A 107646-nucleotide genomic window follows, 5' to 3' on the forward strand; every position below is an offset into this window, starting at 1 on the left:
AAGAAGGTCTGCGCTTTGCCATCCGCGAAGGCGGCAAGACCGTCGGCTCGGGTGTGGTTGCAAAGATCCTGGAGTAATCACATGGCCACGCAACAGAAAATCCGCATCCGCCTCAAGGCCTTCGACTACAAGCTGATCGACCAGTCGGCCGCCGAGATCGTTGACACTGCCAAGCGCACCGGCGCCATCGTCAAGGGCCCCGTGCCCCTGCCGACGCGCATGAAGCGTTTCGACATCCTGCGTTCGCCGCACGTCAACAAGACCAGCCGCGACCAGTTCGAGATCCGCACGCACCAGCGCCTGATGGACATCGTCGATCCCACGGACAAGACCGTGGACGCCCTGATGAAGCTGGACCTGCCGGCCGGCGTGGACGTCGAGATCAAGCTGCAATAAGCCGTTCACGGCTTTTCCAGACGCGGGCTTGCCTGAAAAGGCAGTCCGCGTTATAATTTCAGGCTCTGTCCATTTTGGGCAGAGAAAAACGACCTTTCGGGGCGAGCCGCCATTCGTGGTGGATGATTAACCTTCTTTCGCAATGGGCTGCCCTCGGGTGGTTCCGGCAACGCAGAAGCCAATTGCAGCGGCTGCGGCGGAAGTTTTGGAGCAAAAAATGAGTCTGAGCAACTCCCTAGGGTTGCTGGGCCGCAAGGTGGGCATGATGCGCCTGTTCACCGATGATGGGGACGCAGTTCCTGTCACGGTGGTGGATGTGTCGAACAACCGTGTGACCCAGGTCAAAACCCAAGAGAACGACGGCTACGTGGCCCTGCAGGTCACGTTCGGTGCGCGCAAAGCTTCGCGTGTGACCAAGCCGCAAGCCGGCCACCTCGCCAAGGCGGGTGTGGAAGCCGGTGAAGTGATCCAGGAATTCCGCGTCACCGCCGACACCGCTGCCAAGTACGCAGCGGGTGCCACGGTGCCTGCCTCCGACGTGTTTGCTGTGGGCCAGAAGGTCGACGTGCAGGGCACGACGATCGGCAAGGGCTTCGCCGGCACCATCAAGCGTCACCACATGAGTTCGCAGCGCGCGTCGCACGGCAACAGCCGTTCGCACAACGTGCCCGGCTCGATTGGTATGGCGCAGGATCCCGGCCGCGTGTTCCCCGGCAAGCGCATGACCGGTCACCTGGGTGTCGACACCGTCACCACCCAGAACCTGGACATCTTCCGCATTGACGAAGCCCGTCAGCTGCTGCTGATCCGGGGTGCCGTTCCCGGCTCCAAGGGTGGTTTCGTCACGGTGCGTGCCGCCATCAAGGCCAAGCCTGCCGCCGACACTGCCGCTGCGAAGGGAGCGAAGTAAATGCAACTCGAACTCCTGAACGACCAGGGCCAGGCCGCGTCCAAGTACGACGCGCCCGAGACCGTGTTCGGCCGTGAATACAACGAAGATCTGGTGCACCAGATCGTGGTCGCCTTCCAGGCCAATGCCCGTCAGGGCACGCGCGCCCAGAAGGACCGCGAGCAGGTCAAGCACTCGACCAAGAAGCCGTTCAAGCAAAAGGGAACGGGCCGCGCCCGTGCCGGTATGACGTCCTCGCCCCTGTGGCGCGGCGGCGGCCGGATCTTCCCGAACAGCCCGGACGAGAACTTCACCCAGAAGATCAACAAGAAGATGTACCGCGCCGGCATGGCCGCCATCTTCTCGCAGCTGGCCCGTGAAGGCCGCCTGGCCGTGGTCGACTCCATCAAGGTGGACTCGCCCAAGACCAAGGACCTGGCTGCCAAGTTCAAGGCCATGAACCTTGAATCGGTGCTGGTGATCGCCGAGGAAGTCGACGAAAACCTGTACCTTGCCTCGCGCAACCTGGTGAACGTGCTCGTCGTCGAGCCGCGTTACGCCGACCCGCTGTCGCTGGTGCACTACAAGAAGGTGCTGGTCACCAAGGGTGCCATCGACAAGCTCAAGGAGATGTTCGCATGAGCCGCGTCAATCCCACGCCCGCACAGCGCACGTTCGACGAAGGCCGCTTGATGCAGGTCCTGGTCGCCCCCATCGTCTCCGAAAAGGCGACGGCTGTGGCCGACAAGACCAACACCGTGACCTTCAAGGTGTTGCAGAGCGCCACCAAGCCCGAGATCAAGGCCGCCGTTGAACTGATGTTCAAGGTCGAGGTCAAGGGTGTCTCCGTGGTCAATACCAAAGGCAAGACCAAGCGCTTCGGCCGCTCGGTGGGCCGCCGCGACAACATTCGCAAGGCCTACGTGACGCTCAAGCCCGGTCAAGAGCTGAACCTCGCAGGGGAGGCCGCTTAATCATGGCAGTCATCAAGATGAAACCGACCTCGCCCGGCCAACGTGCCGTGGTCAAGGTCTCGCGCGATCACCTGTACAAGGGTGATCCGTATGCGCCGTTGCTGGAACCCCAGATCCAGAAGTCGGGCCGCAACAACAACGGTCACATCACCACCCGTCACAAGGGCGGTGGCCACAAGCACCACTATCGTGTCGTCGATTTCGTCCGCAACAAGGATGGCATCCCGGCGAAGGTGGAGCGCGTGGAGTACGACCCGAACCGCACGGCCCACATCGCCCTGGTGGTGTATGCCGACGGCGAGCGCCGTTACATCATCGCCCCGCGTGGCCTGGAAGTCGGCGCAACGCTGCTGAGCGGTTCGGAAGCCCCGATCCGCGCCGGCAACACGCTGCCGATCCGCAACATCCCGGTGGGTTCGACCATCCACTGCATCGAGCTCAAGCCCGGTGCAGGTGCGCAGATCGCCCGCTCGGCCGGCACCTCCGCGACGCTGCTGGCGCGCGAAGGCACCTACGCCCAGGTCCGCATGCGTTCCGGTGAAGTGCGCAAGGTGCACATCGAGTGCCGCGCCACCATCGGCGAAGTCGCCAACGAAGAACACAGCCTGCGCCAGCTCGGCAAGGCCGGTGTGAAGCGCTGGATGGGTATTCGCCCGACCGTTCGCGGTGTGGTGATGAACCCGGTCGACCACCCCCATGGCGGTGGTGAAGGCAAGACCGGCGAAGGCCGTCACGCAGTGGACCCGTGGGGCAATCTCACCAAGGGCTATCGCACCCGCAACAACAAGCGCACGCAGGTCATGATCGTGTCGCGTCGCAAGAAGTAAGGGGATAGCAAATGACTCGCTCTCTCAAAAAGGGTCCTTTCGTTGACCACCATCTGGTGGCCAAGGCCGACAAGGCCGTGACGACTAAGGACAAAAAGCCGATCAAGACCTGGTCGCGCCGCTCCATGATCCTGCCCGAATTCATCGGGCTGACGATCGCCGTGCACAACGGCAAGCAGCACGTCCCGGTCTATATCACCGACCAGATGGTGGGCCACAAGCTGGGCGAATTCGCCCTGACGCGCACCTTCAAGGGTCACCCCGCGGACAAAAAAGTCCAGAAGAAGTAAGGAAAGACCATGGAAACACGTGCAGTCCTCAGGGGTGTCCGTCTGTCGGTCGACAAGGGCCGGCTCGTCGCCGACCTGATCCGCGGCAAGAAGGTGGATCAGGCTCTCAACGTTCTGGAATTCACCCAGAAAAAAGCCGCCGTCATCATCAAGAAGGTGCTGGAGTCCGCAATTGCGAACGCCGAGCACAACGACGGCGCCGACATCGACGAACTGAAGGTCAAGACCATCTACGTCGAGCAGGGCGCGACGCTCAAGCGCTTCACTGCGCGGGCCAAGGGCCGCGGCAACCGTATCAGCAAGCCCACGTGCCATGTGTACGTGACGGTCGGCAACTAACAGGCGAAGACTATGGGACAGAAAATCCATCCTACTGGCTTTCGCCTGTCGGTGAGCCGCAACTGGGCCAGCCGCTGGTACGCCAACAACCGTGACTTCGCCGGCATGCTGGCCGAAGACATCAAGGTGCGCGAGTACCTCAAGGCCAAGCTCAAGAATGCCGCCGTTTCGCGCGTCATCATCGAGCGTCCCGCCAAGAGCGCCCGCATCACCATATACTCGGCACGTCCGGGCGTGGTGATCGGCAAGAAGGGCGAAGACATCGAAGCGCTCAAGAAAGAGCTCGCCAAGCGCCTGGGCGTGCCGGTGGCAGTCAACATCGAAGAAGTGCGCAAGCCCGAAATCGATGCCAAGCTGATCGCCGACTCGATCACCCAGCAGCTGGAAAAGCGCATCATGTTCCGCCGCGCGATGAAGCGTGCCATGCAGAACGCGATGCGCCTGGGCGCTCAGGGCATCAAGATCATGTCGTCGGGCCGCCTCAACGGCATCGAAATCGCACGTTGCGAGTGGTACCGCGAAGGTCGCGTGCCGCTTCACACCCTGCGCGCAGACATCGACTACGGCACCTCGGAAGCCAAGACCACCTACGGCGTCATTGGCGTCAAAGTCTGGGTCTACAAGGGTGACACCCTCGGCCGTGGCGATGCGCCCGCCGTGGAGACCCCGCGTCCTGAAGAAGAGCGCCGCCCGCGTGGCCCGCGTCGCGATGGCCGTCCGGGTGAACGCCCGACCGGCGACCGCCGTGGTCCCGCTCCCCGCCGCCCCGCAGCTGGTGCAGGCAATGTCGCTCCGGCTGACGGCAGCGACAAGCCCGCAGAAGCAACGACAGGTGCCGATGCACCGAAAACTACCGTTAAGCGCGTCCGCAAGGCAGCCGCGCCGGCAGCTCCCGCTGCCGACGGTAAAGGAGAATAAACATGCTGCAACCCGCTCGCCGCAAATACCGCAAAGAGCAGAAGGGCCGCAATACCGGCGTCGCCACCCGAGGCAACTCGGTGGCATTCGGCGACTTTGGCCTCAAGTGCACCGACCGCGGCCGTCTGACGGCCCGCCAGATCGAAGCCGCGCGTCGCGCGATTTCCCGTCACGTCAAGCGTGGCGGCCGCATCTGGATCCGTGTGTTCCCCGACAAGCCGATCTCCCACAAGCCCGCTGAAGTGCGGATGGGTAACGGCAAGGGCAACCCCGAGTACTACGTCGCCGAAATCCAGCCCGGCAAGGTGGTGTTCGAGATCGTCGGCGTGCCCGAAGAGCTCGCGCGCGAAGCGTTCAAGCTGGCTGCTGCCAAGCTGCCGCTGCGCACGACCTTCGTCAGCCGCATGATCGGCTCGTAATTCAGGAGTGATGACAAATGAAAGCTACTGAACTGCGCCAGAAAGACGTTGCCGGCCTCGAGGCCGAGGTCAAAGAGCTGCAAAAGGCCCACTTCGGCCTGCGCATGCAAAAGGCCACGCAACAGTTGAACAACACCGGTACGCTGCGCGCCACGCGCCGTGACATCGCCCGCGCCAAGACCATCCTCGCCCAAAAGCAGGCTGAGTCCAAGGCCGCCAAGTAAGGAAGCACCATGACTGAAGCCAAGACTTCCCTGAAGCGCACCCTGATCGGCAAGGTTGTGAGCGACAAGCGCACCAAGACCGTCACGGTCCTGGTCGAGCGCCGCGTCAAGCACGAGCTGTACGGCAAGATCGTTGCCAAGTCGAGCAAGTACCACGCCCATGACGAAAAGGGCGAGTACCACCTCGGCGACGTGATCGAGATCACCGAGAGCCGCCCGATCTCCAAGACCAAGAACTGGGTCGCGACCCGCCTGGTGGAGAAGGCCGCAGCGGTTTAATTCCCGCCTGCGCCCAAGCCCAAAACGTCAAACGGCGTTCTGGGTCGGCAAGACTCCCCGAAACGACCCACAATGTGGGTCGTTTTTCTTTTTGGAGCGCACAAATGATCAAAGTCGGCGACACCCTTCCTGCCACCACTCTGCAGGAGTACTCTGAGGTCGAAGGCAACGGCTGCAGCATCGGCCCGAACCCTGTCGATGTGGCCAAGGCCACGGCGGGCAAGACCATCGCGCTGTTCGCCCTACCCGGCGCCTTCACGCCGACCTGCTCGGCCAAGCACGTGCCCGGCTACGTCGAGAAGGCCGAGGAGCTCAAGAAGGCCGGCGTCGACGAGATCTGGTGCGTCAGCGTCAACGACGCCTTCGTCATGGGCGCCTGGGCCCGTGAGCAAAAGACCGGCACCAAGGTGCGCATGCTGGCCGACGGCAGCGGTGACTTCGCCAAGGCCACCGGCCTGACGCTGGACCTGACCGCGCGTGGCATGGGCCTGCGCAGCAACCGCTATTCCATGCTGGTCAAGGACGGCAAGGTGGCTTCGCTCAACGTCGAGGCCCCGGGCAAGTTCGAGGTCAGCGATGCCACCACCCTGCTGGGCCAGGCCACCGCCTGAGTGCCGCGAATGCTCCTGTTTTGATAGCTGCTCAAGCCCATTTGACGGGGGCTTGGGCCATCCAGGGCTTCAGATGTCGGCCTTGAGGTAGTGCGCCCCGGCAATCGGGTTGTGGTAGTAGGGCGGGATGGCGCAAAAGCCCAGGTCTTCGTACAGCGCACGCGCCGCCTCCATGTCGTCCAGCGTGTCCAGCAGCACGCAGGCATAGTCCGCCTGCCGTGCCGCATCGAGCGCGGCCTCGGCCAGCTGCCGGCCCAGGCCCAGGCCGCGGAAGGCCTTGCGCACATAGAGTCGCTTCATCTCGGCAGCATTGGGGTAGTCTGCCGTGTCCAGGGGGCGCAGGGCACAGCAACCCGCCAAAGCGCCGTCCACAGTGGCCAGCAACAAGGTTCCGCGCGGCGCCTGGTAGTCGCCGGGCAGGCCTGCGAGCTCCTGGTCGAACTGCTGGAAGCACAGATCCACGCCCAGGCCTTGCGCATATTCGCGGAAGATGCCGCGCACCGTTTCCAGCTCCTCGGGAGAGGCGGGCGTGGACAACTGCACCAGGGGGCGGGAGGGCTTGTTCAAGCGCAAAGCTGGAAGATGGGCGCTCCAGTTTAGCCGCTTGCTAGGCCACGGCGGGGTTGCGCACCAGCCACCACACCAGCACAGCGCAGACACCCAGCACCGCCAGCGCCAGCAGGCGCGGGCCTGTGCCGTCGCGCGAGGACGGCACGGCGTGGGCGACGGCCTTGTCGCCGGTCAGCATGGGCCGCACCAGGTTGTCTTTCTTGCGCAGCAGGTAGTAAAGGATGGCAGCTACATGCAGCACGACCAGGGCGATCAACACCCACTGGCCGACCTGCTTGTGGTACCAGGTCGCCAGCAGTCCCTGGCCCGTGGAAACCAGTCGGTTGAGCGGGCCGGTGAAGCCGATCTCGTCGTCGCTGACCAGGCCGGTGGCCACCTGGGCCAGCAGGAAGACCAGCATGGCGAAGACCGAGCCGGCGCCCAGCGGGTTGTGGCCGACCAGGTGGTCAGGGTGCGGCCGGCCGCGCAGGTGGTTGAAGACGCTGGCCGGGGAATAGAGGAAGGCGGCAAAGCGCGACCAGCGGCCGCCGATGAAGCCCCAGACGATGCGAAACAGCAGCAGCGCCAGCACCGTGTACCCAAGCCGGGCATGCCATTCGATCCAGGAGCCCGGCGCGTAGGCGGTGGCCAGCAGGCCCAGGACGCAGGCCGCCAGGGCCCAGTGGAACAGGCGTGTGGGCAGGTCCCAGACACGGACGGTGTTGCGCATGTGTTTCCCTCGTTGTGGCCCATGACGGGCTCTGATTTTGCTTGGATGGCGAAGCCGCCAACGGATTAGTAGATTCCCTGAGACCGAAGGTTCCCGCAGAACTTTTACGGATTCTGGCTATCCTCAAAGCGGGACCCCAGAGATTTTCAACGACCCACGAAGAAGGAACACCATGAAATCCATCGCATCGTTTGCCCTTGCCGCCGCGGTCTGCGCGTTTGCCGCCCCGGCCTCGGCGCAGTTCGCCAAACCGGAGGACGCCGTCAAATACCGCCAGAGCGCGCTGTTCGTCATGGCGCAGCACTTCGGCCGCATCGGCGCCATGGCCAATGGCCGTGTCCCCTACGACGCCAAGGCAGCGGTGGACAACGCCGAGGTCGTGGCCGACATGGCCAAGCTGCCCTGGGCCGGCTTTGGCGCTGGTACCGACAAGATCTCCAAGGCCGCCAAGCCGGAAATCTGGACCGAACAGGCCAAGTTCAAGGAGCACAACGAGAAGCTGGTGGGCGAGACCGCCAAGCTGCTGGCCGCGGCCAAGACCAACAATCTGGACAACCTGAAGTCCGCTTTCGGCGCCACCGCCGGCACCTGCAAGGCCTGCCACGACGCGTTCCGCAACATCTGACGCGCCGCCCCGGCGCGCAAAAGAAAAGGCCCGCAATCGCGGGCCTTTGTGCATGCGGCGCAGCGTGCTCAGGTCTGCGCCAGCAGCTTCTCGATCAGCTGGTGCAGCTCGGCGAAGTCGGGCTCGCCGACGAAACGCTTGACGATCTCGCCGCGCTTGTTCACCACGAAGGTGGTTGGCGTCAGCTGCACGTCGCCCCAGGCCTTGGCCACGGCGCCGGTGTTGTCGATGGCCACCTTGAAGGGCAGCTTGCGCGTCTGCGCGTAGTTCACCACGTAGCTGGGCGGGTCGTAGCTCATGGCCACGGCCAGCGTGTCGTAGCCGCGTGCCTTGTACTTGTCGTGGGTGGCGACGATCTTGGGCATCTCGGCCACGCAGGTGGTGCAGCTGGTGGCCCAGAAGTTCACCAGGGTGACCTTGCCTTTGAGGTCGGCTGTGTTCTGGCTGGAGCCATCGAGCAGCACGAAGGTGGACTGCGGCGCGGCGCTGCTGCCGCTGCCCCAGAACACGGCGGCGGCAATTGCCAGGGCAGCTGCTGCTGCGGCCCCATAAAAAACGCGTTTCATCTCAGGATGCATTCATTGATTTGTCGACAGTTTAAGGGTGTGCCGGCGCCGCCGCTGGAGGCGCCGGCAATGACCATGGGAGCCGGCCCCCTGGCATGTCGCCCGGGGCGAATGCTGGATGGACTCGCGTGCCGCCCGAAAGTTCGATCGTCGGCCCGCTACAGCACCTTGGCCAGTTCCATCGCCAGGATGGAAGGCAGCTGCGCATCCAGGACGTCGCGGCTGATGCGGCTGATGCTGCCGCCCATCCAATTGGACATCTCGAAGGTGTTCGAATCCCTGGCGATCTCGACGAAGGGGAAATTGATGTCGCTGCGCAATAGATCCTCGCGCAGCTCCTCGAAAATCTCGTCGCGCAGCTCCTGGTCGATGACGATCACGTGCGGCTTGTCCTGCTCGCAAAAGCGCACCGCGTGCTCAGGGTTCAGCGCGGTGTCCATGACCAGACCCAGCGAGCTGCAGATATGCTTGACGTGGGCGCGCAGGTTGCGGTCGGCGGTCACCAGCAGCAGGCGGTGGCCGGCAAGCGGTTTGCTGTCGCTGTAGCGCGAGTGTGAATCGCGGCCGACGTCGACCTCCACGGCGGTGAGTCCTTCAAGCTCCTTGACGGTGCGCGGGAATTCGATCCGCAGCACGGTATGGTCGGTGCCGACCACGCGATCGACCATCAGGCCCATGACCTGGGCGATCTGCTGCAGCATGTGCCAGTTCAGCGTGTCCGCACCGCCCTGCCCACGGGCATCGTCGGCGGTGGCGACGTGCTGGCTGGCCTTGAGGACCAGCACGCCATACTCCGGCCAGTTCTTGATGGTCAGCGACAGTTGCAGCCGCTTTCCCTGCTCGACGGCCCAGTCCACAACGACTTCCAGCAGGCTGCACAGCAGGCCGGGATCGACGATCACGTCGACCTGGCGCAGGTGATGCTCGATTTCCACGCCGGTCTTGCGAAAGAGGGGGCCGCGGCTGACCACCACGTCCATCAGCATCTGGTCCAGGCTCAGGCGCTCGTGCGACTGGCGCAGCCGGCCACCCGCCAGGCGAGGAATCTGCTGGCTTTGCTGGGCAATGCGCTGCGCCCAGGCCAGGGAGTCGTTGAGCGCTGCCACCTGGCTGCGCGTGATGCCCCTGTTGCGTTTGATGTCCTGCATCACGCCTTGCATGAGGGACAGAGGGCCCGCCAGTTCCGCGCCGATCAGGGCCGGCAATGCCATTGCTTCCAACGGCGCGGGGGCTGTTGGCGCTTCTGCAGTGACGGACGGGCTGGATCGCATGGAACCCCCTTTGAAGAAACATCTTGACACATATGTATCAAGATGGGAGGAGTTCGCAGCTTTTTAGAGGCAATCCGTGAGGTATTTCGTCAATTCTGCGGAGGCGCTGACCATGGGGTCGTGGCCGGTGGCCAACTCCAGCAGCCGGGCACCGCCGCCGGCGCCCCAGGCCCCGCCCCAGAAGCCGGGATCGGCCGCCCTGGAGCGGCTGGCGTCGATTGTGCCTAGCGCTGGCGTGGTGCAACTGATGTAGGTGCGCGGCACACCGGCCACGCGCTGCGGGTCGAAATTGAGCACCGCATCGTAGGTGTGGCCGGGATGGGGCGTCTGGCGGCGCTTGACCCATTCGTAGTGCTCGCCGCTCAGGCCGTAGACCGAGGGGTCGGGCGGCGGCAAGCTGAAATCGGGCGAGGCCTGGGCCGCCACCCTGCGCGACTCACGCGTGGCCGGTGTGTGGGTGCTGCTCCAGCTTTCGCCGGGCTCGGGCACGACGGCGTCCACATAGACTAGATGGCGCAGCCGCTGCGACAGCCGGTCGGCCAGTGCCGTGCCGACCATGCCGGCGTAGGAGTGCACGGCCAGCACCACCTCGTCCATCTCCTCCATCTGGATGGCGTTGGTGACGTCGGTGATGTGGGTCTCCAGTGTGATGGCCGGCGACATCAGGTGGGCGCGCTCGCCCACGCCGGTCAAGGTGACCGCATGGGCGCGGTGGCCCGCTTCGGCCAGGTTTTGCACCACGGAACGCCAGCACCAGCCGCCATGCCAGGCGCCATGCACCAGGACGAAATTTGCCATCTAGACCACCTTGTCGCGTTGCAATGCCCGCAACCGATCATCGGTGCAATCGAGCAGGCCGCGTAACACTTCGTCAGTGTGTTGGCCGAGCATGGGCGGAGGCAGGTCGGTGCGCACCGGTGTGACGCTCAGCTTGATCGGGCTGGACACCAAGCGCAGCTGCGGGTCGACGGGATGGTCCCACTGCGTCACCATGCCGCGCTCGTGCACCTGCGGGTCGGTGAAGACCTCATGGAGGTTATTGATGGCGCCGCAGGGCACCTTGGCGGCTTCCAGTGCCGCCAGCCATTGCGCCTTGGGACGCGTCAGCATCACCGCCTCGAGCAGGGGCACCAGCACGGCGCGATTGGCCACCCGGTCCTTGTTCTGCGCGAAGCGCGCATCGGCCGCCAGCTCGGGCCGGCCGGCGACAGCGCAGAACTTGGCGAACTGGCCGTCATTGCCCACCGCCAGGATCAGGTGGTCCTTGTTGCCGTCGCCGTCTGCAGCCGGCGCGACCTCGAAGACCTGGTAGGGCACGATGTTCTGGTGGGCGTTGCCGGCCCGGCCCGGCGCCTTGCCGCTGACCAGGTAGTTGGCGCCCAGGTTGGCCAGCATCGCCACCTGGGTGTCCAGCAGCGCCATGTCCACCCGCTGGCCTTCGCCGCTGCGCTCGGCATGGCGCAGCGCCGCCAGGATGGCGACTGTGGCGTACATGCCGGTGAAGAGGTCGGCCACCGCGACGCCCACTTTTTGCGGGCCGCCGCCAAGGTCATCGCGTTCGCCGGTCACGCTCATCAAGCCACCCATGCCCTGGATGGCGTAGTCGTAGCCGGCGCGCTCGGCGTAGGGGCCGGTCTGGCCGAAGCCCGTCACGCTGCAGTACACCAGACGCGGGTTGAGTGCCTTGAGCGACTCATAGTCCAGGCCGTAGCGCGCCATGTCGCCGACCTTGAAGTTCTCGACGAACACATCGCACAGCGGCACCAGTTCGCGGATCAGGGCCTGGCCGGCGGGCTGGGCGATGTCGCAGGTGACCGAGCGCTTGTTGCGGTTGGTGCCCAGGTAATAGGCTGCCTCCTGGGTGTCATGGCCGTCCCGGTCCTTCAGGAAGGGTGGGCCCCAGCTGCGTGTGTCGTCACCGCTGCCGGGCCGCTCGATCTTGATCACGTCGGCGCCCAGGTCGGCCAGGGTCTGGGTGCACCAGGGGCCGGCCAGCACGCGGGACAGGTCGAGGACGCGGATGCCTGCAAGGGATGTCATGCGCGCATTGTGGCGCACGGATAATGCGGCGATGTCCCGTTCCACCGCCGCGGCCGCCCTGCTGGCCGCCTGCGCCGCCACCGCTTGCAGTCCGACCTTCAACTGGCGTGAAGTGCGCGCCGAATCCGGCACGCTGCGCGCCTCGCTGCCCTGCAAACCTGACAAGGCCACGCGCCAGGTGCCAATGGCCGGCCGCCAGGTGGATCTGCATGTGCTGGGCTGCGAGGCCGGCGGCGCTACCTTCGCCGTGCTCTATGCCGACATCGGCGAGGCCGGCCGCGCCGGCGAGGCGCTGGCGCAGTGGAAGCAGGCGACCCTGGCCAACATGCGCGCCACCGGTGTGCGCGAGCAGCCCTTCCTGCCGCCGGGCGGCTTCGCGCTACGCGAGGCGGTCCAGGTGGTCGCCAGCGGCCAGCGGGCCGACGGCAGCAAGGTTGAAAGCCATGCGGCCTACGCCGCCCGCGGCAGCCAGGTGGTGCAGGCCGTGATCTACAGCGACGCACTCAAGCCCGAGATGGCCGCCGGCTTCCTGGCCGGACTGCGCCTCGAATGAGCGGCGTGACGCCGCCCGTGCAGGCTGACGCGCTGCTGGGGCGCTCGCAGGCGGTGGCGGTCTTTCTCGCGTTCGCCTTTGCCTACTTCTTCTCGGCCCTGCTGCGCGCCGTCACCGCCACGCTGGCGCCCACCTTGACGCAGGAGTTCGCGCTCAATGCGCGCGAACTGGGCCTGCTGGCCGGCGGCTACTTCCTGGGCTTTGCCGCCACCCAGCTGCCACTGGGCACCTGGCTGGACCGCCACGGCCCGCGCAAGGTGGTGCTGGGCCTGCTGCTGGTGGCGGTGGCCGGCTGCATCGCGTTCTCCCTGGCCACCAGCTTCTCGGGCCTGCTGGTGGCCCGCGTGCTGTGCGGCGCCGGCGTCAGCGCCTGCCTGATGGCGCCCCTGACCGGTTACCGCCGCTGGCTCACCCCGGGCACCCAGCTGCGCGCCAACTCCTGGATGCTGATGACCGGCTCCTTCGGCATGGTGGCCTCCACCCTGCCGGTGCAGTGGCTGGTGCCGCTGGCCGGCTGGCGGCCACTGTTCTGGCTGCTGGCGGCGGCCATCGGCGTGGCGATGGTGGTGATCGCCTGGCAGGTACCGCGCTGGGAGACGGCGCCGGCCGCTGGCGAACGCGCCGGCAGTTACGCGCAGGTCTGGAAGCACCCTTACTTCCGGCGCATGGCGCCGGTCGGCTTCTTCAGTTATGGCGGCATGATCGCCATCCAGACCCTGTGGGCCGGTCCCTGGATGGTGCGCGTGGCCGGTTATGCGCCGGTGGAGGCGGCGGCCGGCCTGTTCACCATCAACCTGGGCATGCTGTGCGCCTTCTGGAGCTGGGGCCTGCTCAATCCCTGGCTGGCCCGCCGCGGCCTGCCGGCCGAACGCCTGATCGCCCTGGGCCTGCCTTTGAGTTTTTTGGCGCTCGCTACGATTATCATAGCGGGACCATCAGCAGGGGCGGGGGCTTGGGCCATGTTCTGCATCACATCCACGTTTGTTTCGCTGGCCCAGCCGGCGGTCGGCATGGCCTTTGCGCCGGCGCTGGCCGGCCGCGCCCTGTCGGCCTACAACCTGGTGATCTTCGGCGGTGTCTTCCTCATGCAGTGGGGCATGGGGGTGGCCATCGACGCCTTTGCCGCGGCCGGTCTGGACACGGTGGCGTCCTTTCGCGCCGCGATGGCACTGTTCCTGGCGTGCAGCGTGGCCGCCTACGGTTGGTTCATGGCGGCCCAACGCCATAATCCAGGACCACCCTGATTCCCATGAACGCCATCCTCCTCATCGGCCACGCGCCGCTGGCCCACGCGCTGCGGCAATGCGCGCTGCATGTCTTTCCCGACTGCGGCGCCACTTTGTCGGCAATCGATGTGCAGCCCAACCTGTCGCCCGATGAGACCCTGGCGACGGCGCGCATCGCGATGGCGCAGCTGATGCAGCCGGGCATCAAGGGCATCCTGGTGCTCAGCGACATCTTTGGCGCCACGCCCAGCAACGTGGCCCAGAAGCTGGTCGACGGCGTGAGCTCGCGCCTGATCACCGGCGTCAACCTTCCCATGCTGCTGCGTGCCGTGAGTTACCGGCACGAGCCGCTCGACGCCCTGGTCTCGCGCGCCGTCATCGGCGGCACCCAGGGCGTGATGCAGGTGGCCGTGACGGCGCCGCAGAACCAGCCCCGACGCAAAAATGATCAAGACAAATACGACCATCAGCAATAAGCTGGGCCTGCATGCACGCGCTTCCGCCAAGCTCACCAAGCTGGCCGGCAGCTTCCCCTGCGAGATCTTCATCAGCCGCGGCGAACGCCGCGTCAACGCCAAGAGCATCATGGGCGTGATGATGCTGGCCGCCGGCATCGGCAGCGAAGTGCTGATAGAAACCAGTGGCGAGCAGGAGCAGCAGGCGATGGACGCGTTGCTGGCCCTGATCGCCGACAAATTTGGAGAGGGTGAGTGACCTTCTCCATCCACGGCCTGGCCGTCGCCCGAGGCATCGCCATCGGGCGGGCGGTGCTGATGGCCGGCCGGGTGGACGTGGCGCATTACTTCATCGATGCGGGCCAGGTCGAGGCCGAGATCGCCCGCGTGCGCGACGGCCGCAACGCGGTGATCGACGAGATCCACCGCCTGCAGCAGACCATCACCGCCATGGGCCCCAAGGAAGCGCCGCACGAGCTGGGCGCTCTGCTGGACGTGCACCTGATGCTGCTGCAGGACGAGGACCTGGTCGAGGGCGTCAAGCGCTGGATCACCGAGCGCCTGTACAACGCCGAGTGGGCGCTGATGACGCAGCTCGAGCTGTTGTCGCGCCAGTTCGACGAGATGGAGGATGAGTACCTGCGCGAGCGCAAGGCCGACCTCGAGCAGGTGGCCGAGCGCATCCTGCGCTACATGAAGGGCGTGGCCTCGCCGATTCCGCCGCCCAGCGCGGCGCGGCGCTCCAGCCCGGCGCGCCAGCAGGACATGCTGCTGACCGACGACAGCGTGGACGTGCCCCTGGTGCTGGTGGCGCACGACCTGTCGCCGGCCGACATGCTGCAGTTCAAGCAGAGCGTGTTCGCCGGCTTCGTCACCGACGTCGGCGGCAAGACCTCGCACACCGCCATCGTCGCGCGCAGCATGGACATCCCGGCCGTGGTCGGCACGCGCAGCGGCAGCCAGCTGGTGCGCCAGGACGACTGGGTCATCATCGACGGCGACGCCGGCGTGATGATCGTCGACCCCTCGCCCATCATCCTGGCCGAGTACGGCTTCAAGCAGCGCCAGGGCGAGCTCGAGCGCGGCCGGCTGGCGCGGCTGCGCCACACGCCGGCCGTCACCATGGACGGCCAGAAGATCGAGCTGCTGGCCAACATCGAGATGCCCGAGGACGCGGCCGCGGCGCTCAACGCCGGCGCCGTGGGCGTGGGGCTGTTTCGCAGCGAGTTCCTCTTCATGGGCCGCAACAAGGGCGACACGCCGGGCGAGGAAGAGCAGTACCAGGCCTACAAGCGCGCCATCGAGGGCATGCAGGGGCTGCCGGTGACCATCCGCACCATCGACGTCGGCGCCGACAAGCCGCTGGACGCCGCCATGCGCGACGACACCCACCTCAACCCCGCCCTGGGCCTGCGCGCCATCCGCTGGAGCCTGGCCGACCCGGCCATGTTCCTGACCCAGCTGCGCGCCATCCTGCGCGCCGCGGTGCACGGCAAGGTCAGCCTGCTGGTGCCCATGCTGGCCCATGCCAGCGAGATCCGCCAGACCGTCTCGCTGGTGGACTTCGCACGGGCCGAGCTGGACAACCGCGGCGTCACCTACGGCCCGGTGGAACTGGGCGCGATGATCGAGATCCCCGCAGCGGCGCTCACGCTCAAGACCTTCCTGAAGTACTTCGACTTCCTGTCGATCGGTACCAACGACCTGATCCAGTACACGCTGGCGATCGACCGCGCCGATGAATCTGTGGCCCACCTGTACGACCCGCTGCACCCGGCGGTGCTCAATCTGGTGGCGCAGACGATTGCCGAATGCAATGCCCAGGGCAAGGGCGTGAGCGTCTGCGGCGAGATGGCCGGCGACACCACGTTCACCCGCCTGCTGCTGGGCCTGGGCCTGCGCTCGTTCTCCATGCACCCGGCGCAGATCCTGGCCGTCAAGCAGGAGGTGCTGCGCGCCGACGTGCAGCGTCTGGCGCCTTGGGCGCAACAGGTGATCGCTGCCGAAGACCCCTCTGCGCTGATCGGCTGAACGCCGGGCGCTCCTGTTTCGATAGCGCTCCAGGTCCGGTGGATGGGGGCTATGGGCCGATTATTCTGCTGTGATGGGGTGCAGGACGTGGCCCTGGCCGATGGCGCCGTTGCCGGCCAGCACATGGAAGGCCGTGCCCGGCGGCAGCTTGGGCAGGGCCACATCGGGCCGCAGGAATTCCAGCTCCAGGGCCTGGGTCTGGCCCCGCTCCAGCCATTGCGCCAGGGGCTGGGCCAGGCGCACTGTGTAGCCCTCGGTGCCGCACAGCAGGGCGCAGACCGTGTTGTTGGCGTCGAGGTCCTGCGTGGCGGGGCGCTGGCCCGGCGGCAGAGGCGACAGCTGCGCCAGCAGTTGGCCATGGAAAGGCCGGTCTGCCGGAAACGCCAACACCGGTGGCGGCTGGCGTGGCCGCAGCTGCCCGATCACCCAGCCCACGACGTTGCCGATCACCGGCAGCCACAGCAGCATCATCAGGGTGCCGACGTCGCGCAGCGCCGAGGGGTCGGCTGCGCTGTAGCGGACCACCGCCCCCACGACCGACAGGACCACCAGGAGGACGACGATGAGTTTGCGGCGGGGGGTGGTGGCTTTCATGGGGCGCTCGAAGGAAGGCATGGATTGTGGCCCAATGGCGCAACGCTTTCCGAAAGGGCACCATGAAGACCGGCTCCATCGTTCTTGCGCTGTCGTTCCTGCTGGCCAGCGCCGCCCAGGCGCAAAGCGGCGCCATCAACGCCCTGTGCAGCACCGACCAGTCCTGGTGCGAGCTGGCGGCGCAGGAATTCACCAAGGCCACCGGCATCCGCGTGGCCCAGGCGCACAAGGGCACGGGCGAGGCGGCGGCGCAGTTGCGTGCCGAGGCGGCCAATCCCAAGACCGACATCTGGTGGGGCGGCACCGGCGACCCCTTCCTGCAATCGGCCGAACTGGGCCTGCTCGAGGCTTATCGCCCGGCCTACATCAATGACCTGCACAGCTGGAGCGTGCGCCAGTACGCGATGTCGCAGAACATGGTCGGCGGCTTCTACACCAGCGCCATGGGCTTCGGCTACAACACCGAGGTGCTCAAGAAGAAAAAGCTGGCCGAGCCCAAATGCTGGGCCGATCTGGTCAAGCCCGAGTACAAGGGCGAGATCGAGATATCGCATCCGGCCACCAGCGGCACGGCCTACACCGTGATCGCCGGTCTGGTGCAGATGATGGGCGAGGAGCCGGCCTTCGACTACCTCAAGAAGCTGCACAAGAACGTCAGCAACTACACCCGCAGCGGCCAGGCCCAGGCGCCCAATGTGGCCAAGGGCGAGGTCGGTATCGGCGTGAGCTTCATCTTCGGCTTCGACAAATGGCGCCTGCAGAAGTACCCGGTCAAGACCACGGCGCCGTGCGAGGGCACGGGCTACGAGGTCGGCGGCATCGCCCTCATCAAGGGCGCGCGCAACATGGCCAACGCCAAGCGCTACTACGACTTCCTCATGAGCCCCGCCGGCCAGGCCATCGGCGCGAAGGCCGAGAGTTTCCAGTCGCCGGCCAACAAGACCTTCCAGCCCGACCCGCGCATTCCCAACATGGACAACGTGCGCCTGATCAAGTACGACTTCGAGAAATACGGCAAGGCCGCCGAGCGCAGGCGCCTGATCGACCGCTGGGCCCGCGAGGTCGAGTCGCTGCCGCGCTGAGCGTGCTCAGCGGGCCCTTGTGCCCACCACGGCCGCGCCGATGATCATGGCCGCGGCCAGCGCGATGCTCCAGGTCAACGGCCGGCCGCTGACCAGCATCAGCAAGGCGGTCGAGGCCAGTGGCGTGAGGTAGCTCAGGATGCCGATGTGGCGGGCGTCGCCCAGCTTCAAGGCCTTGTCCCAGAGAAAGAAGGCCGCGCCCAGCGGGCCCAGGCCCATCAGCGCCAGCAGCAGCCAGTCCTGTCCCGACAGCATGGCGGCCGGCTCCAGCGCCCAGTGGCACAGCAGCGAGAGCAGGCCCGAGACCAGGCCGAACAGGCCGATGGCCGCCGTGGGGAAGGCCTGGACGCGGCGCGTCAGCAGCGAATAGGTGGCCCAGATGACCGCCGAGCCCAGCGCCGGCAGATAGCCCCAGGACCAGGCTGCGCTGGCGCCGCCTCCCGCACCCAGGATGGCGATGGCGGCACCGGCAAAGCCGGCCAGCGCCGCGGCCACATGGGCGGGCCGCAAGCGCAACCCCAGGCCGGGCAGCAGCACCGGCGCCAGCACCACGATCAGCAACGGCCACAGGTAGTTGACCAGGTTGGCCTCCACCGCAGGCGCCAGCCGCAGCGCGATGAACAGCAGGAAGTGGTAACCGAACAGGCCGCAGATGCCCAGGGCCAGGGTCGAGGCCGGCACCCGCCACTGCTTGAACAGAGGCCAGGCCGGAATGCTGCCGATCACCAGGGCGATGCCGGTCAGCAGAAAGGGCGGGACGTGCTTGAGGGCCAGGCCCAGCGAGGCCAGACTGGTCCACAGGGCGATCGCGCCCAGCGCATAAACATTCGCGTGCATGGGCACTGACTGTAAGCGCGGCGGCGCCGCGCTCTTGCCGCCTTATGTGTTGGCGACGCCGGCAGCGTGGGCCTGTTCGTCGGCGTGGTAGCTCGAACGCACCATGGCGCCGACGGCGGCGTGGGAGAAGCCCATCTCGTAGGCCTTCTGCTCGAACATCTTGAAGGTGTCGGGGTGCACATAGCGGCGCACCGGCAGATGGCTCATGCTGGGCGACAGGTACTGGCCGATGGTCAGCATCTCGATGTCGTGCGCGCGCATGTCGCGCATGACCTGCAGGATCTCCTCGTCGGTCTCACCCAGGCCGACCATGATGCCGCTCTTGGTGGGCACGCCGGGGTGCAGGGCCTTGAACTTCTTGAGCAGATTCAGGCTGAACTGGTAGTCCGAGCCCGGCCGCGCTTCCTTGTACAGGCGGGGCGTGGTTTCCAGGTTGTGGTTCATCACGTCCGGCGGCGCAGCCTGGAGGATCTCCAGCGCGCGGTCGTCGCGGCCGCGGAAGTCGGGCACCAGCACCTCGATGGTGGTGCCGGGCGAGAGCTCGCGGATGTTGCGGATGCACTCGACGAAGTGGCCGGCGCCGCCGTCACGCAGGTCATCGCGGTCGACGCTGGTGATCACCACGTACTTCAGACGCAGCTTGGCGATGGTGCGGGCCAGGTTCAGCGGCTCGTCCTTGTCCAGCGGGTCGGGCCGGCCGTGGCCGACGTCGCAGAAGGGGCAGCGCCGCGTGCACTTGTCGCCCATGATCATGAAGGTCGCCGTGCCCTTGCCGAAGCACTCGCCGATGTTGGGGCAGGAGGCTTCCTCGCAGACCGTGTGCAGCTTGTTCTCGCGCAGGATCTGCTTGATCTCGTAAAAGCGCGTGGTGGGCGAGCCCGCACGCACACGGATCCAGTCCGGCTTCTTGAGCACCTCGGCCTGTTCCACCTTGACCGGGATGCGCGACAGCTTGGCCGCGGCCTTCTGTTTGGCCAGCGGGTTGTAGTTTTCGCTGCTTTGCGCTTCGCGCACGACGTCGGTGGAGCTCATGGAATCCTTCAGGGCGCGAGGTGGACGCTGAGTTTGTGGCCCAGCACCTGCGCCGCCTCTTGGGGGGTGGTGGAGATGCCGATTGTAGAAAGATCCACGGTTTTCAGCCCGGCGTAGCCGCAGGGGTTGATCCGCGAGAAGGGTTCCAGGTCCATGGCCACGTTCAGCGCCACCCCGTGGTAAGTGCAGTGTCGGCTGACCTTTAGCCCCAAGGCGGCGATCTTGCCCAGGCCGGCAAAGGGCTGGCCGGCCGGCTGCGGCCCGGTCAGCGCCTGGTGCGAGAAGGGGGCGTCCAGCCGCACATAGATGCCCGGGGCGCCGGCGACGCGGTGGCCGGTCACGCCGTAGTGGGCCAGGGTGCGGACCACCGCTTCTTCGACGCGGTAGACGTATTCCTTGACGAAGTAGCCGGCGCGCCGCAGGTCCAGCAGCGGGTAGGCCACCACCTGCCCGGGCCCGTGGTAGGTGACCTGGCCGCCGCGGTTGCTGGCCACCACCGGGATGGCTCCCGGGTCCAGCAGGTGCTCGGGCTTGCCGGCCAGGCCCTGGGTGAAGACCGGCTCGTGTTCGCACAGCCAGAGTTCGTCGGCTGTGGCCTCGCCGCGCGCCGCGGTGAACTCCTGCATGGCCTGGAAGGCCGGCAGGTAGGCGACCCGGCCGAGGTCGCGCAGTTCCATCAAGCCTCCGACAGGCCGCCCTTAGGAGGCTTGGGCCCCCTCGGGGGGCAGCGCGTACACGCAGTGACAAGCGTGGGGGCCGTCATTTCAGAGCACGACCTTGACCATCGGGTGCGCCGACAACGCCCGGTACAGGTCGTCCAACTGCTCGCGGCTGGTGGCGGTGACGGTGACGGTCACGCCCAGGTACTTGCCGCCCTTGCTGTCGCGCAGCTGCACATTGGCGGCATCGAAGTTCGGGTCGAACTGCCCGGCGATCTGGGTCACGGCATGGACGAAGCCCTCTGCGTTGATGCCCATCACCTTGATGGGAAACAGCGAGGGGTAATCGATCAGCGAGTCCTTGCGGGCTGCCGGTTCGGGGGCGGGCGGATGGATGGAGGCGCTCATGGTCAGGAAGTCTGTTTGGCGCGCTGGTACAGCGCGTGCAGCTGCTGGTAGATGGGGCCGGGTTGCCCGTTTCCAACCGGCCGGCCGTCCAGCAGGGTGACGGGCAGCACCTCCTTGGTGGCCGAGGACAGCAGGATTTCGTCGGCCGCCAGCACCTCGTCGCGCGGGATCCGGCGCAGCTCGAAGCCTATGCCGGCGTCCCGGCACAGCTGCTCGATCAGGCCGTAGCGGATGCCTTCGAGCACCAGGTTGTCGCGCGGCGCGCCCATGACCACACCGTCCTTGATCACCCAGACGTTGCTGGCCGCGGCTTCGGACAGGAAGCCGTCACGGAACATCACCGTCTCGACCGCGCCCTCGTCGGCGCTGAGCTGGCGCGCCAGAACGGCAGCGGCCAGGCTGGTGGTCTTGATGTGGGCCTTTTCCCAGCGGAAGTCGTCGGCCGTCACGCAGGCCACGCCCTTGGCACGGTCGGCCTCCGAGTAGATGGCCATGCGGTTGCTGGTGGCGAACACCGTGGGCGTCAGGCCGGGCGGCATGACATGGTCGCGCATGGCCACGCCGCGGGTGATCTGGATGTACACCATTTGGTTGGTATTTTCGGCTGTAGCCCCCGTCGAATGGGCATAGGCCGCTATCAATTTGATAACAAGCGCGTGCCATTGCGCATGCGTCTTGGGGTTGGTGATGCGCAGTTCGGCCAGGCTGCGGTCGAGCCGGGCCATGTGCTCGGCAAAGCGGAAGGGCTTGCCGTTGTACGCCGGCACGACCTCGTAGACGCCGTCGCCAAAGATGAAGCCGCGGTCCAGGACGCTGACCTTGGCATCGCGCAGGGTGCTGAATTCGCCGTTGAGGTAACAGGGCAGGGAAGGGATGGAGGTGTCGCTCATGGTGTTGATTGTCCCGTTTTCGCCGTGTCCCCGCGGCGCGGCAGGTGGCGGGTTTCGCCGATCTGAAGCAGGAAGAACGCGTCCTCGGGCAGGCCCCGGTCGCTGCGGGCCTGGGCCAGCTCCCGCGGCGGCTGGTCCAGAGACTCGTCGCTGAGGTTGAAGGTGCCCCAGTGCACACCGATGCTGCGCCTGGCGCCCAGGTCCAGGTGGACCTGGACTGCCTCTGCCGGGTTGACGTGCTGGTCCTTCATGAACCAGCGCGGCTCGCAGGCGCCGATGGCGATCAGCGCGGCGTCGAAGCCGCCGTCCTGCTGGCGGCCGGCGAAGCGCTCGCGCGTGGCGCTGAAGTCGCGGCTGTAGCCGGTGTCGCCGCTGAAATACCAGTGGAAGTCCGGCGCGAACACGGCCCAGCCGCCCCACAGCGTGCGCTGCCTGTCGCCCAGCACGCGGTTCGACCAGTGCTGCACGGGGGTGAAGACGAAATCGACACCGCCGTGCGTGTGCGACTCCCACCAGTCCAGTTCGACCGCGTTGCTGATGCCCTGCCTGGCCATCCAGGCCTTGATGCCCAGCGGCACCAGGAACAGCGTCCGGCCGCCGCTGCGCTTGTCGAGTGCGACCACGCTGGCATGGTCCAGATGGTCGTAGTGGTTGTGCGACAGCACGACCACATCGATCGGCGGCAGATCGTCCAGGGCCACACCCGGCGGTTGCGCGCGCAGCGGGCCGGCGAACTGCACGGGCGAGGCGCGCCGGCTGAACACCGGGTCGGTCAGCACATTGAGGCCGCCGGCCTGCATGAGCATGGTGGCGTGGCCGACCCAGGTGGCGGCGGGCGCCCGTGTGCCGCCGGCGTTGTCGCGCAGGCCTTGCAGATCGGGCTGGACGACGGGCGTGGGCGCCTGCGGCGGCCGCGGCAGGCCCTGGCGGCGCGCTTGGCGCTGCCAGCGCAGCACCTCGCCCAGCGACTTGCCGACCTGGCTGCCGTCGGTGTTGGTGAAGCCCTTGGGTGTGTGGTGCCGCCTGTCGTTGGCGCCGGGCGCCGTCATCGCCAGAGCAGCACCGCGGCGATCGCCAGCCAGCCCAGGCCCAGGTTGAGTTTGGCCAGCAGGGTGATCTGGCCCATGCGCCGGCCGGCCTCGGGCCAGTCGGCCGCCGCCACTGCCGCCTTCATGCGGCGCCAGGGTGCAAAAAAGATGTGGCCGAAGACCAGCACCATCGCAATGCCCAGGCCGGCCATGGCGTGCCAGCCTGGCGGCGGCTTGCCTCCCGCGGCCAGCAACAGCGGCACGCCGGTGGCCAGCAAGACCACAATGCTGATGGCCACCACGCTGAAGAAGCGGCGCAGCACGGCTGCCAGCATCGGCAGCCTCACGGGCGGCTGCAATTGCTCACTCACCGGCACGCGCAAGGCCAGCACCATGAAGGCCATGCCGCCCATCCAGAAAATGGCGGCGGCGAGGTGGAAAAACAGCAGGAGGTTGCGCATGGGTGGCCTTGGAAATGAGGGAGCGCGGTCATTGTGGCGTCACTTGTGACCTGCAGGCTAAAACACCTTATCAAGCAGCCAAGTCTGACTTCGCTGGTCAGATTGAAGGAAAAGCAGGGGGTTTCTACTTATAATCAGTGGCTTTGTTGAATTTCAGGGCCAACACGCGAGGCGGCATTCCAATGAAAAAAATAGCCCCGCTGCCTGAAATAGAAGACGAACAGCCCCCTGTCACGCCGCTCACCGCCGAAGAGGCGCGCCGGTTGCGTGAAAGAAACCCCCAGGTCTCCCCCTGGTGGGTGATCGGGTGGCAGTCGGTTGTGGGGGCCGGGGTGGCGATTGCCGCCTGGGCCCTGAGCGGGAGGCAAAACGTTGGGTGGTCCGCCGGGTATGGCGCGCTGGCCGTGGTGATTCCCGCGGCCATTTTTGCGCGGGGGCTGACCGGACGTTTCGCTTCGCTCAACCCGGCTGCCGCGGCCGCCGGGTTCATGGTCTGGGAGATGGTCAAAGTGGCCTTGACGGTGGCGATGCTGTTCGCCGCGCCAAGGCTGGTAACGGACCTGAGCTGGCCGGCAATGCTGGTCGGCCTGGTGGTGACGATGCAGGTGTATTGGGGCGCGCTGGTTTTGGCGCCCCGAAAATCGAAACGAACTGACGAGTAACAACAGATGGCTGCTGAACACGGACCCACCGCCGGTGAATACATCATTCACCACCTGACGCACCTGCAGAACCACAAGCCCAAGGCGGTTGTCGACTTCAGCGTTTTCAGCTTCGACTCCCTGTTTTTCTCCACGCTGCTGGGCATCGTTGGCTGCCTGCTGCTGTGGAAGGCGGCCCGCAAGGCCACTTCCGGCGTGCCGGGCCGCTTCCAGGCCGCCGTCGAAATGATGGTCGAGATGGTCGATTCCCAGGCCAAGGGCATCGTGCACAACGCCACCAGCCGCAAGTTCGTCGCGCCCCTGGCCCTGACCATCTTCGTCTGGATCATCCTGATGAACGCGATGGACTTCCTGCCGGTCGATCTGCTGCCCTTCATCTGGGAAAAAATCTACGGCGCCGCCGGCCGCGACCCGCACCACGCCTACCTGCGCGTCGTGCCCACCGCCGACCTGTCGGTCACCATGGGCATGTCGGTCGCCGTGTTGCTGATCTGCCTGATCTACAACATCAAGATCAAGGGCATCGGCGGCTGGTCGCACGAGCTGGTCACCGCGCCGTTCGGCACCAGCAAGAACCCCATCTTCGCGCTGATCCTGGGCGTGCTGAACCTGGCCATGCAGCTGATCGAATTCGTCGCCAAGACCGTCTCGCACGGCATGCGGCTGTTCGGCAACATGTATGCCGGCGAGCTGATCTTCCTGCTGATTGCCCTGATGGGCGGTGCCTGGTCGCTGTCGGCCACCGGCATCGGCCTGGCGATCGGCCACATCATCGCCGGCACCGTGTGGTCCATCTTCCACATCCTGATCATCGTGTTGCAGGCCTTCGTGTTCATGATGCTGACGCTGGTGTACATCGGCCAGGCGCACGACGCCCACTGAGCCCCGCTCAGACCATAGAGTTTCCGTTTCCCTTTCTTTTCAACCAAGACCTTTAGGAGTCATCATGGAAGTTATCAGCTTTGTCGCACTGGCCGCCGGCATCATCATTGGCCTGGGCGCTTTCGGTGCCTGCGTCGGCATCGGCATCATGGGCAGCAAGTACCTCGAGTCGGCCGCCCGCCAGCCTGAGCTGATGGGTGAACTGCAGACCAAGATGTTCCTGCTGGTCGGCCTGATCGACGCTTCCTTCATCATCGGCACCGGTGTGGCCCTGTGGTTCGCCACTGCCAACCCGTTCCTGGCCCAGATCGCCAACCTGCCGAAGTAAGCATCCAGCGGCCCATGTCATTTCCCTGGCGCCAGCGCCGGGGTGAAGGATGAAAAAGTGAGCATCACCGGTACCCTGATCATTCAGATGATCGTGTTCCTGATCCTGGTCGGGTTCACGATGAAGTTCGTGTGGCCGCCGATCGCCGCCGCGCTCGACGAGCGTGCAGCGAAGATCGCCGATGGCCTGGCTGCCGCCGACAAGGCCAAGTCCGAGCTGTCCGCCGCCAACCAGCGCGTGGAAGCCGAGCTGGCGAAGTCGCGCAACGAGACCGCTGCGCTGCTGGCCGATGCCGAGCGCCGCGCCCAGGTCATCGTCGAGGAGGCCAAGGGCCGCGCCACGGAAGAGGGCAGCAAGATCGTTGCCGCCGCCCGTGTCGAAGCCGAGCAGCAGAGCGTCAAGGCCCGCGAGGCCCTGCGCGAGCAGGTCGCCGCACTGGCCGTCAAGGGCGCAGAGCAGATTCTCCGCAAGGAAGTCAACGCCGGCGTTCACGCCGAGCTGCTCAGCCGCCTCAAGACCGAGCTGTAAGAAGGTAGACCATGGCCGAACTCGCCACCATCGCCCGACCGTACGCCGAAGCGCTCTTCCAGTCCGCCAAGGCGGATCTGGACGGCACCACGCAATGGCTGGAATCGCTTGCCGCCATCGCCGCCAATGCGCAGCTGCTGCAACTGGCCGGCAACCCGAACGTGACGGACCAGCAGGTCTATGACGTGATCGCGGGCGTGGCCAAGGGCGCATTGCCCGACGCCGCGAAGAACTTCCTGCGCACGGTCATCGAGAACGGCCGCCTCACGGCCCTGCCCGAAATCGCGACGCAGTTCCGTTCGCTCAAGAACGCGCTGGGCGGCTCGTCCGACGCGATCGTCTACAGCGCCTTCCCGATCGACGCGGGCGCGCTCGGCGGCGTCACGCAGGCGCTGGAAAAGCGCTTCGGCCGCAAGCTCAATGTGAGCGTGCAGCAGGACGCGTCGCTGATCGGCGGCGTCCGCGTGGTGGTGGGTGACGAGGTGCTGGACACCTCGGTCAAGGCCCGCCTCGAGCAAATGAAAGTCGCCCTCACGGCCTAATGTTCGGCGTGAAGCCGGCAGACCAACTTTAAGGAAAGGAAAGAGTCATGCAACTCAATCCCGCAGAAATCTCTGAACTGATCAAGAGCCGCATCGAAGGCCTGTCCGCCAGCGCCGACATCCGCAACCAGGGCACCGTGGTGTCCGTGGCCGACGGCATCTGCCGCATCCACGGCCTGTCCGACGTGATGGCCGGCGAAATGCTGGAATTCCCGCCCACGGCAGACGGCAGCCCCACCTTCGGCCTGGCCCTGAACCTCGAGCGCGACTCGGTCGGCTCGGTGATTCTGGGTGAGTACGAGCACATCTCCGAAGGCGACATCGTCAAGTGCACGGGCCGCATCCTGGAAGTGCCGGTCGGCCCCGAGCTGATCGGCCGCGTGGTCAACGCCCTGGGCCAGCCCATCGACGGCAAGGGCCCGGTCAACGCCAAGATGACCGACGTGATCGAAAAGGTCGCCCCGGGCGTGATCGCCCGCGAATCGGTGAGCCAGCCCATGCAGACCGGCCTGAAGTCGATCGACTCCATGGTGCCGATCGGCCGCGGCCAGCGCGAGCTGATCATCGGCGACCGCCAGACCGGCAAGTCCGCCGTGGCCGTCGACGCGATCATCAACCAGAAGGGTCAGAACATGACCTGCGTCTATGTCGCGATCGGCCAGAAGGCATCCACGATCAAGAACATGGTGCGCGCACTGGAACAAGCCGGCGCGATGGAGTACACCATCGTGGTCGCCGCCTCGGCGTCCGAATCGGCCGCCATGCAGTACGTGTCGGCCTATTCCGGCTGCACCATGGGCGAGTACTTCCGCGACCGCGGCCAGGACGCCCTGATCGTTTATGACGACCTGTCCAAGCAGGCCGTGGCCTACCGCCAGGTTTCGCTGCTGCTGCGCCGCCCGCCGGGCCGCGAAGCCTATCCCGGCGACGTGTTCTATCTCCACAGCCGCCTGCTCGAGCGCGCCGCCCGCGTGAATGCCGACTACGTCGAAGCCTTCACCAAGGGTGCCGTCAAGGGCAAGACCGGTTCGCTGACGGCCCTGCCGATCATCGAAACGCAAGCCGGCGACGTGTCAGCTTTCGTGCCGACCAACGTGATCTCGATCACCGACGGCCAGATCTTCCTGGAAACCAGCCTGTTCAACGCAGGTGTGCGCCCCGCCATCAACGCCGGTATCTCGGTGTCGCGCGTTGGCGGCGCTGCCCAGACCAACTGGATCAAGGGCCTGTCCGGCGGTATCCGTACCGACCTGGCGCAGTACCGTGAGCTGGCTGCGTTCGCGCAGTTCGCCTCGGACCTGGACGAAGCCACCCGCAAGCAGCTCGACCGCGGCGCCCGCGTGACCGAACTGCTCAAGCAGGCCCAGTACAGCCCGCTGCCCATCTCGCTGATGGGCGCCACGCTGTTCGCGGTGAACAAGGGCTACCTGGACGACATCGAAGTCAAGAAGGTCCTGGCCTTCGAGCACGGCCTGCACGGCTGGCTCAAGGACAAGCACGCCGCCCTGCTCGCCACCATCGAGAAGAATGGCGCGAAGTGGGACAACAAGCCCGCCAAGGATTCCGACAGCGACGAGAAGAAGGCCTTCAAGAAGGTCTGCATCGACGGTGAGGCCGAACTGACGGCAGCCGTCGCCGCGTTCAAGAAGTCGTTCGCTTAAGTCTCTATTGAACAGGAGCCAACGTGGCTGCAGGTAAAGAGATTCGGGGCAAGATCAAATCGGTGGAAAACACCAAGAAGATCACCAAGGCCATGGAAATGGTGGCCGCCTCCAAGATGCGCAAGGCGCAGGAGCGCATGCGCTCGGCCCGGCCTTACAGCGACAAGGTGCGCAACATTGCCGCCAACCTCGGCAAGGCCAACCCGGAGTACACCCACGCCTTCATGAAGACCAACGCCGCGAAAGCGGTCGGCTTCATCGTGGTGACCACCGACAAGGGCCTGTGCGGCGGCATGAACACCAACGTGCTGCGCGCCGTGACCAGCAAACTGCGCGAGTTGCAGGCGGCCGGCGTGGAATCGCAGGCCGTGGCCATCGGCAACAAGGGCCTGGGCTTTCTCAACCGCATCGGCGCCAAGGTGGTCTCGCATGTCACCCAGCTGGGCGACACGCCCCACCTGGACAAGCTGATCGGGCCTGTCAAGGTGCTGCTCGACGCCTATGCCGCCGGCCAGATCAGCGCGGTCTACCTGAGCTACACCCGCTTCATCAACACGATGAAGCAGGAGCCGGTCATCGAGCAGCTGCTGCCGCTGACCAGCGACAACCTCAAGGCCGACCAGGGCGAGCACGGCTGGGACTACATCTACGAACCCGACGCGCAGACCGTGATCGACGAGCTGCTGGTGCGCTACCTCGAGGCGCTGGTCTACCAGGCCGTGGCAGAGAACATGGCGTCCGAGCAGTCGGCCCGCATGGTGGCCATGAAGTCCGCCACCGACAACGCCGGCAACGTGATTGGCGAACTCAAGCTGGTCTACAACAAGACGCGCCAGGCGGCGATCACGAAAGAGCTTTCGGAGATCGTTGCAGGGGCCGCGGCGGTCTGACCGCCCCAGTGACCCGATTTACATATTTTTTGGAGCAAGCAAATGGCTCAGGCAAAAGTTGAAGGCAAGATTGTTCAATGTATCGGCGCCGTTGTGGACGTCGAATTTCCGCGCGACAAGATGCCCAAGGTGTACGACGCGCTGAAGATGGAAGGCACGGCCCTGACGCTGGAAGTGCAGCAGCAGCTGGGCGACGGCATTGTCCGCACCATCGCGCTGGGCTCGTCCGACGGCCTGCGCCGCGGCAACATGGTCTACAACACCAATGCAGCCATCATGGTTCCGGTGGGCAAGGCCACGCTGGGTCGCATCATGGACGTGCTGGGCAACCCGATCGACGAGCGCGGCCCGGTCAACGCCGAACTGACGGCTTCGATCCACCGCAAGGCTCCCGCATACGACGAACTGTCGCCCTCGCAGGAACTGCTGGAAACCGGCATCAAGGTGATCGACCTGGTGTGCCCGTTTGCCAAGGGCGGCAAGGTTGGCCTGTTCGGCGGCGCCGGCGTGGGCAAGACCGTGAACATGATGGAACTGATCAACAACATCGCCAAGGCCCACTCCGGTCTGTCGGTGTTCGCCGGCGTGGGTGAGCGCACCCGCGAAGGCAACGACTTCTACCATGAGATGGCTGACTCCAAGGTCGTGGACCTCGAGAACCTGCCCAACTCCAAGGTGGCCATGGTTTACGGCCAGATGAACGAGCCGCCGGGCAACCGCCTGCGCGTGGCCCTGACCGGCCTGACCATCGCCGAGTCCTTCCGTGACGAGGGCAAGGACGTGCTGTTCTTCGTGGACAACATCTACCGCTACACGCTGGCCGGCACGGAAGTGTCCGCCTTGCTGGGCCGCATGCCTTCCGCCGTGGGCTACCAGCCGACGCTGGCCGAGGAAATGGGTCGCCTGCAAGAGCGTATTACCTCCACCAAGGTGGGTTCCATCACCTCGATCCAGGCCGTGTACGTGCCGGCCGACGACTTGACCGATCCGTCGCCCGCCACCACCTTCGCTCACCTGGATTCCACCGTGGTGCTGTCGCGTGACATTGCCTCGCTGGGCATCTACCCGGCCGTGGACCCGCTGGACTCGACCAGCCGCCAGCTCGACCCCCTGGTCGTCGGCGAAGACCACTACAACACCGCCCGCGCCGTGCAGAACACCCTGCAGCGCTACAAGGAACTGCGCGACATCATCGCCATTCTGGGCATGGACGAACTGGCGCCCGAAGACAAGCTGGCCGTGGCCCGTGCCCGCAAGATCCAGCGCTTCCTGAGCCAGCCCTTCCACGTGGCCGAAGTGTTCACCGGCTCGCCCGGCAAGTACGTCTCGCTGGCCGAAACCATCCGCGGCTTCAAGATGATCACCGCCGGCGAGTGCGACCACCTGCCTGAGCAGGCCTTCTACATGGTCGGCACGATCGACGAGGCCTTCGAGAAGGCGAAGAAGGTCTAAGCCATGGACAGCAAGCACACCATCCACGTCGACGTGGTCAGTGCCGAAGAGTCCATCTTCTCCGGCGAGGCCCGCTTCGTTGCCCTGCCCGGCGAAGCCGGCGAGCTGGGCATCTACCCGCGCCACACGCCGCTGATCACCCGCATCCGACCCGGCTCGGTGCGCATCGAGAAGGCCGACGGCACCGAGGAATTCGTCTTCGTTGCCGGTGGCGTGCTGGAAGTGCAGCCCAACAGCGTCACCGTGCTGTCCGACACCGCCATTCGCGGCAAGGACCTGGACGAGGAAAAAGCCAACGCAGCGCGTGCTGCGGCCGAAGAGGCCCTGCGCAACGCCAAGGGCGAACTCGACATCGCCAAGGCCCAGTCCGAGCTGGCCGTCATGGCCGCCCAGATCGCGGCCCTGCGCAAATACCGCGACATGAAGTGAAATGCCGGGACAGGCGCAAGCCCTGTCCCCACCCCTGCAAAAACAAGCGCCAAAAACATAGCGCACTCCAGGCCCCGTTCGAAAGACCGGGGCCTTTTTATTGCGCTGCCGCTGCCCGCTCGCGGTACTCACGCGGCGTGCAGCCCAGCTCGCGTTTGAACACGGCGTTGAGGTATTGCACCGAGCCGAAGCCGCTGCGGCTGGCGACCTCGGCGCCGCTGAGCGGCGATTCCTGCAACAGGGTGCGGGCATGCTGCAGCTTGTAGAGCAGGATTTCGTCGTGCACTGTGCGCCGCAGCTCGCGCCGAAACCAGGTCTCCAACGATGAGCGCGACAGGCCTACGTGCGTCGCCACCTGTTCGGTCTTGATGCCCTGGCAGGCGTACTGCCGGATGTAGTGCAGTGCCCGCATCACATAGGGGCCATGCGGTGCCTCGCATTGGGTCGAGGCGCGCGGGTGGATCCCGGCCGGTGGCACGACGATGCGTGTGTCCTTGAGCACGGCGCCGCCCAGCATCTGGTGCAACAGATGCGCGGCGGTGCGCCCCATCTCGTGCGTGCCCTGGCTCACGGAACTGAGCTGGATGCGCGTCAGGTGCTGGCCCAGGGTGTCGTTGTCGATGCCCACGAGGGCCACTTCGTCCGGCACGGCCAGACCGGCCAGGATGCAGGCCTGCAGGAGCTGGCGCGCCCGCGCATCGGTCACGGCAATGATGCCCACGGGCTTGGGCAGGGTCTGCAGCCAGCCCACCAGCTGGCGCGCCGCGCTGTCCCAGGTCGGGGCACTGGTGGCCAGGCCGCGGTGGATGCGGCACGCCATGCCGTCGCGCAGCATCAACGTCTCGAAGGCCCGCTCGCGCTCCTGTGCCCAGCGGTTCAGCGGCGACTCCGGCAGGCTGTAGCAGGCGAACTGGCGCAGGCCCTTGTCGATCAGGTGTCCGCAGGCCTGCTGCACCAGCGCCTGGTTGTCGGTGGCCACGTAGGGCACGCCTGCCGGGTAGGTGGCCTCGTCGGCATAGGAGCTGCCCACGGCCACCACCGGCAGCTGCATGGACGACAGGGCGGCGCTGACGGCCGGGTCGTCGAAGTCCGCGATGATGCCGTCGCCGTGCCAGTCGGCGATGCCGTCCAGCCGGAAGCGGAAGTCCTCCTCCAGGAACAGGTCCCAGGCCACCCGCGTGTGGTGCACGTAGGAGCCGATGCCGGCAATGATCTCGCGGTCATAGACCTTGCTGGCGTGGAACAGCAGGGCGACACGGTGGACTTTGGGCTCGGCGGGAGGGGCGCTGGCACGCATAAAACGGTGGATCAGTCCGCTGCATTCTGGCGGATGCTTTCATATTTTGCGGTGCAGCAACGAATATTGCCAGGTCCGCTGGTCAATTTCGCAATCGAAGTCTGGCGTCCCGCTCACTAGCATTCGCCCGTTCATCTTCAAAACGGGACCCGACCAGATGTCTTACTTTGATTCGTTCGCGCCGGTGCGCTACGAAGGCCCAGGTGGCGACAGCCCGCTGGCCTACCGCCACTACAACGCCGGCGAGAAGCTGCTGGGCAAGACCATGGCCGAGCATCTGCGCCTGGCGGTTTGCTATTGGCATACCTTCGTCTGGCCCGGCAGCGACATCTTCGGCCACGGCACTTTCAACCGGCCCTGGCACGAGGGCGCCGACGAACTGACGCTGGCGCGCCGCAAGGCCGACGCCGCCTTCAGCCTGTTCACCCGCCTGGGCGTGCCCTTCTATACCTTCCACGACACCGACGTTGCGCCCGAAGGCGCCAACCTGGCGCAGTACCGCAGCAACTTTGCCGCGATGACTGACGTGCTGGCGCAAAAGCAGGAGGCCACCGGCATGCGGCTGCTGTGGGGTACAGCCAACCTGTTCAGCCACCGCCGCTATGCCGCCGGCGCCGCCACCAATCCCGACCCGGAAGTCTTTGCCTACGCCGCCACCCAGGTCTTCAGCGCGATGAACGCGACCAAGCGACTGGGCGGCGCCAACTACGTGCTGTGGGGCGGCCGCGAGGGCTATGACACCTTGCTCAACACCGACCTCAAGCAGGAGCGAGAGCAACTGGGCCGCTTCATGTCCATGGTGGTCGAGCACAAGCACAAGACGGGTTTCAAGGGCGACATCCTGATCGAGCCCAAGCCGCTGGAGCCGACCAAGCACCAGTACGACTACGACAGCGCCACGGTGCACGGCTTTCTCCAGCAATTCGGGCTGCACAAGGAGATCAAGCTCAACATCGAGGCCAACCACGCCACCCTGGCTGGCCACAGCTTCCAGCACGAGATCGCCACCGCCGCGGCGCTGGGCCTGTTCGGCAGCATCGACGCCAACCGCGGCGACCCGCAGAACGGCTGGGACACCGACCAGTTCCCCAACAGCGTGGAGGACCTGACCCTGGCCATGTACGAGATCCTCAAGGCCGGCGGCTTCACCAATGGGGGCTTCAACTTCGATGCCAAGGTGCGGCGCCAGAGCCTGGATGCGGTCGACATCCTGCACGGCCACGTCGGTGCCATTGACGTGCTGGCGCTGGCCCTCAAGAGCGCGGCGCACCTGGTCGAGCAGAACGAACTCCAGCGCTTCAAGGACCAGCGTTATGCCGGATGGCAAAAGGAGCTGGGCCAGCGCATGCTGGCCGGCGGCATGACGCTGGCCCAGGTCGCCGAGCACGCTTTCGTCCAGGAATTCAATCCGCAACCGGTCAGCGGCCGCCAGGAATGGCTGGAGAACCGCGTCAATTCGGCCATCTTCGGCGGCATTGCTTGAGCCAAAGTGACGGCTTCTTTTGCCTGAATATGGCTGAAGTTGCGCCTTGACTGGCATAAGTGTGCTTCATAGCATCCGCCACGCTACGCAGAAAAATACAGGAGACACAGTGAGCCTCGCCGTCGGATTCAAGGACGTCGTCAAGCGCTTCGGCCCCGTCGAAGTGCTGCATGGCGTGAGCTTTGAGCTGGCCCCCGGGCGTGTGATCGGCCTGCTGGGCGAGAACGGCGCGGGCAAATCCACGCTGATGAAGATCCTGGCCGGCTACGAGGCCTTGAGTGGCGGCGAACTGCACATCGACGGCCAGGCCACGCACTTTGCCGGCTCGCGTGCGGCCGAGGCCAGGGGCATCGTCATGATCCACCAGGAGTTCAACCTGGCCGAGGACCTGACGATTGCGCAGAACATCTTCCTGGGCCACGAGAAAAAGCGCGGCTGGCTGCTGGACGATTCCGCCATGCGTGCCGAGGCGCGGCGCGTGCTGGACCAGGTCGGCCTGGCCGCCAGTCCCGACACCCGTGTCGGCCAGCTGATCGTGGCGGAAAAGCAGCTGGTGGAAATCGCCAAGGCATTGGCCCGCAAGACCCGGCTGCTGGTGATGGACGAGCCCACCGCCACGCTCACGCCGGGCGAGACCGAGCGCCTGTTCGCCCTGATCGCCCAGCTGCGGTCCGAGGGCGTCACCATCCTGTACATCTCGCACAAGCTCGATGAGGTTGAGCGCATCACCGACGAGGTGGTGGTCATGCGCGACGGCCGCTTCGTCGCGCAGCGGCCCACGGCCAGCCTGACGCGCCAGCAGATGGCCAGCCTGATGGTGGGCCGCGAGCTGTCCGATCTCTATCCGCGCAAGGAGGCCATGGACACGGCACAGCCGGTGCTGCTGCAGGTGCAGGGCCTGAGCGTGCCGGGTTGGGCCAGCGATGTGAGCTTCGAGGTGCGCGCCGGCGAGATCCTGGGCTTTGCTGGTCTGGTGGGCGCCGGCCGCACCGAACTGTTCGAGGGCCTGCTGGGCCTGCGCCCCGCGCTGGCAGGCAGTGTCCTGCTGGCCGGCCAGCCGTGGACGCGCCGCAGCCCGCGCAGCGCGGCGGCGCGCGGCCTGACTTACCTGAGCGAGGACCGCAAGCACAAGGGCTTGCATGTGCACCTGGGGCTGCGGCAGAACCTGACCTTGATGGCGCTGGAGCGCTACACCAGCCCGCTGCTGTCGCCGGATGCGGAACGCGCGGCCCTGCACGACGCGGTGCGCGACTTCGGCATCCGCGCCGGCTCGCTGGACACCCCGGCGTCGTCGCTGTCCGGCGGCAACCAGCAGAAACTCGCCCTGGCCAAAGTGCTGCACCCGGGGCCGCAGGTTGTGGTGCTGGACGAGCCCACCCGCGGCGTCGACGTCGGCGCCAAGCTCGACATCTACCACCTGGTCCAGCGCCTGGCGCGCGAGGGCAAGGCGGTGGTCGTCATCTCCTCGGAGCTGATGGAACTCATCGGCCTGTGCCACCGCGTCGCCGTGATGCGTGGCGGCCGCCTCGTCACCACCCTGACTGCAGACCAGCTGACCGAAGAGGTCATGATCGCCCATGCCACCGGAACCCACTGAGGCCACCGTGCCTGTCCCCGTCGTTCGCGCCCAGGCGGCTCGCCGCTTCTCGCTGCATGGCACGGGCCCGCTGATCGGGCTGGCGCTGCTGTGCATCGCCGGCATGCTGCTGAACGAAAACTTCGCCACCCTGGACAACGCGATGAACGTGCTGACCCGCACGGCCTTCATCGGCATCATCGCGGTGGGCATGTGCTTCGTCATCATCTCCGGCGGCATCGACCTGTCGGTGGGCTCGATGGCGGCGCTCATCGCCGGCAGCACCATCTTGCTGATGAATGCGGCAGCCGCCAGCATCGCTTCCCCGGTGCTGGTCGTCATGCTGGGCATGCTGTTCGCCGTCGTGCTGGGCGCGCTGTTCGGCCTGGCCCATGGCCTGCTGATCACCAAGGGCCGCATCGAGCCCTTCATCGTCACCCTGGGCACGCTGGGCATTTTTCGCGCCTACCTGACCTACTTCTCCAACGGCGGGGCCATCACGCTGGATTCCGCGCTGTCCACCGTCTACAGCCCGGTCTACTACGGGGCGCTGCTGGGTGTGCCCATCCCGGTCTGGGTCTTCATCGCCGTCGCCCTGGCCGGCGGCGTCATCCTCAATCGCACGGCCTATGGCCGCTATGTGCAGGCCATAGGCTCGAACGAGCAGGTGGCGCGCTATGCCGCGGTGGAAGTGGACCGCGTCAAGATCATCACCTACGTGCTGCTGGGGGTGTGCGTGGGCGTGGCCACGCTGCTGTACGTGCCGCGCCTGGGCTCGGCCTCGCCGACCACTGGCCTGCTGTGGGAGCTGGAGGCGATCGCCGCCGTCATCGTCGGCGGCACGGCCCTCAAGGGCGGCGCCGGCGGCATCACCGGCACGGTGATCGGCGCCGTGCTGCTCTCGGTGATCAGCAACATCCTCAACCTCACCAGCATCATCAGCGTCTACCTCAACGCGGCGGTGCAAGGCTTCGTGATCATTGCCGTCGCCTTCTTCCAGCGAGGACGCCGCTGACCCGAACCGGATTTCCCCCAACGTAGCCCGAGCTACTTCTTCCAACCACCAGGAGACAAACCATGAAATCGATGATCCGCATGCTCACTGCCACCGCAGCAGTGCTCGCCGCGCTGGGTACCGCGCCCGCGTCCGCGCAGAACAAACCGCACATCGGCGTGGCCATCCCCGCGGCCACCCACGGCTGGGCCGGCGGCGTGGTCTATTGGGCCAACCGCACCAAGGACGAACTGGAAAAGCAGTACCCGGGCCTCAAGGTCACGGTCAAGACCGCGGGCTCGGCCGCCGAGCAGGCCAACCAGGTGCAAGACCTGCAGACCGCCAGCAAGATCGACACCCTGGTGATCCTGCCTTTTGAGTCGGCACCGCTGACGCAGCCGGTGGCCCAGGTCAAGGCCAAGGGCGTTTACGTCGTCGTGGTCGACCGCGGCCTAACCGATGCCAAGGCGCAGGATGCCTATGTGGCCGGCGACAACCCGGGCTTTGGCAAGGTGGCCGGCGAGTACATGGCCAAGGCCCTGGGCGGCAAGGGTGACATCGTCATCCTGCGCGGCATCCCGACGGTGATCGACAACCAGCGCGTCGACGCCTTCAACGCCGTCATCAAGGCCAATCCCGGCATGAAGGTGCTGGACGCCAAGCACGGCAACTGGAACCGAGACGACGCCTTCAAGGTCATGCAGGACTACCTGACGCGCTTCAAGAACATCGACGCGGTCTGGGCCTCGGACGATGACATGGCGGTGGGTGTGCAAAAGGCCATCGAGCAGGCCAAGCGCACCGACGTCAAGCTGGTGCTGGGCGGCGCGGGCTCCAAGGACTACATCAAGAAGGTGATGGACGGCGACAAGATCGTCACAGCCGACGTGACCTACTCGCCCAAGATGATTGCCGACGCGATGAACCAGACCGCCGCTGCGCGCGTCAAGGGCGAGAAGATGCCCGCCACCACCATCATCCCCTCGGTGCTGATCACCAAGGACAACGCCGCCAAGTTCTACGAGCCGAAGTCGCCCTTCTAAGGCGAAGCGAGGAGCCCCACCATGGCTAGACCCGTCACCCTGTTCACCGGCCAATGGGCCGACCTACCCTTGAAGGAACTGGCGCCCCTGGCCAAGAGCATGGGCTATGACGGCCTGGAACTGGCCTGCTGGGGCGACCATTTCGACGTGCAGGCCGCGCTGGCCAGCGACAGCTATGTGCGCGACAAGCAGGCCCTGCTTGAGCAGCATGGTCTGCGTTGTTTCGCCATCGGCAACCACCTGGTCGGCCAGGCCGTGTGCGACCTGATCGACGAGCGCCACCAGTCCATTCTGTCCGGGGCGCTCTGGGGCGACGGCGATCCCGAGGGCGTGCGCCAGCGCGCTGCCAAAGAGATGCAGGACACGGCGCGTGCCGCCGCGAAGTTCGGCGTCAAGACCGTGACCGGCTTCACCGGCTCTTCGGTCTGGCACGCCACCTATGCTTTTCCCCCGACCACCCAGGCCTTCTGGGACAAGGGCTTCGCCGATTTCGCGAAACGCTGGACACCCATCCTGGATGTCTTCGAATCGGTCGACGTGAACTTCGCGCTCGAAGTCCACCCCACCGAGATCGCCTTCGACACCGCCTCCGCGCAACGCGCGGTCGAGGCCGTCAAGGGGCATCGCCGCTTCGGCTTCAACTTCGACCCCAGCCACCTGGGCTACCAGGGCGTCGACTACATCAAATTCATCCGGACTTTCCCCGACCGCATCTACAACGCCCACATGAAGGACGTCTGGTGGGGCAAGGGCGACGGCACTGCGGGTGTCTTCGGCGGCCACACCAGCTTCGGCGACGCCCGCCGTTTCTGGGACTTCCGCAGCGTGGGCCGCGGCATGATCGACTTCGAGTCGCTCATCGTCGCCCTCAACGACATCGGCTACCAGGGTCCGCTCTCGGTCGAGTGGGAAGACAGCCGCATGGACCGCGTGCACGGCGCCACCGAAAGTGCGGCCTTCTGCAAGCGGCTCGATTTCAAGCCGGCGGCCGGCGCCTTTGACGCCGTCTTCGACAAGGCCAAGCAAGGCGGGATGGCGGGTTCATGAGCTCGCTGGGCCGCCCCAAGAGCGAATACCGCAGCGCGCCGCGCGGAGGTTTCTATGTCTAAACTGAAGTACGCCATGGTCGGCGGCGGGCAGGGGGCCTTCATCGGCGGCGTGCACCGCAAGGCCATTGCGCTGGACGGCCAGATCGAACTGGTCGCCGGTGCCCTGTCGTCCAGCGCCGAGAAGGCGCGCGCCTCCGGCCGCGAGCTCGGCCTGGCCGACGAACGCAACCACGCCAGTTGGGAAGCCCTGCTGGCCGACGAGCTCCAGCGGCCCGCCAGTGAGCGCATCGACTTCGTCTCCATCGTCACGCCCAACCATGTGCACTTCCCGGTGGCCCGGGCCTTTGCCGAGGCCGGCATCCACGTGGTTTGCGACAAGCCTTTGGTCCACACCAGCGAGCAGGCAGCCGACCTGGGCCGCGTGGTCGCCAAAAGCGGCGTGGTCTTCGGCGTCACCTACAACTACACCGGCTACCCCATGGTGCGCGAGGCGCGTGATCTGGTGCGCAAGGGCGCCATCGGGCAGGTGCGCAAAGTCATCGTCGAATACAACCAGGGCTGGCTGGCCACCCGGCTGGAAGGCGGCGACAACAAGCAGGCCGACTGGCGCACCGACCCGGCGCGCAGCGGCATGGCCGGCGCCATCGGCGACATCGGCTCGCATGCCGAGAACCTGGCCCTCACCGTCACCGGGCTGGAGATCGAGAGCCTTTGCGCAGATCTCACCAGCTTTGTGCCGGGCCGCAAGCTCGACGACGACGGCAATATGCTGCTGCGCTTCACCAACGGCGCGCGCGGCGTGCTGATCGCCTCGCAGATCGAGGTCGGCTGCGAGAACGATTTTCGTCTGCGTGTGTTCGGCAGCACCGGCACGCTGGACTGGCGGCAGGAAGACCCCAACTACCTTGTGCATGCGCCCATCGACGGGCCCAAACGCATCCTCACGCGCGGCTCGCCCTGGCTGGGTGAGTCCGCCAAGCTGGCCACGCGCCTGCCCACCGGCCACCCCGAGGCCTTCATCGAGGCCTTTGCCAACGTCTATCTGGGCGTGGCGGCGCACATCCGCGCCTTGCAGGCCGGCAGCAAGCCTGATCCGCTGGCGGCCGACTACCCGACCCTGGCCGACGGTGCACGTGGCGTGCGCTTCATCGAAAAGACCGTGGAGTCCGCGGCCAGCAGCCACAAGTGGACCAGCCTGCAGTAAGGGCGCCCCATGTTTCTCGGCATCGACCTGGGCACCTCGGGCCTGAAGGTCATCCTGCTGGAGCGCGGCCACAAGGTGCTGGCCAGCGCCTCGGCCCCGCTGACGGTGCAGCAGCCCCAGGCCTTGTGGCGCGAGCAGGACCCGAACGACTGGTGGGGCGCTTGCGAGCAAGCCCTGGCCGCAGTGCTGGCCCAGGCGCGCGAGGCGGGCATCGCTGCCTCCGCCATCGAGGCCATCGGCCTGACCGGCCAGATGCATGGCGCCACCTGCCTGGACGCGCAGGGCCAGGTGCTACGGCCTGCCATCCTCTGGAACGACGGCCGCTCGCACCGCGAGTGCGCCGACCTCGAAACCCTGGTGCCCGCTTCGCGCGCCATCACCGGCAACCTGATGATGCCGGGCTTCACCGCGCCCAAGCTGCTGTGGCTGGCACGCCATGAGCCGCAGGTGTTTGGGCGCATCGCCAAGGTGCTGCTGCCCAAGGACTGGCTGCGCTGGCGCCTGACCGGCGAATTCGCCAGCGACATGTCGGATGCGGCGGGCACGCTGTGGCTGGATGTGGGCCGGCGTGACTGGAGCGACGCGCTGCTGGGGGCCACCGGCCTGTCGCGCAGCCATATGCCGCGCCTGCACGAAGGCCCGGAAGTCAGCGGCCATTTGCGCAAGGACATCGCGCAGCGCCTGGGCCTGCGCGAGATTCCCGTGATCGCCGGCGCCAGCGACAACGCCGCCGGTGCCCTGGGTGTGGGCGTGGTGCGAGCAGGCCAGGCCATGTTGTCGCTGGGCACCTCGGGCGTGTGCTTTGTTGCAACCGACGGTTTCGTCGCCAACCCAGCCCAGGCCGTGCACAGCTTCTGCCATGCGCTGCCGCACACCTGGCATCTGATGTCGGTGATGCTGTCGGCTGCCGCCTGCCTGGATTTCACGGCGCGGCTCACCGGCCAGGCCGATGTGGCGGCCCTGTTGGCGCACGCCGAACAAGGCGGCATCGACGAGGCCACACCGCTGTTCCTGCCCTACCTCAATGGCGAGCGCACACCCCACAACAATCCGGCCGCCCAGGCCGTGTTCTTCGGCATGCACGCCACCACCAGCCGTGCCGACCTGGCCAACGCCACGCTGGAAGGTGTGGGCCATGGCCTGGCCCAGGGCGTGGCCGCGCTGCAGGCGGCCGGCGCCCCGCTGCAGTCCATCAGCCTGATCGGCGGCGGCGCGCGCAGCGCCTACTGGAGCCAGCTGTTGGCCGACATCCTGGGCCTGCCCATGCAGCGTCGCGCCGAGGCCGAGGTGGGTCCGGCACTGGGCGCGGCGCGCCTGGCCTGGATGGCCTGCGACCAGGTTGCGGCCACCGAGATCTGTACCGAGCCCGCGCTGCTCGCGGTGCACGAGCCGCAGGCCGGCAGGCACGCCTTCCTGCGCGCGCGCGGCGAGCGCTTCGCCCAGCTGTACCGGCAAGTCCAGCCCTGCTTTCCCGCCATCGCTTAGGATGGCCCGGACCAACCGAGGAGACCGCGGTGACGCGTTGGGATGAACTGTCCGATGCCGAGATGGAGCTGCTGCGCGCGACCTTCTGGTCGGCCGGCGTCTCGCGCCACCTGCTGGCCGGCCGGCTGGGCTATTCGCGCAGCAAGGCCAATGCCCTGGCCTCGGGCCTGCTGGAGCAGGGCCTGCTCGAAGAAGCCGGTCTGCAGGATTCGTCGGGCGGACGCCGGCCCGAGACGCTCAAGCTCAATGGCGCACTTGGCGTGGTGCTGGGCGCCGACCTGGGCGCCACCAGCCTGGACGTGGCGGTGATGCGGCCCGACCTCACGGTACTGGCCCACCACGCCGAGCCCGCCGACGTGCGCGCCGGGCCCGGCGTGGTGCTGGCGCGCATGCGCACGCTGCTGGGCCGGTTGCTGCAGGAATGCGGCGCGACGCCGCAGCAGGTCATCGCCATCGGCATGGGCCTGCCCGGTCCGGTGGACTTCGCCAGCGGCCAGCTGGTCAACCCGCCGCTGATGCCCGAGTGGGACAGCTTTTCCATCCGCGACTTCCTGGCCGAGGACTATGCCGCGCCGGTCTTCGTCGACAACGACGTCAACCTGATGGCGCTGGGCGAGTTATGGCGCCTCCAGCGGGCCCTGCCCAACTTCCTGGTCATCAAGGTCGGCACCGGCATCGGCTGCGGCATCGTCTGCCACGGTGAGGTCTACCGCGGTGCCAACGGCTCGGCCGGTGATGTCGGCCACATCTGCGTGGACCGCTCGGGTCCGCGCTGCCACTGCGGCAACCTGGGCTGCGTCGAGGCCATGGCGGCCGGCCCGGCGATCGCCCGCATGGGGCTGGAGGCCGTGCAGGCCGGCCAGAGCGAGCAGCTGGCGCAGTGCCTGGCGCAGCACGGCGCGATCACCACCATGGACGTGGCCCAGGCCAGCCACAACGGCGATGCCGCAGCCAACGCCATCTTGCAGCGCTCGGGCAACCTGATCGGCCAGATGCTGGCCTCGGTGGTGAACTTCTTCAACCCCTCGCACGTGTTCATCGGCGGCGGCGTCACCGGCATCGGCCCGCAATTTCTGGCGTCCGTGCGGCAAAGTGTCTACCAACGCTCGCTGGCCCTGTCCACGCGGCACCTGGAGATCCAGTACGCGCCGCTGGGCACGCGCGGCGGCCTGGTGGGCGCCGGCGTGCTGGCCATGCAGGAGACGCTGCGGCGCGCGCGGCCCGCCTAGCCGGGGGTTACTTGCCGCCCCAGTGCACGAAGCGCCGTTCCGCCACGATGAACACCAGGTTCATCACGTAGCCGAGCAGGCCGGCCGCGAAGATCGCGGCGTACATTTCCGGCATGTCGAAGATCATCTGCGCATTGATCACGCGCTGGCCCAGCCCGTCGGTGGAGCCGATGAACATCTCGGCGACGATGACGATCACCAGCGCCAGCGACACGCCTGAGCGCATGCCCACGAAGACCTGGGGCATGGCCTCCAGCAGTGTCACGTCGGTCAAAACGCGCCAGCGCGGGGCGCCCATGACGCGCGCGGCCAGCTGACGCTGGCGCCGCACGCCCATCACGCCATAGGCCACGTTGAACAGGATCACCAGGCCGGCGCCGAAGGCCGCCACGGCGATCTTGGTCTTCTCGCCCACGCCGAAGATCACCAGGAACAAGGGGAACAGCGCCGAAGCGGGTGTGGAGCGGAAAAAGTCGATCGCGAACTCGATCGAATCGTAGATCTTGCGCGAAGCGCCCAGCACGATGCCCAGCGGCACGGCGATGACGAGGGCGATCACGAAGGCCGAGATCGTCCGCACAATGGTCTTCCAGAAGTCCGCCCACAGGGTGCCGTGCGACAGGCCCTTCCAGAAGGCGTCGAAAGCCTCGCCGGGCGAGGGCAGCAGCACCGGGTCGACGGCGCGCGAGCCGTGCAGGATCGCCCAGGCCAGCAGCACCAGGGCGGCGCCGGTCAGCGGCCGCAGCCGCGCCATCCAGACAGCACTTTTCATCGCCGCACCTCCTGCAGGAAGACTTCGAGAGCCCGCGTCTTGGTCGCGATGAAGTCGGCGGCCACGGTGGTGTCGACGGTTCGGGGACGCGGCGCGTCAAAGCGCAGGCGGTCGGCCACGCGGGTGGGGCGCTTGGTCAGCAGCAGCACCTCGTCGGCCAGCAGCACGGCCTCGTCCAGGTCGTGCGAGACCAGCATGGTGGTCACCTGGCGCTCGGCCAGCACCTTCTGCAGCCGGCCGCGCAGGAACATCACCATCTCGTAGTCCAGGGCGGAAAAAGGCTCATCCAGGAACAGCACCTCCGGATCGACGACCAGGGCGCGCATGATGGACACCAGCTGCTGCTGGCCGCCCGACATCTCGTAGGGATAGCGGTTCAGGTCGAACTGCACCTCGAAGCTGGCCACCAGCCGGTCCAGCCGTTCCTGGCGCTCGCCCTTGGGGATGCCCAGGTACTGCAGCGGATAGCGGATGTTGTCGATCGCGCGCATCCAGGGAAAGACCGCCTCGCGGTAGTTCTGGAACACGTAGCCGATGCGCGTCTCGCGCGCGGTCTTGCCCTCGAACAGGATCTGGCCACCGTCGTGCGGCAGGATGCCCGAGATCATGTTGATCAGCGTGCTCTTGCCGCAGCCATTCGGGCCGAACACCGAGGTGATCTTGCCCTTGGGGATGTCCAGATCGAAGTTGTCGTAGACCGTGGCGTCACCGAAGCGCTTGGTCAGCCCCCGCACGGTGATGTGGGTGCCTTCGGGGTACCAGCGTTGGTTGCGCGGCGGCGCTTCGGCCGCCGGGCGCAGTTGGAGCACGGCCGCCATCAGAACGCCTTCGTCACGGCCTTGCCGTCGATGCGGTCCTTCACCACGCCCAGCTCCGTGCCGATGTCCAGGAACTTCTGGAAGTCGCTGACATCGGCCGCCGTCATGTCCTTGACCATCACGATGCGCGGCAGCGGCACGGTGGCAGCCAGTTCGGGCGGCACCTTCATGCCGGCGATGAGGTAGCCGCGCGTGCTGCTGTCGGCCATGGCCTGCTGCACGCCGCGCGTCCAGGCTGCGGCGAAGCGCTTCGCGACATCGGGATGCTCGGCGATGAATTTGTCAGAGAGCACGGCGCCGGCGGCGAAGGCATGGGCTTCCTTGCGGCCCAGCAGGTGGGTGGCGATGACGCCGGTCTCCACGCGCTTGCCGATCTTCTGGCCGACCATCACCGTGGCCGAGGGCTCCAGCGTGTAGCCGCCGTCGAAGGTGCCCGCCTGCAGCACGCTCAGGTGCATGTTGATCGGCTGCTCCTGGATGCTGAAGTCGGTGCCCTCCACCAGACCGACCTTCTTGAGCACCGCGCGCGCGGCGCCGATGTTGGCCGGGCCGGGCGCGGAGAACAGCTTGAAGCCGCCCTTGAAGTCCTTCAGGCTCTTGGCCGGACTGCTGGCCTTGACCACGAACTGTTCGATCACGTGCTGGCTGTTCTGGCCATTGAGCGAGATGTACTTGAGCGTCTTGGGCCGGCGCGCCTCCATGTTGGCGCCCTCCAGCGTCACCAGGTTGGCCGCGCCGTCGATGCTGCCGGCCACCAGGGCCTGCACGGTCAGCGGGTGGCTGTTCATCGGAATCTCTTCCACCTCGAGACCGGCTTCGCGGAAGTAGCCGCGGTTCTGGGCGATGTAGAAGGGCAGTGCGGCGCTGGACGGGAAGACACCGAATTTCACGCGGTCGGCAGCGTGGGCGGCGGGCAGCAGGACGGCTGCCGCGGCTGCGGCGACCAGGGCGCGCGCGGCGCGACGAAGGAATTCAGGGCGTTGCATCGTGGGACTCCTGGGAAAGGACTGGGTAGAGCGAGGGGGTGAAGAAAGGGACGCCTGCGCGGTAGCTGCGGGCGGGGGACATGTCGGGCGGCACACCGGCTTCGGCGCGGCCCTCGAAGGTCAGTTCCAGCTGCACGCCGCTGGGGTCGTAGACGAACAGCTGCCACAGCGTGGTGCCGGGCACCAGGAATTCGCGCCAGTCCAGGCCGGCGCGCTGGAAGCGGGCGATGTAGGCGTGGTAGCCGCTGCAGGCCAGCGACACATGGTCGATGGCGGCTGTGCCCTGCTGTACTGCGCCGCCGGGCCCGAGCGCCGGACCGCCGGCGTAGACGTGGATGATGGCCTGGCCACCCGGCTGCGGGCAGGCCAGCCAGGCACCGGGATAGCCGAAGTCGGGCCGCTCCACCTCGCGCAGGCCGATCACGCTGCACCAGAAGGCACGCGTGGCTTGCAGGTCCGCGGTCTTGATGGCCAGGTGGAAGAGGCCGTGGGTGAGAGCGCCGTCGTTCATGGGGTGGCAAGCTCCTGTGCAAGTTCCTTGCCCAGCGCAACGTCGCGGAACAGCCGGGAGAGGTCGGCCAGGAAGGGGGGCTGCGTCTTCCAGTGCGCGCCGGCGACCGGGTCGGCGCCGGCCAGCAGGGTGTCGCTCGCCTGCAGCGACAGCGCCATCGCGAACTGGACGCGCGGCGTGCGCACGCGGGCGATGCGTTCCAGCCAGGCCGCCACCGGGCGTTGCCCCTGGGCGATCTCGTCCTCGATGATCAGTGCGGCGGCGCATGCGTCCTCCATCGCCTGGGTGGCACCCTGGCCCAGCGTGGGCACCATGCCGTGCGCGCTGTCGCCCAGGTAGAGCACGTTGGCGTCGGTCTCGTGGTAACGCACGTCGGACTCCTGCATGCGGGCCCAGTGGCTGTCCGGCAATTGCTCGCACAGGGCGTCGAGCAGCCATTGCAGGGTCGCGCTGCGGGGCCGGCCGCTGGCGGGCTCCCAGGTGGCGCGCATCACCGGCGCGGTGCTCCAGGCGGGCGCCACCGGCGCGCCCGGCACGAGGGGAAAGGTTGCCGCGATGTAGACGTGGCCGGGCTTGACGCGGAAGGCCAGCAGGCGGTGCGCGCCGTTGAACCACTGGCCGTAGTCATCGACCAGGCCGCCGCTGGTGTCCTCCACCAGCGCGCGCAGGATGGCGACGCCGACGTGGCGCGGCTGCGGCACGCCCGACAGCGCAGAGCGCGCCAACGAGTAGCGGCCGTCGGCACCCACCAGCAGGTCGATGCCCTCGCTGCGGTGCACCTGGCCGCCTTCCTCCCAGGTGACGAAAGTCTTGCCCGGCGCCTTCGGGTCGCGGCCGACGCCGGTGACGTCGCAGCCGTAGCGGATGGCGCTGCCAGCGCCAACCCGCAGCACGCGGTACAGCTCGGACCAGCGGATGCGGATGCCCGGGTTGTCGGCGACGCTCTCGATCGGCAGATCGAACAGCACGCTGCCGTCGGCCAGCGCCGCGGTCCAGCGCGACCAGGGCAGGCTCGCGGCTTCCACCTGTGCGGCCAGCGCCGGATCGGTCAGGCGCAGCGCCTTGACCGCGTTGGGCCCGACGTTCAGCCCGGTGCCGGCCTCCGAGTGGTCGTCGGGCTGCACGCGTTCCAGGCATGTCACGTCGATGCCGGGGATGCGGGCGAGGCGGCGGGCCAGCAAGGCGCCGGCGACACCGGCCCCGAGGATGACGATCTTCATGCGATGGCTTCCCGTGAGAGTGTGGACGAAGGCAGGTCGGGCACCTGCGCGATGACCGCCACCAGGCCGCCACCGTCGGGACCCTGGTGCTCGGCACCGCCGGAGACGAAGATGCGGCTGTCGCCCAGCACGCCGGCGACCAGGCCGCCGACCGCACCACGGATATGGCGCTGCGCGTTGATGTCGGTGTCGTCGAGCATGGTGTGGCGCGCGCCGCGCACCTGGCCGCGGCGGTCCGGCTCGCATTTGACGAAGGCGGCGACTATGCGCTGGCGCTGGTCCTGGCGCACCTGGGGCGTCGCCTCGATGCCCAGCGGCGCCAGAGCGGCGGCGACGGCGGCGATGTCCAGCGCGTCCGCCATGGGCGCGCAGGCCATGCGCAGCGGGCCGGTCCAGGCGGGGCTGTGGCCCAGGACGATCACCTCGTCGGCCAGTACTTCGACCCCCGAGGACACGCTGGCGCGCGCGCAGGCGATGCCGAAGTCCGCCAGCAGGGCCGCAGCGAGGGCGGGATCGTCGGCCAGTTCGCCCAGGGCCAGGGCCGCGCCGAAAGCGCCAGCGGCGCGGGCGAAGGCCATGGAGCGTCCCGGGTCGGCGCTCACGACCTGCTGTCCGTCCGCGGCCGCGGCCGTGGCACGGGCCGAGGTGATGCAGGGGCACTTGACCTGCACGAAGGCCACCTGATCGGCCCGTTCGATGCCTGCATCGGCCATGGCGGCGCGCACGGCCGCGGCGACCGAGCGCACATGGGTCCAGCGCCCGATCTCGTGTGCGGGCAGCGCCGTGCCGATGGCGGTGCCTATGGCCAGTGCGCCGCCGGGCCCGGAGCGCGCCGGGGCGGCGCTGCGGGAAAACACCACGTAATGCGGACTGAGCACGCCCTCGGTGCCGCCGGACAGCACACAGGGCACGGTGTGCAGCAACTCCCCGGCGCTGCGACCCGTGCGTTGCGCGAGCAGTTGCATCAGGCTTTGCGTGAAGTAGCCGCGGGTGAAGTCGTTGACGCCGCCGTTGCCCTCGGTCTTGCCGATCACGGCCACGATGTCGTCAGCGCGCAGGGCATCGGCGTCCAGCAGGGCGGCCAGGGCAGTCAGGTCGCCAGGGTGCGCCATGGCCAGGCGGTCGACCCGCAGGCGGCGGGTGGTGGGTTCGGACAAATGGGAGGTCATGGGAGTGGAAATGCGAGCTCGGGGCCAGTATCGGCAGCGCGAGTGAGAACGACTAGCTCAAACTTTCGCTCGGGGTGAGCACAAAATGTGTGCACTCCTGCCCCAAAGCCGGTCATTGCGGATCCGCGAGCTCGGCGACCAGGCCCTCCAGAAAATGGGTGGTGGCCATGGGCAGGACCCGGCCGACGCGGGTGGCCAGCACCAGCTGGCTGCCGGCGAAGGCGCGGTCGCGCAGCGGCAAGGTCAGCAGTTCGCCGCGGCGGGCCTCACGGCGGGTGCCGATCTCGAACTGGAAACTGATCGCGCCGCTGCGCAGCGTGAACTCCTTGAGCGTCTGCACCGAGCTGGCTTCCAGCGCCACCTGCAGCGTGATCCGCGACTGCGCGCAGACTGCGTCGATCAGGCGCCGGCTGCCAAAGGAGCTGTCGCCCAGTGCCAGCGGGTAGCCGGCACAGTCGGCCAGGCGCAAGCTCTCCCGCCCCGCCAGGGGATGGTCGGGGCGCAGCATCGCGCACAGCGTCTGCGGTAGCGCCGTGAGCACCCGCAGCGCGTCGCTGGGCTGGGGGTCGTGGACCATGACCAGCTCCACGTCGTCGCGCAGCAGCGCCGCGACCAGCTGGCCCGTCACGCCCGAGAGCACCTGGAACTGCACACCGGGATGGCTCTCCTGGTAGTGGGCGATCGCATTGGGTATGAAGTCGGTGGCGACCGACTCGGCGCAGCCCACGCGCACGGTGCCGCGCACCAGCCCGCGCAGCTGCTCGATCTGCGAGCCGGCGGAGCGCAGGTCGGCGATGCTGCGGCGGACGGCGGCGACCAGCAGTTCGCCGGCGGCAGTGAGCCGCACGCCGCGCGGCAACCGCTCGAACAGCGGCGTGCCGGCCTCTTCCTCGATCTCCAGGATCTTGCGGTTCAGCGCCGTCGAGGCGACGTGCAGGCGCTCGGCCGCCTTGCGGATGGAGCCGGCGCGGGCGACGGCATCGAGGTAAACATAGGCGCGCGGCGCATGCAGCATGCACCCCTCAGTGCAAGTGGTGTGCCAATGACGTGGTTCAACCGAGAGCGGGCTGGTCCGGCAACTCGTTGGGATTGGTCTGGCCGTCGGCCAGCGGGAAGTGCTGCACCAGCAGGGCCGACACTTCTTCCAGTGCCTGGGTCAGGCCGTCCTCGAAGCGCTGGTCGCGGAAGGCCGCGCCCATGCGCGCGATGATGCGCTGCCATTCCTGCGGGTCGACCCGGCTGTTCAGGCCGCGGTCGGCAACGATCTCGATCGCATGCTCGGCCAGCAGCAGGTAGACCAGCACGCCGTTGTTGTGCTCGGTGTCCCAGACGCGCAGCTTGCCGAACATGGCGACGGCGCGCTCGCGTGCGCTGGCGCCACGCCAGATGTAGCTGGTGGGCAGGCCGGCCTCGGCGTAAATGCGGATTTCGCCGCTGTGGCGCCGCTCGCTGGCGGCGACACGCTGTTGCAGGCGCTGTAGCAGCTCTGGCGGCAGCGCCTTGCGGGTGTCGTCGTCGTCCATCCAGCGGTGCTTGAGCAGGCGTTTGATCTTGTCCAGCATCACCAGTCTCCCGAGGCGCCGCCGCCGCCAAAGTCACCGCCGCCGCCGGAGCTGAAGCCGCCGCCACCACCGCCGCCGCTGCTCCAACCGCCACCACCACCGAAACCTCCGCCGCCAAAGCCGCCACCCCCCCCACCCCAAGCACCGCGGCGGGTCGGCACCAGGCCTGACAACAGAGAGAAGATGGCGGCAATCACTGCGGCGGCGCCGGCGATCAACACGCTGGAGGTCGCCACAAAAGCCAGGGCGCCGACGCCGCCGCCGGTCAGCAAGGTGCCGAGCTTGCGGCCGAACAATCGCCGGCCCAGCGCGCCGGCAATGGGCACAGCAAAGAACAGGAAGACTGCCAGGTCGACGAACTGGAAGCCGGCATCGCGGCCGTCGGTGCCGCGCTCCTCCTGCTGTGGCGGCGCCGGCAGGGCCTCGCCATTGATGCGCGCGATCAGCTGGTCGGCCGCGCCATGCAGGCCGGCGGCATAGTCGCCCTTGCGGAAATTCGGCGTGATGGCCTCGTCGATCACCTGCCGGGCCGCCAGGTCGGGCACTGCACCCTCCAGCGTCTTGGCGACCTCGATGCGCACTTTGCGGTCGTCTTTGGCCACCACCAGCAGCAGGCCGTCGCCCACGCCCTTGCGGCCGATCTTCCAGGCGTTGGCTACGCGGTTGGCGTAGCTGGCGATGTCTTCGGGCTGGGTGGTGGCGACGATCAGGAAGGCGATCTGCGTGCCCTTGGCCGCCTCAAAGGCCGTGAGCTTGTCTTCCAGGCCCTTGCGCTGGATGTCATCGAGCGTGCCAGTCTGGTCGGTGACGTGGGCCGCCAGCGGCGGCACAGGCTGCAGGCCTTGCGCGGATGCGAAGGAACACCAGAGCGCTACCAAAAAGATAGCTGCCCGGGTCCACTGCAAGCGGGATGGCGCCACTTTTCTTTCTGGTTGTGGCGCGGGAACTTACTTTTTCACGCCGAAATCGACCTGGGGCGGCGTCGAGATCTGCGCTTCGTTCTGCACCGTGAACACGGGCTTGGGCTGGTAGCTGAAGACCATGGCGGTCAGGTTGCTGGGGAAGCTGCGCGCCAGCACGTTGTACTCCTGCACCGTCTGGATGTAGCGGTTGCGCGCCACGGTGATGCGGTTCTCCGTGCCTTCGAGCTGCACCCGCAGGTCGCGAAAGCCCTGGTTGGCCTTGAGGTCGGGGTAGCGTTCCACCGTCACCATCAGGCGGCTGAGCGCACCCGACAGCTCGCCCTGGGCCTGCTGGAATTTCTGGAAGGCTTCGGGGTTGTTCAGCGTCTCGGGCGTGACCTGCATGGAGGTGGCCTTGGCGCGTGCCTCCACGACCTTGGTCAGCGTCTCCTGCTCGAAGTTGGCTTCGCCCTTGACGGTGTTGACGATGTTGGGGATCAGGTCGGCGCGCCGCTGGTACTGGTTGAGCACCTCGCTCCAGGCCGACTTGGTGGCCTCGTCCAGGCGCTGGAAGTCGTTGTAGCCGCAGCCGCTCAGGGCCAGGGCGGACAGCATGATCAGGATCCAACGGCGCATCGCTTCTTCCTTTCGTGGAGAGAGGCAACGGTAGCATAGATGGCATGCGCCATGAGCCGATTCAAGTCCTGCAAGCCGCCTCCCGTGGGGTGCCCGCGCCGGTCGCGCGGCCGGACCTGCTGATCGCCGGCGCCAGCGGCGTGCTGGGCAACGAGGTGCTGCGACGGCTGCTCGGTTCACAGCGCTTTGGCACGCTCCAGGTCACGGTGCGCGAGCCCATGCAGGCAGGCCTGCGCGGCGTCCACGCGCTGCTGGTGGAGGGTGACGCGCCGGCCGCCTGGCCCGCCGTCGCCGCCCAGGTCGGCGTGATCCTGTTCGAGCCGCCGCGCCTGTTCCACGACCGCGAGCGCGCCCTGTGGACGCCGCTGCCGCAGCAACTGGGGGCCACCGCCGCCTGGATGCGGCGCAGCGGCGTCGTCACGCTGGCGGTGGTGTTGCCGCACGCGCAGGGCCGTCTTCCAGAGGCGCTCAAGCGCGGCCTGGCCGGGCTGGACGAGCAGGCGGTGGCGGCCCTGGGTTTTGAACGCCTGCTGATCATCCGCTCGGCCAGCAAGCCCAGCGCCGCACCTGCAGCGCACGCGCTGCCGCGGCTGGCGCAATGGATGCTCTCGGTGCTGAGCTTCATGGTGCCCAGCAGCGAGCAGCCGGTGCGCGCCGCCAAGGTGGCCGAGCTGGTGGGCGTGGCCCTGGAGCTGGCGCCGCCAGGCATCCACGTCGGCGCGCCCGAGCTGGTCTGGCGCGCCGCGCAGGGCAGCGCGCGCGACGTGGCGGCCCAGTGGCTGGCGCGCTGAATAGAATCGAGCCTCCATGCGCAAGTCCAAGCTCCAAGCCGCCCACCTCACCGGCAGCGCCGACGACGTCGAGGCGGCTTTCTACGAGGCGCTGCAGACCGCCGACCTCGACAAGCTGATGGCCTGCTGGGCGGACGAGGACGACATCGTCTGCATCCACCCCGGTGGGCCGCGCGTGCTGGGCGCCATGGCCATACGCGCCACCTTCGAGGCCATGTTTGCCAACGGCACGATCAAGGCCTGGCCGGAGCGGGTGCGCAAGATCGAGGCGCTGGGCAGCGCCGTGCACAACCTGCTCGAGCGGGTCGAGGTGGCCACGCCCGAGGGCGCGCGCCACGCCTGGGTGATCGCCACCAATGTCTATCAGAAGACCGCGCAGGGCTGGCGCATGGTGGCCCACCACGCCAGCCCGGGCACGCCCGGCGACATCCAGGAAGTGTCGGACTCGCCCACGGTGCTGCATTGATGGCGATGTGGGACTACGCGGCGCCCGCATGGTTGCCGGGCGGCAACCTGCAGACCATCTGGCCGGCCCTGTTCGCGCGCCGTGTGGCCGGAGCGCCCATCGCCTACAGGCGTGAGCGCTGGGACACCCCCGACGGCGATTTCATCGACCTCGACTGGTTAGACAACGCAGCTGATGCGGGCCAGCCGTTGCTGGTCCTGTTCCACGGCCTGGAGGGCTCGTCGCGCAGCCACTACGCCGAGGCCTTCGCCGACTTTGCCCGCGCGCGCGGCATGGCCTATGTCGTGCCGCACTTTCGCGGCTGCAGCGGCGAGCTCAATCACGGCCCGCGCGCCTACCACTCGGGGGACCACGAGGAGATCGGCTGGATCCTGGCGCGCCTGCGCCTGCGCCATGGCGGGCCCTTGCTGGCCGTGGGCGTATCGCTGGGTGGCAATGCCTTGCTGCGCTGGGCCGCGGAGGCGGGCGAGCTGGCGGTCCGCAGCGCTGATGCCGTGGCGGCCGTCTGCTCGCCGCTGGACCTGGCGGCCGGCGGCCAGGCCATAGGTCGCGGCTTCAACCGCCTGGTCTACACCACCATGTTCCTGCGCAGCATGAAGCCCAAGGCTCTGGCCAAGCTGGCCCAGCATCCGGGCCTGTTCGACGGCGACGCGCTGCAAGGCGCGCGCGATCTCTACGCTTTCGACCACATCTTTACCGCGCCCCTGCACGGCTTTGCCAGCGCCGACGACTACTACGCGCGGGCCTCGGCCAAGCCGCACCTGCACCGCATCCGCATTCCGGCGCTGGCGCTCAATGCGCGCAACGACCCCTTCGTGCCGGCGGCCAGCCTGCCGGCGCGCGGCGCTGTGGGGCAGCATGTGACGCTGTGGCAGCCGGGCCAGGGCGGCCACGTGGGCTTTCCCCATGGCGCAGTGCCGGGCCAGGTCAAGCAGATGCCGCAGGCCGTCGGCCGCTGGCTGCTGGACGCCGCCGCCTGAACCGGCGCGCCGCGCTCAGCGTGCGGTCAGGGCGCTGACGGGCGCTGCGGAAGCGGCTGTCAGCGCTGCCGAGGCGGCAGCGGCGGGCGCCGAGGTCGCGCCGGCGGGCACAGAAGCCCCGGGCGGCCAGGCCACCTGGGTCGCGTCGCGCGGCTTGCCGATGGGAGCGGCAGCCAGGCCCTTGCGCACCGCCGCCATGTCCTCTTCGCTGGGGTACAGGCCCTGCAGCCAGTAGTCGAACACGCGGCGCGTGATCGGCGCGGCCGAGGCGGCGCCGAAGCCGGCGTTCTCGACGATGGCGGCGATCGCGATCTTCGGGTCATCGGCCGGCGCGAAGGCGATGTACAGGGCGTGGTCGCGCTGGTGCTCTTCGAGCTTGCTGGCCTGGTACTTTTCTTTTTGCCCGATGGTCACAGCCTGCGCGGTGCCGGTCTTGCCGCCCGACAGGTAGGGCGCGCCGGCGAACACCCGCGCCGAGGTGCCGCCCTGGGTGACGCCGACCATGGCCTTGCGCACCACGGCCACGTTCTCCGGCGAAAAGCGCAGGTCCTGCGCCGGCGCGGGCGCAACCGGGACGCGCGCGCGAGAGACGGCATCCTGCGTGGCGATCACCAGCTGGGGCTTGTGCTTGATGCCGTTGTTGGCCAGGATGGCCGTGGCCTGGGCCAGCTGCAGCATGGTGAAGCTGTTGTAGCCCTGGCCGATGCCCAGCGAAATGGTTTCACCGGCATACCACTTCTTCTGCTCGGGCCGCTTGTAGTAGTTGCGCTTCCACTCCTGGCTGGGCAGCACGCCGCGCACCTCGCCGAAGACGTCAATGCCGGTGATCTGGCCGAAACCCAGCGGTTTCATGAAGTCGTGCATGGCGTCCACGCCCAGGTCGTTGGCCAGCGAGTAGTAGTACACGTTGCTGGACTTGACGATGCTCGCGTGCATGTCCACCGGCCCCAGGCCGGTGTCGCCGTGGCTGCGAAAGACGTGGCCGCCGAAGCTCCAGGAGCCGTTGTCCTGCGTGATCTGGCTGGGGCTGCGCTTGCCCGTCTGCAGCGCGGCCATCGCCATGAAGGGCTTGTAGGTCGAGCCGGGCGGGTAGGTGCCGCGCAGGGCCCGGTTGAGCAGTGGTTTTTCGATCGATTCGTTGAGCATCTGCCAGCTCTCGGTGTCGATGCCGTCGACGAAGAGGTTGGGATCGAATGTGGGCTTGCTGACAAAGGCCAGCACCTCGCCGGTCTTGGGGTCGATGGCGACCAGCGCCCCGCGGCGATCACCGTACATGTCCTCCACCAGCTTTTGCAGCTTGATGTCGATCGACAGCATCACGGTGTTGCCCGGCGTGGCGGGATTGCTGGCGAGCTTGCGCACAGCGCGGCCGCCGGCCGAGGTCTCGACCTGCTCGACCCCGGTGACGCCGTGCAACTGCTTTTCGAAGCTCTGCTCGACGCCCAGCTTGCCGATGTACTCGGTGCCGCGGTAGTTGCCCTGGTCTTCCTCGTCCCAGTCCTCCATCTGCTTTTTCTCGGACTGGTTGATGCGGCCGATGTAGCCGATCACGTGGCTGGCCAGCTCGCCCCAAGGGTAGCTGCGAAACAGGCGGGCCTTGATGTCCACGCCGGGAAAGCGGAAGCGTTGGGCGGCAAAGCGCGCCACCTCTTCGTCGCTCAGCCGGGTGCGGATGGGCAGCGACTCGAAGCTCTTGGACTCCTCCAGCAGTTTCTTGAAGCGGCGGCGGTCGCGCGGCTGGATGTCCACCACCTGGGCCAGCTGGTCGATGGTGGCCTCCAGCCCCAGGGACAGCCGCGACGGCGTGATCTCCAGGGTGTAGGCCGAGTAGTTGCTGGCCAGCACGATGCCGTTGCGGTCCAGGATGAGTCCGCGGTTGGGCACGATGGGCACGATGGCCGTGCGGTTGGCCTCGGCCTGCTCGTCCAGGTCGGTGTGGCGCCAGACCTGCAGGTAGACCAGGCGCGCCGCGAGCAGCAGGAAGCACACCAGCACCGCCATGCTGGCCACCAGCACCCGTGCGCGAAAGCGTGACAGGTCGGCTTCGACGTTCCTGAGTTCTGTCATCGCTTCTGGTCAGTTGGGGACAGAGCAAATCGGCGCAAGCGCCGATCTTGGTCTGTCCCGCAAAGTTTCATATGGGCCGGTTCTCGTCCGGATCGGGCGCGCGGCGCTGCGGCACCAGCAGCAGCACGCTGACCAGCGGCCACAGCAGGGCCTCGATTGCCGGCGCTGCCAGTGCGCCCAGGCCGGGAAAGACGCCGCCGGCCAGCATGCGGATCGCCAGCTCGATGGCATGGGCTGCAAAGAACAGAGGCACGACCTGCACCGCCTGCGAGGGCACTGAAAACCACAGCAGGCGGCGGTGGATGGTGATGGCGAAGAAGCTCAGCGCCGTGTAGGCCAGGGCATGCTGGCCCAGCAGGGCGGTCTGGTGCACGTCCATGCACAGGCCGAAGATGAAGGCCGCGCCGATGCCCACGCGCAGCGGCTGGTGCACGCTCCAGAACACCAGTACCAGGGCCAGGATGTCCGGCATCCAGGGCGTGCGGCCCAGCGGCAGCATGTTCACCAGCAGGGCCAGCAGCAGGCTGCCCCAGATGAAGACCGGGTTGGCTGGCAGCAGCAGCTGCTGACCCTGGCGCATGATCATCTGCGGCCTCCTTTTTTGGCGGGCGCGGGGTCTTCGGCGGCGGGCCGCGGCAGCAGCTGGCCGCTCACGGGCTGCAGCACCATCACATGGCGCGCGCCGTCCACCAGGGCCTGGGGCGAGCAGTAGATGCGGGCGAAGGCCGAGTCGGCGCGCCGCTCGACCCTTTCGACCTTGGCCACCGGCAGGCCCGGCGGGTAGACGCCGTCGACGCCGCTGGTGGTCAGGATGTCGCCGGCTTGCACGTCGGCATTGCCGGCCATGAAGCGCAGTTCCAGCGAGCCGCCATGCGCGCCCGTGGGGTCGCCATAGGCGACGCTGCGCGCGCCGGTGCGCGTGTTGAGCACGGGAATGGCGTGGTCACGGTCGATCACCAGGGTGACCTCGCTGATCAGCGGATGTACGCGCGTGACCTGGCCCAGCACGCCGACCTCGTCGATCACCGGCGAACCGGCCTCCACGCCCTGGGCCAGGCCCTTGTCGATGATGACCTTGCGGGTGTAGGGATCGGCGGCGTCGTACAGCACCTCGGCCGCCTGTGCCGGCGTGGTGACGCGTCCGCGCAGGTCCAGCAGCTTGCGCAGCCGGATGTTCTCCTGGGCCAGCAGCTCGACCTGGCTGGCGCGCAGCGCCTGCTGGGCCAGCCGCGCACGGGCCGTCGCTTCGGCGGCCTGCGCGGCCTGCAGCGACTCCAGGTACTCGCCGCCATTGCGCACCAGCAGTACCGGGCGCAGGGCCAGCCACTGCACCGGGTACAGCACGGTGCCGACTGCGGCGCGCAGGGGCTGGGTGATCTTGAAGCGTGCGTCCGCCACCATGAGGAACAACGCCAGGGCGCTGCAAACCATGAGCTTGGACAGGGCCGTCGGGCCCTGCCTGAAGAACGGCGGTGGGGTTCTGTCCAGCGTACCGAGCGGCATCGCTGCTTCCCTCGGGGATTACTCGCTGGTGAAGATGGAGCCGAGGCGTTCCATGCGCTCCAGGGCGATGCCGCAGCCTCGCACCACGCAGGTCAGCGGATCTTCAGCCACCAGCACCGGCAGGCCGGTTTCCTCGGACAACAGGCGGTCCAGGTCGCGCAGCAGGGCGCCGCCGCCCGTGAGCATCATGCCGCGCTCGGCGATGTCGGCGCCCAGCTCGGGCGGCGTGTGCTCCAGCGCGTTCTTGACCGCGCTGACGATGTTGTTCAGCGGGTCGGTCAGCGCTTCCAGGATCTCGTTGGAGGAGATGGTGAACGAGCGCGGCACGCCTTCGGACAGGTTGCGGCCACGCACTTCCATTTCCTTGACTTCGCTGCCCGGGAAGGCCGAGCCAATGTTCTTCTTGATGGCCTCGGCCGTGGGTTCGCCGATCAGCATGCCGTAGTTGCGGCGGATGTAGCTGATGATGGCCTCGTCGAACTTGTCGCCGCCGACGCGCACGCTGCCCTTGTAGACCATGCCGCCCAGCGAGATCACGCCGACTTCCGTCGTGCCGCCGCCGATGTCGACCACCATGGAGCCGGAGGCTTCGGACACCGGCAGGCCGGCGCCGATGGCCGCGGCCATGGGTTCCTCGATCAGGTAGACCTCGGAGGCGCCGGCGCCCAGGGCCGACTCGCGGATGGCCCGGCGCTCGACCTGGGTCGAGCCGCAGGGCACGCAGATGATGATGCGCGGGCTGGGTTTGAGGACGGACCGGGGATGGACCATCTTGATGAACTGCTTGAGCATCTGCTCGGTGACGGTGAAGTCGGCAATCACGCCGTCCTTCATCGGGCGGATGGCCTCGATGTTGCCGGGGACCTTGCCCAGCATGGCCTTGGCCTCGTGGCCGACCGCCTGGATGGTCTTCTTGCCCTGGGGGCCGCCTTCGTGGCGGATGGCGACCACCGAGGGCTCGTCCAACACGATGCCGCGGTCGCGAACGAAGATCAGCGTGTTGGCCGTGCCCAGGTCAATGGCCAGGTCGGTGGAAAAGTACCGACGGAAAGCTCCGAACATTGGGAAATTCCTTCGTTTTTCTGCGAAAAAGGCCGCGAAAGCGGCCGTTGCACCAAAGGCGGGATAATACCTGATCCCCTGTGAACAACCGGCTCCGACTGGGCCTGAATTTCACGGTGACACCTCCGGTTACGCCGTCCTTTCCAGCTTTTTTCCGCCATGTCCCTGACCCCCCAAGACATCAGCCGCATCGCCAGCCTGGCCCGGCTCGAGCTGCAGCCGCATGAGAGCGATCGCATGCTGGCCCAGATCAACGACTTTTTCAGCATCGTCGAGGCCATGCGGTCCGTGGACACGACAGGTGTGGAACCCCTGGCGCACCCGGTGGCGGCCATCCAGGAGGTGGCGCTGCGCCTGCGCGACGACATCGCCAGCGAGCCCAACCAGCGCGAGGCCAACCAGCGCAGCGCGCCGGCCGTCGAACGCGGCCTGTTCCTGGTCCCGAAGGTGATCGAATGAGCCAGTTGCACGATCTGACGGTGGCCGAACTGGCCGGAAAACTCAAGACCAAAGAGGTGTCGGCCGTCGAGGCGGCGCAGCACTTCCTGGCCCGCGGCAAGGCCCATGCGACGCTGGGCGCCCACCTGGCCACCGACGAAGCGGTCACGCTGGCCCAGGCCCGCGCCGCCGATGCGCAGATCGCTGCCGGCCAGGGCGGCGCCTTGGCCGGCGTGCCCATCGCCCACAAGGACATCTTCGTCACCAAGGATTTTCCCAGCACTGCCGGCTCGAAGATGCTGGAGGGCTACCGCTCGCCGTTTGACGCCACCGTGGTGAGCAAACTTGCGCAAGCTGGCGCCGTGACCCTGGGCAAGCTCAATTGCGACGAGTTCGCCATGGGTTCGTCCAACGAGAACTCGGCCTACGCGCCGGCAAAAAATCCCTGGGACCTGGGGCGCATCCCCGGCGGCTCGTCGGGTGGCAGCGCGGCGGCGGTGGCGGCGCGGCTCGCGCCGGCGGTGACCGGCACCGACACCGGCGGCTCGATCCGCCAGCCGGCCGCTTTTTGCGGCATCACCGGCATCAAGCCCACCTATGGGCGGGCCTCGCGCTACGGCATGATCGCTTTCGCTTCCAGCCTGGACCAGGCCGGGCCGATGGCGCGCACCGCGCAAGACTGCGCCCTGCTGCTGTCGGCCATGTGCGGCCCCGACCTGGACCGCGACTCCACCTCGCTGGACCGGCCGGCCGAGGACTTTGGCAGGACGCTGGGCGACAAGCTCGATGGCCTGCGCATCGGTATCCCCAAGGAGTTCTTCGGCGATGGCCTGGCGGCCGACGTGCGCGCCGCCGTTGATGGCTCGCTCAAGGAGTACCAGAAGCTGGGCGCGACGCTGGTGGAGATCTCGCTGCCGCGCACCGAGCTGTCGATTCCCGTCTACTACATCATCGCGCCGGCCGAGGCCTCGTCCAACCTGTCGCGCTTCGACGGCGTCAAGTTCGGCCACCGGGCCAAACAGTACGCCGACCTGGCCGACATGTACCGCAAGACCCGCGCCGAGGGCTTTGGTGATGAGGTCAAGCGCCGCATCATGATCGGCACCTATGTGCTGTCGCACGGCTACTACGACGCCTACTACCTGCAGGCGCAGAAGATCCGCCGCATGATCGCCGACGACTTCCAGCAGGCCTTCCAGCATTGCGACCTGATCGCCGGCCCGGTGGCGCCGACGGTGGCCTGGAAGCTGGGCGAAAAGAGCGACGACCCGGTCGCCAACTACCTGGCCGACATCTTCACATTGCCCGCTTCTCTGGCCGGTTTGCCTGGCATGAGCCTGCCGGCGGGCTTCGGCGCCGCCGGCATGCCCGTGGGCTTGCAGCTGATCGGCAACTATTTTGGCGAGGCGAAGCTGCTCAACGCGGCCCACCGCTTCCAGCAGGCCACCGATTTCCACCTTCGCAAGCCGGAAGGTTTCTGAGATGAACAAACTGATCCAGGGCTACGAGGTCGTCATCGGCTTCGAGACGCATGCCCAGCTGTCGACCCAGTCGAAGATCTTCAGCCGTGCGCCCACGGCCTTCGGTGCCGAGCCCAACACCCAGGCCTGCGCGGTGGACCTGGCCCTGCCCGGCACGCTCCCGGTGATGAACAGGGGCGCGGTCGAACGCGCCATCGAGTTCGGTCTGGCCGTCAATTCGACCATCGCGCCGCACAGCGTGTTCGCGCGCAAGAACTACTTCTATCCCGACCTGCCCAAGGGCTACCAGATCAGCCAGTTCGAGATCCCGGTGGTGCAAGGCGGCAGCGTGGAGTTCTTCCTGGGCGACGAGAAAAGAAGCGTGCGTCTGGTGCGTGCCCACCTGGAGGAAGACGCCGGCAAGTCGCTGCACGAGGACTTCGTCGGCCAGTCGGGCATCGACCTGAACCGGGCCGGCACGCCGCTGCTGGAGATCGTCACCGAGCCCGACATGGGCTCGTCCGACGAGGCCGTGGCCTATGCCAAGGAGCTGCACAAGATCGTCACCTGGATCGGCATCTGCGACGGCAACATGCAGGAAGGCAGCTTCCGCTGCGACGCCAATGTCTCGGTGCGCAAACCCGGCGCCCCGCTGGGCACGCGGCGCGAGATCAAGAACCTGAACAGCTTCAAGTTCATGAAAGAGGCCATCGATTACGAGATCCGCTGGCAGATCGAGGAGATCGAGGACGGGCGCGCCATCGTGCAGGCCACCGTGCTGTTCGACCCCGACACCGGCGAGACCCGTTCCATGCGCACCAAGGAAGACGCGGCCGATTACCGCTACTTCCCCGACCCCGACCTGCCGCCGCTGGTGGTGGCGCCCGAATGGGTGGAGAGCGTGCGCTCGCAGATGGCGGAGCTGCCGAGGGTGATGGCCGCGCGCTTCGTCAAGGACTACGGCCTGCCCGAATACGACGCCACCACGCTGACGCAGAGCAAGGCGATGGCGGCCTACTTCGAGGCCGCGGCCCAGGCCAGCGGCCAGCCCAAGCTGGCGAGCAACTGGATCATGGGCGAGCTGTCGCGCCGCGTGAACGCCGGCGACGCCGGCATCGAGCAGGCGCCGGTGAGCGCCAAGACCCTGGCCGCGCTGATCAGCCGCATCGCCGACAACACCATCTCCAACGCCGCCGCCCGCCAGGTCTTTGAGGCTTTATGGAATGGTGAAGGCCACGAGGTTGATGCCGTCATCGAGGCCAAGGGCCTCAAGCAGATGAATGACAGCGGCGCGCTGGAAAAAATCATCGACGAGGTGATTGCCGCCAACCCGGACAACGTCGCGCAGTTCCGCGCCGGCAAGGACAAGGCCTTCAATGCCCTGGTCGGCCAGGCCATGAAGGCGAGCAAGGGCAAGGCCAACCCGGCCCAGGTCAACGAGCTGCTGCGCGCCCGGCTGGCTGCGCTCTGAGGGCTAGCGCACGGCGGCGGGTGTGGCCTGCTGGGCCCACAGCCGGCGCAGCTGCTCGAGCTCATCGTCGAAGCGCTGGTTGATGCGCTTCTTTTCCTCGTCCTGCTGCAGCAGGAAGCGCTTTTGCGAGGCCATGTTGCTGTCGTTTTCCTCGAGCTGGCGGCGCAGGGCGGCTGGGTACTTGGCCGGATCGTTGCGGTAAAAGCCCGTGTCTTCATCCAGCTTCTGGCGCTGGGCCTGCAGTTCGGTGGCGCGCGCCTGCGCAGACTTGGCCACGGCGTCAACGGTCTGCAGTGCCGCTGCGCGCTCCTTGTCGTGTTCGGCGCGGCTGGCATAGCGCGCCACCAGGGCGCGCTCGCGGCGCTTTTCCTCGGCCTGGCGCTCGCGCTCCTCCGTCGCCTTGCGCGCCTTTTCTTCCTCGGCGGCGCGCTCGGCGGCGGTCGGCGTGGGCGGGATGGTGCGCCGCAGCGTGCCAGTGGGGCTGAGCTCGCGCTGCTCCCGGTCCATGCATTCGCGCAGCGGCCGGTCGGACGTCAGCCGGTTGCCCTTGTTGTCGGTGCAGGTGTAGATGGAGCCCTGGCCCATGCCGGGCAGGTGCACGGCCGCCAACAACAGGCCGATCAACAGCTGGGTCATTCCCGACAGGTCTCCTTGTCTTGGTCTCAATCCACGCCGTAGCGGTCGCGGTAGGCCAGGACCTGTGGATAGTGCTCGCCCAGCGTGGTCCCGCCCTGGTGCTGCAGATACTGGAGCAGATCCGACAGCTGCGCAATCGTGCAAACCTGCAGACCCAGCTGGTCACGCACGAACTGCACAGCGCTATGGTCCACGTCCTGGCCGTCCTGCGTCGCTTTTTCCTGGCGGTCCAGGGCGATCGCCACCGCATGGGGCGTGGCGCCGGCGGAGCGGATGATGGCGATCGATTCGCGCACCGCCGTGCCGGCCGACATCACATCGTCGACGATCAGCACCCGGCCGCGCACGGGCGCGCCCACCAGGGTGCCGCCTTCGCCATGGTCCTTGGCTTCCTTGCGGTTGTAGGCGTAGGGCAGGTTGCGGCCCAGGCGGGCCAGCTCGATGGCCACCGCCGCGGCCAGCGGAATGCCCTTGTAGGCCGGGCCGAACAGCATGTCGAACTCGATGCCCGAGGCCAGGATGCGCTGTGCATAGAATTGCGCCAGCCGGCCCAGCTTGGCGCCGTCGTCGAACAGGCCGGCGTTGAAGAAGTAGGGCGAAAGCCGGCCGGCCTTGGTCTTGAACTCGCCAAAGCGCAGCACGCCCGAGTCCACCGAGAATTGCACGAAGTCCTGGGCCAGCGTGTCCTGGCTTCCTGTCCCCACTGCCATTGGAAAATCCTTGTTCAAACTGACCAGCCTCAATCTCAACGGCATCCGCTCGGCCCACAGCAAGGGCGTGGAAGCCTGGATCGCAAAAACCAAGCCCGATTGTATTTGCGTGCAGGAGGTCAAGGCCCAGGCGGCCGACGTCCAGGGCCGTTTCGAGCAGTTGGCGGGGCTGCAGGGGCATTTCCACTTCGCCGAGAAAAAGGGTTACTCGGGCGTGGCGGTCTACAGCCGCCATGAGCCCAGCGACGTGGTGGTGGGCTATGGATCGGGCGAATTCGATGCCGAGGGTCGCTATGTGGAACTGCGCTTTGACACGCCGACGCGCAAGCTCTCGCTGATCAGCTGCTACTTTCCCAGCGGCTCCTCGGGTGAGGAGCGCCAGCAGGCCAAGTTCCGTTTCCTGGATGAACTCGATCCCCACCTGGTGCGGCTCAAGAGCGAACGCGAGTTCATCCTGTGCGGCGACGTCAACATCGCCCACCAGCAAAAAGACCTGAAAAACTGGCGCAGCAACCAGAAGAACAGCGGCTTTCTGCCGCAAGAACGCGCCTGGATGACAAAGTTGTTAGACGAAACCGGCCTGGTCGACGTATACCGCCGCTTGCAACCCGACACCACCGACGCCTGCTACACCTGGTGGAGCAACCGCGGCCAGGCCTATCTGAACAACGTGGGTTGGCGCCTGGACTACCATCTGGCGACGCCGGCGCTGGCTGCGCTGGCACGCAGCGAAGCGATCTACAAGGCCGAGAAATTCAGCGACCACGCGCCGATCACGCTGGACTACGACTTCCAGCTTTAAGGAAAAACAGGCCATGTTGAAGACTCTCACAGCGATGCTTCGCTACTTCCAGCAGGCCGTGCCTTTCCGGCTGGTGCCGGCGCTGGTCACGACCGCCGTGCTGGCGGTCCTGCTGCTCATTCCCACACCACAGGGGCTGGCGCCGCATGCCTGGAGCCTGGTGGCGATTTTCCTGACCACCATCGTGGCCATCATCCTCAAGGTCATGCCCATCGGCGTGATGGCGCTGATGGCCATCGTGATCGTCTCGGTCTCGCAGGTCACGTCCACGTCCTCCAAAGGCGCGATCGCGGATGCGCTGAGCAGCTTTTCCAACCCGCTGATCTGGCTGATCGTGGTGGCGGTCCTGATTTCCCGCGGCCTGAAGAAGACCGGCCTGGGCAACCGCATCGGCCTGCTGTTCATCTCGCTGCTGGGTCGGCGCACCGTGGGCATCGGCTATGGCCTGGCGATCTGCGAGCTGCTGCTGGCGCCTTTCACGCCCAGCAACACAGCGCGCGGCGGCGGCATCGTTCATCCCATCATGAAGTCGATCGCCAGCGCCTTCGGCTCCGATCCGGCCCAGGGCACGCAGGCCAAGGTCGGCACCTATCTGGCGCTGGTCAACTACCACGCCAACCCCATCACCTCGGTGATGTTCCTGACGGCAACAGCCCCCAACCCGCTGGTGGTGGACTTTGTCGCCAAGGCCACCGGCCAGGGCTTCCACCTGAGCTGGACCACCTGGGCCCTGTGCATGCTGCTGCCTGGCCTGATCTGTCTGGCGCTGATGCCCCTGGTCATCTACCTGCTGTCACCGCCGCAACTGAAGGCGACGCCCGACGCCGTCGGCTATGCGCGCGCCGAGATGGCGAAGATGGGCCCGCTGTCGGGCCCGGAAAAAGTGATGATGGCCACCTTCGGCCTGATGCTGCTGCTGTGGGCCAATCTGCCGGCGGCGCTGTTCGGCCCGGCGTTCACGCTGGACCCCACCGTCGTGGCCCTGGTCGGCCTGTTCATCCTGATCATCACCGGCACCCTGGACTGGGACGACGTGCTGTCCGAGAAGAGCGCCTGGGACACGCTGGTGTGGTTTGGTGCCCTGGTCATGCTGGCCGAGCAGTTGAACAAGCTGGGCGTGATCGCCTGGTTCGCGGCGGGCATGAAGGGCGCGATCGTTGCCAGCGGCATGGGCTGGCTGCCGATCGCCGCCGTGCTGGTGCTGGTGTTCGTTTTCTCGCACTACCTGTTTGCCAGCACCACGGCCCACATCAGCGCGATGATGCTGGCCTTTCTCAGCGTGGGCGCGCAGCTGATTCCGCCCGCTTATGTGGTGCCCTTCATGCTGATGATGACGGCGGGCTCGGGCATCATGATGACGCTGACCCACTATGCGACCGGCACCTCGCCCATCATCTTCGGCAGCGGCTACGTCACGATGGGCACCTGGTGGCGCGTGGGCGCCGTCATGTGCGTGCTCGAACTGCTGGTCTTTGCGCTGGTCGGCACGGCCTGGTGGAAGCTGCTGGGCTACTGGTGAGTGCTCACCAGTCCACCAGCGCCAGGCCGATGCTGACCACGTTGCGCTTGCGGTTGTAATCGAGCAGGCTGTCGCCGTAGCCGCTGAAGGCCTGCACATGCAGGCGCAGGTCGTTGAGGCCGCCGGGCCGGTTGCCCTTGCCCAGCGCCCGGAAGTATTCCAGCCGCAGCGAACCCTTGTCTTCGAACAGCAGGCCGCGCACCGTGCCCGAGAAGGTGTTCTTGACGTCGGCATACCAGGTGGCCTTGAGCTCGCCGTGGCCGATGTAGTCCTCGATGCCGGGGTTGTCGTCGCCGCCGGATTCGTTGTTCAGCCTTTGCCAGATGCGGCCCTCGAGCGAGAACTTGTTGTCCAGGTCCATGCCGGCCATGGCGTAGACGCGGTTCCAGCTGCGCGACAGCGGCAGCTCGCGGCCGTTGGACTGGTGCGAGATGCCCAGGCCGCCATAGCGCACCTTCATGCCGCCGGGCAGGCCCAGGTCCAGCGGATAGACGTACATGGCCTCCGGCTCGTAATCAGTGGTGCGGAAGGGCCGCGACAGCGTGCCGTTGAAGAACTGCCAGTAGGACTGCTGGCTGAAGCCCACCCAGAGCGAGTCGCTGCGCGCTGCGTCGTCACGCACCAGGATGTTCTTGGCCACCTTGACCCGGGCCGACAGCTGGATGCGCGCCTCGTTCTTCTGGTAGTCGACCGCGGTCGGCGCCGTGTGGTCCGGCGCATCCGAGCTGGGCTGGCGGTTGACGCCGTCCGACGCCGCCACGGCCAGCGAGATCGGGCGGTAGCCGCGCAGCTCGAAGGTGCCGCAGTCGGTGGCGTCCTGCAGCTCCCAGAAGCGCGACAGCGGCGAGTACTGGGTGTCCTGGCAGCCGTTGACGCCGGCGATGATGGGCGCGGCCGGCGGCGTGATGCCCTGGGCGACCGAAGCGGCGGCGCCGGCGGGCGAGACCACGCCCGGCTGCACCTGCTGCTGCTGCGCCCACTGGTCGAAGCAGGTCAGCCGGGCCGCGGTATCGGGGTTGGCGGCGCAGGCCTGCCAGCCGACCGAGGTGGATGCGGGTTGGGTCTGGGCCTGGACCGCCGGTGCGGTGCACAGGCCGGTGGCAAGTGCCAACATGCTGGCTCGGAGGGGCAAAGGGATGCGAACGGGCGCCATGGGCACGGCCTTCCTGGAAAAGAAACTCAACGGTGGGGAGCCGCGACATTAGCAGCGGGCCCGGCCCGGCCTTGTAGGCCAAAGGCGACTCAGCGGGCAGGCTGTTTGCGCAACACGAAGCCGCGCGCGGGCGATCCGTCGGCCGCCTGCCAGCTGCCGCGGATCTCGCGGCCGCAGGAGCCCTCCACCACGTCGCCGCTCCAGGTGGCGGTGATGCGCTGGCCGTCGGCGGACTCCTCCAGCGTGAACTCGCCGTTGTCCACGTCGCCCGCCACCTTGGTGCGCACACCGTCGCGGTTGACGGCGCCGCTGAAGCTCTCGGTGTAGTGCGCGTTGTTCTCCAGCAGCAAGGTGGCGCCCTGCCACAGGCCCGAGAAGTCGGCCTGCCACAGGCCCAGCATGTGGGGCTGGCCGACCTCGGCCGCCTTGGGGCAGTCCGCAAGCGGCTTGTCAGGGGCATTCTGGCCCCTGGCCCCCGTCGTTACTGCGCAATACGCTATCAAAAAAGGAGCTATCCAGGATTTCATGGGGCACTGGCGGCGGTTGCCGCGGCGGCGGCTGCGGCGCTGTCGACGGCTTTTTTGGCGAACTCTGCCCGCAGCGCCTTGAGTTTTTCGCGCGGGTCTTCCTTGGCCGTGGTCTTGTCCAGTGCCATCTCGGCGATGAAGCGGCTGGGCAGGGCGGCGATCATCTCGCGGCCCTTCTTGCGCCGCTTGGTCCAGCTCACGGCCAGCGAGCGCTGGGCCCGGGTGATGCCCACGTACATCAGGCGGCGCTCTTCCTGCAGGCGTTGCAGTATGCCTTCGGACATCGGCCCGTCGGCACGGCCGGTGGGGTTGTCGTCATCGCCCAGCTTGAAGGGCAGCATGCCCTCGGTCACGCCCACCAGCATCACGTGCGGCCACTCCAGGCCCTTGGCGGCGTGCAATGTGGACAGGGTCACCACGTTCTGGTCCTGCTCGCGCTCGCTGATGGTCGACAGCAGGGCGATGGTCTGCGCTACTTCCAGCAGGCTTTTCTTCTCGCTCACGATGCTGGCCCCGGACGTGTCATCGATCTCGCCGCCGGCGCGGGCCGACATCCAGTCGCAGAAATCCAGCACGTTGGTCCAGCGGGATGCGGCAAGTTTCTCGCTGTCCTCGCCGTCGTACAGGTGCTTCTCGTAGTCGATGTCCTTGAGCCACTCCAGCATGAAGGCGCGCGCATCCTGCGCGCCGTGGGTGTGGCGGGCCCGGAACTCCAGGTCGTTCACGTAACGGCCGAATTCGTGCAGGCTGCCCACCGCCTTGGCCGGCAGCACCGAGCCCAGCGAGGAGGAGAACAGGGCCTCGAACAGGCTGAGCTTGTACTTGCTGGAGAAGCTGCCCAGGGCCTGCAGCGTGGTGTGGCCGATGCCGCGCTTGGGCGTGGTCACGGCGCGCAGAAAGGCCGGGTCGTCGTCGTTGTTGATCCACAGACGAAACCAGGCGCACAGATCCTTGATTTCGGCGCGGTCGAAAAAGCTCTGGCCGCCCGAGACCTTGTAGGGGATCTGGGCCTTGCGCAAGGCCTTCTCGAAGGTGCGGGCCTGGTGGTTGGCCCGGTACAGCACGGCGAACTCGCGCCACTCGTGGCCGGCGCCTGTGGCCGTGATGCCGGCGCGGATGGACTGGATGCGCGCCACCGTGCGCTCGGCCTCGTGTTCCTCGTTGTCGGCGTCGACCACGCGCACCGGCTCGCCCTCGCCCAGTTCGGAGAACAGGGTCTTGGGATAGAGCTTGGGATTGGGCCCGATCACGTTGTTCGCGGCGCGCAGGATGGCACTGGTCGAGCGGTAGTTCTGTTCGAGCTTGATGACCTTGAGCTGGGGGTAGTCGATCGGCAGCTTCTTGAGGTTGTCCAGCGTGGCGCCGCGCCAGCCGTAGATCGACTGGTCGTCGTCGCCCACGGCGGTGAAGCGGCCACGCTCGCCCACCAGCATCTTGAGCACCTCGTACTGGGTGGCGTTGGTGTCCTGATACTCGTCGACCAGCACGTGGCCCAGCAGGGCCTGCCACTTGGCGCGCACCTCAGGGTGGTCGCGCAGCAGGGCCAGCGGCATGCCGATCAGGTCGTCGAAGTCCACGCTCTGGTAGGCCGTCAGCCGCTCTTCATAGCGGGCCATGATGGTGGCGGTGACGCGCTCGTTGTCGTCCTTGGCCTGGGCCAGGGCCTGGGCCGCGTTCAGGCCCATGTTCTTCCACAGGCTGATGGCCCACTGCCACTGGCGCGCGGTGGCAGTGTCGGTGCTGCCGCCGGCGTCCTTGAGGATGGAAGTGACGTCGTCGCTGTCCAGGATGGAGAACTGGGGCTTGAGGCCCAGCACCGCCCCGTCTTCCCGCATCATGCGCACGCCCAGGGCGTGGAAGGTGCAGATCACCACCTTTTTCGCATCGCGGCCGATCAGGCCCTTGGCGCGCTCGCGCATCTCGGTGGCGGCCTTGTTGGTGAAGGTGATGGCGGCGATGCGCTGGGGCTCCAGGCCGGCGGCGATCAGCCGGGCGATCTTGTGGGTGATCACCCGGGTCTTGCCCGAGCCGGCGCCCGCCAGCACCAGGCAGGGCCCATGCATGTAGTTGACTGCTTCTTGCTGGGCGAGGTTGAGGCCGGCGGACATGGACAGGGGGAGGGGGACTGCGGGAGGAAAAAGGCCGGGGGAGGGGCGCCGCCAAATCATACCGGCGAGCGCCGTCAGGGCCCTGACACCCCCGGCGGCGCCGCGTCCGCGACAATATCGCCCGTGCTCGCCGTCCTGCTCGTCACCTTCCCCTTCTTCGCCCTGGTCCTGTGCGGCTATGTCGCCGCCCGCCGGCGCATGCTGCCACTGGACGCGATTTCGGGGCTCAACAGCTTCGTGCTGTACTTTGCCCTGCCCTGCATGCTGTACCGCTTTGGCGCCAGCACGCCGATCGCGCAATTGCTGGACGCTGCGGCGGTGGCGGTCTACCTGCCCTGCGCCCTGCTGGTGGTCTGGGCCGTGGTGGCCTTCAGCCTGAACGCGCGCATCCGCTGGAACGACGCGGCTTTCGGCGCCCTGGTGGCGGCCTTTCCCAACACCGGTTTCATGGGCGTGCCCCTGCTGGTGGCCTTGTTGGGCGCGGCCGCCGCCGGCCCGGCCATCCTGACCATCCTGCTGGACCTGGTGGTGACCTCGTCGCTGTGCATCGCCCTGTCGCGGCTGGACGGCGCCGACGAGCACGGCGCCTCCCGGGCGGCGCGCAACGCGCTCAGGGGCATGGCGCTCAACCCCATGCCCTGGGCCATCTTGCTGGGGGGCCTGTCGTCGGCGCTGCAGATCGTGCCGGTCAAGCCTGTGATGCAGACCATCGCCCTGCTGGCCGATGCGGCCTCGCCGGTGGCATTGTTCACCATCGGCGCCGTGCTGTTCCGCTCGCAGTTCCTGGCGGCGCGGGAAGAGCATGCGCCGCTGGCCTGGCGGGATTTCCTGCCGGTGGTGGCCGTCAAGCTGCTGGTGCACCCGCTGTTGGTGTTCGGCGTGGGCTGGGCAGCGATGGCCTTCGGCCTGCCGCTGGACCGCTTCACGCTGACGGTGATGGTGCTGGTAGCGGCCCTGCCCAGCGCCAGCAACGTTTCGCTGCTGGCCGAGCGCTTCGGCGCCGACACCGGCCGCATCGCCCGCATCATCTTGCTGACCACCGCGGCGGCTTTCCTGACTTTTTCAGGCGCCGTTGCGCTGATGCACTAGGCGCTCACTTTTTCGCGGTGTCCTTGGCCGCCGATTCGATGTAGGCCTCGATGCGGGCCGTGGTGAACGAGGGCCGGGCCTGCACCCGCGCCCACCAATCGGTCACCAGCGGGTGCTCGGCCAGCGCCGGCGCGTTCAGTTCGCTGATGCGCATCACAAAAGGCGCGGCGCCGATGTCGGCAATCGAATAGGCCTTGCCCACCAGCCAGCCGCTGCCGCTGGCTTCGAGCATGCCGTCCATGCGCTCCAGCAGCAGCAGCAGGCCGCGCATGGCCTCAGCCTTTTCCTCCTCCGTGTAGGGCTTGCGCGCCACGCGCAACCAGGCCTCGCGCCGCTCCGGCGTCGGGATGCGCGCCATCCGCTTGGCCAGCTCGTCCTCGCTCCACTGGCTGGCCACGGGTTGCATGGACTGGCTCCAGTTGAAGACGATCAGCTTGGCCAGGCACTTCTCGTCGACCCAGCGCACGAAGTTGCGCATGGTGGCGCGTTCGTAGGGGTCGGCCGGCCGGATCGAGGGTGTGGGATACGTCTCTTCCAGGTATTCCGCAATGACCGAGCTCTCGTACAACACACGGCCGTCTTCCAGGATCAGCGCGGGCACCACGCCGTTCGGGTTCATCGCCAGGTACTCGGGCGAATGCTGTTCGCCGCGGATCATGTCGACCAGGCGGCTTTCGTAGTCCAGGCCTTTTTCGGCCAGGCACAGGCGCACGCGCCGCGACGCGCTGGAACGCCAGCCGTGGTAGAGGATCAGCATCTTGTTTCTTTCAAGCTTTCAGGGGATGAGGATGGCCGCGCCGGTGGTCTGGCGGCTTTCGAGTTCGGTGTGTGCGCGCGCGGCTTCACGCAGCGGGTAGTGGCGGTCCACCTGGGCCCGGACGTCACCGCGCCGCACGGCGGCGGCAAACGTTGTGGCCGACAGCCGCAGGTCCTCGGTGCTGGCGACAAAGCTGCGCAGCGTGGGCCGGCAGACGGTTTGCGATTTCGCGTGCAGGCGCTGCAGGTCGAAGGCCTGCACGTCGCCCGAAGCCGTACCGAAGTTGATGGCCATGCCGCGCACGCGCAGGCAGTCCAGCGAAGGCAGGAAGGCGTCGCGGCCGACCGCGTCGTAGACCACGGCCACGCCCTCGTTGCGCGTCAGTGCATTGACCTCGGCCGCGAAGTCCTGCTGCCGGTAGTCGATGACATGGTGGCAGCCATGTTCGAGCGCCACCTTGCGCTTGGCCTCGGAGCCCACCGTGCCGATGACGGTGGCGCCCAGTGCCCGTCCCCAGGCGCACAGGATCTGGCCCATGCCGCCGGCGGCCGCATGGACCAGGATGGTGTCGCCTGGCTTGACGGTGTAGAGGCGGTGCAGCAGGTATTCGGCCGTCATGCCGCGTAGCAGGCTGGCGGCGGCGGTTTCCAGCGTCAGCCCTTCGGGCAGGGGCAGGGTGCGCGCCGCCGGCAGCAGGCGCGCGCCCGCATAGGCGCCGGGATGGACATAGGCCACGGCTTGACCGATCTCGAAACCCTGCACGCCGGCGCCGATGGCCTCCACCACGCCCGCGCCCTGCGCGCCCAGGATCACAGGGAACTGCGTGGCGCTGTGCGGCCCCGCCGCGCCCTGGCGCTGGTAGACGTCGGCGAAGTTCAGGCCGATGGCGCTTTGCACGATGCGCAACTCGCCGGGGCCGGGCTCGGCCACTTCGATCTCGGCGTACTCCAGCACTTCCGGCCCGCCATGGCGGCGGGCAATGACAGCAGACGTGATCATTCGACCTTGACTCCGGCCGCCTCGGCGCGCTCGAGCACGGCCTTGCCGTTGGCGCTCGCCCATTCATGGAATTCCGCAGGCGACTTCGAGGGCGCGGATTCATTGCCTGTGCCCAGCAGCCTGGCGCGCATCGCCGGGTCGTTGAGCACCTGGGTGGCGACGTTGAAGAGTTTCTCCTGCACGTCCTTGGGCAGGTTGGCCGGGCCGAACAGGCCGAACCAGAAATTGAAGTCGAAGCCGGGCAGGCCGCTTTCCGCCAGCGTGGGCAGCTCCGGCGCGATGGCCGAGCGCTGCACGGTCGTCACGCCCAGCATCTTCACCGTGCCGGCCTGGCCCAGTTGCAGCACCGAGGACGCCGTGCCGAAGGAGAGCTGAACGTCACCGGCCACCACCGCCTGCAGCGCGGGCGCGCCGCCCTTGTAGGGGATGTGGGTCATCTTCGCGCCTATGGCTTTCTCGAACGACAGGCCGCCCATGTGGGGCGAGCCGCCGATGCCCGAGGACGAGTAGTTCAGCTTGCCCGGGTTGGCCTTGGCGCGCGCCGCCAGGTCCTTGACCGAGCCGACGCCCAGGTCCTTGTTGACCGCCAGGATCAGCGGCGAGATGGTGAAGCGGGTGATGGGCGTGAAGCTGGCCGGCGTGTACTTGACCTTGTACAGGTGCTGGTCGATGCCGTACAGCGTGCCCGTGGCCAGGCCCAGCGTGTAGCCGTCGGCGGGAGCCTGCGACAGCAGATTGGACGCCAGCGTGCTGCCCGCGCCGGCCTTGTTGTCGATGACGATGGTCTGGCCCAATTGCTTGGACATGGCATCGCCCACGATGCGGGCGATGGTGTCACCGGCGCCCGCCGGGGAGTAGCCGACGATGAGACGGATCGGCTTGTTGGGATAGGCCTGGGCCCAGGCGCAGGACCCCCACAGTGCCACTGCCGTGGCTGCCAGAGCGTGCGTGAGTTTCATGGTCTTGTCTCCTTGAAGCTGGGAGCAGGTTCAGCGGCCGCTAAAGCGCGGCGGGCGTTTCTCAGCCCAGGCGGCGCGGCCTTCGGCAAGATCCTGCGAAGCGGCTGCACGGGCAATGTCGACTTGCAGGTCCTGTGCATCCAATGCATTGCGCGCGATGCGGTTGATGTGCTTTTTCATGCCCAGCATGGCCAGCGGCGCCATGCCCGATAGCGCCGCGGTCAGCGCGTCCGCGGTCGGTGCCAGGGCCTCGGGCGCCACCAGGTGCGTGAGAAAACCCACGGCCTTCATCTCCTGGGCGTCAATGCGCTCGGCGGTGAGGAACAGGCGCTTGGCCACGTCCACACCCAGCCGGCTCACATAGCGTTCCAGCCCGCGCTGGTAGAAGTGCAGGCCCAGGCGCGCCGCCGGCATGAACATGTCGATGCCCTGCACGCCGATGCGAAAGTCGCAGGCCAGCGACAGGTCGGTCGCGCCGCCATAGACACCGCCCTGGATGAGCGCCAGCGTGACCGGCCGCGCGTCTTCCAGCGCATTGACCATCTCGTCGAACTCCACGGTGCGCTGCGCACCCATGCGACCGATGTCGTAGCCGCTGCAGAAGTATTTTCCTTCGGCCTGCAGCCGCAGCACCAGCACCTCGGGCGTTGCGTTGACCTGCGCGATATGGCCTGTCATCACGGCCAGGTCGCCGGGCTCGAGCCGGTTGGCCTGTTCGGGCCGTCGGATGGTGATGGTGGCGACGTGGCCGGCGATGCTCAGTTCGGGTGCGCCCATGTCAGTTCCCCACAAAGTGCGGCGTGCGTTTTTCGATGAAGGCGGTTCGGCCCTCGCGGTAGTCTGCGCTGTCGAAACAGCGGTTGACCAGGGTCTCGATCTCTTCCGCGGCCGGGTTCTGCGAATAGCGCTCGAACACCCGTAGGGCGGCCTTGGCCGCGTGCACGGTCAACGGCGCGTTGGCCGCGATGCGCGCGGCATAGGCGCGCACCTGTTCTTCCAGTTGCGCCTCTTCGACGACGAAGTTGATGAGCCCGCAGCGCAATGCCTCGGGCGCGTCCAGGAAGCGCGCGCTGAACAGCATGTCGCGCGCGGTCGAAGGCCCGACCAGGCGCGCCAGCGTGGCCAGCCCAGCGTATTCATAGCCCAGCCCGAGCCTGGCTGCGGGAATGCCGAACTGCGAGCCGGGCGAGGCAAAGCGGATGTCGGCGTTGAGTGCGATGGCCAGGCCGCCACCGATGCAAAAGCCATGGACCATGGCCACCAGGGGCTTGCTCAGGGTGACCAGGCCCTTCTGGCCGGCGTAGGCGATGCGCGCGTACTCGTCTTTTTGCTGCGCGTTGGCGCGGTGCTTGTCGAACTCCGAAATGTCGGCGCCGGCCGCAAAGGACTTGCCGCCCGCGCCGTGCATCACCACCACGCGCACATCGGTGTCCGATTCGAAGGCCGCCATCGCATCGGCCAGGCCCTGCCACATTTCCAGCGACACGGCGTTGCGCCGCTCGGGGTGGTTGAAGGTCAGCCAGCCCACGCCGTCCTCGACGCGGGCCAGGATTTTTTCCGTCTTCAGTGGGATGGTCCTGGCCGTCATGCCACTGCTCCTTGCGTCCTCATGGCGTCGATCTCCGCATCGCTGTAGCCCAGCTCGCGCAACAGCTCCGCGCTGTGCTCGCCCGGGTCGGGCGCGGCGCGCTGGAAGCGTTCCGGGTGCGGGAAGGCGGACAGGTTGATCGGCGAGCGCACCAGTTCCACATCACCGAGCACCGGGTGGGGGGCGGGCCGCGTCATGCGCAGGTGCTTGACCTGCGGGTCCTCGAAGGCCTGGCCGATGTCGTAGATCGGGCCGCAGGGCACGCCCACCGGGTTGAGCTTGGCCATCAGATCCTGCATGCTGAAGCGCTGCGTCACGGCGTTGACGGCCTCGTCCAGGGCATGGCGGTTCTTCAGCCTTGCGGCCCCATCGTGGTAGTCGGGATGCTGGAGCAGTTCAGTCGCGCCCAGCGCGGTGCAAAAACTCTCCCACATCTTGAGCGTGACGGCGCAGATGTTCACTAGGCCGTCGCTGGCGCTGTAGGTGCCCATGGGGACCTGGGTGGGATGGGCGTTGCCCTCCTGCGGTGCCACCTCGCCCGCCACCGTGTAGCGCGCGCCCTGGAAGTCGAGCTTGTTGAGCATGCCTTCGAGCAGCGAGGTGTGGACCCACTGGCCTTCACCGGTGTGCTCGCGGTGCAGCAGGGCCAGCAGGATGCCCTGGCCCAGGAACATGCCTGCCGTGGTGTCGGAGATCGCGATGCCCACGCGCATGGGCCCGCGTCCGGGCTCGCCGGTGACCGACATCAGGCCCGACATGCCTTGCATGATCTGGTCCACGCCCGGCCGCTGCGCATAGGGGCCGTCCTGGCCGTAGCCCGAGATGCTGGCCAGGATGATGCGCGGGTTGATCTTCTTGAGCTGCTCGTAGGTCAGACCCAGGCGCTGCTTGACGTCGGAGCGGAAATTTTCCACCACCACGTCGCTGCGTTCGATCAGGCGGCGCAGCACCTTGGCGCCCTGCGGCGTCTTCAGGTCCAGCACCAGGCTGCGCTTGTTGCGGTGCAGGTTCTGTTCGTCCGGGCCGCGGCGCCGGCCGGTGACGGAGCCGCGGCTGGACTCCGGCGGCGGCTCGACACGGATGATGGTCGCGCCCCAGTCCGCCAGCAGACGCACGGCGGCAGGGCCGGCGCGCGCGATGGTCAGGTCCAGCACGGTGTAGCGCGAGAGAGGCGCTTGGGTCATGTGTTGCTCCGGTTCATGGGTGACTTCAGGGCCTAGCGAGCGGCCCAGTACTCACGGAATTCCTTGCGCGGGTCGGCTTGCGCGGCCGTGCGGCTGCTGTCGCCTTCGAAGACCATGGTCGTGCGCGCGGGCAGGGTGTAGGCAGGCCACTGCGGCGTCTTCGGGTTGTTGGGATTGCCGGTGGCGGCAAAGCTGACCCAGGCGCTGGACAACTGGCCGGCCAGCAACAGGTTCTCGGCTGTGGGGCCATTGAGGCCATTGCGGATGTCGTTCATGCTGGGGCCGATGTCCACGCCGTGCGGCGCGCCATAGCGGCCGTTGAAGGCCGGGCTGGCAATCTTCCACAGATAGGTGTAGACCGGCGCGCGGGGCCTGCACGTGCGCCGTCTTGCGGAAAGTCATGTCGCTGTCGATGCGGGCCTGCAGCACGAAGGGCGTGGCCTTGGGGTCTTCCTCGCGGTACATCCTGACCAGCTTGTCGCCGTCGCCGGGCGCTTGCCGCTCGGCATAGGCCAGCAGGCCGGGCGCGTCCAGGTCGAAATTGATCTGCCGGTAGGCACGCTCGTCCAGCGTGGTGCTGATCATCATGGGCACGTCGGAGGAAACGGCCGGCGCGTCGGGGTCGAAGGGGTGGCGCGGGATGGCCACGCCGTCGAGCACCGGCGTGAAAGCGGTTGGCGCCTCGCCCTTGGCGCGGTCCATGCCTTCCATGGTCACCTGGGCTGCCAGCAGCTGGTGCCAGGGCAGCTTGTGCAGCTGGGCGACGGAGTCCTTGTCCAGACCCAGCAGCTTGAGGTAGATCGCAGCCGCCCGGCTCGATCGCTCGGGCGTGGCGACGCGCAGCACCGAGCCGCTCATCACGCCGGCGCGGTGGAACAAGCCCTTGGCCGAGGGCATGGACATCAGCACGCTGGTCTTGGCGCCGCCGCCGGACTGGCCGTAGACCAGCACGCGCGAAGGGTCGCCGCCAAAGGCCTCGATGTTGTCGCGCACCCAGCCCAGCGCGGCCACGATGTCCAGCATGCCCGCTGCGCCCGACTGGCCATAACGCGCGCCGCCGGCCTCGGCCAGGTCCAGGAAGCCGAAGGAGCCCAGGCGGTGGTTGATGGAGATGACCACGGCGTTGCCCGAGCGCGCTAGCATCTCGCCGTCGAACTGTGGCGAGTTGCCCGAGCCGCCGTAATAGCCGCCGCCGTGCAGGTGCAGCATCACCGGCCGCTTCGCCGTCTTGGCCAGCCCCGGCGTCCAGAGGTTGAGCACCAGGCAGTCCTCGCCCATGCCACCGGGCTGGAGGTCGTACATGATCAGGTCGGCGTAGGCCCGCACTCGGCTGCTGGGCAGCTGCGGCGCGTAGTTGCCGTACGCTGTCGCGTCTTTCACACCGGCCCACTTGACGACCGGGGCCGGCGGCATGAAGCGATTGGCGCCGGAGGTGTCGGCGCCGTAGTTCACACCCTTGAAGACGTTGATGCCGCCGGACACCAGGCCGCGCAGGCGGCCGTTGCTGGTTTCCACCACGGGGAAGATGTCCCATTCGCTGACGGCGCGGGCCAGGCCGGTGGCCAGCGCCGAACTGGCGGCTGCGCCCGCCAGCAGGCGGCGGCGCGAGACAAGGATGTTGTTGTTCATGTCGTTTTGCTTCTTTGTTTCTTAACTCACCACGGCCACGCCGCGCGGATCGATGAACAGCGGCGATTGCTGGCCGACTTCGAGCACGCTGGCCGGTGGCGCATGCACGCGCAGGGAATCGCCGCCGCCCACGGGGCTGACCACGTAGTCCCAGTGCTCACCCAGGTAGGTGCGCGACAGCACCGAGACCTCGCCCATGGCCACGGCGCCCTCACGCGCACTACCCTCGTTACCCAGGTACAGCGATTGCGGGCGAATCGAGACGCGCACATCGCTGGCGCCGCCGGTCACGGCCTGGTCGGGCCGCAGCGTGCCGCTCAGGCCCGCCAGCGTGAGCAGGCCGTTGTTCACCTGGGCCGTCACCAGGTTGGTCCGGCCGATGAAGCCGGCGACGAACTGCGTGCGCGGACGGTTGTAGAGGTTCCACGGCGTGTCGATCTGCTCGAGCTTGCCCAGGTTGAACACGGCGATGCGGTCCGAGATCGTCATGGCTTCGGACTGGTCGTGCGTGACATAGACGGTGGTGAAGCGGAACTCGTCGTGCAGGCGCCGGATCTCGCCCGCCATTTCCTCGCGCAGGTTGGCGTCCAGGTTGGACAGCGGCTCGTCCAGCAGCAGCACCTCCGGCCGCACGACCATGGCGCGGGCCAGCGCCACGCGCTGCTGCTGCCCGCCGGAGAGCTCGGCTGGGTAGCGGTGGGCCAGGGCGCCCAGCTGCACCACGTCCAGCATCTCCGCGATGCGCCGCTTGGCTTCATCGGCCGGCGTGCCGCGCACTTTCAGGCCGAAGCCCACGTTCTCGGCCACGGTCATATTGGGCCAGATCGCATAGCTCTGGAAGATCATCGACATGCCGCGGTGCTCGGGCGGCACGGTGCGGCCCGCCGTGGAGATTTCCTTGCCGGCCATGCTGATGGAGCCCGCGCCCAGGTCGATGAAGCCGGCGATCATGCGCAGCGTGGTCGTCTTGCCGCAGCCCGAGGGGCCCAGCAGGGTGACCAGCTCGCCCTGCTGGAGATCCAGGCTCAGGTCATCGACCACCGGGTTGGCGCCGTAGGACTTGCAGATGTTTTTCAGTTGGAGCTTGGACATATCTACCTTGTTCGTCAGCCGCGGCGCAGCATGAAGTCGCGCCCGGCCACGCGCATGCCGGCGGCGACGACCAGTGTGACGATGGCCACCAGCACCACGCCCATGGCGGCCAGGATTTCGTAATTGCCTTGCTCGCTCAGGTCCAGCGTCAGCACCGACACCACGCGCGACTCAGGCCCCGACAGGAACACCGCGGTGGACAGCTCCTTGGTGCAGATCACGAAGATCAGGATGAAGGCGCCCACCAGGGTTTTCTTGAGCAGCGGCGCGACCACGCGCAGCAGCACGGTCACGCGTCCGCCGCCCAGCACGCGCACGGCCTCTTCGAGCTCCGGGTTGAGCGCGCGCACGGCGGCGGCGCAGGCCGTCACCGCGATCGGCAGGAAGCGCGTGGTGAAGGCCACCACGATCAGCAGGCCCGTGCCGTACAGCGAGAACGGCGGCCCGGCGTAGGCTGCATACAGGCCGATGGCCAGGATGATGCCCGGCACGGCCACCGGCGCCAGCGCGAGAAACTGCACGACCGAGGGGAAGGGCGTGATGCGGCGCTGCGTTGCATAGGCAATACAGATGCCCATCAGCACGCAGACCAGGGCGGTCGAGAGGGAATACAGCACCGTGTTGATCAGGGCCGAACGCACGGTGAGCTGCTCGAAAAAGATGTTGTGGTAGTTGGCCAGCGTGAGGTTGCTGATGGCCAGGCCCTTGCCCCAGGCCTTGGACAGCGATGCGATGACCAGGATGGCCAGCGGCATCACGACGGCCAGCAGGCCGACCAGGGCCGAATACGCCAGGAGCACCCATTTCCAGGCGCCGATGTCCAGCGGCCGCCGCTCCCCGCCCTTGCCCGAGACCGACACATAGCCGCGCCGCGCCAGCAGGTGGCGCTGCAGCATCAGCATCACCACCGTGAGCAGCAGGATGGGCATGGAGAACGCGGCGGCCTGTTCCACCTGCAGCGGGTACTGGAAGAAAGACACCAGCTGCGTGGTCGCCAGATTGATGCGTGCGGGGATGGCGATCAGCGCGGGCGTGCCGTACAGGGAAATCGCTTCCAGGAAGATCAGGATGGCCGCGCCGATGATGGACGGCAGGGCCAGGGGCAGCGTGACCCGGGCCATGGTCTGGAACTTGCCCGCGCCGTGGATGGCCGCAGCGTCTTCCAGCTCCGTGGAGATGAGGTCGAGCGCGGCCGTGGTGAACACGTAGATCAGCGGGAAGGTGTAGAGCGCGATGACGAAGGCCAGGCCCCAGAAGCTGAAGATGTTGAACGGCCCCTTGTCAAAGCCAGTGAACTCGATGAACAGGCGGTTGAGCCAGCCCGCATTCGGGCCCGCCAGCAGGATCCAGGCGATCGCACCCAGGAAGTTGGGCATGACGAAAGCCGCCAGCACGCTCAGGTGGACCAGGCCGCGCGCCGGCATGTTGGAGCGCGACACTGCCAGCGCCAGCGGCACGCCCAGAACCAGCGCCAGCACTGTGACGGCGGCGCCCAGGTACAGCGAGTTGAGCAGGGCCTGCAGGTTGCGGCTGCTGCCGAGCGCGGCCGCATAGCTTTGCAGCGACCAGTCGCCCTGCGCGGTGTGCAGGCTGTCCCAGGCCAGCCGCAGGATGGGGTTGGCCACCAGCAGCACCAGGGCCGCGATCAGGATGGCAAACAGCCACAGCGCCGGGTCGGCCAGGCGCCCCGGCGCGCGGACCACAGCAGCGGTGGGGGTGAGGGCTGCCTCAGACACCAAACGCGTCCTTCCACAGGTCGATCACCTTGGGGATCTGCACCACCATCTGCGGCGGCGTCGGCGCCAGCAGGGGCTTGGCGTCGGCCAGGCGCAGCACGCCCGGTGCGGCCGGCACGCTGGGGCGCAGGGGCACGCCGAATTCCTCGAAGGCGATGCGGGCCGTGTCGTCGCTGCCCAGCAGCCATTCCATGAACAGCCTGGAGGCGTTGGGCCGGCGGGTGCTGGCCAGAATGGCCGAGGGCGACAGGATCAGCACCGGCCCTTCCTTGGGCGCCAGCGTGGCAACCGGGTTGCCCTTGGACGCGTGCAGCGCCGCCAGGCTCATGGGGCCGGCCGACACCGAGCATTCACCCGAGATCACCGTGGTCACCGCATCGATGGTGGAGCGGCCCACGTGCGCCTTGTTGGCGGCCAGCTTCTTGAAGAAGCCGTCGCCATAGAGCTTGCGCATCTCGATGCACCAGGCGCCGGCGGCGCCGCTGTAGGCCGGGTGGGCCATCGCCGCGACACCGCTCCACTTCGGGTCGGCCAGGTCGGCCCAGCTGGTGGGCACGGCCGCGCCCTTGACCTTGGCCGTGTTGTAGATCAAGCCCATCATGAAGCAGCTGGACGCGTGGAAGTAGCCGTCCGCGTCCATGTTCTGCACGCGCTTGTCCAGCAACGCGGCGGCCGCGGGCGTGTGCTTCATCAGCAGGTTGCGGCCCTTGAGGTCCACGAAATGCGCCAGGTCGGTGGAGGTGAACACGTCGCAGTTGGCCGCGCCGGCCTTCAGGTCCTGGTTCAGCCGCTGGAAGGCCACCTGCGCCGTCGTGCGCACCACGTTCACCTTCACGCCCGGATAACGGGTGCTGAAGCTGCGCCCCATGCGCTCGGCGACCTCCGAGGTCTGCGGCACCGTGTACCAGGTGAGCTGACCCTCCTTTTTCGCCGCTTCGTGCAACTGCGCCAGCAAGGCAGGCGTCTGGGCAAGGGCGTGGGGCACCAGCAGGCCCGAGCCTGCGAGCGCGCTGAATTGGCGGCGATTGATTTGCATCTTGTCTCCTGGGGCGCGGCCTGTGTTTGGCCGCGGTGGCGCAGTGTATGGACAAACGCTAAAAAAATTCAAATGGGGTTTGTATGTATATTTATGGCTAATTCCTGCCTTTTCCCTGCTCTAAAATCGGCCACAACCCAAGACCCTCATGAGCCAAACCCCACGCGTCAACCTGAGCGACAAGATCCGCGCCACCCTGGAGGCGGAAATTGCCTCCGGCCAGCTGCCACCCGGCGCCCGCATCGAAGAGCAGGCGCTGATGGACCGGTTTGGTGTGTCGCGCACGCCAGCGCGCGAAGCGGTGCTGCAGCTGACGTCCGCTGGCCTGGTCAGCCTGGTGCCGCGCCAGGGGGCGGTGGTCAGCGGCATTTCGCTGTCGGAATACGTGGCGATGCTCGAGGTGCTGATGGAGTTGGAAGGCCTGGCTGCCAAGCTGTCGGCCCGGCGCATGGCGATTGCCCAGCGCCATGCGCTCGAGAAAGCCGCCCGGGCCTGCGAGAAGGCGGCCCTGGCCAAGGATTCCGCGGACTACGTGGCGGCCAACCGCCTGTTCCACGAGATCATCTATGACGGCAGCCGCAATGAAGTGCTGGCCCGCCAGTTGCGCGCCATGCGCGCGCGCATGCGGCACCCGCAAGCCTCCATGTTCGACCGGCCCGGCCGCATCCGCAATTCCGTGGCCGAGCACAACGGCGTGGTGCAGGCCATCCTGGCGGGCGACGAGGAGGCCGCGTACCGCCTGATGACGGGCCACATCTCCAGCGGCGGCAATGTCTATGCCGACGCCATCGCCACCATGACCCAGCCCGTCGTCGTCGCCGGCCCGGCGCCGGCGCCCGACTCAGCCCAGGTCACGCCGATTCGCGCTGCTGCCAAGCGGGTCAAGAAACCGACATGACGCCGCTGCGGCGTTCCTGACAGGCGTTTAAACCGTTGCGGGCTCGGCCTTGGCCGGCGCGTTGATGCCGATGTGGTCGAGCGCGGCGGCGAGCGTGGCGACGGTGCGGTCCACGTGGTGCCACTTCTCCAGGCCGAACAGGCCGACGCGGAAGGTCTTGAACTCCGGGCCCTCATCGCACTGCAGCGGCACGCCGGCGGCGGTCTGCAGGCCTTCGGCCAGGAACTTGGCGCTGGACTGGATCTGCGGATCGTCGGTGAAGCTGACCACCACGCCCGGCGCCTTGAAGCCCTCGGCGGCAACGCTGACCAGGCCGCGGCTCTCGAACAGGGCGCGCACCTTGCGGCCCAGTTCTTCCTGCTCGGCGCGCACCTTGGCAAAGCCGTAAGCCTTGGTCTCGACCATCACCTCGCGCAGGCGCGTCAGCGCGTCGGTCGGCATGGTGGCGTGGTAGGCATGGCCGCCGCCCTCGTAGGTTTCCATGATGGCCAGCCACTTCTTCAGGTCCATGGCAAAGCTGGTGCTGGTGGTGGCATCGATGGCGGCGCGGGCGCGCTCGCTGAGCATGACCATGGCACAGCAGGGCGAGCTGCTCCAGCCCTTTTGCGGCGCCGAGATCAGCACGTCGACGCCGGTGGCCTGCATGTCGACCCAGATCGCGCCCGAGGCAATGCAATCCAGCACGAACAGGCCGCCGACCTCGTGCACAGCGTCGGCGACGGCACGCAGGTAGTTGTCGGGCAGGATCATGCCGGCGGCGGTTTCCACGTGGGGCGCAAACACCACGGCGGGCTTCTTCTCGCGGATGGTGGCCTGCACCTCGGCGATGGGCGCGGGCGACCAGGGCGACTTGGCGCCGGGGCCGGCCGGGCGGGCTTTCAGCACCGTGCTGGACGCGGGGATGCCGCCCATGTCGAAGATCTGGGTCCAGCGGTAGCTGAACCAGCCGTTGCGGATGACCAGCACGTCCTTGCCGCCGGCGAACTGGCGGGCCACGGATTCCATGCCGAAGGTGCCGCTGCCGGGGACCAGCACCGCGGACCTGGCCTTGTAGACATCCTTGAGGATGGCCGAGATGTCCTTCATCACGCCCTGGAAGCTCTTGGACATGTGGTTGAGGGCGCGGTCGGTGTAGACCACGGAGAATTCAAGCAGGCCGTCGGGGTCGACGTTGGGCAGCAATCCGGGCATGGTTGTCTCGCTCTGTGTGTTACGGCAAAAGAGGGCGGCCAGCTTAGCACGGGGCTTTCAACCCCGCTCCCGGAGGTTTACCAGGTGTCGATGGCCGGCCCGGCGCTCTCGCGCAGCCGCCCGGAGGCCAGGCCGCGGGCCAGCCAGGCGCGGGTGTGCGCCGGGTCGATCACGGCGTCGATCTCCAGCGTCGCCGCCATGTTGACGGCCTGGCCGGCGGCGTACTGGGTGTCGACCAGCTGCTGGTACAGGGCCTCGCGCTGCGAGCCTTCTGGCTGGGCTTCCAGCTCCTTGCGGTAGCCCAGGCGCACCGCGCCTTCCAGGCCCATGGCGCCGAACTCGCCGCTGGGCCAGGCCACGGTGGCGTCGGTCGCATGGAAGCCGCCGGCGCACATGGCCATGGCGCCCAGGCCGTAGCCCTTGCGCAGCACCACGCTGAAGAAGGGCACGCGCAGGTGCGCGGCAGCGATGAACATGCGGCTGACATGGCGTACCTGGGCCTGTTCTTCCGCGGCGGGGCCGACCATGAAGCCGGGCGTGTCGACCAGGCTCACCAGCGGCAGGCCGTGGGCGTTGCACAGCTGCATGAAGCGGGACGCCTTGTCGGCCGCGTCGGCGTCGATGGCGCCGCCCAGATGCAGCGGGTTGTTGGCGAGAAGACCAACGGGGAGACCCTCGATGCGGGCCAGCGCAGTGTGGATGCCCTTGCCGAAGCCGCTGCGCAGTTCCAGCAGCGAGCCGGCGTCAGCGATGCCGGTCAGGGCGGCGCGGCTGTCGTAGACGCGCAGGCGGTTCTCCGGCACAAGGTCGCGCAAGGCCTGGTCCGGCGGCGCGGTGAAGTCCTGCACGCGGCCCTGGAAAAACGACAGATAGTGCTTCGCCGCCGCCACGGCCTGCTCTTCATCGTCGACCAGGATGTCGATCACGCCGTTGCCATGCTGCACGGCGCTGGGCCCGATCTGCTCGGGCGTGAACAGGCCCAGGCCGCCGCCCTCGACCATGGCCGGCCCACCCATGCCGATGTTGCTGTCGCGGGTGGCGATGACCACGTCGCAGCACCCGAGCAAGGCGGCATTGCCGGCGAAACAGCGGCCGGCGGCGATGCCCACCAGTGGAACCTGGCCGTTGAGCCGCGCGAAGCTGGCGAAGGTCGTCACATGCAATCCCGCAACGACGGGCATGTCGGTGTCGCCCGGCCGGCCGCCCCCACCCTCGGCAAACAGCACGACCGGCAGCCTGTTCTGCGCAGCGATGCCCAGCAGGCGGTCGGTCTTCTGGTGGTTGCGCATGCCCTGGGTGCCAGCCAGCACGGTGGCGTCATAGGCCAGGACGACGGCCCGGCTCTTGTCGGGGCCGAACAGCGCGCCGTTGATGCCGGCGATGCCGGTGACCATGCCGTCGGCCGGCGTGTTGCGCTGCAGGTCGTCTTCGCTGCGGCGGCTGCGCTGGGCGGCGACGGCCAGCGCGCCGTACTCGCTGAAGGAGCCGGCGTCGCACAGGTCGGCGATGTTCTCGCGCGCCGTGCGCTGGCCGCGTGCATGGCGTCTGGCAATCGCTTCGGGCCGCGCCGCATCCAGCGTGAGGGCATGGCGCTCGCGCACCCGCTGCAGGTCGGCGCGCGCACCGCTGGCATCGGTCGTTGCGGCCGTTGTGAGGGTCGAATCTGCCTGCGGGCCCCGATTTTCCTCCCTTGACTGCTCTGAAATCAGGAGCAAGTCGCCTTCGTTGACGGCTTCGCCGGCGCCGAACAGCAGTTCGCGCACGCGCAGCGGCGCCGGCGCGCGGACCTCATGCTCCATCTTCATCGCCTCCAGAACGAGCAACAGGTCGCCGGCCTGCACCGTGTCGCCGGGCGCGACCAGCCATTGCACGATGCTGGCCTGCACGGGGGAGCGGAGTTCGGTCATGCGGGCGATTGTGGGACAGGGCCGCGCGGCGCGCGCGTCAAGCGCGTGACAAGCCCATGCCTTGGGCGAGGGCCCTGCCCAGGGAGAATCGACTGAGGCTCAGTTCCAGGCCAGGGCCAGCCAGCCGCACAGGGCGGCGCCGACCAGGTACATCGCCCAGGTCTGCGGCACGGCATAGGGGTAGAGCATCAGCGCCAAGCCCAGCCACTTGGGCGTGGCGCGCTGGCTGCGCTTGCCATGGCGCCAGGCCACCCAACCCACCAGGCCGAACAGCAGCGCGCCAAAAATGTAGGTGGGGCTGGGCAGGGAGAAACCGGCCGATTGCAGTTGGCGAAGGGCGTCCATGCCCACAGTCTAGTGGCGCACGCCCTCACGCGAGCCAGCGCTCGCGGTGCGCGGCGACGAAGGCATCGTCCACCAGGTGCGGGTACTCGCTGCTCACCCGTGTCAGCGCCTCGGCCTGGCCGGGGCTCAGGCCCGCCTTGGGGTCCAGGCACCAGATGCCTTCGAGCAGGCCCTGGCGCCGCAGCACCTCATGGCAACCGGCGATGCAGCCGTGGAAGTCATGCGCCACGTCGAACAGGGCGGCATTGCAGTCGGTCACCTGGGCATCCATGGCCAGCAGCTCGGAGGCGATGCTGTCGTCCTCGATGGCGGCGTGGATCATTTCCAGCAGGAGCACGGCGCGCTCGGTCCAGACGCTCCAGTGGCCCAGCAGCCCGCCGCGGATGCGCACCGTCAGCGGCCGGCCATCGCGCACGAAGGTCAAGGGCGTCAGCAGGTCCAGCACGATATGGTCGTCGTTGCCGGTGTAGAGCGAGACCCGCTGTTCCGCCCGCGCCGCCACGACGCCGCGGACCACGTCCAGCGCGCGGTAGCGGTCCTGGGACGCCATCCTGATCGCCACCACATTGGGGATGGCGGCAAAGCGCTGCCAGAACGAGGCCGACAGCTGGATGCCGCCGTCGGCCGGCCGCAGGCAGGAGCCGACCACCGGCATCACTTCGGCGACGGCCCCGCAGTGGGCAATGAGCGCGTCCTCGCTCGCGCCCTTCATGGCTGTGAGGCTCAGCAGGCCGGCGTGATAACCCATGCCGCGGGCGATGCCGGCTTCGCGCACCGCCTGCTGCGTGCGGCCGGCCAGCCCTGCCACCATGAACAGCGGCCGGCGTCCGCCGATCGGCTCCCAGTCCTGCGCCGTGCGCATGGCCAGCTCCAGCACCGGCGCGTAGAGGCCGACATCACGGATGGCGAGCTGGGTGGAGGGTACGCCCGCCGCCACGCCGCCGGCGCCGGCGTCCAGGTAGTAGCGCGTCATGGCGCGCTGGCGCCGCGCGTCGAGCTTGCGGCTGGCGTCCAGCGCCAGCAGATGGGCGGGGATGGCCGCGCCGCGGCGCAGCACCTTGAGGGAGTCGGCAGGAATGTCAGAGATTCGCATGGATGGTGGTCTTGTCATTCCCGCGTGAGGAGCGGTAGCGGATGTGGGAATCCAGGGCGTAGCATGCGACTTTAACCAGCCGCCACAATCACTGCCAGTGCATTCGCAGGAGCCGGACAGAACATGAGAACCGTCAGCCTCATCGGCGCACCCACCGACGTCGGCGCCAGCGTGCGAGGTGCCGGCATGGGCCCGGATGCATTGCGTGTGGCCGGTCTGGTGGAGGCGCTGCATGCGCACCGCTTCGAGGTCATCGACCGCGGCAACCTGGCCGGTCCGCCCACGCCCTGGACGCCGCCGCAGCAGGGCTTGCGCCATCTGCCGGAAGTCATCGCCTGGAACCGTTTGGTGTTCGACGCGGTGGCCGAGGCGCTGTCGCAGGGCCGGACACCGCTGCTCATGGGCGGTGACCACTGCCTGGCGATCGGCTCGATCAGCGCCGTGGCGCGCCACTGCCGCCAGCAGCGCAAAAAACTGCGTGTGGTCTGGCTGGACGCCCACACCGACGTCAACACCGAGACCATCAGCCCCAGCGGCAATGTGCACGGCATGCCGGTGTCCTGCCTGCTGGGCCACGGACCGGCGGCCCTGGTGGGCTGGAGCGGCGAGCGCGCGGCGCTGGGCGCCGACGACATCGACTTCATCGGCATCCGCAGCGTCGACGCCGACGAGAAAGAGGCGATTGCCCGCCTGGGCCTGCAGGTCTACGACATGCGCCACATCGACGAGCATGGCATGCGCAACACCATGACCGAGGCTCTGCATGACGTCGACGAAGACACGCACCTGCACGTGAGTTTCGACCTGGACTGCCTGGACCCGGCGGACGCGCCCGGTGTGGGCACGGGTGTGCGCGGCGGGCCGACCTACCGCGAGATGCAACTGTGCATGGAGATGATCGCCGATACCGGCCGCCTGGCCTCGCTGGATGTGGTGGAGATCAACCCGGCGCTGGACGTGCGCAACCGCACGGCCGAACTGGCGGTGGAGTTCGTCCAGAGCCTGTTCGGCAAGTCGACGCTGGCGCGTTAGGGTTCGCTGTCGTCGCCTGCAAGGTCGTCGGCGCTGCCCAGGTCGCTGCCTTCGTCGCCGTCCAGCCGCGCCACATGGTCCGGCAGGATGTCGGCACTGCGGCCGTCGTCGCGGGCGTCGACCGAGGCCCGCTCACCCGTGCCGTGGCGGTCGCTGTCGCTGTCCAGTTGGCCGTCGCCCAGTTCGCCCATGGCGTCGCTGCCGCTGTCGGAGCTGTCGCTGGGTCCGAGGGCGCCGGTGGTCTTGCCGCTGGGGTGGATGGCGGCGCGTTCGCCGCCCAGGATGCTGCTCAATGCCATGGAATCTCCTGTGGTTGTAGGCAGTCTGGGCGCGCAGCGGCGGCGGGTGCGTCGGAAGGCCGGTGGCCTACGTGTCGGACTGCGCCTGCGCGGCGCTGGTATCGTAGACCCCTCATTTGGAGGACGCACGAGCGTCGAAAACATGGGTGAAGACAGCACCGGACCGAGCAGCCAGCAGCAATACAGCGCCGCCTTCGACCAGGCGGCCGTCGGCATGGTGCTGATGGACCGCAACTCCCATCCGCTGCGGGTCAACCGCGCCGCCGCCGTCATGCTGGGCTACCTGCCCGAAGAACTGATCGGCCCGGTCCCGCCCCTGGTGAGCGACCCGGAGAACCGGGCGAAGGACATCGCCCTGCGCGCCGAGATGCTGGCCGGGACGCGCAACGCCTACCAGCGCGAGAAGGCCCTGGTGCACCGTGATGGTCACACGGTCTGGACGCTGCAGACCTGCACCCTGGCGCGCGACGGCGACGGCAAGCCGGTGCAGTTCATCCTGCAGGTGCAGGACATCACCGAAAGCAAGGCGCGCGAGGACGCCTTGCGCGTCAGCGAGGAGCACTTCCGCGCTAATTTCGAGCAGGCGCCACTGGGCATCGCCCACCTGTCCAAGGACGGCCGGACGTTGCGCGCCAACCAGCGGATGTGCGACATGCTGGGCTACACGCGGGAGGAAATCTACCTGCAGGACGCGCACGGCGTGGTGGGCGAGGAGGGCCAGCGCAGCCGCGAGCAGCTCCAGTCCCTGTTGCGCGGCGAAGCCCAGTCCTATACCGCCGAGCGCTTTTTCACCCGCAAGGATGGAACGCGCATCCCCGCGCGAGTCTCGGTGTCGCTGGTGCGCAACGCCGACGAGGAGCCCTACTTCATTTCCGTGTCGGAGGACATCAGCCAGCAGCTGGCTGACCAACGCCGCATCCGCGAGCAGGCCCAGATGCTGGACCAGGCCAGCGACGCCATCGTGCTGCACAGCCTGGACAGGCGCATCCGCTACTGGAACCAGGGTGCCGAGCGCCTGTTCGGCTTCAGCGCCGCTCAGGCGCTCGACCAGTTCTTTGCAGAGCTGACGCAGATGAGTGAGGCCTTCACCGGCGCCCATCACGAGGAGCTGCTGGCCACCGGTCACCTGGTGACGTCCACGCGCTGCCGCTCGGCTGCCGGCAAGCTGCTGGACATCGACCGCCGCCTGACCCTGATCCGCGACGAGCAGGGCCAGCCCTCGGCCGTGCTCTCGGTCAACACCGACGTGACGCAGCGCCGCGCTGCCGAGCGCGAGGTCCTGCTCCTCAATAGCGTGCTGGAGCGCCGTGTGCGCCTGCGTACCGAGAAGCTGGAGGAGAGCAATGCGGAGCTGCGCACCTTCGCCTACTCGCTGGCGCACGACCTGCGCGCGCCGCTGGGCTCGATCGACGGTTTCAGCCGCCAGCTGGAACGCAGACTGGAGGGGCAGCTCGATACCCAGGGCCTGCACTACATGGAACGGGTGCGCGCCGGCGTCAAGCTGATGTCCGACCTGACCGACGCCCTGTTGTCGCTGGCCAATCTGTCGCAGGCCGAGGTGCTGTGCCAGAGCGTGGACCTGTCGGCGCTGGCGCGGGCCTGGGAGCACCGCATGCGCGGCGAGCATCCGGAGCGCGAGATCAGCGTGAGCATTGCCGACACGCCGCGGGTGGTGGGCGACGTGCGCCTGCTGGCCGACCTGCTTGAGCAGTTGCTGGACAACGCCTGGAAGTTCACTTCCAGGCGCGAGGGCGCCTGCATCGAATTGGGCGTCGAGGAGGCCGGCGGCGCCGTGCCGGTGTTCTTCGTGCGCGACAACGGCGTCGGCTTTGACAGCGCCTATGCCAGCAAGCTGTTCGTGCCTTTCCAGCGCCTGCATTCGATGCACGAATTCGACGGCACCGGGATCGGCCTGGCGATCGTGCGCAAGATCGCGCTGCTGCACGGCGGCCAGGTCTGGGGCGAATCCGGTCCCGGCGGCGGCGCGGTGTTCCGCTTCACCCTCAACGAGAGCGAGGCCGGCTGATGTCCCTGGCCCCGGAATTCCGCACCATCGAAAGCATGGTCCGCGGCCATGCGCTGGCGCGCCCGCGCGATGCCGCACTGCGCCAGGGTGCGCGCCGCCTGGACTGGGGCGCGCTGGACGCGCTGATGGACCGCGTGGCCGCCGCCTTGCAGCGCGACGGCGTGGCGCCGGGCCAGGCCATTGCCATCTGCGCTGCCAACTCCATCGAGTACGCGGCGCTGTTCCTGGGCGCGCTGCGCGCCGGCGTGGTGGTTGCGCCGCTGCAGACCGGCTCGCTGCCGGTCCAGCTGGCCGGCATGGTGGCAGACTGCGGCGCCCGCCACTTCTTTGTCGATGCCGCTGTGCCGGCCTTCGATACCCCGGATGCGCGTCGCATCGCGCTGGACGGCCTGGCGCAGGCGCAGCCACTGCAGAACTGGCTGGCGAGCGAAGGCAGCCGGCCGCTGCCGGTGCAGGCCGAGCCCGAGTGGCCGTTCAACATCATCTATTCCTCGGGCACCACCGGCACGCCCAAGGGCATTGTCCAGCCGCACGGCATGCGCTGGGCCCACGTGGCGCGGGCCGAGAGCTACGGCTACAACGCGCAATCGGTGACCCTGATCGCCACCTCGCTGTGCTCCAACACCACCCTGGTGTGCTTTTTCCCCACCGTTGCGCGGGGCGGTTGCGCCGTGCTGGCGCCGCCGAAGTTCGACGCCGCGACCTATCTGGCGCTGGCGCAGGAGGTGCGCGCCACCCACACCATGCTGGTGCCGGTGCAGTACCAGCGCATCATGGCGCTGCCCGATTTCGGCCGCCACGACCTGTCGTCCTTCCACATGAAGTTCTGCACCAGCGCGCCCTTCCTGGCGCCGCTCAAGGCCGATGTGCTGGCGCGCTGGCCGGGCGGCCTGGTGGAGTTCTACGGCATGACCGAGGGCGGCGGCACCTGCATCCTGGAGGCCCACAACTTCCCGGACAAGCTGAACACGGTGGGGCGGCCGGCCGAAGGCCATGACATCCGGCTGATCGATGAGGACGGCAAGCAGGTGGCGACCGGCGAGACCGGCGAGCTGGTCGGCCACTCGGGTGCGATGATGAGCCGCTACCACGGCCAGCCGGCCAAAACCCGCGAGGCCGAATGGTACGACGGCCAGGGCAAGCGCTTCATCCGCACCGGCGACGTCGGCTGCTTCGACGCCGACGGATTCCTCACGCTGATGGACCGGCGCAAGGACATGGTGATTTCCGGCGGCTTCAACATCTACCCCAGCGACATCGAAGCCGTGCTGCGCGGCCACCCCGGCGTGGCCGACGCTGCGGTGGTGGGCGTGCCGTCCACGGAATGGGGCGAGACCCCGGTGGCCTTCGTCGTGCCCGCGCCCGGTGCGCCCCAGCCCGAGGAAATCCGCAGCTGGGCCAACGCGCAACTGGGCAAGACCCAGCGCCTGTCGGACCTGCGCTATGCCGCCGAGCTGCCGCGCAGCGACATCGGCAAGGTGCTCAAGCGGCAGTTGCGCGAGAGCTACGGGGCGGCCTGAAGCAGGCGGCGGCGCGCGTCTTCGGCACGGGCGTCGTCGATCTCGCGCAGCACGCCGCTCAGGTCCACCGAACCGGCCGGACGCTCGAAACGCCCGGTCAATGGCGTCTCGGTGCTGAGCATGCCGCGCTGGTACAGGTCCCACATCTCGGCGCCGTATTCGGTGGCCATGAGTTGCGGCGCGAACTGGCCGAAAAAGCCGCGCAGGTTGGCCACGTCGCGCAGCAGCATGCGCTGCGCATGGTTGTTGCCGGCGGCGTCCACCGCCTGGGGCAGGTCGATGATGACCGGCCCGTCCTGCGCCAGCAGGATGTTGAATTCCGACAGGTCGCCATGGACCACGCCGGCGCACAGCATGCGCACCACTTCGGCCAACAGGCTGGCGTGGTGGGCGAGGGCTTCCTCGGACGTGAAAGGCACGTCGTTCAGGCGCGGCGCGGCGTCGCCGTGCGCGTCGGTCACCAGCTCCATCAGCAGCACGCCCTCGTGGAAGTTGTAGGGCTGGGGCACGCGCACACCGGCCGCCGCCAGGCGGTACAGCGCATCGACTTCCGCGCTCTGCCAGGCTGCTTCCTGCGCCTGGCGGCCGAACTTCGTGCCCTTGGCCATGGCGCGGGCCTGGCGGGTGTTCTTGACGCGCCGGTTCTCGGTGTAGTCCACCGCCTGGCGGAAGCTGCGCTGCGTGGCCTCCTTGTAGATCTTGGCGCAGCGCGTCTCTTCGCCGCAGCGCACCACGTAGACCATGGCTTCCTTGCCGCTCATCAACTGGCGCACCACCGTGTCGATCAGGCCTTCTTCGATCAGGGACTGCAGGCGCGGTGGTGCTTTCATCGGGACATTTTGCATCGAGATGCCTGCCGCCCCGGATAATGGGCGCATGAGCACCGATCCCCAAGTGAGTAACAACAGCAGCGAACACCGCTACGAGATCACCGTGGCCGGCGCCCTGGCCGGCTTCGCCCAGTACCGTCTGGAGGGCGAGGCCGTCGTGTTTTTCCACACCGAGATCGGCGCCGCCTTCGAGGGCCAGGGCCTGGCCTCCAAGCTGGCCCGCTTCGCGCTGGACGATGCGCGTGCGCAAGGCCTGCACGTGGTCCCCGAGTGCGAGTTCTTCGCCGGCTACATCCGCAAGAAGGCCGAGTACCAGGATCTGGTGCGGGCCGAGGACCGCGCCAGGTTCAAGATCTGACAGTCACAGCCCGAAGGCCTGGCGCAGCGCCGCGCAGAACTGCGGCGTTCCGCTCAAGGTGAGGCTGAGCGTGGTGCGCGGCGCGGCGGCAGCGCCTGCTTGTGTGTGCAGCTGGCCGGCCTGCGCGTCGTAGCGCACTTCCAGCGCGGTGGCCACTTCCTGCACGCCCTGCAGCTCGCAATCCCAGTCGCCGCCCTCGTCCAGCGGCGCCGGGCCGCTGGGGAACTCGCCTTGCGCCCACTGCAGCACTTGCAATACCTCGGCCTGCAGCGCCGCCAGCTGCGCCGGCGCAGCGCTGGCCATGGCATCGAAGCTGCCGTGGCCGTCGGCGTCTTCGCTGTAGTCGAAATCGAGATACTGCAGTGGCATGGAGATTCCGCGTCCTGCGCACATCCGTTGCGCGTGAAGAATCAGTCGCGCGTCAAGAACATCAGTCGCGCGTCACGCGGACCAGCTCCTCGCGGGTGGTGACGCCTTCTCGCACCAGGCGCTCGCCGTCGTCGCGCATCAGGGTCATGCCGCTGGCCAGCGCCGTCTCGCGGATCTGCGACTCGGCGGCGCGGCTGTGGATCTGGGCGCGGATGGCGTCGTTGGCCACCATCAGCTCGAAGATGCCGGTGCGGCCCTGGTAGCCGCTGGGATCGGTGGCGCTGCGCTTGCGCACCAGGCGCTGGGCCAGCACGCCCAGCAGCGAGGACGACAGCAGGAAGGGCTCGACGCCCATGTCGATCAGCCGGTTCACCGCGCTGGCGGCGTCATTGGTATGCAGCGTGGCCAGCACCAGGTGGCCGGTCAGTGAGGCCTGGATGGCGATCTGCGCGGTCTCGTAGTCGCGGATCTCGCCGATCATGATGACATCGGGGTCCTGGCGCAGGATGGCACGCAAGGCCTTGGCGAAATCCAGGTCGATCTTGGCGTTGACCTGGGTTTGGCCGACACCGGGCAGCTCGTACTCGATCGGGTCTTCCACCGTCATGATGTTGCTGGCGCCGGCGTCCAGCCGCGACAGCGCCGCATACAGCGTGGTGGTCTTGCCTGAGCCGGTCGGGCCGGTCACCAGGATGATGCCGTGCGGCTGGCCGATCAGGCCCAGGAAGCGGCGCAGCGTCTCGCCGCCCATGCCCACCGACTCCAGGCTGAGCTTGCTCTCGCTCTTGTCCAGCAGGCGCAGCACGGCGCGCTCGCCGTGCGCGCTGGGCAGGGTGGACACGCGCACGTCGACGGCGCGGGTGCCGATGCGCAGCGAGATGCGGCCGTCCTGCGGCAGGCGCTTTTCGGCGATGTCCAGTTCGGCCATGATCTTCAGGCGCGAGATCAGCGCCGCATGCAGCGCGCGGTTGGGCTGCACCACCTCGCGCAGCGTGCCGTCGACGCGAAAGCGCACGCTGGAGTGCCGCTCGTAGGGCTCGATGTGGATGTCGCTGGCGCCGTCGCGCGCGGCCTGCGTCAGCAGGGCATTGAGCATGCGGATGATGGGCGCGTCGTCGCTGGCCTCCAGCAGGTCTTCCACCGCCGGCAGCTCCTGCATCATGCGTGACAGGTCGGCGTCGTTCTGCACCTCGCTGACCACGGTGGCGGCGCTCGATTCACCCTGGGCGTAGGCCGTGCTGATGCGCTGGGCCAGGGCCTGCGCGTCCAGCTGCTGCACAGCGCGCACCGGGTGCTTGCGCAGCACCTCACCCCAGGCGCCGGGCGCCGGCGGGCCGGCATGCCACAGGGTCAGGCCCTGGCCGTCGTCCTCCAGCAGCAGCTGGCTGCTGCGCGCGAAGGCATAGGGCAGCGGGTAGCGGGCCACGGCTTACCTGGACGCGGGAGCGCTGGACGGCGCCGGCGCGGCCGCGGGCGCATTGAAACGCGGAATCGGGACCAGCGGCGGCAACACCGGCGCGGAATTGACCGGCACCAGCACGCTGGGCACGGGCTGGGCCGCGCCCTGGTGGTTGCGCATCATGTCGTAGCGGTCCAGCGAGAGGGCGTCGCTGGCCGCCGCATCGCGCACCACCACCGGCCGCAGGAAGACCATCAGGTTGGTCTTCTTGCGGCTGCGGGTCTCGGTCTTGAACAGATTGCCGAACACCGGCACATCGCCAACCCCGGGAATTTTCTCCTGCCCGCTGCCGTATTCGTCCTGCAGCAGGCCGCCCAGCACCACGATGGCGCCATCCTCGACCAGCACGTTGGACTCGATCGAGCGCTTGTTGGTGACCAGGCCGGTGGAGGAGTTGATCGAGGAGGGCAGCACCGAGGAGACCTCCTGGAAGATCTGCATGCGCACCGTGCCGTTCTCGCTGATCTGCGGCTTGACGCGCAGGGTCAGGCCCACGTCCTTGCGCTCGATGGTCTGGAAGGGGTTGACGCTGCCGTTGTTGCCGCTGTTGGCGTTGGTGTACTGGCCGGTGATGAAGGGCACGTTCTGGCCGATCACGATTTTGGCTTCCTCATTGTCCAGCGTCAGCAGGTTGGGCGTGGACAGCACGTTGCCCTCGGCGTTGGTCTCCAGGAAGCGCGCCAGCGCGGCCAGCACGTAGTTGCCGTTGGCATTGCGCACCAGGCCGAAGTTGAAACCGGTGGCCGGTGTGGCCGCGCCGGTGGCAACGCCCTTTTGCAGGTCGATGATGTTGGTGCCGCCTATGCTGAAGTTCGTGCCCAGCACGCCCAGCACGCTGCTGGTGGCTGCGCCCAGCACGTTCTGCCACTGGATGCCGAACTCGGCGGCCTTGTCGGCGTTGACCTCGGCGATCAGGCTTTCGACAAAGACCTGGGCGCGGCGCGCGTCCAGCCGGTCGATCACCGCGCGCAATTGGCGGTACTGCGGCTCGGGCGCGGTGATGATCAGCGAGTTGGTTGCCGGGTCGGCCTGGATCTGGCCGCCGGTGGACGGCTGGGCCGCGCCCTGCAGGGCAGCCGTGGCGGGGTTGCTGGCCGCGGCCGTGGCGTTGGCGCCGCCGATGCCAGCCGGCGCGATCGCGCCGGTGCCGGCGCCTGCGCCACCCGTGCTGGACATGCCGGCCATGGCCGCGCGCAGCGTCACGGCCAGCCGTGTCGCTTCTGCGTTCTTCAGGTAGACCACATAGATGTTGCCGCTGGGGTTCTGCGAGCCCGGCTGGTCCAGGCGTTCCACCAGCGATCGCACCAGGTTCATGCGGGCGGCGTTGGCGGCGCGCACCACCAGGGTGTTGCTGCGCGGCTCGGCGATGACCGTGGTGCGAAACGATGTGTCGCTCTGGCCCTGGCCGGCAGCGGCTGCCGGGGCGCCGCTGGCGCTGCCGCCGCCGGTCTCGGCCAGCCGCTGGACCACCGGCGCCAGGTCGGAGGCCAGCGCATGGCGCAGCGGGATCACCTCGACGTCGGTGGCGTTGGAGACGTCCAGCGCCGAGATGATGCGGCCGATGCGCTGCAGGTTGTCGGCGTAGTCGGTGATCACCAGCGAGTTGTTGCCGGGATTGACGTTGATGGTGTTGTTGGGGCTGATCAGCGGCCGCAGGATAGGCACCAGGTTGTTGGCCGTCTCATGGTTGAGCCGGAAGATCTGGGTGACGATCTGGCTGCCGCCCGGACCGGCCGGGCCGACGCTGACCGTGCCGCCCTGCAGCTTGGCGTCGGCTTCGGGCACGACCTTGTACAGGCCGCCGGACTCGACCACGGTGTAGCCCGACAGGCGCAGCGCGGCCAGGAACTGGTTGAAGGCGGCCTGCGGCGGCACCGGCCGGTCGGTCGCCAGGTTGATCGTGCCCTTGACCCGCGGGTCGACCACGATGGAGCGGCCGGTGATCACGGCCATGGTGCGGGCCACCGCCTCGATCTCGGCGTTGACGAAGTTCAGGGTGATCGGCTCGTTCGCGCGTTGGGCGTGCCCAATGCCTGGAGCCCCCGCCAATACTGCGCATGTTGCTATTGAAAGAGTAGCAAACCGGAACCGCTTCATGCAACTAGCCTATGGTGATGAGGGAGCGTGCGCCGTTGCGCCGCCCGATGATGTTCAGGAGATTGGCCAGGGCCGCCTCGTGCTCGGGCGCGGCGCTGGCCTCGCCGTTGAAGCGCAGGCGCGAGCCCACCCACTGGCCGCTGCCCGACAGCCGCAGGCTCCCTTCCAGGGTGCCGAGCTGGAGCGTGGGGCTGGCGCCTCCGACAAGCGTGATGCTGTAGCTGCCCATGGGCCTCAATGTGGACAGGCGCGACGACAGCCGCTGCGCCTGGAGTTCGGCCCGCCCGGCAATGCGGGTCCTGCCTTCGATCCATTCTACTGAAAGGCCCTGCGTGGCCAGCTGCAGGTCGCCTTCGATTTGCAAGGTGTTCCAGGGCGTGCCCAGGCCGGCCAGCAGGGCCGCTGGCCACTGCGAGCGCGCATCGGCGACCTGCAGCGCCAGGCCGCCCCAGCGCGCCCGGACCTGCAGTGCCATCGCTTGCGGCGTGCAGCAGGCGCTGGACAGCGCCAGGTCGGCGCCGCCCCAGGCCGGGCGCAGCTGCCAGTCCAGGCGCGAGGGCAGGGCGATGGCGGCGCTGCTGCCCTGGCCGCCGGCCAGCAGCAGCTGCGCCGAGCCGTTCCACACCGTGCCGCGGGCATCGTGCAGCAGCACATGGCCGCCGCTGGCGCGCACCAGGGCGCCGGCCAGCCACTGCGCCGGCGCGAACAGCAGCACAGCGGCCGCCAGGCCCAGCGCGGCGCCGGCCAGGGCCCAGGGCCATTGGGAGGGGATGCTGCTGCGGGCCACGTCGGCGGGCGGTGCCGGCTCAGCGCGCCGACGGCAGGTTCAGCACCACGGTGCCGTCCCACTGGCCGGCGGCGTTGCGGGTGAGCCGGGTTTCGGCCGGCAGGGCGCGGGCGTTGGCGCGGGCCTGCGCCAGCCACTGCGCCAGCGCGCCGGGCGCGGTGCCGGCCAGCGTCAGCGTGACGCGGTCGCCGTTGACGGCGATGCGTGCGCTGGTGCCCAGGGCCTGCTTGACCGAGGTCTCCAGCAGGTGCAGGGCTTCGTCGTAACCGAGCCGGGGCTGGGCCTGCAGCTGGCGGGCCAGGGCCTGCTGGCCCAGCATGTGCTGCAGCTGGGTGTCCAGCGTGCGGTGCTGGGCCGGCGCGCTGCGCAGCGTCGCCAGTGCCGGCGCCAGCGCGACCCACCACAGCAGGCTGGCGCCGACCAGCGCGGCGGCGCCGGCCACCAGGGTCTTCTCGCGCGGCGCCAGCTGCTGCCAGCGTGCGCGCAGGATGTCCATCGCTTTCATGGCGCGGCCTCCGGCGTGATGACCAGCACGTCGCCGCGCAGCGTTGCCGCATAGCCCTGGCCTTTGAGGCTGGTCAGCAGGGGCCGGGCCGCGTCGGCTGTGGCCACCACGCCTCTGGCGCGCAGCTCGGTGCCGGTGAACTCCAGGCCGGTGACGGCTTGCTGCGGCGCGGCGGCGGCCAGCGCGCCCAGCATGGTCTCCAGGTCGCGGCCGGAGGCGGCGCCGGCGGCCTGGCGCAGCAGTGCCATTTCCTTGTCCATCTGCACCAGTGGCGCGACCACGGTCTTGATCTGCGGAAAGGTCTGGGTCAGCGTGGTCTCGATGGCCACCCGCTTGGACTCCAGCGCGGCGCGTTCCTTCCAGGCCCAGACGTTCAGGCCCAGCAGATGCACGGCCGCCAGCAGCGCGGCGCCCCAGCGCACGGCGCGCCACTGGGGCGCGCGCAACAGGCCGGCCCAACCGGCGGCCAGCTTGCGGGCGGTGCGGTTGCGGCCCGAGCTGGCGAACTCCAGCTGCGCCAGGTCCCAGGAGGTCTGCGCGGCCTGCAGCCAACGCTCGGGGGCTTGCTGCAACACCAGCTTGCGCTGCAACAGCTGCTCGGCCTGGGCGGCGACGGCCGGCTCGGAGCGGACCTCCAGTTCGGGCGGCAGCGCGGGCAGCAGCGCCAGCGAAGCCGCCGACAGCGGCAGCGCCAGCACACCCTGCGGCCCGGCGGCGGCCAGCCAGGCGTCGTCGGCCTCGCCCAGCGCATGCAGGCTGGCTTCCTCCTGCGGCGTGAACTCGGGAACGATGCGCGAGGCCGGGCGCTGCGCCGCTTCCAGCGCCTGCACCCAGCTGCGCAGCCAGGCGCGGTCGCACACCGCGACCCAGCACGGCGCGCCGGGGCGCGGCTGCGGCTGCAGCGCGAAGTGCAGGGCCTCGGGTTCGTCCAGCAGGCGTTCTTCCAGCAGCCCCTCGAGCACCGCGCGCAGGCGGGCCGAGCCGGGCCCGACGCCGCGGGGCAACTCGACCTGGTGCCAGGACAGGGCGCCGGCCGGCACCACGGCCACGACCTCGGCGCCGGCGCCCGTGGGCTGCGGCAGCAGGGCGGCCGGCAGGCTGGCGCGCGCGCCGGGGCTGCGGCCGTCGGGGCTGAGCACATGGTCGAACTCGGGCTGGGCGGGGGCCGGCTGGCGGGCAAGCAGGACGACGAGGGTGCTCATGGATGCGGCGATTGTAGGGAGGGCGTGTGTCGCCGCTCAGCGCATGGGTGGCGCCGCCACCAGGGCGCTGGCGTCGGCGACGCCGCGCTGGCGCTGCAAGGTCGTCACATTCATGTTGGTGCGTTGCACCAGCGAGCGCTCTTCCACCATCACCTGGTCCAGCCTCAGCCGCCCGATCACCTCAAAATAGCCCGAGGCCACGCTCACGGCGTCCGTGGTGAAGGCCTGCTCATGGCCGGCGAACAGGCGGCTAGCGTCGGCGAGGCTGCGAAACGGCTGGCTGCCGCGGTGCGCCACCAGGGCCTGGGCGTCGGCCAGGCTCAGGCCGTCGATGGCGGCATGGATCACCTGGGCGCTGGCGGTGTTGAGGTTGACCGGCGTGCGCGTCGGCAGCACCGTGATGTAGGGCTGCAGCACCGCCACGGTGGGCGCCGGCAGGCCCAGCCAGACCAGCTGCCCGACCTGTTGCGGCAGCAGCGGCGCCTGACTGCCCGAACGGTTGTCCGCGCTGGTGTCGAGCGCGAACCGCAGGCTCTCGGCCAGCCGGGTGAGCTGGGCCTGCGGCAGCGACAGCTGCTCGAACAGGCGTTGGAAACTGCGCAAGCCGGCCTCGGAAACACGGTTGCCGTCGACCAGGTTGCGGACGTTGAGCAGGGACTGCTGGTCGATGATCTGGCCCGACAGGAAGGCATTGTCCGAGTCGGACTCGCTGCTGCTGGCATTGCGGTCGGCCGCCAGGAAGGTCGACAGGCGGGCTTCCTCCAGCGGCACGGCCCAGGGCTCGGCCAGGTGGTCACCGGCCGTGCGCCCGTCCTCGCGCAGGATCAGGCGGGCCCAGTCGAGCGCGCCGGTCAGCACCCAGGAGGCCTGGATGCGCGAGCGCTCCGCCGCCTCCACCTCCACGGCGCGCCACTGTTGCCACATGGCGGCGGCGGCAAAGGTGGCGACAAGGGTCACCGTCAGCATGGCCATCAGGATGGCCGCGCCGCGCTGGCCGCGCTGGCGCCGGCGCACTGTCATGACTTGCCCCCGCCGATGGTGGGCCGCACCCAGTCGCGCACCAGGGTGCCGGCCAGCGCCTGGCCCGGCGGCAGCGTGAGAACGACGCGCACGCCATCGGGCACCACAGCCACGCCGCCCGGGCTGGCGGCGCCCGCCGCGCCACTGGCGTCGCTGGACAAAGGGTTGGTCCAGGCGTCGCTGCGGTAGTAGAAGATCTGCCAGTTGTCCAGCGGCGTGATGCTCACCTCGTTGCTGCGTTCGGCGTCGCCCGGGTTTTGCGACCAGATGTCGGCCTTCTGCCAGGCCTCGCTGAGCTGGCCGCGGCTGGTCAGCGGCGGTGACTGCCAGCGCAGCCAGCTGCCGGCGCGGCGCGTCCAGGCCACCACCAGCACGCCATCGCCGGCGCCGGCCGTGCCGCGGCGCGTCAGGCGCAGCACGCGGCCGTTCCAGTCGATCGCGTTGGCTTGCGGCAACTGCTGCAGCGCATCGAGGTCGGCGCCCCACTGCGCCAGCCCGGTCTGCAGCGTCAGCACCTCGTCGGCGCGCGCCTGCGTGCTGGCCTGGGCCCGCGTCATGCCGTCGAGCCCGCGCCAGCTCAGGACGGCGAGCATGGACATGGCGAACAGCGCCACCAGCAGTTCCACCAGGGTGAAGCCGCGCTGCCGGGCGCCGCTGGGCCGCCCCGAGGCGCACGAGCCCCCTCGGGGGGCAGCGCACCACGCGCAGCGGGAAGCGTGGGGGCACTGTTTCTTCATCAGAACTTCCCCACGATGGTCGACAACCTCAGCACCGGCGACGTGCCGTCGAAGACCTGGGCGTCGACACGGCGGAAACTCGGATTCGGCGTCGGTGCCACGGCCACGGTGACATTGAACATCTGGCCGGCCTGCTCGCAGGGTACGCTGGTCTCGCCGACGCCGGGCATCTGCTTGGACAGGCGCACGCGCACCAGCTCGTTCTCGGCGCAGACATGGGCCAGCAGCACGCTGGACTGGCGCAAGGCGTTGTTGGTCAGGGCGGCGGTCGCCTGCAGGCCGGCGACCAGGGCGATGGCGACGATGGCCAGCGCCACCAGCACCTCGATCAGCGTGAAACCCCGTTGCCTCACGGTGCGGGCTCCGGGTTCACCGCGAACGGCCGCAGGCCGTCGGTGGCGACGCGCAGGCTGCGCCCGGGCAGGGCGCTGGAGGCCAGCTCCACCGTCTGGCGCCCGATGATGGGTTCGGGGCCCAGCACCAGCACCGCCGTGCCGAGCACCTGGGTGCTGGGTGCGAGCCAGGCCTCGGGCAGCGCCCCCTGCGGCACGCCGTCGAAACGGAAGCCTTGCGCGGTGGTGCTCCAGCGCACCGGCACGCCGCTGGTGCGCGATTGCGCACGGGCCGATTCGAGCAGGGCCGTCAGCCGCTGCGCCTCGCGCTCGAGCTGGGTGGCCGCCGAGTCACGCAGCGCGAAGCCCACGCCAGCCGAGGCAACCGCAATGATCGCCACCACCACCAGCAACTCGAGCAGGGTGAAGCCCCGTTCCCGCGAAAGGAGCGCGGGGGCCAAGCTACTGCCAGGAGCCGACGTCCGCATCCTTGCCCTCGCCGCCGCTCTGGCCATCGGCACCGAAGGACATCACGTCGATCTCGCCCTTGATGCCCGGGTTGAGGTACTGGTAGGGCCGGCCCCAGGGGTCGTTGGGCAGCTTGTCCAGGTAGGGCTTCCAGTTGGGCGGGATGGTGCCGGCAGTGGGCCGTGCGACCAGGGCCTGCAAGCCCTGCTCGGCGCCGGGATAGCGCTGGTTGTCCAGGCGGTAGAGCTTGAGGGCCTGCATCAGGTTGGCCACGTCGGTGCGCGCTGCGGTGGCACGCGCATCGTCGGCGCGGTCCAGCACATTGGGCACGATCAGCGCGGCCAGCACGCCGATGATGACCAGCACCACCATCAATTCGATCAGGGTGAAGCCGCGCTGGACGGCGCGGCGGAACTGGACGGTGAGGGACTTCATGGGTGTTGGCGGTGAGTGCAATCGCTTCCATGATAATCGCCGCATGTTGAGCAAGCTGCAGAGTCTGTGGGTCGTGCGCGGCGCAAGCTTCCTGCTGTGGGCGCTGGTCGCGGGCAGCGCCGTGTTCTGGGCGCTGCGGCTGGCGGCCAGTCCCTCGGGCGGCGCCGTCGCCGCGCCGTTGCCGCGCGCCGTGGCGCCGGCTGACGCGGCCCTGGTGGCGCGGCTGCTCGGCGCCTCTGCCCAATCTGCTGCCACGGCTGCGCCGGTGGCCAGCCTGGCCAGCCGTTTTGCTCTGGTGGGTGTGGTGGCCGGCGCGCAACGCGGCGCGGCCCTGATTGCCGTGGACGGCAAGCCGGCCCGGCCTTTCCGCGTGGGCAGCCAGATCGACGAGGGTCTGTGGCTGCTGTCGGTGCAGGGCCAGCAGGCCGCCCTGGCCGCCAGCGCCAACGGCCCCGCCGTGCTGACGCTGGAGCTGCCGGCGCTGCGCCGCCGCTAGGCCGGCACTTCCAGCACCTGCCAGGCGCCAAAGGCCGGCGCCTGCACCGGCCACTGGTGCGCGTGCTGCACGCTGCGCTGTCCCGTGATCAGCAATTGCACTGCGCGGATCACGCCGGCGTGGGTGATCCAGACGGCATCGCGGCCGGCGCGCACGCTGTCGTCGAAGGCCGCGCCCACGCGCGCCATGAACTGCGCCAGCGATTCGCCGCCGCCGGGATGGTGCTGCCAGAAGTCCGCGGTCCACTGCGCCAGCGCCGCTTCGCCGATCGCGTCCCAGCGCCGGCCCTCCCAGGCGCCGAAATCCATCTCGGCCAGCCGGGCATCGCTTTTTAAAGGTAAATCGGCCCGCAGCTCCCGTAAACATTGCGCCAGCTGCTCACATCTTTGTAGCGGCGAGGTGGCCAGCGCCAGCCCCTGCGGCAGCACTGCGGCCAGCTGGAAGGCGGCCTGTGCCGTGGCAGCTGCATCGCTTGGGAGGTCGGTGCTGCCGTAGCAGATGCCGGCTTCGACGCAGGGCGCGGCATGGCGCACCAGCCACAGCTTCATGGGCGCACCAGGACCACGGCCGCGCCCAGGTAGAAGGCGATCTCGCAGACCTGCTGGGTCGCGCCCAGGCAGTCGCCGGTGAAACCCTGCAGCCGCCGTGCGAACAGCCGCCACATCCACAGCAGGGCCAGGCCGCTGGCCAGCGCAGCGGCCGCCAGCAAGCCTGGTCCCTGCAGGTAGGCCAGTGGCGCCAGCGACGGCAGGCACCAGGCCAGGGCGACGGCCAGGGTGCGGCCGGAAATCTGCGCCACCAGCGGCTTGCTCTTGGAGCCGGCGGCGTCGCCCACGTGGGGCAGGGCCCACACCAGCAGCAGCGGCCAGAAGCGCGACAGCACATGGGCGCCCAGCAGCGCGGCCAGCACGCCGCTGGGCGAGCGCGCACCCAGCAGGGCCAGCAGGCTGACCTTGGCCAGCATGCCCAGCACCAGGGCCATGGCGCCGAAGGCGCCGATGCGCGAGTCCTTCATGATCTCCAGCGCGCGGCCGCGCTCGCTGGCGCCGCCCAGGCCGTCGGCCACGTCGGCCAGACCGTCCTCATGGAAGCCGCCTGTCAGCAGCACGGTGACGATGGTGCAGCCCACGGCCGCCACCAGCGGCGCCGAACCGCCCAGCGCCAGCGACAGCAGGGCAAAGGCCAGGCACGCGACGCTGCCCACCAGCCAGCCGACGCCGGGGAAGTGGCCGGCGCTGGCGCGCAGCAGCTGCGGGCTGAAGCCCACCCATTGCGCCAAGGCGCCGGTGACCGGAATGCGGGTGAAAAACTGGACCGCCAGCAGGTAGTGGCGCAGGAAGTTCATGCAGGGCCGCCGGCCGCTCAGGTCTGCAGGAACAGGCGGTAGACCGGGTTGTCCGTCTCTTCCACGAAGGGATAGCCCAGCGTGTCCAGGAAAGCGCCGAAGGCCTTGCTGTCGGCCTTGGGCACCTGCAGGCCCACCAGGATGCGGCCGTAGTCGGCGCCCTGGTTGCGGTAGTGGAACAAGGTGATATTCCAGTTGGGACGCATGTGCGAGAGGAACTTCATCAGCGCGCCGGGCCGCTCGGGAAAGACGAAGCGCAGCAGGCGCTCGTCTTTGGCCAGCGACGAGTGGCCGCCCACCATGTGGCGGATGTGCTCCTTGGCCAGCTCGTCGTGGGTGAGGTCGAGCGCGTCGAAGCCGTGGCGCGAGAAGTTGGCGGCGATCTTGGTCGACTCGCCCTTGCCGTGGGTGGTCAGGCCGACGAAGACATGGGCCCGGGCCGAATCGCTGATGCGGTAGTTGAACTCGGTGACGTTGCGCGGGCCGCCGGGCAGCTCGCCGATCAGGCCGCAAAAGCGCTTGAAGCTGCCGCGCTCCTCGGGGATGGTGACGGCGAACAGGGCCTCGCGTTCCTCGCCGACCTCGGCGCGCTCGGCGACGAAGCGCAGGCGATCGAAGTTCATGTTGGCGCCGCACAGGATGGCGGCGTAGGTCTGGCCCCTGGTCTTGTGCGTGGCCACGTACTGCTTGATCGCCGCCACCGCCAGCGCGCCGGCCGGTTCGACGATGCCGCGGGTGTCGACGAAGATGTCCTTGATGGCGGCGCAGACGGCGTCGGTGTCGACGGTGATGAATTCATCGACCAGGCCGCGGGCGATGCGGAAGGTCTCCTGCCCCACCAGCTTGACGGCCGTGCCGTCGGAGAACAGGCCGACGTCAGCCAGGGTGACGCGCTTTTTCGCCGCGACCGACTGGACCATGGCGTCGGAGTCGTTCATCTGCACGCCGATGACCTTGATCTCGGGTCGCACGGCCTTGATGTAGTTGGCCACGCCCGAGACCAGGCCGCCGCCGCCGATGGCCACGAAGACTGCGTCCAGCGGGCCCTGGTGCTGGCGCAGGATCTCCATGGCGATGGTGCCCTGGCCGGCGATGACATCGGGGTCGTCGAAGGGGTGGACGAAGGTCAGGCCCTGCTTTTTCTCCAGGGCCGCGGCGTGGGTGTAGGCGTCCGAATAGCTGTCGCCGTGCAGCACGACCTCGCCGCCCAGGGCCTTGACCGCCTCGATCTTGAGCTGCGGCGTGGTCACCGGCATGACGATCACCGCACGCGTGCCCAGCTTGTGCGCCGACATGGCCACGCCCTGGGCATGGTTGCCGGCCGAGGCGCAGATCACGCCCTTCTTGAGCTGGGCCGGCGTGAGCTGGGCCATCTTGTTGTAGGCGCCGCGCAGCTTGAAGCTGAAGACCGCCTGCTGGTCCTCGCGCTTGAGCAACACCTTGTTGTGCAGCCGCCGGCTGAGGTTCTTGGCCGGCTCCAGCGCCGATTCCACCGCCACGTCGTAGACGCGGGCGGTGAGGATTTTCTTGAGGTAATCCGCGGGCTTGAGCTGCTTTGTCATGAGCAAAGGATGATAAGCGCCGGCTTTCACAGCCCGCCAGGCATGAAAAAAGCCCCCCGGGCCTTGCGATCCGGGGGGCTAATCCACCAAAGGAGAAGGTGGAGGAGACAAGTGGGGCATAACAAATTCGTTATGCTGTGAAAGCAGTATAGCCCGGGATTTGTTGCATTGCAGCAAGCGCCAATGGGTGTTCCTGTGAACTATTAGCGGAATTTGTTTGCGGCAAACGCAAGTGATCAAGGACGGGATGGCAATGATGGAGTGCAAGGTCAGTTGGACAGGGGCCGCCGGCACCCGCTCGGGCATGGGATTCATTGCCGAAACCGGCAGCGGCCATGTGCTGGCGATGGACGGCGCGCCCGACGCGGCCAAGCCGGACAACGGCGGCCAGAACCTGGCACCCCGGCCGATGGAAACCGTGCTGGCCGGCACCGGCGGCTGCACCGCCTACGACGTGGTGTTGATCCTCAAGCGTGGCCGTCACGATGTTCGCGGCTGTTCGGTGCAGCTCACGTCCGAGCGCGCCGAGGCCGACCCCAAGGTCTTCACCAAGATCCACATGCACTTCACGGTGACCGGCAAGGCCATCCCCGCCAATGCGGTGGAGCGGGCCATCGCCATGAGCCACGAAAAGTACTGCTCGGCCAGCATCATGCTGGCCAAGACCGCCGAGATCACCACCAGCTTCGACCTGCTTGAGGCCTGAGCTTCTTCTAGATGTAGTGGGCCGTGGTCGTCATGACCTTGGCCGCTGAGCGCATCAGCGACCTGACCGGCGCCGGCAGCTCGATCGCGCCGGCGTCCTGCGCCTGGCGGGCATGGGCGGCTTCGTCGTCCTTCATCTGGGCGACGATGGCGCGCGAGGCGTGATCAGCCGCCGGCAGCCGCTCGAGGTGGCTTTGCAGGTGGGCTTCGACCTGGCGCTCGGTTTCCACCACGAAGCCCAGGCTGACCCGATCGCCCAGCCGGCCGGCCAGCAGGCCCAGGCCGAAGGCCCCGGCGTACCAGAGGGGATTGAGCAGCGAGGGGCGCGCGCCCAGTTCGTCGAGGCGCTCACGGGTCCAGGCCAGGTGGTCGTTCTCCTCGCGCGCCGCTTCCTCGAAGTGCTTGCGCAGCGCAGGGTCCCCGGTGGTGGCGGCCTGGGCCGTGTACAGCGCCTGGGCGCAGACCTCGCCAACGTGGTTGACCCGCATCAGGGCGCCAGCGTGGCGCCGCTGCGGCGCCGTCAGTTCGGTGGCGTCGGCGGGCAGGACCGGACAGGCGCGGCTGGCGCGAGGGCGGGCAAACAGGGTGCGCAGGGCGCTGTCGGCGGCGCCAAAGAAACGGTCCATGGTGCAAGTTTAAGGGGCTCGCACAAGCTTGCGTAAAGGGGTGCTGGCTGACGCACAAAAGTTCTCTTTTGTGGTATTTGTCCAGGCAGGTCCAGGGTGTTGCGCGGCATCCACTCAGCTGTTTGCAGATGTTGCCAGGGTGCAACGAAAGCCGCGCTTCCCGGTTAAATACTTTGCGAAACAAAGGCCGCTCTGGTGCAATAACGACAACTTCCCAAAAGGAGGTTGGCCCGGGGAACCGGCGGGAGCGCAAAAGTGCCTGCATTTTCGTGACCCCTTCGCACCGGAGCCCTATGTTTAACCTTGGAGAAACTTGCATGAAAAAGTCCCTGATTGCTCTGGCTGTTCTGGCTGCTGCCGGCGCGGCTTCTGCCCAATCTTCCGTTACGCTGTTCGGCGTTGTTGACGCGACCCTGGCCTTCGGCAAGGGCGACGGCGGCGACAAGACCCAGCTGACCAATTCCGGCTACAACAGCTCGCGTCTGGGCTTCCGTGGCACGGAAGACCTGGGTGGTGGCCTGTCCGCCTCCTTCTGGCTGGAAGCCGGCCTGAACAACGATGACGGCCAAGGCGCCGCCACCAACGCCAACAACCAGCCCACCGGTGCCGGTGCTGCTGTTGCTGGCCGTCAAGGTCTGACCTTCAATCGCCGTTCCACCGTCAGCCTGGCCGGCGGCTGGGGCGAACTGCGCCTGGGTCGTGACTACACCCCGCAATTCTGGAACCTGACCGTGTTCGATCCGTTCGGCACGAATGGCGTTGGCACTTCCGCCACCCTGAACAACACGCAACAGACTGGCGACCCGGTCACCGTTCGTGCTTCGAACAGCATCGGCTACTTCCTGCCGGGCAACCTGGGCGGCTTCTACGGCCAGGCACAGTACTACATGGGTGAAAACATCCAGGGCGGCCCGACCGAAGACGACGGCTCCGGCTTTGGTCTCCGTGGCGGTTACGCTGCTGGTCCCTTCAACGTTGCCATTGCCTACGCCAAGACGAACTTCGCTGCTGGCGACTTCGAGACGTGGAACATCGGCGGCCAGTGGGACTTCGGTGTTGCCAAGCTGATCGGTCAGTACGCATCCAACGAACTGAGCGGTGGCACGGCTCTGAACCTCGACGGCAAGGGCTGGCTCATCGGCGGCCTGATCCCGGTCGGCGCTGGCGAAATCCGCCTGTCGTACTCGGCCTACGAGACCGACGCTCGCCTGGGTGTGGCGACGACCAATCCGGAAGTCACGAAGTACGCCATCGGCTACGTGCACAACCTGTCGAAGCGCACGGCTCTGTACGCCACGTTCGCTCACCTGAGCAACGACGGCGGCGCTTCGCAAGCCCTGAACGGTGCTGTCGGCGCGGTCAACGCTTCGTCCACCGGCTACGACTTCGGCATTCGCCACAGCTTCTGATTCAACGGCTGGACCTGTGCCAGCTGAAAATGAAGAAACTTGAAAAGCCGCCTTCGGGCGGCTTTTTTCATGAAAGCCCGCTGCAGCTGTAGTAGGCTTCCATGAAATTCAACAAGAGACACACGTTGGGACCTTCATGAGCTTCGTTTGGCGCTGCGCCTTGCTGGCCGTCGCTTCCATGCTGCTGTGCGGCTGCTCGGCTCTGCCTGTGGCTGAGCCTCAGTCGGACGTCGGACGCAGTCCCTGGGCCACGCAGTCGGTGCATGCGGGCATGGAGGAGCGGGCCGGCCCGGCTGCCGGCCAATGGCAGCACTACAG

118 protein-coding genes and 3 pseudogenes (1 of these 121 only partly in view) are annotated in these 107646 nt (G+C 67.8%); 55 read left to right on the forward strand and 66 right to left on the reverse strand.

The window, feature by feature from the left end; all coding sequences use genetic code 11:
• The 13 genes and pseudogenes from Q0632_RS17745 to Q0632_RS17805 form a co-directional block, all read left to right on the forward strand.
• Positions 1–77 (forward strand): annotated as a pseudogene (locus Q0632_RS17745) (elongation factor Tu); the annotation flags it as partial.
• Positions 78–81: 4 nt separating this feature from the next.
• The gene (gene rpsJ, locus Q0632_RS17750) at positions 82–396 is read left to right on the forward strand and encodes a 30S ribosomal protein S10 (protein ID WP_298932673.1); all 315 of its coding nucleotides are present in this window, start codon (positions 82–84) and stop codon (positions 394–396) included.
• 217 nt (positions 397–613) lie between these two features.
• Entirely contained in the window at positions 614–1306 is a 693-nt protein-coding gene (gene rplC, locus Q0632_RS17755; RefSeq protein ID WP_298932675.1) for a 50S ribosomal protein L3, read from the forward strand.
• Positions 1307–1927, forward strand: a complete 621-nt coding sequence (rplD, locus tag Q0632_RS17760) for a 50S ribosomal protein L4 (protein ID WP_298932677.1) — start codon at positions 1307–1309, stop codon at positions 1925–1927.
• On the forward strand, positions 1924–2259 hold the full coding sequence (rplW, locus tag Q0632_RS17765; RefSeq protein ID WP_298932678.1) for a 50S ribosomal protein L23: 336 nt from the start codon (positions 1924–1926) through the stop codon (positions 2257–2259). Before rplD ends, rplW begins: the two co-directional genes overlap by 4 nt.
• A 2-nt stretch (positions 2260–2261) precedes the next feature.
• Entirely contained in the window at positions 2262–3086 is an 825-nt protein-coding gene (gene rplB / locus Q0632_RS17770; protein WP_298932679.1) for a 50S ribosomal protein L2, read from the forward strand.
• Positions 3087–3097: 11 nt separating this feature from the next.
• Positions 3098–3376 (forward strand): 30S ribosomal protein S19, encoded by a 279-nt coding sequence (gene rpsS / locus Q0632_RS17775; RefSeq protein WP_013899633.1) that lies wholly within the window; start codon positions 3098–3100, stop codon positions 3374–3376.
• Positions 3377–3385: 9 nt separating this feature from the next.
• Positions 3386–3715: a 50S ribosomal protein L22 gene (gene rplV, locus Q0632_RS17780; protein ID WP_076196166.1), complete on the forward strand. Its 330-nt coding sequence runs from the start codon at positions 3386–3388 to the stop codon at positions 3713–3715.
• Between the two features lie 12 nt (positions 3716–3727).
• Entirely contained in the window at positions 3728–4633 is a 906-nt protein-coding gene (gene rpsC / locus Q0632_RS17785) for a 30S ribosomal protein S3 (protein WP_298932693.1), read from the forward strand.
• A 2-nt stretch (positions 4634–4635) separates the two neighbouring features.
• Complete coding sequence (gene rplP / locus Q0632_RS17790; protein ID WP_298932695.1) at positions 4636–5052, forward strand: 50S ribosomal protein L16; 417 nt, start codon at positions 4636–4638, stop codon at positions 5050–5052.
• A 17-nt stretch (positions 5053–5069) separates the two neighbouring features.
• Positions 5070–5276: a 50S ribosomal protein L29 gene (gene rpmC, locus Q0632_RS17795; RefSeq protein WP_298932697.1), complete on the forward strand. Its 207-nt coding sequence runs from the start codon at positions 5070–5072 to the stop codon at positions 5274–5276.
• A 9-nt stretch (positions 5277–5285) separates the two neighbouring features.
• Positions 5286–5555, forward strand: coding sequence for a 30S ribosomal protein S17 (rpsQ, locus tag Q0632_RS17800; protein WP_298932699.1), 270 nt, complete (start codon positions 5286–5288; stop codon positions 5553–5555).
• A gap of 104 nt (positions 5556–5659) precedes the next feature.
• On the forward strand, positions 5660–6166 hold the full coding sequence (locus Q0632_RS17805) for a peroxiredoxin (protein WP_298932701.1): 507 nt from the start codon (positions 5660–5662) through the stop codon (positions 6164–6166).
• Positions 6167–6235: 69 nt separating this feature from the next.
• Here the strand turns inward: Q0632_RS17805 and Q0632_RS17810 are convergent, their stop codons facing one another.
• Together Q0632_RS17810 and Q0632_RS17815 are read right to left on the reverse strand one after the other, a co-directional pair.
• Positions 6236–6733: a GNAT family N-acetyltransferase gene (locus Q0632_RS17810; protein ID WP_298932704.1), complete on the reverse strand. Its 498-nt coding sequence runs from the start codon at positions 6731–6733 to the stop codon at positions 6236–6238.
• Positions 6734–6773: 40 nt separating this feature from the next.
• Positions 6774–7445 carry a cytochrome b/b6 domain-containing protein gene (locus Q0632_RS17815; protein ID WP_298932706.1) on the reverse strand — a complete coding sequence of 224 codons (672 nt, stop codon included), beginning with the start codon at positions 7443–7445 and terminating at the stop codon, positions 6774–6776.
• A gap of 172 nt (positions 7446–7617) precedes the next feature.
• Between Q0632_RS17815 and Q0632_RS17820 the strand changes: the two genes are divergently transcribed.
• Positions 7618–8070, forward strand: a complete 453-nt coding sequence (locus tag Q0632_RS17820) for a cytochrome c (RefSeq protein WP_298932708.1) — start codon at positions 7618–7620, stop codon at positions 8068–8070.
• A 68-nt stretch (positions 8071–8138) separates the two neighbouring features.
• On the opposite strand, the gene Q0632_RS17825 is transcribed toward Q0632_RS17820, so the two are convergent.
• The 4 genes from Q0632_RS17825 to Q0632_RS17840 all read right to left on the reverse strand — a co-directional run bounded on the left by Q0632_RS17825 (position 8139) and on the right by Q0632_RS17840 (position 11947).
• Positions 8139–8636, reverse strand: coding sequence for a TlpA disulfide reductase family protein (locus Q0632_RS17825; RefSeq protein WP_298932710.1), 498 nt, complete (start codon positions 8634–8636; stop codon positions 8139–8141).
• 158 nt (positions 8637–8794) lie between these two features.
• Positions 8795–9847, reverse strand: a complete 1053-nt coding sequence (locus tag Q0632_RS17830; protein WP_298932712.1) for a hypothetical protein — start codon at positions 9845–9847, stop codon at positions 8795–8797.
• A 123-nt stretch (positions 9848–9970) separates the two neighbouring features.
• The gene (locus tag Q0632_RS17835; protein ID WP_298932715.1) at positions 9971–10705 is read right to left on the reverse strand and encodes an alpha/beta fold hydrolase; all 735 of its coding nucleotides are present in this window, start codon (positions 10703–10705) and stop codon (positions 9971–9973) included.
• On the reverse strand, positions 10706–11947 hold the full coding sequence (locus tag Q0632_RS17840) for a CaiB/BaiF CoA-transferase family protein (protein WP_298932717.1): 1242 nt from the start codon (positions 11945–11947) through the stop codon (positions 10706–10708).
• A gap of 31 nt (positions 11948–11978) precedes the next feature.
• Here Q0632_RS17840 and Q0632_RS17845 point away from each other — a divergent pair, with 31 nt between their 5' ends.
• The 5 genes from Q0632_RS17845 to ptsP are packed head-to-tail and all read left to right on the forward strand — an operon-like array spanning position 11979 to position 16212.
• Complete coding sequence (locus tag Q0632_RS17845) at positions 11979–12500, forward strand: hypothetical protein (protein WP_298932720.1); 522 nt, start codon at positions 11979–11981, stop codon at positions 12498–12500.
• Complete coding sequence (locus tag Q0632_RS17850) at positions 12497–13744, forward strand: MFS transporter (protein WP_298932722.1); 1248 nt, start codon at positions 12497–12499, stop codon at positions 13742–13744. Before Q0632_RS17845 ends, Q0632_RS17850 begins: the two co-directional genes overlap by 4 nt.
• A gap of 5 nt (positions 13745–13749) precedes the next feature.
• The gene (locus Q0632_RS17855) at positions 13750–14202 is read left to right on the forward strand and encodes a PTS fructose transporter subunit IIA (RefSeq protein ID WP_298932724.1); all 453 of its coding nucleotides are present in this window, start codon (positions 13750–13752) and stop codon (positions 14200–14202) included.
• On the forward strand, positions 14171–14440 hold the full coding sequence (locus Q0632_RS17860) for an HPr family phosphocarrier protein (protein ID WP_298932727.1): 270 nt from the start codon (positions 14171–14173) through the stop codon (positions 14438–14440). Before Q0632_RS17855 ends, Q0632_RS17860 begins: the two co-directional genes overlap by 32 nt.
• Positions 14437–16212 carry a phosphoenolpyruvate--protein phosphotransferase gene (ptsP, locus tag Q0632_RS17865; protein ID WP_298932729.1) on the forward strand — a complete coding sequence of 592 codons (1776 nt, stop codon included), beginning with the start codon at positions 14437–14439 and terminating at the stop codon, positions 16210–16212. The genes Q0632_RS17860 and ptsP overlap by 4 nt, the downstream gene beginning before the upstream one ends.
• 60 nt (positions 16213–16272) lie before the next feature.
• On the opposite strand, the gene Q0632_RS17870 is transcribed toward ptsP, so the two are convergent.
• On the reverse strand, positions 16273–16806 hold the full coding sequence (locus tag Q0632_RS17870) for a hypothetical protein (RefSeq protein WP_298932731.1): 534 nt from the start codon (positions 16804–16806) through the stop codon (positions 16273–16275).
• Between the two features lie 62 nt (positions 16807–16868).
• Between Q0632_RS17870 and Q0632_RS17875 the strand changes: the two genes are divergently transcribed.
• Positions 16869–17888 carry an ABC transporter substrate-binding protein gene (locus Q0632_RS17875; RefSeq protein ID WP_298932733.1) on the forward strand — a complete coding sequence of 340 codons (1020 nt, stop codon included), beginning with the start codon at positions 16869–16871 and terminating at the stop codon, positions 17886–17888.
• A gap of 6 nt (positions 17889–17894) precedes the next feature.
• Here Q0632_RS17875 and Q0632_RS17880 read toward each other — a convergent pair whose 3' ends face one another.
• The 7 genes from Q0632_RS17880 to Q0632_RS17910 all read right to left on the reverse strand — a co-directional run bounded on the left by Q0632_RS17880 (position 17895) and on the right by Q0632_RS17910 (position 23203).
• Positions 17895–18725 carry a DMT family transporter gene (locus tag Q0632_RS17880; RefSeq protein WP_298932734.1) on the reverse strand — a complete coding sequence of 277 codons (831 nt, stop codon included), beginning with the start codon at positions 18723–18725 and terminating at the stop codon, positions 17895–17897.
• Positions 18726–18767: 42 nt separating this feature from the next.
• Positions 18768–19757, reverse strand: coding sequence for a lipoyl synthase (lipA, locus tag Q0632_RS17885; RefSeq protein WP_298932735.1), 990 nt, complete (start codon positions 19755–19757; stop codon positions 18768–18770).
• 8 nt (positions 19758–19765) lie between these two features.
• The gene (gene lipB, locus Q0632_RS17890; RefSeq protein WP_298932736.1) at positions 19766–20434 is read right to left on the reverse strand and encodes a lipoyl(octanoyl) transferase LipB; all 669 of its coding nucleotides are present in this window, start codon (positions 20432–20434) and stop codon (positions 19766–19768) included.
• A gap of 87 nt (positions 20435–20521) precedes the next feature.
• Positions 20522–20824 (reverse strand): DUF493 family protein, encoded by a 303-nt coding sequence (locus tag Q0632_RS17895; RefSeq protein WP_298932737.1) that lies wholly within the window; start codon positions 20822–20824, stop codon positions 20522–20524.
• 2 nt (positions 20825–20826) lie between these two features.
• Positions 20827–21723, reverse strand: coding sequence for a D-amino acid aminotransferase (locus Q0632_RS17900; protein WP_298933005.1), 897 nt, complete (start codon positions 21721–21723; stop codon positions 20827–20829).
• Complete coding sequence (locus tag Q0632_RS17905) at positions 21711–22763, reverse strand: MBL fold metallo-hydrolase (protein WP_298932738.1); 1053 nt, start codon at positions 22761–22763, stop codon at positions 21711–21713. The genes Q0632_RS17900 and Q0632_RS17905 overlap by 13 nt, the downstream gene beginning before the upstream one ends.
• Positions 22760–23203: a CopD family protein gene (locus Q0632_RS17910; RefSeq protein ID WP_298932739.1), complete on the reverse strand. Its 444-nt coding sequence runs from the start codon at positions 23201–23203 to the stop codon at positions 22760–22762. Before Q0632_RS17910 ends, Q0632_RS17905 begins: the two co-directional genes overlap by 4 nt.
• A gap of 182 nt (positions 23204–23385) precedes the next feature.
• On the opposite strand from Q0632_RS17910, the gene Q0632_RS17915 reads away from it, so the two are divergent.
• The 9 genes from Q0632_RS17915 (at position 23386) to Q0632_RS17955 (ending at position 30577) form a co-directional block, all read left to right on the forward strand.
• Entirely contained in the window at positions 23386–23865 is a 480-nt protein-coding gene (locus Q0632_RS17915; RefSeq protein ID WP_298932740.1) for an ATP synthase subunit I, read from the forward strand.
• A gap of 6 nt (positions 23866–23871) precedes the next feature.
• Positions 23872–24747, forward strand: coding sequence for a F0F1 ATP synthase subunit A (atpB, locus tag Q0632_RS17920; protein WP_298932742.1), 876 nt, complete (start codon positions 23872–23874; stop codon positions 24745–24747).
• Between the two features lie 61 nt (positions 24748–24808).
• A complete protein-coding gene (gene atpE, locus Q0632_RS17925) occupies positions 24809–25075 on the forward strand; it encodes a F0F1 ATP synthase subunit C (RefSeq protein ID WP_298933006.1) in 267 nt (88 codons plus the stop codon).
• A gap of 57 nt (positions 25076–25132) precedes the next feature.
• Positions 25133–25603 carry a F0F1 ATP synthase subunit B gene (locus tag Q0632_RS17930; RefSeq protein ID WP_298932744.1) on the forward strand — a complete coding sequence of 157 codons (471 nt, stop codon included), beginning with the start codon at positions 25133–25135 and terminating at the stop codon, positions 25601–25603.
• 11 nt (positions 25604–25614) lie between these two features.
• Entirely contained in the window at positions 25615–26145 is a 531-nt protein-coding gene (locus Q0632_RS17935) for a F0F1 ATP synthase subunit delta (RefSeq protein WP_298932746.1), read from the forward strand.
• Between the two features lie 47 nt (positions 26146–26192).
• Positions 26193–27806, forward strand: a complete 1614-nt coding sequence (gene atpA, locus Q0632_RS17940) for a F0F1 ATP synthase subunit alpha (protein WP_298932749.1) — start codon at positions 26193–26195, stop codon at positions 27804–27806.
• A gap of 23 nt (positions 27807–27829) precedes the next feature.
• Positions 27830–28696, forward strand: coding sequence for a F0F1 ATP synthase subunit gamma (atpG, locus tag Q0632_RS17945; RefSeq protein WP_298932751.1), 867 nt, complete (start codon positions 27830–27832; stop codon positions 28694–28696).
• 42 nt (positions 28697–28738) lie between these two features.
• On the forward strand, positions 28739–30148 hold the full coding sequence (gene atpD / locus Q0632_RS17950; protein WP_298932753.1) for a F0F1 ATP synthase subunit beta: 1410 nt from the start codon (positions 28739–28741) through the stop codon (positions 30146–30148).
• Positions 30149–30151: 3 nt separating this feature from the next.
• Positions 30152–30577 (forward strand): F0F1 ATP synthase subunit epsilon, encoded by a 426-nt coding sequence (locus tag Q0632_RS17955; protein ID WP_298932755.1) that lies wholly within the window; start codon positions 30152–30154, stop codon positions 30575–30577.
• Between the two features lie 97 nt (positions 30578–30674).
• Here the strand turns inward: Q0632_RS17955 and Q0632_RS17960 are convergent, their stop codons facing one another.
• Complete coding sequence (locus Q0632_RS17960) at positions 30675–31874, reverse strand: DNA-binding transcriptional regulator (protein ID WP_298932758.1); 1200 nt, start codon at positions 31872–31874, stop codon at positions 30675–30677.
• 157 nt (positions 31875–32031) lie between these two features.
• On the opposite strand from Q0632_RS17960, the gene xylA reads away from it, so the two are divergent.
• The 8 genes from xylA (at position 32032) to Q0632_RS18000 (ending at position 41937) form a co-directional block, all read left to right on the forward strand.
• Positions 32032–33357 carry a xylose isomerase gene (xylA, locus tag Q0632_RS17965; protein ID WP_298932760.1) on the forward strand — a complete coding sequence of 442 codons (1326 nt, stop codon included), beginning with the start codon at positions 32032–32034 and terminating at the stop codon, positions 33355–33357.
• Positions 33358–33466: 109 nt separating this feature from the next.
• Positions 33467–34954: a sugar ABC transporter ATP-binding protein gene (locus Q0632_RS17970; RefSeq protein ID WP_298932762.1), complete on the forward strand. Its 1488-nt coding sequence runs from the start codon at positions 33467–33469 to the stop codon at positions 34952–34954.
• A complete protein-coding gene (locus tag Q0632_RS17975; RefSeq protein ID WP_298932764.1) occupies positions 34935–35948 on the forward strand; it encodes an ABC transporter permease in 1014 nt (337 codons plus the stop codon). Before Q0632_RS17970 ends, Q0632_RS17975 begins: the two co-directional genes overlap by 20 nt.
• A gap of 62 nt (positions 35949–36010) precedes the next feature.
• On the forward strand, positions 36011–36970 hold the full coding sequence (locus Q0632_RS17980) for an ABC transporter substrate-binding protein (protein ID WP_298932766.1): 960 nt from the start codon (positions 36011–36013) through the stop codon (positions 36968–36970).
• A gap of 21 nt (positions 36971–36991) precedes the next feature.
• Complete coding sequence (locus Q0632_RS17985; RefSeq protein WP_298932768.1) at positions 36992–38017, forward strand: sugar phosphate isomerase/epimerase; 1026 nt, start codon at positions 36992–36994, stop codon at positions 38015–38017.
• Between the two features lie 54 nt (positions 38018–38071).
• A complete protein-coding gene (locus Q0632_RS17990) occupies positions 38072–39223 on the forward strand; it encodes a Gfo/Idh/MocA family oxidoreductase (RefSeq protein WP_298932770.1) in 1152 nt (383 codons plus the stop codon).
• A 9-nt stretch (positions 39224–39232) separates the two neighbouring features.
• Positions 39233–40708: a xylulokinase gene (gene xylB, locus Q0632_RS17995; protein WP_298932772.1), complete on the forward strand. Its 1476-nt coding sequence runs from the start codon at positions 39233–39235 to the stop codon at positions 40706–40708.
• A 62-nt stretch (positions 40709–40770) separates the two neighbouring features.
• Positions 40771–41937, forward strand: coding sequence for an ROK family protein (locus tag Q0632_RS18000; RefSeq protein ID WP_298933007.1), 1167 nt, complete (start codon positions 40771–40773; stop codon positions 41935–41937).
• Positions 41938–41944: 7 nt separating this feature from the next.
• On the opposite strand, the gene Q0632_RS18005 is transcribed toward Q0632_RS18000, so the two are convergent.
• From Q0632_RS18005 to Q0632_RS18050, 10 genes are all read right to left on the reverse strand, one after another.
• Positions 41945–42709, reverse strand: coding sequence for an ABC transporter permease (locus Q0632_RS18005; protein ID WP_298932774.1), 765 nt, complete (start codon positions 42707–42709; stop codon positions 41945–41947).
• Positions 42706–43527, reverse strand: coding sequence for an ABC transporter ATP-binding protein (locus tag Q0632_RS18010; RefSeq protein WP_298932776.1), 822 nt, complete (start codon positions 43525–43527; stop codon positions 42706–42708). The genes Q0632_RS18005 and Q0632_RS18010 overlap by 4 nt, the downstream gene beginning before the upstream one ends.
• Positions 43527–44513, reverse strand: coding sequence for an ABC transporter substrate-binding protein (locus Q0632_RS18015; RefSeq protein WP_298932778.1), 987 nt, complete (start codon positions 44511–44513; stop codon positions 43527–43529). Before Q0632_RS18015 ends, Q0632_RS18010 begins: the two co-directional genes overlap by 1 nt.
• Entirely contained in the window at positions 44500–45024 is a 525-nt protein-coding gene (locus Q0632_RS18020) for a VOC family protein (protein WP_298932780.1), read from the reverse strand. The genes Q0632_RS18015 and Q0632_RS18020 overlap by 14 nt, the downstream gene beginning before the upstream one ends.
• Positions 45021–46244 (reverse strand): NAD(P)/FAD-dependent oxidoreductase, encoded by a 1224-nt coding sequence (locus tag Q0632_RS18025; protein ID WP_298932782.1) that lies wholly within the window; start codon positions 46242–46244, stop codon positions 45021–45023. The genes Q0632_RS18020 and Q0632_RS18025 overlap by 4 nt, the downstream gene beginning before the upstream one ends.
• Complete coding sequence (locus Q0632_RS18030) at positions 46241–47413, reverse strand: ring-opening amidohydrolase (protein ID WP_298932784.1); 1173 nt, start codon at positions 47411–47413, stop codon at positions 46241–46243. Before Q0632_RS18030 ends, Q0632_RS18025 begins: the two co-directional genes overlap by 4 nt.
• 112 nt (positions 47414–47525) lie before the next feature.
• Positions 47526–48428, reverse strand: a complete 903-nt coding sequence (locus Q0632_RS18035) for a LysR family transcriptional regulator (protein WP_298932786.1) — start codon at positions 48426–48428, stop codon at positions 47526–47528.
• 37 nt (positions 48429–48465) lie between these two features.
• Positions 48466–48975 (reverse strand): TPM domain-containing protein, encoded by a 510-nt coding sequence (locus Q0632_RS18040; protein WP_298932788.1) that lies wholly within the window; start codon positions 48973–48975, stop codon positions 48466–48468.
• Positions 48975–49853, reverse strand: a complete 879-nt coding sequence (locus tag Q0632_RS18045; protein ID WP_298932790.1) for a TPM domain-containing protein — start codon at positions 49851–49853, stop codon at positions 48975–48977. Before Q0632_RS18045 ends, Q0632_RS18040 begins: the two co-directional genes overlap by 1 nt.
• Positions 49854–49922: 69 nt before the next feature.
• Positions 49923–50513 carry a LemA family protein gene (locus tag Q0632_RS18050; RefSeq protein ID WP_298932792.1) on the reverse strand — a complete coding sequence of 197 codons (591 nt, stop codon included), beginning with the start codon at positions 50511–50513 and terminating at the stop codon, positions 49923–49925.
• Between the two features lie 44 nt (positions 50514–50557).
• On the opposite strand from Q0632_RS18050, the gene Q0632_RS18055 reads away from it, so the two are divergent.
• The 3 genes from Q0632_RS18055 to Q0632_RS18065 are packed head-to-tail and all read left to right on the forward strand — an operon-like array spanning position 50558 to position 52750.
• A complete protein-coding gene (locus Q0632_RS18055; RefSeq protein WP_298932794.1) occupies positions 50558–51304 on the forward strand; it encodes a hypothetical protein in 747 nt (248 codons plus the stop codon).
• Between the two features lie 16 nt (positions 51305–51320).
• On the forward strand, positions 51321–51770 hold the full coding sequence (locus tag Q0632_RS18060) for a nuclear transport factor 2 family protein (protein WP_298932796.1): 450 nt from the start codon (positions 51321–51323) through the stop codon (positions 51768–51770).
• Entirely contained in the window at positions 51770–52750 is a 981-nt protein-coding gene (locus Q0632_RS18065) for an alpha/beta fold hydrolase (protein ID WP_298932798.1), read from the forward strand. Before Q0632_RS18060 ends, Q0632_RS18065 begins: the two co-directional genes overlap by 1 nt.
• A gap of 15 nt (positions 52751–52765) precedes the next feature.
• Here Q0632_RS18065 and mrdA read toward each other — a convergent pair whose 3' ends face one another.
• From mrdA to Q0632_RS18085, 4 genes are all read right to left on the reverse strand, one after another.
• Complete coding sequence (gene mrdA, locus Q0632_RS18070) at positions 52766–54817, reverse strand: penicillin-binding protein 2 (protein WP_298932800.1); 2052 nt, start codon at positions 54815–54817, stop codon at positions 52766–52768.
• A gap of 67 nt (positions 54818–54884) precedes the next feature.
• A complete protein-coding gene (gene mreD, locus Q0632_RS18075) occupies positions 54885–55403 on the reverse strand; it encodes a rod shape-determining protein MreD (RefSeq protein ID WP_298932802.1) in 519 nt (172 codons plus the stop codon).
• Complete coding sequence (mreC, locus tag Q0632_RS18080) at positions 55400–56320, reverse strand: rod shape-determining protein MreC (protein WP_298932803.1); 921 nt, start codon at positions 56318–56320, stop codon at positions 55400–55402. The genes mreD and mreC overlap by 4 nt, the downstream gene beginning before the upstream one ends.
• Before the next feature lie 18 nt (positions 56321–56338).
• Entirely contained in the window at positions 56339–57382 is a 1044-nt protein-coding gene (locus Q0632_RS18085) for a rod shape-determining protein (RefSeq protein WP_298932805.1), read from the reverse strand.
• A gap of 159 nt (positions 57383–57541) precedes the next feature.
• Here Q0632_RS18085 and gatC point away from each other — a divergent pair, with 159 nt between their 5' ends.
• Genes gatC through gatB form a run of 3 tightly spaced genes read left to right on the forward strand, consistent with a single transcriptional unit; the run spans position 57542 to position 60751 of the window.
• Positions 57542–57841 (forward strand): Asp-tRNA(Asn)/Glu-tRNA(Gln) amidotransferase subunit GatC, encoded by a 300-nt coding sequence (gatC, locus tag Q0632_RS18090; protein WP_298932808.1) that lies wholly within the window; start codon positions 57542–57544, stop codon positions 57839–57841.
• The gene (gene gatA, locus Q0632_RS18095; protein WP_298932810.1) at positions 57838–59301 is read left to right on the forward strand and encodes an Asp-tRNA(Asn)/Glu-tRNA(Gln) amidotransferase subunit GatA; all 1464 of its coding nucleotides are present in this window, start codon (positions 57838–57840) and stop codon (positions 59299–59301) included. The genes gatC and gatA overlap by 4 nt, the downstream gene beginning before the upstream one ends.
• Before the next feature lies 1 nt (position 59302).
• Positions 59303–60751, forward strand: coding sequence for an Asp-tRNA(Asn)/Glu-tRNA(Gln) amidotransferase subunit GatB (gatB, locus tag Q0632_RS18100; protein WP_298932812.1), 1449 nt, complete (start codon positions 59303–59305; stop codon positions 60749–60751).
• Between the two features lie 3 nt (positions 60752–60754).
• On the opposite strand, the gene Q0632_RS18105 is transcribed toward gatB, so the two are convergent.
• Both Q0632_RS18105 and pyrE read right to left on the reverse strand, forming a co-directional pair.
• The gene (locus Q0632_RS18105; RefSeq protein ID WP_298932814.1) at positions 60755–61387 is read right to left on the reverse strand and encodes a DUF4124 domain-containing protein; all 633 of its coding nucleotides are present in this window, start codon (positions 61385–61387) and stop codon (positions 60755–60757) included.
• A 26-nt stretch (positions 61388–61413) separates the two neighbouring features.
• Complete coding sequence (pyrE, locus tag Q0632_RS18110; RefSeq protein ID WP_298932816.1) at positions 61414–62097, reverse strand: orotate phosphoribosyltransferase; 684 nt, start codon at positions 62095–62097, stop codon at positions 61414–61416.
• Between the two features lie 10 nt (positions 62098–62107).
• Between pyrE and Q0632_RS18115 the strand changes: the two genes are divergently transcribed.
• Positions 62108–62899 carry an exodeoxyribonuclease III gene (locus Q0632_RS18115; protein WP_298932819.1) on the forward strand — a complete coding sequence of 264 codons (792 nt, stop codon included), beginning with the start codon at positions 62108–62110 and terminating at the stop codon, positions 62897–62899.
• 13 nt (positions 62900–62912) lie between these two features.
• Positions 62913–64418, forward strand: a complete 1506-nt coding sequence (locus Q0632_RS18120; RefSeq protein ID WP_298932821.1) for a DASS family sodium-coupled anion symporter — start codon at positions 62913–62915, stop codon at positions 64416–64418.
• A 4-nt stretch (positions 64419–64422) separates the two neighbouring features.
• Here the strand turns inward: Q0632_RS18120 and Q0632_RS18125 are convergent, their stop codons facing one another.
• From Q0632_RS18125 to Q0632_RS18135, 3 genes are all read right to left on the reverse strand, one after another.
• Positions 64423–65532 carry a phospholipase A gene (locus Q0632_RS18125; RefSeq protein WP_298932823.1) on the reverse strand — a complete coding sequence of 370 codons (1110 nt, stop codon included), beginning with the start codon at positions 65530–65532 and terminating at the stop codon, positions 64423–64425.
• Between the two features lie 128 nt (positions 65533–65660).
• A complete protein-coding gene (locus Q0632_RS18130) occupies positions 65661–65972 on the reverse strand; it encodes a hypothetical protein (RefSeq protein WP_298932825.1) in 312 nt (103 codons plus the stop codon).
• Between the two features lie 122 nt (positions 65973–66094).
• Complete coding sequence (locus tag Q0632_RS18135; protein ID WP_298932827.1) at positions 66095–68206, reverse strand: ATP-dependent helicase; 2112 nt, start codon at positions 68204–68206, stop codon at positions 66095–66097.
• 123 nt (positions 68207–68329) lie between these two features.
• Here Q0632_RS18135 and Q0632_RS18140 point away from each other — a divergent pair, with 123 nt between their 5' ends.
• Entirely contained in the window at positions 68330–69295 is a 966-nt protein-coding gene (locus tag Q0632_RS18140; RefSeq protein ID WP_298932829.1) for an AEC family transporter, read from the forward strand.
• A 4-nt stretch (positions 69296–69299) separates the two neighbouring features.
• Here Q0632_RS18140 and Q0632_RS18145 read toward each other — a convergent pair whose 3' ends face one another.
• The 11 genes and pseudogenes from Q0632_RS18145 to Q0632_RS18195 all read right to left on the reverse strand — a co-directional run bounded on the left by Q0632_RS18145 (position 69300) and on the right by Q0632_RS18195 (position 80275).
• Entirely contained in the window at positions 69300–70052 is a 753-nt protein-coding gene (locus Q0632_RS18145) for a glutathione S-transferase family protein (protein ID WP_298932830.1), read from the reverse strand.
• Between the two features lie 18 nt (positions 70053–70070).
• Positions 70071–71051, reverse strand: a complete 981-nt coding sequence (locus Q0632_RS18150) for a quinone oxidoreductase (protein WP_298932832.1) — start codon at positions 71049–71051, stop codon at positions 70071–70073.
• Positions 71048–72010 carry a tripartite tricarboxylate transporter substrate binding protein gene (locus Q0632_RS18155; protein ID WP_298932834.1) on the reverse strand — a complete coding sequence of 321 codons (963 nt, stop codon included), beginning with the start codon at positions 72008–72010 and terminating at the stop codon, positions 71048–71050. Before Q0632_RS18155 ends, Q0632_RS18150 begins: the two co-directional genes overlap by 4 nt.
• Before the next feature lie 30 nt (positions 72011–72040).
• Positions 72041–72787, reverse strand: coding sequence for an enoyl-CoA hydratase-related protein (locus Q0632_RS18160; RefSeq protein WP_298932837.1), 747 nt, complete (start codon positions 72785–72787; stop codon positions 72041–72043).
• Between the two features lies 1 nt (position 72788).
• Complete coding sequence (locus Q0632_RS18165) at positions 72789–73598, reverse strand: enoyl-CoA hydratase (protein WP_298932839.1); 810 nt, start codon at positions 73596–73598, stop codon at positions 72789–72791.
• On the reverse strand, positions 73595–74782 hold the full coding sequence (locus Q0632_RS18170) for a CaiB/BaiF CoA-transferase family protein (RefSeq protein WP_298932841.1): 1188 nt from the start codon (positions 74780–74782) through the stop codon (positions 73595–73597). Before Q0632_RS18170 ends, Q0632_RS18165 begins: the two co-directional genes overlap by 4 nt.
• A 32-nt stretch (positions 74783–74814) precedes the next feature.
• Positions 74815–75129 (reverse strand): hypothetical protein, encoded by a 315-nt coding sequence (locus Q0632_RS18175; protein ID WP_367181222.1) that lies wholly within the window; start codon positions 75127–75129, stop codon positions 74815–74817.
• 259 nt (positions 75130–75388) lie between these two features.
• Positions 75389–76411 (reverse strand): annotated as a pseudogene (locus Q0632_RS18180) (carboxylesterase family protein); the annotation flags it as partial.
• 21 nt (positions 76412–76432) lie between these two features.
• Positions 76433–77503, reverse strand: a complete 1071-nt coding sequence (locus Q0632_RS18185; RefSeq protein ID WP_298932843.1) for an ABC transporter ATP-binding protein — start codon at positions 77501–77503, stop codon at positions 76433–76435.
• Positions 77504–77517: 14 nt separating this feature from the next.
• Positions 77518–79239, reverse strand: a complete 1722-nt coding sequence (locus tag Q0632_RS18190; protein WP_298932845.1) for an iron ABC transporter permease — start codon at positions 79237–79239, stop codon at positions 77518–77520.
• Complete coding sequence (locus Q0632_RS18195; RefSeq protein ID WP_298932847.1) at positions 79232–80275, reverse strand: extracellular solute-binding protein; 1044 nt, start codon at positions 80273–80275, stop codon at positions 79232–79234. The genes Q0632_RS18190 and Q0632_RS18195 overlap by 8 nt, the downstream gene beginning before the upstream one ends.
• 148 nt (positions 80276–80423) lie before the next feature.
• Here Q0632_RS18195 and Q0632_RS18200 point away from each other — a divergent pair, with 148 nt between their 5' ends.
• Positions 80424–81173, forward strand: coding sequence for a GntR family transcriptional regulator (locus Q0632_RS18200; protein ID WP_298932849.1), 750 nt, complete (start codon positions 80424–80426; stop codon positions 81171–81173).
• Between the two features lie 27 nt (positions 81174–81200).
• Here Q0632_RS18200 and Q0632_RS18205 read toward each other — a convergent pair whose 3' ends face one another.
• The 4 genes and pseudogenes from Q0632_RS18205 to Q0632_RS18220 all read right to left on the reverse strand — a co-directional run bounded on the left by Q0632_RS18205 (position 81201) and on the right by Q0632_RS18220 (position 85709).
• Positions 81201–82364, reverse strand: a complete 1164-nt coding sequence (locus Q0632_RS18205) for an aminotransferase class V-fold PLP-dependent enzyme (RefSeq protein ID WP_298932851.1) — start codon at positions 82362–82364, stop codon at positions 81201–81203.
• Between the two features lie 77 nt (positions 82365–82441).
• Positions 82442–84262 (reverse strand): annotated as a pseudogene (locus tag Q0632_RS18210) (carboxyl transferase domain-containing protein); the annotation flags it as partial.
• 108 nt (positions 84263–84370) lie between these two features.
• The gene (locus Q0632_RS18215; protein ID WP_298932853.1) at positions 84371–84616 is read right to left on the reverse strand and encodes a hypothetical protein; all 246 of its coding nucleotides are present in this window, start codon (positions 84614–84616) and stop codon (positions 84371–84373) included.
• 25 nt (positions 84617–84641) lie between these two features.
• The gene (locus Q0632_RS18220; protein WP_298932856.1) at positions 84642–85709 is read right to left on the reverse strand and encodes a dihydrodipicolinate synthase family protein; all 1068 of its coding nucleotides are present in this window, start codon (positions 85707–85709) and stop codon (positions 84642–84644) included.
• 123 nt (positions 85710–85832) lie between these two features.
• Here Q0632_RS18220 and rocF point away from each other — a divergent pair, with 123 nt between their 5' ends.
• Positions 85833–86741 (forward strand): arginase, encoded by a 909-nt coding sequence (rocF, locus tag Q0632_RS18225; protein ID WP_298932858.1) that lies wholly within the window; start codon positions 85833–85835, stop codon positions 86739–86741.
• Here rocF and Q0632_RS18230 read toward each other — a convergent pair.
• Positions 86738–87040 carry a hypothetical protein gene (locus Q0632_RS18230; RefSeq protein ID WP_298932860.1) on the reverse strand — a complete coding sequence of 101 codons (303 nt, stop codon included), beginning with the start codon at positions 87038–87040 and terminating at the stop codon, positions 86738–86740. The genes rocF and Q0632_RS18230 overlap by 4 nt on opposite strands.
• Positions 87041–87182: 142 nt before the next feature.
• On the opposite strand from Q0632_RS18230, the gene Q0632_RS18235 reads away from it, so the two are divergent.
• Positions 87183–89066 carry a PAS domain S-box protein gene (locus tag Q0632_RS18235; RefSeq protein WP_298932862.1) on the forward strand — a complete coding sequence of 628 codons (1884 nt, stop codon included), beginning with the start codon at positions 87183–87185 and terminating at the stop codon, positions 89064–89066.
• Positions 89066–90586 (forward strand): class I adenylate-forming enzyme family protein, encoded by a 1521-nt coding sequence (locus Q0632_RS18240; protein WP_298932864.1) that lies wholly within the window; start codon positions 89066–89068, stop codon positions 90584–90586. Before Q0632_RS18235 ends, Q0632_RS18240 begins: the two co-directional genes overlap by 1 nt.
• On the opposite strand, the gene Q0632_RS18245 is transcribed toward Q0632_RS18240, so the two are convergent.
• Positions 90571–91416, reverse strand: coding sequence for a PA4780 family RIO1-like protein kinase (locus Q0632_RS18245; RefSeq protein ID WP_298932866.1), 846 nt, complete (start codon positions 91414–91416; stop codon positions 90571–90573). The two genes, Q0632_RS18240 and Q0632_RS18245, sit on opposite strands and share 16 nt — an antisense overlap.
• Before the next feature lie 46 nt (positions 91417–91462).
• Between Q0632_RS18245 and Q0632_RS18250 the strand changes: the two genes are divergently transcribed.
• Positions 91463–91774, forward strand: a complete 312-nt coding sequence (locus Q0632_RS18250; protein ID WP_298932869.1) for a GNAT family N-acetyltransferase — start codon at positions 91463–91465, stop codon at positions 91772–91774.
• Positions 91775–91777: 3 nt separating this feature from the next.
• Here the strand turns inward: Q0632_RS18250 and Q0632_RS18255 are convergent, their stop codons facing one another.
• From Q0632_RS18255 to gspG, 11 genes are all read right to left on the reverse strand, one after another.
• Positions 91778–92143, reverse strand: coding sequence for a hypothetical protein (locus Q0632_RS18255; protein ID WP_298932871.1), 366 nt, complete (start codon positions 92141–92143; stop codon positions 91778–91780).
• 61 nt (positions 92144–92204) lie between these two features.
• Positions 92205–93569, reverse strand: a complete 1365-nt coding sequence (locus tag Q0632_RS18260) for an ATPase, T2SS/T4P/T4SS family (RefSeq protein WP_298932873.1) — start codon at positions 93567–93569, stop codon at positions 92205–92207.
• A 3-nt stretch (positions 93570–93572) separates the two neighbouring features.
• Complete coding sequence (gspD, locus tag Q0632_RS18265; RefSeq protein ID WP_298932875.1) at positions 93573–95699, reverse strand: type II secretion system secretin GspD; 2127 nt, start codon at positions 95697–95699, stop codon at positions 93573–93575.
• A 4-nt stretch (positions 95700–95703) separates the two neighbouring features.
• The gene (gene gspN, locus Q0632_RS18270; protein WP_298932877.1) at positions 95704–96486 is read right to left on the reverse strand and encodes a type II secretion system protein N; all 783 of its coding nucleotides are present in this window, start codon (positions 96484–96486) and stop codon (positions 95704–95706) included.
• Between the two features lie 19 nt (positions 96487–96505).
• The gene (gspM, locus tag Q0632_RS18275) at positions 96506–96991 is read right to left on the reverse strand and encodes a type II secretion system protein GspM (protein WP_298932879.1); all 486 of its coding nucleotides are present in this window, start codon (positions 96989–96991) and stop codon (positions 96506–96508) included.
• Positions 96988–98193 (reverse strand): type II secretion system protein GspL, encoded by a 1206-nt coding sequence (gene gspL, locus Q0632_RS18280; protein ID WP_298932881.1) that lies wholly within the window; start codon positions 98191–98193, stop codon positions 96988–96990. Before gspL ends, gspM begins: the two co-directional genes overlap by 4 nt.
• A 36-nt stretch (positions 98194–98229) precedes the next feature.
• A complete protein-coding gene (gspK, locus tag Q0632_RS18285) occupies positions 98230–99213 on the reverse strand; it encodes a type II secretion system minor pseudopilin GspK (RefSeq protein WP_298932883.1) in 984 nt (327 codons plus the stop codon).
• Positions 99210–99950 carry a type II secretion system protein J gene (locus tag Q0632_RS18290; protein WP_298932885.1) on the reverse strand — a complete coding sequence of 247 codons (741 nt, stop codon included), beginning with the start codon at positions 99948–99950 and terminating at the stop codon, positions 99210–99212. Before Q0632_RS18290 ends, gspK begins: the two co-directional genes overlap by 4 nt.
• The gene (gene gspI, locus Q0632_RS18295; protein ID WP_298932887.1) at positions 99950–100303 is read right to left on the reverse strand and encodes a type II secretion system minor pseudopilin GspI; all 354 of its coding nucleotides are present in this window, start codon (positions 100301–100303) and stop codon (positions 99950–99952) included. The genes Q0632_RS18290 and gspI overlap by 1 nt, the downstream gene beginning before the upstream one ends.
• Positions 100300–100743, reverse strand: a complete 444-nt coding sequence (locus tag Q0632_RS18300; protein WP_298932889.1) for a Tfp pilus assembly protein FimT/FimU — start codon at positions 100741–100743, stop codon at positions 100300–100302. The genes gspI and Q0632_RS18300 overlap by 4 nt, the downstream gene beginning before the upstream one ends.
• A 1-nt stretch (position 100744) precedes the next feature.
• Entirely contained in the window at positions 100745–101185 is a 441-nt protein-coding gene (gene gspG / locus Q0632_RS18305) for a type II secretion system major pseudopilin GspG (protein WP_298932891.1), read from the reverse strand.
• A 43-nt stretch (positions 101186–101228) separates the two neighbouring features.
• On the opposite strand from gspG, the gene Q0632_RS18310 reads away from it, so the two are divergent.
• Positions 101229–101681, forward strand: coding sequence for a type II secretion system protein N (locus Q0632_RS18310; RefSeq protein WP_298932893.1), 453 nt, complete (start codon positions 101229–101231; stop codon positions 101679–101681).
• On the opposite strand, the gene Q0632_RS18315 is transcribed toward Q0632_RS18310, so the two are convergent.
• The 3 genes from Q0632_RS18315 to ilvA are packed head-to-tail and all read right to left on the reverse strand — an operon-like array spanning position 101678 to position 104588.
• Complete coding sequence (locus Q0632_RS18315) at positions 101678–102229, reverse strand: histidine phosphatase family protein (RefSeq protein ID WP_298932895.1); 552 nt, start codon at positions 102227–102229, stop codon at positions 101678–101680. The genes Q0632_RS18310 and Q0632_RS18315 overlap by 4 nt on opposite strands.
• Entirely contained in the window at positions 102226–103026 is an 801-nt protein-coding gene (locus Q0632_RS18320; protein ID WP_298932897.1) for an adenosylcobinamide-GDP ribazoletransferase, read from the reverse strand. Before Q0632_RS18320 ends, Q0632_RS18315 begins: the two co-directional genes overlap by 4 nt.
• 17 nt (positions 103027–103043) lie before the next feature.
• Entirely contained in the window at positions 103044–104588 is a 1545-nt protein-coding gene (gene ilvA / locus Q0632_RS18325) for a threonine ammonia-lyase, biosynthetic (RefSeq protein ID WP_298932899.1), read from the reverse strand.
• 256 nt (positions 104589–104844) lie between these two features.
• Between ilvA and Q0632_RS18330 the strand changes: the two genes are divergently transcribed.
• The gene (locus Q0632_RS18330; RefSeq protein WP_298933009.1) at positions 104845–105294 is read left to right on the forward strand and encodes an OsmC family protein; all 450 of its coding nucleotides are present in this window, start codon (positions 104845–104847) and stop codon (positions 105292–105294) included.
• Between the two features lie 7 nt (positions 105295–105301).
• Here the strand turns inward: Q0632_RS18330 and coq7 are convergent, their stop codons facing one another.
• Positions 105302–105919 (reverse strand): 2-polyprenyl-3-methyl-6-methoxy-1,4-benzoquinone monooxygenase, encoded by a 618-nt coding sequence (gene coq7 / locus Q0632_RS18335; RefSeq protein ID WP_298932901.1) that lies wholly within the window; start codon positions 105917–105919, stop codon positions 105302–105304.
• Between the two features lie 317 nt (positions 105920–106236).
• Here coq7 and Q0632_RS18340 point away from each other — a divergent pair, with 317 nt between their 5' ends.
• Both Q0632_RS18340 and Q0632_RS18345 read left to right on the forward strand, forming a co-directional pair.
• Positions 106237–107328 carry a porin gene (locus Q0632_RS18340; RefSeq protein WP_298932903.1) on the forward strand — a complete coding sequence of 364 codons (1092 nt, stop codon included), beginning with the start codon at positions 106237–106239 and terminating at the stop codon, positions 107326–107328.
• A 136-nt stretch (positions 107329–107464) separates the two neighbouring features.
• Positions 107465–107646: the 5' end (the start) of a DUF3047 domain-containing protein gene (locus Q0632_RS18345; RefSeq protein WP_298932905.1), read on the forward strand. Its footprint extends 601 nt past the window's final position; only the first 182 of its 783 coding nucleotides appear in the window; its start codon is at positions 107465–107467; its stop codon lies beyond the right edge, outside the window.

Origin of the sequence: uncultured Ramlibacter sp. (assembly GCF_936925435.1) — a bacterium.
Taxonomy (GTDB): Bacteria; Pseudomonadota; Gammaproteobacteria; order Burkholderiales; family Burkholderiaceae_C; genus Ramlibacter.

What these genes read in the sequence shown, in the direction of transcription:
- rpsJ (WP_298932673.1), top strand. Translation starts at nt 82, where the DNA reads ATGGCCACGCAACAGAAAATCCGCATCCGCCTCAAGGCCTTCGACTAC.
- rplC (WP_298932675.1), top strand. Translation starts at nt 614, where the DNA reads ATGAGTCTGAGCAACTCCCTAGGGTTGCTGGGCCGCAAGGTGGGCATG.
- rplD (WP_298932677.1), top strand. Translation starts at nt 1,307, where the DNA reads ATGCAACTCGAACTCCTGAACGACCAGGGCCAGGCCGCGTCCAAGTAC.
- rplW (WP_298932678.1), top strand. Translation starts at nt 1,924, where the DNA reads ATGAGCCGCGTCAATCCCACGCCCGCACAGCGCACGTTCGACGAAGGC.
- rplB (WP_298932679.1), top strand. Translation starts at nt 2,262, where the DNA reads ATGGCAGTCATCAAGATGAAACCGACCTCGCCCGGCCAACGTGCCGTG.
- rpsS (WP_013899633.1), top strand. Translation starts at nt 3,098, where the DNA reads ATGACTCGCTCTCTCAAAAAGGGTCCTTTCGTTGACCACCATCTGGTG.
- rplV (WP_076196166.1), top strand. Translation starts at nt 3,386, where the DNA reads ATGGAAACACGTGCAGTCCTCAGGGGTGTCCGTCTGTCGGTCGACAAG.
- rpsC (WP_298932693.1), top strand. Translation starts at nt 3,728, where the DNA reads ATGGGACAGAAAATCCATCCTACTGGCTTTCGCCTGTCGGTGAGCCGC.
- rplP (WP_298932695.1), top strand. Translation starts at nt 4,636, where the DNA reads ATGCTGCAACCCGCTCGCCGCAAATACCGCAAAGAGCAGAAGGGCCGC.
- rpmC (WP_298932697.1), top strand. Translation starts at nt 5,070, where the DNA reads ATGAAAGCTACTGAACTGCGCCAGAAAGACGTTGCCGGCCTCGAGGCC.
- rpsQ (WP_298932699.1), top strand. Translation starts at nt 5,286, where the DNA reads ATGACTGAAGCCAAGACTTCCCTGAAGCGCACCCTGATCGGCAAGGTT.
- Q0632_RS17805 (WP_298932701.1), top strand. Translation starts at nt 5,660, where the DNA reads ATGATCAAAGTCGGCGACACCCTTCCTGCCACCACTCTGCAGGAGTAC.
- Q0632_RS17815 (WP_298932706.1), bottom strand. Translation starts at nt 7,445, where the DNA reads ATGCGCAACACCGTCCGTGTCTGGGACCTGCCCACACGCCTGTTCCAC.
- Q0632_RS17820 (WP_298932708.1), top strand. Translation starts at nt 7,618, where the DNA reads ATGAAATCCATCGCATCGTTTGCCCTTGCCGCCGCGGTCTGCGCGTTT.
- Q0632_RS17825 (WP_298932710.1), bottom strand. Translation starts at nt 8,636, where the DNA reads ATGAAACGCGTTTTTTATGGGGCCGCAGCAGCAGCTGCCCTGGCAATT.
- Q0632_RS17830 (WP_298932712.1), bottom strand. Translation starts at nt 9,847, where the DNA reads ATGGCATTGCCGGCCCTGATCGGCGCGGAACTGGCGGGCCCTCTGTCC.
- Q0632_RS17835 (WP_298932715.1), bottom strand. Translation starts at nt 10,705, where the DNA reads ATGGCAAATTTCGTCCTGGTGCATGGCGCCTGGCATGGCGGCTGGTGC.
- Q0632_RS17840 (WP_298932717.1), bottom strand. Translation starts at nt 11,947, where the DNA reads ATGACATCCCTTGCAGGCATCCGCGTCCTCGACCTGTCCCGCGTGCTG.
- Q0632_RS17845 (WP_298932720.1), top strand. Translation starts at nt 11,979, where the DNA reads ATGTCCCGTTCCACCGCCGCGGCCGCCCTGCTGGCCGCCTGCGCCGCC.
- Q0632_RS17850 (WP_298932722.1), top strand. Translation starts at nt 12,497, where the DNA reads ATGAGCGGCGTGACGCCGCCCGTGCAGGCTGACGCGCTGCTGGGGCGC.
- Q0632_RS17855 (WP_298932724.1), top strand. Translation starts at nt 13,750, where the DNA reads ATGAACGCCATCCTCCTCATCGGCCACGCGCCGCTGGCCCACGCGCTG.
- Q0632_RS17860 (WP_298932727.1), top strand. Translation starts at nt 14,171, where the DNA reads ATGATCAAGACAAATACGACCATCAGCAATAAGCTGGGCCTGCATGCA.
- Q0632_RS17870 (WP_298932731.1), bottom strand. Translation starts at nt 16,806, where the DNA reads ATGAAAGCCACCACCCCCCGCCGCAAACTCATCGTCGTCCTCCTGGTG.
- Q0632_RS17875 (WP_298932733.1), top strand. Translation starts at nt 16,869, where the DNA reads ATGAAGACCGGCTCCATCGTTCTTGCGCTGTCGTTCCTGCTGGCCAGC.
- Q0632_RS17880 (WP_298932734.1), bottom strand. Translation starts at nt 18,725, where the DNA reads ATGCACGCGAATGTTTATGCGCTGGGCGCGATCGCCCTGTGGACCAGT.
- lipA (WP_298932735.1), bottom strand. Translation starts at nt 19,757, where the DNA reads ATGAGCTCCACCGACGTCGTGCGCGAAGCGCAAAGCAGCGAAAACTAC.
- lipB (WP_298932736.1), bottom strand. Translation starts at nt 20,434, where the DNA reads ATGGAACTGCGCGACCTCGGCCGGGTCGCCTACCTGCCGGCCTTCCAG.
- Q0632_RS17895 (WP_298932737.1), bottom strand. Translation starts at nt 20,824, where the DNA reads ATGAGCGCCTCCATCCATCCGCCCGCCCCCGAACCGGCAGCCCGCAAG.
- Q0632_RS17905 (WP_298932738.1), bottom strand. Translation starts at nt 22,763, where the DNA reads ATGACGGCGCCCGGCGCCAACGACAGGCGGCACCACACACCCAAGGGC.
- Q0632_RS17910 (WP_298932739.1), bottom strand. Translation starts at nt 23,203, where the DNA reads ATGCGCAACCTCCTGCTGTTTTTCCACCTCGCCGCCGCCATTTTCTGG.
- Q0632_RS17915 (WP_298932740.1), top strand. Translation starts at nt 23,386, where the DNA reads ATGAAAAAAATAGCCCCGCTGCCTGAAATAGAAGACGAACAGCCCCCT.
- atpB (WP_298932742.1), top strand. Translation starts at nt 23,872, where the DNA reads ATGGCTGCTGAACACGGACCCACCGCCGGTGAATACATCATTCACCAC.
- Q0632_RS17935 (WP_298932746.1), top strand. Translation starts at nt 25,615, where the DNA reads ATGGCCGAACTCGCCACCATCGCCCGACCGTACGCCGAAGCGCTCTTC.
- atpA (WP_298932749.1), top strand. Translation starts at nt 26,193, where the DNA reads ATGCAACTCAATCCCGCAGAAATCTCTGAACTGATCAAGAGCCGCATC.
- atpD (WP_298932753.1), top strand. Translation starts at nt 28,739, where the DNA reads ATGGCTCAGGCAAAAGTTGAAGGCAAGATTGTTCAATGTATCGGCGCC.
- Q0632_RS17955 (WP_298932755.1), top strand. Translation starts at nt 30,152, where the DNA reads ATGGACAGCAAGCACACCATCCACGTCGACGTGGTCAGTGCCGAAGAG.
- Q0632_RS17960 (WP_298932758.1), bottom strand. Translation starts at nt 31,874, where the DNA reads ATGCGTGCCAGCGCCCCTCCCGCCGAGCCCAAAGTCCACCGTGTCGCC.
- xylA (WP_298932760.1), top strand. Translation starts at nt 32,032, where the DNA reads ATGTCTTACTTTGATTCGTTCGCGCCGGTGCGCTACGAAGGCCCAGGT.
- Q0632_RS17975 (WP_298932764.1), top strand. Translation starts at nt 34,935, where the DNA reads ATGCCACCGGAACCCACTGAGGCCACCGTGCCTGTCCCCGTCGTTCGC.
- Q0632_RS17980 (WP_298932766.1), top strand. Translation starts at nt 36,011, where the DNA reads ATGAAATCGATGATCCGCATGCTCACTGCCACCGCAGCAGTGCTCGCC.
- Q0632_RS17985 (WP_298932768.1), top strand. Translation starts at nt 36,992, where the DNA reads ATGGCTAGACCCGTCACCCTGTTCACCGGCCAATGGGCCGACCTACCC.
- Q0632_RS17990 (WP_298932770.1), top strand. Translation starts at nt 38,072, where the DNA reads ATGTCTAAACTGAAGTACGCCATGGTCGGCGGCGGGCAGGGGGCCTTC.
- xylB (WP_298932772.1), top strand. Translation starts at nt 39,233, where the DNA reads ATGTTTCTCGGCATCGACCTGGGCACCTCGGGCCTGAAGGTCATCCTG.
- Q0632_RS18000 (WP_298933007.1), top strand. Translation starts at nt 40,771, where the DNA reads ATGGAGCTGCTGCGCGCGACCTTCTGGTCGGCCGGCGTCTCGCGCCAC.
- Q0632_RS18005 (WP_298932774.1), bottom strand. Translation starts at nt 42,709, where the DNA reads ATGAAAAGTGCTGTCTGGATGGCGCGGCTGCGGCCGCTGACCGGCGCC.
- Q0632_RS18010 (WP_298932776.1), bottom strand. Translation starts at nt 43,527, where the DNA reads ATGGCGGCCGTGCTCCAACTGCGCCCGGCGGCCGAAGCGCCGCCGCGC.
- Q0632_RS18015 (WP_298932778.1), bottom strand. Translation starts at nt 44,513, where the DNA reads ATGCAACGCCCTGAATTCCTTCGTCGCGCCGCGCGCGCCCTGGTCGCC.
- Q0632_RS18020 (WP_298932780.1), bottom strand. Translation starts at nt 45,024, where the DNA reads ATGAACGACGGCGCTCTCACCCACGGCCTCTTCCACCTGGCCATCAAG.
- Q0632_RS18025 (WP_298932782.1), bottom strand. Translation starts at nt 46,244, where the DNA reads ATGAAGATCGTCATCCTCGGGGCCGGTGTCGCCGGCGCCTTGCTGGCC.
- Q0632_RS18030 (WP_298932784.1), bottom strand. Translation starts at nt 47,413, where the DNA reads ATGACCTCCCATTTGTCCGAACCCACCACCCGCCGCCTGCGGGTCGAC.
- Q0632_RS18035 (WP_298932786.1), bottom strand. Translation starts at nt 48,428, where the DNA reads ATGCTGCATGCGCCGCGCGCCTATGTTTACCTCGATGCCGTCGCCCGC.
- Q0632_RS18040 (WP_298932788.1), bottom strand. Translation starts at nt 48,975, where the DNA reads ATGCTGGACAAGATCAAACGCCTGCTCAAGCACCGCTGGATGGACGAC.
- Q0632_RS18050 (WP_298932792.1), bottom strand. Translation starts at nt 50,513, where the DNA reads ATGCGCCGTTGGATCCTGATCATGCTGTCCGCCCTGGCCCTGAGCGGC.
- Q0632_RS18055 (WP_298932794.1), top strand. Translation starts at nt 50,558, where the DNA reads ATGCGCCATGAGCCGATTCAAGTCCTGCAAGCCGCCTCCCGTGGGGTG.
- Q0632_RS18060 (WP_298932796.1), top strand. Translation starts at nt 51,321, where the DNA reads ATGCGCAAGTCCAAGCTCCAAGCCGCCCACCTCACCGGCAGCGCCGAC.
- Q0632_RS18065 (WP_298932798.1), top strand. Translation starts at nt 51,770, where the DNA reads ATGGCGATGTGGGACTACGCGGCGCCCGCATGGTTGCCGGGCGGCAAC.
- mrdA (WP_298932800.1), bottom strand. Translation starts at nt 54,817, where the DNA reads ATGACAGAACTCAGGAACGTCGAAGCCGACCTGTCACGCTTTCGCGCA.
- mreD (WP_298932802.1), bottom strand. Translation starts at nt 55,403, where the DNA reads ATGATCATGCGCCAGGGTCAGCAGCTGCTGCTGCCAGCCAACCCGGTC.
- mreC (WP_298932803.1), bottom strand. Translation starts at nt 56,320, where the DNA reads ATGCCGCTCGGTACGCTGGACAGAACCCCACCGCCGTTCTTCAGGCAG.
- Q0632_RS18085 (WP_298932805.1), bottom strand. Translation starts at nt 57,382, where the DNA reads ATGTTCGGAGCTTTCCGTCGGTACTTTTCCACCGACCTGGCCATTGAC.
- gatC (WP_298932808.1), top strand. Translation starts at nt 57,542, where the DNA reads ATGTCCCTGACCCCCCAAGACATCAGCCGCATCGCCAGCCTGGCCCGG.
- gatA (WP_298932810.1), top strand. Translation starts at nt 57,838, where the DNA reads ATGAGCCAGTTGCACGATCTGACGGTGGCCGAACTGGCCGGAAAACTC.
- gatB (WP_298932812.1), top strand. Translation starts at nt 59,303, where the DNA reads ATGAACAAACTGATCCAGGGCTACGAGGTCGTCATCGGCTTCGAGACG.
- Q0632_RS18105 (WP_298932814.1), bottom strand. Translation starts at nt 61,387, where the DNA reads ATGACCCAGCTGTTGATCGGCCTGTTGTTGGCGGCCGTGCACCTGCCC.
- pyrE (WP_298932816.1), bottom strand. Translation starts at nt 62,097, where the DNA reads ATGGCAGTGGGGACAGGAAGCCAGGACACGCTGGCCCAGGACTTCGTG.
- Q0632_RS18120 (WP_298932821.1), top strand. Translation starts at nt 62,913, where the DNA reads ATGTTGAAGACTCTCACAGCGATGCTTCGCTACTTCCAGCAGGCCGTG.
- Q0632_RS18125 (WP_298932823.1), bottom strand. Translation starts at nt 65,532, where the DNA reads ATGTTGGCACTTGCCACCGGCCTGTGCACCGCACCGGCGGTCCAGGCC.
- Q0632_RS18130 (WP_298932825.1), bottom strand. Translation starts at nt 65,972, where the DNA reads ATGCTGGGCCTGTGGCAGGCCGACTTCTCGGGCCTGTGGCAGGGCGCC.
- Q0632_RS18135 (WP_298932827.1), bottom strand. Translation starts at nt 68,206, where the DNA reads ATGTCCGCCGGCCTCAACCTCGCCCAGCAAGAAGCAGTCAACTACATG.
- Q0632_RS18145 (WP_298932830.1), bottom strand. Translation starts at nt 70,052, where the DNA reads ATGCTGATCCTCTACCACGGCTGGCGTTCCAGCGCGTCGCGGCGCGTG.
- Q0632_RS18150 (WP_298932832.1), bottom strand. Translation starts at nt 71,051, where the DNA reads ATGATCACGTCTGCTGTCATTGCCCGCCGCCATGGCGGGCCGGAAGTG.
- Q0632_RS18155 (WP_298932834.1), bottom strand. Translation starts at nt 72,010, where the DNA reads ATGAAACTCACGCACGCTCTGGCAGCCACGGCAGTGGCACTGTGGGGG.
- Q0632_RS18160 (WP_298932837.1), bottom strand. Translation starts at nt 72,787, where the DNA reads ATGGGCGCACCCGAACTGAGCATCGCCGGCCACGTCGCCACCATCACC.
- Q0632_RS18165 (WP_298932839.1), bottom strand. Translation starts at nt 73,598, where the DNA reads ATGACGGCCAGGACCATCCCACTGAAGACGGAAAAAATCCTGGCCCGC.
- Q0632_RS18170 (WP_298932841.1), bottom strand. Translation starts at nt 74,782, where the DNA reads ATGACCCAAGCGCCTCTCTCGCGCTACACCGTGCTGGACCTGACCATC.
- Q0632_RS18185 (WP_298932843.1), bottom strand. Translation starts at nt 77,503, where the DNA reads ATGTCCAAGCTCCAACTGAAAAACATCTGCAAGTCCTACGGCGCCAAC.
- Q0632_RS18195 (WP_298932847.1), bottom strand. Translation starts at nt 80,275, where the DNA reads ATGCAAATCAATCGCCGCCAATTCAGCGCGCTCGCAGGCTCGGGCCTG.
- Q0632_RS18200 (WP_298932849.1), top strand. Translation starts at nt 80,424, where the DNA reads ATGAGCCAAACCCCACGCGTCAACCTGAGCGACAAGATCCGCGCCACC.
- Q0632_RS18205 (WP_298932851.1), bottom strand. Translation starts at nt 82,364, where the DNA reads ATGCCCGGATTGCTGCCCAACGTCGACCCCGACGGCCTGCTTGAATTC.
- Q0632_RS18215 (WP_298932853.1), bottom strand. Translation starts at nt 84,616, where the DNA reads ATGGACGCCCTTCGCCAACTGCAATCGGCCGGTTTCTCCCTGCCCAGC.
- Q0632_RS18220 (WP_298932856.1), bottom strand. Translation starts at nt 85,709, where the DNA reads ATGCGAATCTCTGACATTCCTGCCGACTCCCTCAAGGTGCTGCGCCGC.
- rocF (WP_298932858.1), top strand. Translation starts at nt 85,833, where the DNA reads ATGAGAACCGTCAGCCTCATCGGCGCACCCACCGACGTCGGCGCCAGC.
- Q0632_RS18230 (WP_298932860.1), bottom strand. Translation starts at nt 87,040, where the DNA reads ATGGCATTGAGCAGCATCCTGGGCGGCGAACGCGCCGCCATCCACCCC.
- Q0632_RS18235 (WP_298932862.1), top strand. Translation starts at nt 87,183, where the DNA reads ATGGGTGAAGACAGCACCGGACCGAGCAGCCAGCAGCAATACAGCGCC.
- Q0632_RS18240 (WP_298932864.1), top strand. Translation starts at nt 89,066, where the DNA reads ATGTCCCTGGCCCCGGAATTCCGCACCATCGAAAGCATGGTCCGCGGC.
- Q0632_RS18245 (WP_298932866.1), bottom strand. Translation starts at nt 91,416, where the DNA reads ATGAAAGCACCACCGCGCCTGCAGTCCCTGATCGAAGAAGGCCTGATC.
- Q0632_RS18250 (WP_298932869.1), top strand. Translation starts at nt 91,463, where the DNA reads ATGAGCACCGATCCCCAAGTGAGTAACAACAGCAGCGAACACCGCTAC.
- Q0632_RS18255 (WP_298932871.1), bottom strand. Translation starts at nt 92,143, where the DNA reads ATGCCACTGCAGTATCTCGATTTCGACTACAGCGAAGACGCCGACGGC.
- gspD (WP_298932875.1), bottom strand. Translation starts at nt 95,699, where the DNA reads ATGAAGCGGTTCCGGTTTGCTACTCTTTCAATAGCAACATGCGCAGTA.
- gspM (WP_298932879.1), bottom strand. Translation starts at nt 96,991, where the DNA reads ATGAAAGCGATGGACATCCTGCGCGCACGCTGGCAGCAGCTGGCGCCG.
- gspL (WP_298932881.1), bottom strand. Translation starts at nt 98,193, where the DNA reads ATGAGCACCCTCGTCGTCCTGCTTGCCCGCCAGCCGGCCCCCGCCCAG.
- gspK (WP_298932883.1), bottom strand. Translation starts at nt 99,213, where the DNA reads ATGACAGTGCGCCGGCGCCAGCGCGGCCAGCGCGGCGCGGCCATCCTG.
- Q0632_RS18290 (WP_298932885.1), bottom strand. Translation starts at nt 99,950, where the DNA reads ATGAAGAAACAGTGCCCCCACGCTTCCCGCTGCGCGTGGTGCGCTGCC.
- gspG (WP_298932891.1), bottom strand. Translation starts at nt 101,185, where the DNA reads ATGAAGTCCCTCACCGTCCAGTTCCGCCGCGCCGTCCAGCGCGGCTTC.
- Q0632_RS18310 (WP_298932893.1), top strand. Translation starts at nt 101,229, where the DNA reads ATGTTGAGCAAGCTGCAGAGTCTGTGGGTCGTGCGCGGCGCAAGCTTC.
- Q0632_RS18315 (WP_298932895.1), bottom strand. Translation starts at nt 102,229, where the DNA reads ATGAAGCTGTGGCTGGTGCGCCATGCCGCGCCCTGCGTCGAAGCCGGC.
- Q0632_RS18320 (WP_298932897.1), bottom strand. Translation starts at nt 103,026, where the DNA reads ATGAACTTCCTGCGCCACTACCTGCTGGCGGTCCAGTTTTTCACCCGC.
- ilvA (WP_298932899.1), bottom strand. Translation starts at nt 104,588, where the DNA reads ATGACAAAGCAGCTCAAGCCCGCGGATTACCTCAAGAAAATCCTCACC.
- Q0632_RS18330 (WP_298933009.1), top strand. Translation starts at nt 104,845, where the DNA reads ATGGAGTGCAAGGTCAGTTGGACAGGGGCCGCCGGCACCCGCTCGGGC.
- coq7 (WP_298932901.1), bottom strand. Translation starts at nt 105,919, where the DNA reads ATGGACCGTTTCTTTGGCGCCGCCGACAGCGCCCTGCGCACCCTGTTT.
- Q0632_RS18340 (WP_298932903.1), top strand. Translation starts at nt 106,237, where the DNA reads ATGAAAAAGTCCCTGATTGCTCTGGCTGTTCTGGCTGCTGCCGGCGCG.